Raw genomic sequence first — 114593 nt, forward strand, 5'->3', positions numbered from 1 at the left:
CGTGGCGCGCGAGGTGGTCGGCGGCCCGTCGTGGCGCGCGAGGTGGTCGGCGGCCCGTCGTGGCGCGCGAGGTGGTCGGCGGCCCGTCGTGGCGCAGGCCGCCTGCAACCCCCTAGGGGCGCGGGGAACTGCGCGACCAGCCACAGCGGACCCGCAGTCGCCAGTCGTCACAGCGAGGCACATCAACAGGCGCACGGCCCAAGCCCAGCGCCAGCTGCCCGCGGGGAACTGCGCGACCAGCCACAACGGGCCCGCAGCCGCTACACAACCCGACCCGGCACATCCAGCCGCGCACGCGAAACGGCCCCGCCTCTCGGGCAGGACCGTTCGCTCGCAGGTTCAGCCGGCCACCGTCTCCAGGGCCCGCACCTCCTCAGAGGACCCCACCACCGCGTCCCGCTTCCGCGAGGGAATCAGCAGGGCCGCCACCCCGGCGACCGCCACCACCGCCGCCCCCGTGACCAGCGCCGGCCGCAGACCGTCCACGAAGGACTGCCCGCTCTCGTATCCGCCCTGCGAGGAGAAGATCGACGCCATGACGGCGATCCCCAGCGCTCCGCCCACCTCGCGCAGCGCGTTGTTCGCCCCGGAAGCGATCCCCTGCTCCTCGGACCGGACACTCGACATGACCAGGTTGGACGCGGGAGCGAAGAACAGGGCCATGCCGATGCCGCTGAGGACGAGACCGGGAAGCTGTGCCGCGTAGGACACGTCGACGGTGACCACGGAGGCCATGTACGCCAGTCCCGCCGCCTGGAAGAAGAGACCCGTGGCCACGACCGGGCGGCCGCCGATCCGGTCGGAGAGGATGCCGGCGATCGGTGCGACGAGCATCGGCATGCCGGTCCAGGGGAGCATCCGCAGACCTGCCTCGGTGGGCGAGTAGCCGAGCACGCCCTGCATGTACTGGCTGAGCAGGAAGATCGAGCCGAACATGCCGAGGAACATCAGGAGGCTGGCCGCGTTGATGCCGGAGAAGGCGCGGGAGCGGAACAGTCGCATCGGGAGCATGGGGTTCTTGGCCCGCGTGCTGTAGAGGACGAAGGCCGCCAGTAGTGCGGTGCCGGTGAACAGGGCCAGGAGGACCAGGGAGTCGGTCCAGCCGTCGGACGGGCCGCGGACCAGGCCGTAGACGATGCCGAAGAGACCACCGCTGGCGAGCAGCGTGCCGGGGAGGTCGAGGCGGGCGCCGGTGCCGTGGGACTCGGCGAGGCGCAGGCGGGCCAGGGGCAGGAGGGCGAGGCCGAGGGGGACGTTCAGCCAGAAGATCCACTGCCACGAGATGTGTTCGGTGAGGCTGCCGCCGATGAGGGGTCCGGAGGCCACCGCGAGTCCGTTGACGGCGCCCCAGATGCCGTACGCCATTCCCCGCTTGGCGGCGGGAACGGCCGCCGTGAGGAGGGTGAGGGTGAGGGGCATCATGATCGCCGCGCCCACTCCCTGGACCGCCCTGGCGGCGATGAGGCTGTCGATGCCGGGGGCCAGGGCGGCCGCCGCGGACGCGCCGGTGAAGATCGTCAGGCCCGTGAGGAAGAGCCGTCGGCGGCCGAAGCGGTCGCCCAGTGCCGCGCCGGTCATGAGCAGGACGGCGAAGGTGAGGGTGTAGGCGCTGACGGTCCATTCGAGGTCGTGCAGGGCCCCACCGAGGTCCTCACGTATGGAGGGCAGGGCCGTGGTGACGACGAGGTTGTCCAGGGACGCCATGAATCCGGCGACGCTGGTGATGACGAGGGCCCAGACTGCTCCCCCGCGATGTGCGGGCTGTGCGGAGTGCGTGGATTGCTGTGACATCGCTCCCCCAGCGGGCGATCGTTGGTTCATTAGTTATTGATCACTAAGTTTCGCGATCATGGAAGGGCGCGGGCTGACGCCCCGTCTTCTCAGTGCTCCAGTCGGCCCTTGGTCCGGGCCGAGGGGTAGAGCCCCTCCCAGACCCGGTGTTCGGGCGGGAAACCCATCGCCACCAGGCAGTTGATGAGCATGCCGCACGCCAGGAAGGTCGTCGTCTCGTCGACGTCGGCGCCGAGCGGCAGGTGGACGGTGTCCCACAACCGCATCCAGCCGGCCCGGACCGCCTCACCGAACCCGTGGTCGCCCTCCTGCTCGGCGGCGCCCACGGCGACGTACATCTGCATCTGCATCATCAGCCGCTCGGGCCGCTCCGCGATGAGCCGGGTGTACGCGTCCCCCATGGCATGCAGGGCCTCTTCGCCCTCCAGGCCCCTGGAGGCCTCCTCGAAGGTGCGGATGGTGTCCTCCACGCAGCGCTCGGAGGCCGCGAGGAAGATCGCCTTCTTGCCCGGGAAGAGCCGGAAGAGGTACGGCTGCGAGACCCCGACCCGCTTGGCGATCGCCTCGGTCGATGTGCCGTGGTAGCCGCCGCGGGCGAATTCGGTCGTCGCCGCGCGGATGACGCTCTCGCGCCTCTCTTCTGCACTCATCCTGGGCATGCTGAGTAAGTTAGTACTCAATCACTAACTTAGTCAAGGCATCCCGGAACTCTCTCCCGGCCGTCACTCGTTGTTGCAGGCAGGGGGCCGGAAACAGGTAAGGAGCGCCCCACCATGGAGAGCGCCCCTTACCTCGTGCACGCGTGACTCAGGCCAGCCGCACGACCGCCCGGGACATCCCGAGCACCTTCTGCCCCGCGCTGGTCGCCGTGAGGTCCACGCGGACCGTGTTGTCGTCGAGCTTCGCCGCGATCTTGCCGCTGACCTCGATCGTGGCCCCCTGGTCGTCGTTGGGGACGACGACCGGCCTGGTGAAGCGGACGCCGTACTCGACGACCGCGCCCGGGTCGCCGGCCCAGTCGGTGACTACACGGATCGCCTCGGCCATGGTGAACATGCCGTGCGCGATGACGTCCGGGAGGCCCACATCCTTGGCGAACTTCTCGTTCCAGTGAATGGGGTTGAAGTCGCCGGAGGCGCCCGCGTACTGGACGAGGGTGGCGCGGGTCACTGGGAAGGCCTGGGCGGGCAGCTCAGTGCCGACCTCGACGTCGGAGTAGGAGATCTTCGCGGTCATCGGATTCCTCACGCCTCCTCTGCCGCGCGCGCGACGAGCTTGGTCCAGGCGGTCACAACGTGCTCGCCGGCCTCGTCGTGGACCTCGCCGCGGATGTCCAGGATGTCGTTGCCCGCCATGGACTTGATGGCCTCGATGGTGGAGGTGACGGTGAGCCGGTCACCGGCGCGCACGGGGCGGACGTAGGCGAACTTCTGGTCGCCGTGCACCACGCGGCTGTAGTCCAGGCCGAGCTGCGGGTCCTGGACGACCTGTCCCGCGGCCTTGAAGGTGATCGAGAACACGAAGGTCGGCGGGGCGACGACATCGGGGTGGCCGAGCGCCTTGGCGGCCTCCGGGTCCGTGTACGCGGGGTTGGTGTCCCCCACTGCCTCGGCGAACTCGCGGATCTTCTCCCGGCCCACCTCGTAGGGGTCGGTGGGCGGGTAGGTCCGCCCCACGAAGGACTGGTCGAGCGCCATGGGCTCGGCACCTCCTGGTTGCTCTACTGACCGGTATCGGGTCTCTCAACGACGCGAGGCCGCCCCCGATCTCTCGGGGACGGCCTCGCGTACGAGCCTGATTTATCGCGTTTCGCGGTGCGCGGTGTGCGCGTTGCAACGCGGGCAGTGCTTCTTCATCTCCAGTCGGTCCGGGTTGTTACGCCGGTTCTTCTTGGTGATGTAGTTCCGCTCCTTGCACTCCACGCAGGCCAGCGTGATCTTCGGGCGGACGTCGGTGGCAGCCACAGGAGTGCTCCTTGACGAACGGATGGGACGATTAACGCATAGAAGAGTAGCCGATCGAAGGACCGACCCCACAATCGGCTACTGTCTGTAGCGGTGACCGGACTTGAACCGGTGACACAGCGATTATGAGCCGCTTGCTCTACCGACTGAGCTACACCGCTGTGATGCGATCGGTTCCCGTCTCGCGACGAGAACCTTTCACACCAGAGCCCCAATACGGAATCGAACCGTAGACCTTCTCCTTACCATGGAGACGCTCTACCGACTGAGCTATTGGGGCGAGCGATGAAGACATTACACGCTCCGCCGCCCTTCACCCAAATCCGTTTCGTGGCGCCTCGCATGCCTTGATCCACGGGCTTCCCGGAGGCCTCAAGGGCCCCTCCCGTACGGCGGACCACACCGGTACGACTATTGCGCTCCTCCTCGTGACAAGCGGATCACCGCCCTAGGCTCGACTCACTCTGCGTGATCTTGTGTCCCTTGCGCGGTTCCGGCGGTTCCGTGCTTGCGCAGCCCGAGCCCCTGGAGCGCGATGCCCGACAGCCAGCCGCAGCCGCACCACTCCTCGTCGTCCTCGCCGTCCTCATCGGGTGCCTCGTCGTCGGGCCTGTCCGAGGGGGCCGGCCTCCTGTTGTGCGGGGCGCGGCTGACCGACGGTCGGACCGTGGACGTACGGCTGGGCGGCGGGCGCATCGAGGCGGTCGGTACGGCCGGGAGTCTGGCCGTGGGCGGCACGCACACGCGTGGAGCGCGCGTGGACCTCGGTGGCTATCTGCTCCTACCGGCCCCGGCCGAGCCGCACGCCCACGCCGACACCGCGCTGTCGGCCGACGTCGAGGGCCCGGTCTGCTACGACCCCCACGACGTCCAGCGCCGGGCCACCGAGGCCGCCCTGCTCCAGCTCGGGCACGGGGCGACCGCGCTCAGGGCACACGTGCGCGTGGGTGACGTCCAGGGTCTTGGCGCGCTGGCCGCCGTCCTGCAGGCACGGCGTTCGCTGCGCGGCCTCACCGAGTTGACGACGGTGGCGATGCCTCGGGTGCTGACCGGCGTGGCCGGCGCCGAGGGGCTCGCGATACTGCGGGACGCGCTGAAGATGGGCGCCTCGGTGGTGGGCGGCTGCCCGGACCTCGACCCCGATCCGACGGGCTACGCGGAGGCGGTCCTGGAGGTCGCCTCCGAGCACGGCTGCCCCGTGGACCTGCACACCGACGCCGCCGACCCGGCCCGGCTCGCCCGCCTCGCCGCCATGGCCGGGGGGCTGCGGCCCGGCGTGACCCTCGGCCCGTGCGCCGGCCTCGACAGGCTGCCCGCCGAGGTGGTGTCCCGGACCGCCGACCAGCTCGCGGCGGCCGGGGTCGCGGTGGTGTGCCTTCCGCAGGGCGGCTGCGGGGGCGTCGACCGGCGGGGCACGACCGACACGGCTCCGGTACGGCTGCTGCGGGCGGCCGGGGTACGGGTGGCCGCCGGCAGCGGTGCGCTGCGGGACGTGTCCAACCCGGTGGGGCGCGGGGACCCGCTGGAGGCCGCCTATCTGCTCGCCTCGCGGTACGGACTGCGCCCCGAGGACGCGTACGACACGGTGAGTGCGTCCGCGCGGGCCGTTCTCGGACTGCCCGAGGTCCGTGTGGAGGCGGGCTTCCCGGCCGAGCTGCTCGCGCTACGCGGCGACCGGCTGGCGGGCGCGCTGTCCCTGGCGTACAGCCGGATCGTGGTGCACCGGGGGCGCGTGGTGGCACGGACCAGCGCGGTGCGGGAGTACTGCAACTCGGCCGCGGCGGCGGAGTCGGGGCTGCCTCGGCAGGGGCGGGGGGAGGTGTCGTAGGAGGTGGGTGCCTGCGCCTCCTCAAGGGCGCGGATGTCCAACTCCGCTGTGTGAGCGCGGCCGACCGCACCGGACCCGTGGCTCACCCTCCGACATGACCCGGTACATCCCGGGGCGTACGGTCGAAGGCATGCGCATTGTCATCGCTGGTGGTCATGGTCAGATCGCGCTGCGGCTGGAGCGACTGCTCGCCGCGCGTGGGGACGAGGTCGCGGGGATCATCCGTCGCGCGGAACAGGGCGACGACCTGCGGGACGCCGGTGCCGAACCGGTCCTGCTGGACCTGGAGTCGGCCTCGGTCGAGGAGGTCGCGGCCCGTCTTCAGGGCGCGGACGCGGCGGTCTTCGCGGCGGGCGCGGGCCCGGGCAGCGGCGCGGCCCGCAAGAACACGGTGGACAAGGCCGCGGCGGTGCTGTTCGCGGACGCGGCGGTCCGGGCGGGGGTGCGGCGCTTCGTGATCGTGTCGTCCATGGGTGCGGATCCGACGCACGAGGGCGACGAGATCTTCGACGTGTATCTGCGCGCCAAGGGCGAGGCCGACGCCTACGTCAGCGGCCTGGACGCCCTGGACTGCACGGTACTGCGTCCCGGCGCGCTCACGGACGACACGGGCAAGGGCCTCGTACGCCTGGAGGCGCACACCGGTCGGGGCCCGGTCACGCGCGACGACGTGGCCGCCGTACTGGCGGAGTTGCTGGACACACCCGCGACCGCCGGGCTGACGCTGGAGCTGATCGGTGGGTCCACGCCGGTGTCGGTGGCGGTGAAGTCGGTGGCGGGCAACTGACGGTGGCCGGCGAGGGCGCGTCGGCCGCGCGGGAGGCGCTGCTACGGCGGATGCAGGAGGTCTTCGCGACGGACTGGCGGAACGCCTTCGTACCGCACTTCCTGGCCCCGGACGTGGACTGACCGGACCTGCTGGAGGGGGGCCGACTGCACGGCCGCGAGGCGGTACGGGCGTACCGGGCACGGCGGTTCACGGCGGGGCGCCCCCTCGTACGGGCTGGAGGGGCTGCGGGCGGGCGGGTCCGCGGAGGCCGCGGAGCACGTGTACTGGTTCGGCAGGGACGGGCTGGACGTGCGGATGGATGTGTGGGCCGGGCCGTAGAGCGCCCGGGGGCGTAGGCGCCAGGGAGCGCGAGCGCCGCGAGCGTCAGAAGAGGGGTAGCTGGCCAGGTACGACGGGGGCTGCGTACCCGTCCAACGACGGCTGTGCCGCTCCGAGTTCCGCCTGTCTGCGGGAACCCGGGCAGGAGACCAGTCCGCCTCTCCCGCGCGCTCCGGGCGGGTCGTGCCGGGCGAAGCGGCCGGCGACGACGGCGATCTCGCGACGGCATTCGGGGCAGAGCCTTCGGCGACTGGACATGCAGTCAGTGTGCCCCGGGCGGGCGGGGTTTGTGCATCTCAGGCGGGCGGGTGGGCCGATCGGGACGCGTGCGAGCAGGGGGTCGATCGGGGCGCATGCGAGCAGGGGGCCGATCGGGACGCGTGCGGACAGAGGGTCGATAGGGACGCGTGCTGCGGCGTCCGTCGACCCTGGTTCCGCCGCGCACTCCCCCTTCACCGAGGTCTCACAGAATCCGACCATGCTTGCTTAAGTCAATCAACTGACTTAGCTTGGGTGTGTCGCGCTGTACCCGACCCCCACACGGAGGCCCGACCCATGCCCCATGCTCTTTCCCGGCCCGCCGAGGGACCCTCCGGAGGCGCGGAGGTAGCGGCATCGCGCGCGAGTGTCGTCGTGGCGGTGCTGGCCTTCGGCGGGATCGTCGTCTCGCTGATGCAGACCCTCGTCATCCCGATCGTCCCGGAACTGCCGAAACTCCTGAACGCCCCGGCCTCGGACACCGCCTGGGCCGTCACCGCCACCCTGCTCGCCGCCGCCGTCGCGGTCCCGATGATGGGGCGGCTCGGCGACATGTACGGCAAGCGCCGCATGCTTCTCGCGAGCCTCGTCCTGCTGGTGGCCGGCTCGGTCACCGCCGCGCTCAGCGACGCCCTGACGCCAATGATCGTCGGCCGTGTGCTGCAGGGCATGGCGGGAGGTGTGATCCCGCTCGGCATCAGCATCATGCGCGACGAACTGCCCGCCGAACGGCTCGGTTCGGCCACCGCCATGATGAGCGCCTCACTCGGCGTCGGGGCCGCGCTCGGCCTGCCCGCCGCCGCGCTGATCGCCGACAACTTCGACTGGCACGTCCTGTTCTGGAGCTCGGGCGCCCTGGGTGTCGTAGCGCTGCTGCTGGTCCTGCTCCTGGTGCCCGAGTCCAAGGTGCGCACCGGCGGCCGCTTCGACCTGGTCGGCGGGGTCGGCATGGCGGCCGGGCTCGTCTGTCTGCTGCTCGCGATCTCCAAGGGCGGCGACTGGGGTTGGGGCAGCGGCACGATTCTCGGTCTGTTCGCGGCCTCCGTGGTCGTCCTGCTGGTCTGGGGCTGGTGGGAGCTGCGCACCGACCAGCCGCTGGTCGACCTGCGCACCACCGCGCGCCGCCAGGTGCTCTTCACCAACCTCGCCTCCATCGCGCTCGGCTTCGGCATGTTCGCGATGTCCCTGGTCCTTCCGCAGCTCCTGCAGTTGCCCGAGGCGACCGGCTACGGTCTCGGCAAGTCGTTGTTGACCGCCGGTCTGGTCATGGCCCCCTCCGGCCTGGTGATGATGGCGATCGCACCGGTGTCAGCCGCTCTGTCGAAGGCCAGGGGGCCGAAGGTCAGCCTCATGCTCGGCGCGCTGATCGTGGCGGCGGGTTACGGCCTTCAGATCCTGCTGATGGACGAGGTCTGGCAGTTCGTCCTGGTGTCCTGTGTGATCGGCTCGGGAATCGGATTCACGTACGGCGCGATGCCCTCGCTGATCATGGGCGCTGTGCCGCCGTCGCAGACGGGCGCGGCGAACAGCCTCAACACCCTGATGCGGTCCATCGGCACGTCCGTCGCGAGTGCCGTCGCGGGCGTGATCCTGGCGCAGATGACGACGAACCTCGGTGCGGTGGCCCTGCCGTCCGAGAACGGTTTCAGGACGGTCCTTGCGATCGGAGGCGGGGCGGCGCTGCTGGCGTTCGCGATCGCGGGGTTCATTCCGCGGCGGGAGGTCGTGGCGGCTGCTGCTTCGGTGCCGGGTGCTTCGGTGCCGGGTGCTTCGGTGCCGGGTGCTTCGGTGCCGGGTGCTTCGGTGCCGGGTGCTTCGGTGCCGGGTTTTGGTGAGGCCGGCGTCGGTTCGTACGGTCGTACGGGCGTCGCTGTCGAGGCTTCTTCCGGCGTTACGGCGGTGGCGGCGGCTTCGGATGGCGAGTCCGCCGGGATCTCGGTGAGCGGGCGCGTGCTGGGGGCCGAGCGGATGCCGGTGGCCGGGGCCGCGGTGACCCTGATCTCGCTCGCCGGAACCCAGTTGGGCCGGGCGGTCTCGGGCGGCGACGGGGCGTACGGTGTGGCCGCGCCCGCCGCGGGTTCGTATGTCCTGATCGCTTCCGCCGACGGTTTCCAGCCGCAGGCCTCGACGATCGTGGTCCCCGACGGAACGCCGGTGGCCTACGACATCCTGCTCAGCGGCACCAGCGGGCTCGCCGGCGTGGTGGTGTCCGCCGACAGCGGGGCGCCGGTCGCGGAGGCGGTGGTCATCGTGACCGACGTGCGGGGCGAGGTGCTGGCCACCGGACGCTCCGACGTCCTGGGCGAGTTCACCGTGGCCGACCTGGTGCCCGGGACGGTGACACTCGCGGTCAGCTCCCCCAAGCACCGGCCGCTGGCCCTGCCCGTCGAGATCGGCGGCGCCGGGACCACTCGGATCCAGGTCGAACTGCGGCCCGGGGCACAGGTGCGCGGGACGGTGCGGGGTTCGGGGGCCCCGCTGGCTGACGCGCTGGTCACGCTGGTCGACGCGGCGGGCAACGTGATCGCCACGACCACGACCGGCCACGACGGGGCGTACGCCTTCTCCGACCTCGACGGCGGTACGTACACGGTCATCGCGACGGGGTATCCACCGCGGGCGGCGGCGGTGACGGTCTCGGGCGGCGGCGTGGACGAACACGACATCGAACTGGCCCACGCCGGGGAGTAGTTCGCGCCGGGGCCGGTACCGGGGCGTGGGTCGGGGCATCGCATAGCTCGCGTGGTTCGGGTCGGCTGCGAGACGGGGCGCCGTGGTGAGAGGTGATCACCAGGGCGCCCTCGGCCGTACGCCCGCTCCGTCTGCTCGGTGCGACCCATTCACCCCCGCACGAAGCTCCCAGCGCATGAAGAGACCCCCTCCACCCTGCGTTTCCGCAGTTCGGAGGGGGTCTCTTTCTCAGCGTGGCGGCGCCAGGATTCGAACCTGGGAAGGCTGAGCCGGCAGATTTACAGCGGGCTGACTCTAAGGGCTCTGACCAGGTGATTCGACCGCCAAGGCTGCCTTGGGGGGACACCTGGGGAATTCGACGTCTATGGAGGCGCCCGGCGTGGTTCGGGAGTACTTGACCTCTGAGCCTGTCCAGAGGAGCAACGCCTCAAGCGACGATAGCTGCCACAACCGCCGCAGCGGTCAGAACACCAGTGAAGGCTCCACCTGCCGCGAAGTATGGCATCGGGGAGATCGGGGGCGGCAGAGTGCCTGCCGGCGCCGGGACTGGGAGGTTGATTATGTAGGTAAACACCGAAACCGCTGAAGCACAGACGAGGGCGAAGACTGCCCAGGCGATACGGTCCGGATTGGGGTCACCGTGCGGCAACCCACTGATGATCACAAGGTCACCTACGGCAACGGTGAATCCGAGGGCGGAGCCACCAGCCGCAGCCCAACACCTTCCGGGCGTCGCCGCCCCGGCGCGGGCGGTGAGTCGGTAGGAAACCAAGGCCAGCGTGGCGGCAACAACGGCACCGCTAGCCAGGAGCGCGGACTGGAGATTGGACACGGAACACGGCCCCCCTGGGGTGTGCGACGGTTGCAGTGCATGGGCGTGCGTGATCGCACTCCGCGGCATCCGCCCCGACTGTGTCCCAGAGACTACGCACAAACGCAACGAACAGCCAAACGGTGAGGTGAGAGGTGAATACCGGACGCCCCGCGCAGCCCGTGGCCGCCGACGTCCCGCGGGCCCGTGCTGCCTTGGCCGCGCGCTTGCGAGAGCTGAGGATGGCTAGGGGGATCCCACTTACGTCATTCGCCCGCCAGGCTTCCTTCAACGCATCGACGCTTTCCCGCTTCGAGACCGGCAGGATCGCCATCTCGGACTCGGCACTCAGGATCATCTTGCACGTCCTAGACCTGCCTCCAGATGAAAGGGCAGAGGTTCTGGAACTGCACCGGCAGGCGGCCACTGCTCGAAAGAACGCCCATCGGGCAACCCGCGCTCCTATCAGCTGGCAAACAAGGGAGGAGCTGCGGGATCACCTAGCGCAACTGAGAGTAGCCGCGGGCAATCCCAGCATCCGCCAACTTGCGGCCCGGGTACCACTTTCCAAGACCTCTATCTCCAGGGCCCTGCAAGATCCGACGTCATCTTGGGGCTCGGTACAGCTGGCAGAGGAGCTGGCGAAGGAGCTGACTCCCACAGAGCGGCAGCGGTTCGAGCGGATCTTGATTATTCCGCTGCGCGAAGCGCATCACACGCGCAACATGTCAGTACGCCAGGAGGACACGACCAAGCCTGCGTCTGCGGCGTCATCCGAACGCGTCCCTCCTCAGGACGTAGAAGCCGAACGATCGGTCCTCGGCGCCATGCTCTCTGATGAGGAAGTCATTACGGCCGTTGCAAGCCGCTTGGACGCCACGGACTTTTTCATCGCTGCTCACGAGACGATTTACACAGCCATCAAGGCACTCCACAGCGCGGGCCAAATCGTGGATCCGGTCACCGCTTCAGAGGAACTGGACCGCCGCGGGGAACTCGACAGTGTCGGTGGGATTCGGTACCTGTTCGCCCTGACGTCTGTGCTCCCAGGAGCGCTGGCAGGAGCCTCGGCTAACGCCGATACAGTCCATGACTGTGCCGTCCGGAGACGTGTAATCGAGGCCAGTGCCCGCATCGCCCAACTCGCGTATGGCGAGTCAGTGCCGGCAGGCACATTGGTCGCTACCGCACACGACCTCATCACACAGGCAGCTGCGAGTGGCCCACAGCGCGTAGGTAGCTCGAAGATGGGTCACTAGTGCGGCCCCCGTCGCCCTAAAGCCGCTGCACCTCAACCAGGTTTGCCATGCGGGCCCACCCAGCAGGTGCGCCAAAACATCTGGACCCCATGCGCCGCATCGGCAAATTTACAGTCCGCTCGAGCGATCGCGCTGGGCCGCTTTCCATCTCAAGTCTCGCAACCCCACCACTGCCCCACGCGTACGGACGCAGCAAGCCGGTCCTACGGCCGAGGTCGATTACGACGGTCGAAGACCGTCCCAGAGAGGGGATCCGTTGGTAGCTCTTCCCTAGTGACTTGGCGAAGCATGTTCGTTCTGACGATCTCGCGAGGAGTGAAGTAGCCGCTCGCTTGCTCCCTCAACTGCGCTAGGTCTCCCGGACCACCGTGTCCCAGTGAGCGGCGAACCTGGGTCTCCATGGCGCGTAGCGCGTCGGCCAAGCCACTGTCGGATAGCTCGTATCCCGCGTGTGCCGCCTGCGCCAAGGCGCGTTCGGCGGCGTCTCTCAAGGCTTCGGACTTTTCATCGAACTCGCCTACGGTCGGACCTACGCTGCGCCCCTCATCCTCCAGGACCCGCACGAGGTAGATCAGCCAGGCTCGACAGTGCACACCGACATCGTTGATGATGTCCACTCTGCGAGTGACGACATCCGCCCGCCGGTGTCGCTCGTCCACATGCTCCTTCCTTCTTTGCAGGGCGAGCGGCCCGAGCGTGGCCGCCGTAGCAGCGACCAGTGCACCCGCTAAGGCCCCCACGAGTCCCATCGTTGCGGCGTTCATGGCACCACGGTACCCAGCCGCCCTGCCTCCGCATCGACAGCGACGGAACGGCTACGAGCCGTCCCACTTACAGCGGGCTCCGTTGACCGCCTACGACCTGGAAAGTTCCGTGCGGCGCCGACTTTGGGGGCACCTGGGGGAGGAAGCCGCTCGATGACCGCCTCACCGGCCGGTTCGATGGATTGCGGAGGTACTACGGCCCAGGCCGGCTGGGGTTACCACCGTGGGTCGCCTTCCGACGGCTCATATCTGGCGGCCCCGCTCTGGGGCACGGCGGATTTACAGACCGCGCGAGGTTTGTATCGCAGCCTGCACTCTTTCACCCAAGGGTGCCTGACTGCCCCACGAGTACCCCAGACGCTGCCCACGCATCATCGCTGGACGCCAGGCGGAGCATTGCTCCTCCAGTTCCAGCCACCCTGCTGCCACCGCCCACCACCTCTACGCCCGCAAGACCGGTGGTGAGTGTCAACCTCTCGGCCTCCCGGTCGAGATGGGCACAGAGGACGGCGGCCAGACGCCTGCGCCTGTGCGTATATCGTGGCGTATATCCGATAAATATGCTGCGTATGCGTCGGTCAACCTCTACGGTCTTTGTCCTACCGGCATGCAACGAGCGACAACAGGGGGACAGCATGCTGCCTGAGGCGTTGACAGCACTTGCCGCGGCAGGGGGCGCTGCAGTAGTGCAAGCGGCGGGTACAGATGCATGGGAAGGGCTGCGAAGCCAGCTGGCGCAATGGTTGGGCCGCGGCGATGCGGAGCGCGAACGCGGCGAGTTGGATCGGCTAGACGGTAGTGCGGCCGATCTTGCCGACGCTGAACCTGGCATCGCCGAGCAGATCAGGTCACGGCAGGAAGCGGTGTGGCAGACCCGCATCGAATCCATGCTGGAAGATCTGGGCAACGAGCAGCGCGCCCGGGCCGCCGCCGAGTTGCGGCAGTTACTGGACGAGGCCGCACCGGTCCCGGCTAGTGAGGCAGGCCTCGTGACCGGAAACACCTTCAACGGGCCCACGGCCTTCCAAGCCGGTAACCACAACCAGCAGGATGTCCACTTCGGTCCCCAGCCATGACCAGCTCCGGCGCCGTCCCGGCAGGCGAAGGGGGCGTACACGGCAACACCTTCCACGGCCCCACCGCCTTCCAGGCCGGCGATCACGGCACTCAGCACGTTCAGTTCGTCTACCAATGGAAGCCCGCCTACCGGATCGAGGACCATCCCGCCGCGCCGAGGCCGGTCTCCGCCCGGACGCTGGCGCAGCAGCCCTCCCGATTGCTGCGCGCGGTACATCAGGTGGTGCCCTTCACTGGCCGCCACGACGACCTCGACGACTTGGCCCGCTGGCGCGACGATCCAACCCCAGGGCTGGCCATCAGGCTGGTGCACGGCCCCGGCGGGCAGGGCAAAACCCGACTCGCCAGCCACTTCGCCAACCTGAGCCACGCGAAGGAGTGGACGGTGTGGCAGGCGGCCGTCAACAAAACCGCCGCCCCCCTCGCCACCAGCCCACCTCCCGAAACCGGAAGAGGAATCGTGCTGGTGGTCGACTACGCCGAACGCTGGCCCAAACCCGACCTGTACGAACTCCTGGAAGAGCCGCTCTTGCACCGCACTGGTCTACCCGTGCGCATCCTGCTGCTCGCCCGCCCGGCCGGTATCTGGTGGGAGAGCCTGGACACCTGGATCGGCGACACGCTCGACGCCCCCGCCGAGCCCCATCCCCTGCTGCCGCTAGCCGCAGACCCAACCGCACGCGCCCGCTTGTTCCGCGAGGCCCGTGACCGCTTCGCCGACCACCTCGGCCTGCCCACTGACCAAGCCGACCGGATCGGCCCGCCCCCGGACCTGGACACCGACGAGGACTACGCCCAGATCCTGACCATCCACATCGCCGCCCTGGCCGCCGTCGACGCCTACCTGCACCACGAAAGCGCTCCCACCGATCCGTCACGCGCCACCGCCTACCTCCTCAAACGCGAACGCCTCCACTGGAGCACCCTGCACCAGCGCCCATCCCAGCGGCTGTCCACAACCCCGGAAGCGATGGGCCGCACGGTGCTGACCGCCACCCTCACCCGCCCCCTGGCCCGGGCCAACGGCGCGACCGCGCTCAACTGGATCGGGCTTGCCGACTCCACCGTTGACGCCAACACCCTCCTGGACGACCACCGCTATTGCTACCCCCCGTCCCATGCCGACCCCGCCCACGCCGTCACCGTGCTGGAACCGCTCTATCCCGACCGCCTCGGTGAGGACTTCCTCGGCCTGACCACCCCAGCCAGCCGCGACGCCCCCGACATCCCCCACCCTGTGCCCGGGGCCGTCACCGACGACTGGGCGCACCAGGCCGCCGAGCGCCTCCTCCTCGACCCCACCGACAGCAGTGCGGCCGCACCATGGACCCGTGACGCCCTGACTGTCCTGATCGAAACCGCCCGCCGCTGGCCCCACATTGCCACCGGCCAGCTCTACCCTCTACTCAAGAAACATCCCGAACTCGCCCTACATGCTGGCGGCACCGCACTGGCCACCCTGGCCAGTCTTGACACCATCGACCTCACCGTCCTGGAAGCCATCGAGCCCCGATTACCCACCGGCCGGCACACCGACCTCGACGTCGGCATCGCTGCCATCACTGCTCGTTTGGCCAGCCATCGCTTAGCCACCACCAACGACCTCGCCACTCGCGCTCGCATCTACAACTCCCTTGCTGTACGCCAGTCCTACGCCGGACTTCGCGATGAAGCCCTCACCACCGGCCAACACGCCCTACAGGCCTGGCGCGGCGTCATTCGCGCCACCCCCGCCCACGAACCCGACCTTGCCACCTCGCTCACCAACCTCGGTGCATTCCTGTCGGAGGTAGGGCGACGGGAGGAAGCCCTTACCGCCACCGAGGAGGCCGTCGCCCTCTACCGTCGACTGGCAGCGGTCAACGCGGTGACCCATGAACCCCACCTCGCCGACTCGCTGTCCAATCTCGGAGCTTTCCTGGCGGAGGTGGGGCGGCATGAGGAAGCCCTCACCGCCACGCAGGAGGCCGTCGCCATCTACCGCCGACTGGCAGCGGCCAACCCGGCGACCCATGAACCCGACCTCGCCAACTCACTCTCCAACCTCGGAGCTTGCCTGGCGGAAGTAGGGCGACGGGAGGAAGCCCTCACCGCCACGCAGGAAGCCGTCGCCATCTACCGCCGACTGGCAGCGGCCAACCCGGCGACCCATGAACCCGACCTCGCCAACTCACTCTCCAACCTCGGAAGTTCCCTGGCGGAAGTAGGGCGACGGGAGGAAGCCCTTACTGCCACCGAGGAGGCCGTCGCCCTCTACCGCCAGCTGGCGGCGAGCAACTCCGCGGCCTTCGAACCGGATCTCGCCCTCTCGCTGTACAACTTCGGCATGCGGCTGTGGGCCGTGGGACGGTGGGAAGGAGCCCTTACCGCCGCCGAGGAGGCCGTCGCCCTCTACCGCCAGCTGGCGGCGAGCAACCCGGCCGCCCACGAACCCGCCCTCGCCCTCTCGCTGTCCAGCGTCGGCATCCGCCTGTCGGCCGTGGGGCGGTGGGAGGAAGCCCTCACCACCACACAAGAAGCGGTGGAGATCCGGCGTCGGCTGGTGGCGAACAATCCGGCCGCCCACGAACCAAACCTCGCAGCCTCGCTGTCCAACCTCGGCATCCGGCTGTCGGCCGTGGGGCGATGGGAGGAAGCCCTCACCACCACACAAGAAGCGGTGGAGATCCGGCGTCGGCTGGCGACGAACAATCCGGCCGCGCACGAACCCAACCTTGCCCTCGCCCTCTCCAACCTCGGCAAACGAATGTCGGCCATGGGGCTGCGGGAGGAAGCCCTGACCGCCGTCGAGGAGGCCGTCGCCGTCCAACGTCGGCTGGCGGCGAGCAACCCGGCGGCCCACGAACCCGACCTCGCAACCTCGCTGACCAACCTCGGGGCATTCCTGTCGGAGGTGGGACGGCGAGAGGAAGCCATCACCGCGACGCAGGAAGCGTTGGAGATCCTGCGACGGCTGGCGGCGAGCAACCCGGCCCACGAACCCGCCCTCGCCGGCGCACTATCCAACCTCGGGCCTTTCCTGTCGGAGGTGGGGCGGCGAGAGGAAGCGCTCACCGCGACAACGGAAGCGCTGGAGATTCGGCGTCGGCTGGCGGCGAGCAACCCGGCCCACGAACCCAATTTCGCAGCCTCGCTGTCCAACCTCGGATTTTTCCTGACGGAGGTGGGGCGATGGGAGGAAGCTCTCACCGTCACGCAAGAAGCCGTCGTTGTCTACCGCCGGTTGGCGGCGGACAATCCGTCCGCCCACGAACTCAACCTCGCCACCTCACTGTGCAATTGGGCACGGGTTCGTTATGAAGCGCAGCAGGACCTCCCCGGGGCCCTGCGGGCGACGGCGGAAGTTGTAGAGATCTACCGCAGGCTCGTAACAGTGGCACCTGAGCGATTCCTTTCACCTCTCTACTCTGTCTTGGACCTGCGGGCAGATGTACTCCTCAGGCTCGGACGCTGGCGGGAGGCGAGAGAAATCCAGGCGTGGCTCAATGCAAACGACTCCCTCCCTGGTTCGCTGGAATAGTGTCTCGGCGACGCTCCTCCCCGATGACCCGGCTGCAAAGGACCAGATCCCAGCCACCTCTCCACCTCCGGGGCATCGGCCGCCGCAACAAGATGACGCGTCCGTGAGCGGATAGCACGGAAGGTGACGAGACCGAACCGCCGCAGGCCCTTGTCGGTGCCTTTCGGGGGCTGCGGGTGAGACGACGTAGTGTCGAGCGTTAGCAGCCTGCCTGCCGTCTAGGTTGAGTTGGCAGATTTACAGTCCCCTCAAGATCGACCGACGGTAGTAGCTCTGACCTGCGGCTTTACGGGCACAGTTAGAGGAGTAGCCGAATCCTGTCCACGTATCGTCCTGATCTTGCACGCGGGCCTCACCGATCCACGCTGGCTTGAGGCCCGTTGCCCTGACCCGCCCACGCACGCGCCGGCAGAATGCCGCTGTGAACCACGGCATCCCTTCTTCCAACGCTGTCTCGGCCCGCATGAGTCGGCAGAACTCTCTCGACACTGCTGCCGACGTTGCGGTCCGACGACTCTTACATGCGAGGGGCCTCCGCTACCGGGTGAGCTATCCGGTCCCCGACATGCCCCGTCGCCGAATCGACATCGCCTTCACCAAAGCCAAGATCGCCATCATCGTGAACGGCTGCTTCTGGCACGGCTGTCCCGAGCACACAACACAGCCGAGGGCCCACGTCGAATGGTGGCAGGTCAAGCTGGCCAAGAACATGGCTCGGTATGTCGAAACGACCGAACACCTGACGGCCGCCGGATGGACTGTCCTCCGTTTTTGGGAGCATGAATCCCCCGAGCACATTGCCGACCAGGTCGCAGCTTGCGTAGAGGAACGAAAAGATGACCGGATACTTTGAGGCGCGAGGAGCGAGAAGCACTGACCCCGGGGCAGGACGGGAGGTCGCGCAGTACGAGACCGCCCAACCACGTGAGCGCAGTCGCCCAGGCGGACTGCTGCGGACCCTTTCGAGACGGCCGGCCAGACCGGCAGCTCGCGAGGCGATGTAGGAGGCGAGCGTCGTCGTAGCATCGCTGGTACTCCTGGGCGAGTGGGTGCATCCGGACACTGGCCGGCGGGTGCTCTACGTGGTGTGCCGTCTTCTGTCCCCGATTCCGTCGCAATGCCTGACCAGGCAGGAGACCCGATGACAGTTCACGAGGATATGGCCGAGGCCCTCTGGGAAGACATCCAGGAAAGCCCAGAAGCAGTCGCCGCCATGTTCAGACTGCGCAACCGCCACATCCGCGGAGAGATGGATGAAGGCGGCATATACGGGACGGGCTACGCCGATGCGCTTGGCAGCTCAGCAAGGTTCCCGCCCAAGAAGTGGCCCCTGGCGCAGCACGCCGCCTTCGTCAACATTCATGCGCTCATAGGGGCAGGCGACGTCGCCTTCACCTGTATCAGCACAGGTGGCACGCCTGGCCCGGACGCTGACCGAGTCGGGAACGCCCGCAAGCTTGAGGACACGGTGGACCCGTTCGGGGTGGAATTGGACATGCACCAGAACGGAGCCGACGCCGACGGCACGCTCCGGTGGGAAAGTCCGCTGAAGATCAGCCGCTCCACCGGGGCCCACTTTTTCCCTTCAGCCTGCAAAGAAGGGACGTACTCGCTTCTCACGTACCCGACCGTGCGCGAAGCCGGGTGGGCACCTCTGGAAGTGGGTGACTCCTGGCCCTCACGCACGTTGATGCATCTCCATCAGTACGGCGCAGTTGCTCGATGGCCCTACGGATCGAAGCTCATCTGGCTCTTCATCAACTTCGCGAAGCCCTCGTTTTGATGGCCCGTGAAGCCGACAAGTGGACCAGTACCACCATCGAGGGCGTCGGGCCGTGAACGCTCGCTCTGTGCTACACCAAGGAGACGGATGTCAGAGGAGCCGCAGAGGCGGGTACGACTACGGCTGGCCATGCGGCGCGCCGCGCCTAATCGGGTACGGGCCCGGATCCGTCAAGAACTGCCCGAGCCGGAGGCTGGGAGGAGGCCCCGTCAGTGGCGCGACCTCACGGTGATAGGAAGCCTACTGACCGTGCTGCTTGCCGTTCCGGGGACCGTGTGGGCAGTGCTGGTTGCTCAAGACCAACTCCATCAGTCGCAGGAGGCGGAGACCAAGTCGGAACGCGCTCAGGCATCCCGGGTATCCATCTGGGCAATTCAGGATGCGCACGGCAAGTGGTCCCTGCACCTGGCGAACAGGAGTCCCGACCCCGTCACCAACGTGCACCTGACCTTCGTGGCGGTAGACGGCCGTACGAAGGTGGTAGCGGGCCATCCGAAACTGACTTGGGTCGGCTGGTCGCTCTCACTGACGAGTGTGCCTCCCTGTACGGATATGACGATCACCCAGGACCAGCTCGGCTACAGCGAAGAGATGAGCGCCGCCCTAGCAAGCCTTCACAGCTTCGCTTCGCCGTACTTGCAGGGGGTGCCGACAAAAGCCGGATGGCGGCCTGTCGCAGATCACGTTGCCATCCTGGAGAGTGGTGGTTTGCAATTCACAGACCGCGATGGATTGACCTGGGTACGACGCGATGGGCGGCTGGCTCAGGGTGCCTCTGCTCTGCAACCCCTTCCTGGAATACAGGGCGGCGTAAAGGGCATGCCATCAGCCCACGCGGTTGCGCAGTGCGAGGACGCGGATGGTTGAGCCCGGGCCCGCGATGATGCTTGCGAGTCCGGGAAACCGGCATGACCCACGACCGGGGGCTGCAGGCCCTCAGGTTTAGGGAACCCAGGCGTGTGTCTGCGACGACGATGCCTGAGCCCTCAGCTTGGGAAGCTGAGGGCATCTGGGGCTTGTTTCCGGGGTTGCCCTGCGGCTGAGCGGCTTCGGGGGCCTGGTGCGAGGTCGGCATTCCTCTGGGTTCCCGTGGCTCCCCGCACGATCTGGCACAGGTCTGGCACGACTTCTTCGTCTGGAACTGGTGACTGAAGGGACGGTCCTTCAACGCCGCGCATGCTCGCTCGACCTTGTCAGGGTCTGCTCCAGGCGGAAGCGAACCTTCTCGATGGGCCTGCCAATCGATCAGAGCAGGCTGATGAGACAGCAGTCCGTGCTGTCGGGCAGAGATCCCGCAACTGGCGCTGCATGGCTCGCCAGCATGATCTTTTCCAGCTCAGCTTGAGAAGCCTAGGCATCAACGCAGAGGGTGCCCTGTCACCTGTGGCGAAGCAAGATCGGGGGCTGCCGCCCGCTGCCCGCGATACCTCGAGTCGATCTCTTGCGGCACTCAAACACGCACGCCAGCTGGTTCCCGCGCTGAACGGTGTGATCTCCGGTGAGTGTTCCTCCTCACCTGGGCCTTTACAGTGCGGGCCGATGTCGGCAAGGATGCCGTCGAAATGGCTTAAGTGCCTCGCCGAGGTGACCTTGGAAACTTAGGTTACTCCGGGCGAACGGCAGGATCGTCAAAGCAACAGTCGCAACATCCCTTCCCTGGAGTGCCTCATCGCGACTCGGTGCGCTCGCGCGCAGAGTGGTGTGGGGGCACACTTGTATGTGAAGGCGGTTGCGACCCGTACGCGAAGGGACATTATGTCCGACCGCCTCGACCGGCAAGTTCAGGAACAGCATGAATTGTGGCAATCTGAGCAAGTCCGGAGCGTTCTGATAGAGGTAATGGATGCCCATTCAGAGCCTGTCCCTTTCGCGCTGCTTGAGCGGGAGGGCATGGAGCGTACGGGATTCGATAAATGGCCTGTGAGGCAGGCCATATGGCATCTGCTGAGTGTTGGCGAGATCTCTTTTGATCGAAAGGAAGGGAATCTCGCGCGAACTTGAGGGTTCCAGCACCTTGAGGATCGTCACTGCGGGAGTTCGTCATGTCGTCAAACCTGGACCCGGAAGCTCGCAAATATAACAGTAAGCGACTTCCCGGCGACTACGCGAGTCCGTTCGATGAAGATCGCGGAAGGATCTTCTACTCAACAGCCTTTCGTAGGCTCAATGGGGTGACTCAAGTCGCCCCGGCGACTGAGCAGCGACTCCTGCACAATCGATTGACCCACAGTTTGAAGGTTGCGGAGGTTGGGCGCCGGCTCGCCGACAGGATTCTTTACGACCCTGAGGATGGGAACAGGTCTCTAGAAAAGGTGCTTCATCCTGCTGTTGTGGAGACTGCTGGTCTGGCTCACGATATCGGGCATCCACCGTTTGGTCATGCAGCAGAGTCTGTCCTCAATGAACTCATGTCAACTGTTGACGGACTTGAAGGATTTGAAGGCAATGCCCAATCGTTCAGGATTGTCACGAAGTTGGCTGTGCGTGAAACCGGCTCGCAAGGACTTAATCTAGCGCGCGGTAGCCTTGACGCCGTCCTAAAATACCCGCAAAAGAAGGAAGAAGTTTCCGCTACAGGAAGTAAGGGGGAGCATGAATGGATAGACCGCGAATATGGAAGCAAATGGGGTTACTACGAGAGCGAGTCTAGGGTTTTCACCTGGATCAGAGGAGAGTCGGGCACTGCCGGTCGAAGCGTTGCCGCTATTCTTGTTGACTGGGCGGATGACATCAGTTATGCGATACATGATGTAGAAGATTACTTCCGTGCGGGTCTTATTCCCTTGCATGAGATAGAAGATGATTTCGGTAAAATCGTCGCTCACGGAGTGGCCCGCCTCACGCGATCTCTTAACGGTTTCAATGCGGGAATGTTTGAAGACGCATTGAGGAGTGTGGTCGCCTCGCTGCCGTTTGCGCGCCCATTTTCCGACACACAGCGCGATCGACAGCTACTACACGAGGTGACCTCTGCTCGTCTACGTGACTACGTGTCGGCAGCTGAGCCCCTGGATGAGTGGCCCTATGTTCGAATCCATGAAAGGCAACAGTACGAGGTCGAGGCCCTAAAAGAGCTGACCTGGTTCTATGTGATCCATAATCCCGCGTTGGCTCTCGCGCAGGAAGGTCAAAAAAAGGTCATACGTGAACTGTACGTGACGCTGCGAGACTGGCTATGCAGAGAAGAGGATAGTCCAAGAATCCCCTCTGCTCTGATTGAATTCTACAATGTGGCTCGACGGGATCTTCAGGCCGGTTCGAACTTGAACAGGAATGCAAAGGTTAATCGCGCAGTGTGCGATTACATTTGCACGCTGACGGACGCTCAGGCGCTTGATATTTATGAGCGCCTGATAGGAATGTCAAGGGAATCTATCTTTGGTGTCTCATTCCTATGAGGCCGCTGAATAGGGCCAGCCTCTTCGGGTTTCGGGATGTGATCCGACGGCTCGAGCCGAAGTGGATGCCACGGCGTACCCCTTCTCTGGTGTCAGCGGAGGTACCCGAGCAGGACCGTAGTGGTGGTCGTACGCTGATCTTCTCGGGGCTCACGCGGAGGTTCCCATGCCTCGAACTGTATGGAACGGCGCTATCAGCTTTGGCCTGGTCACGGTGCCTATCCACGTCCAGAGTGCGACTGAGAACCACAGCATCCAGTTCCACCAGTACCACTTGGAGGACATGGGCCGGGTGCGGGTGAAGAAGGTGTGCGAGCTGGAGGACCGCGAGGTCGCCCAGTCGGAGATTGGCAAGGGCTACGAGTACGCCAAGGACCAGATCGTCGCCATCTCCGATGTGGACCTGCGGGAGCTGCCGCTGCCCACGGCGAAGGCGATCGAGATTGAGGCTTTCGTGCCGCTGGAGTCCATCGACCCGATCCAGATCGGCGAGGGCTACTACCTCGCCCCGGACGGGCAGGTCGCGGCGAAGCCGTACAAGCTCCTGGTGCAGGCACTCGCACGGTCGTCGAAGGTGGCCGTCGCCAAGTACGCCTGGAGCGGGCGCGAACGGCTCGGCCTGCTACGGATCCGCGATGACGTGATCGTGCTGCATGCGATGCGCTGGCCTGACGAGATCCGCCCCCCGGCTGCCGTCGATCCGCCTGACGAGAAAGTGTCGGAGGAGGAGATCGAGGGGGCACTTGCCCTGATGGAGTCGATGGCGCGCGACGACCTCAACGGCCCCGAGTTCGAGGACGCCTACACCGACGCCCTCGCGAAAATCATCGAGGCCAAGCGGGAAGACCGCGAGCTCCCCGAGGCACCGACACCTGACAAGCCGGCCCAAGTCCTCGACCTCATGGCCGCGCTCAACGCGTCGGTCGAAAAGGCCAGGTCCTCGCGCGGTGAAAACGCAGACGTGCACGAACTGCCGAAGAAGACCGCGGCAAAGAAGGCGGCGAAGAAGCAGCCGGCCAAGAAGGCGACCGCGAAGAAAAGTGCGGCAAAGAAGGCGACAGGGCGTCGGCCGCGCAGCGCCTAGTCGAGGATGCCCAGCGCGGTGTCCGGCCGGCACTGCGGGCAGGCATCGACACCCTCAGCTAGTGCGCGCAGCGCCTGGTCCCGCTCAACGCCCTTGGACCGCGAGCCTGCGTTCCAGCAGCCGCCGACGTGGACGTATACGGCGTTGCTGTGGGACAGGCCCCGCTCGATCAGCCAGTCCGGCGCCGGCGGCAGGGCGGCGAGTCCGCGCTGCCGTTCGGCCTCGCGCTGCTCCTCCTGAGCGATCCACCGGCGTGTGCGGGCCAAGTCTCGCTCCTGCACGCGCTCCAGGAAACGGAGCGGGGCGAGTCTCGATGGGCCAGCATCGTTCACATGTTCGATTCTAGGAGGTAGCGTGATCCGCGCATCCCGAGGGGCACTGGAGACAGTGTGGACCTGATCGATATCGAGGAGCTGCTCAGACAGCACTCCATAGACGGCGCCGGCCTGGACCCTGCGCCGCCCGAGACTGGCCACCGGGTCAAGGATGATCCGGAGGCCACGGCTCGCTACCGCGCGGACGGAGTACGGACTCACGATGCGAACCGTCAGCCACGAGGAGTGGCAGGAGATGGGCCGCAGAGCCAGGCCCCGCCGTGACCAGTGCTCAGGAGCGCTTCCGCGTCGCGGTGTCCTGCGCCGGCGGTACGATCATGCGCGGCTGGTGGAGCGATCAGGAGGTGGCGCGCGAAAAGTTCCGCAACTGGATCGGCTCCCACGGCAACCTCACTCAGCCGCTCATCACCCTCACTGACGAGATCGACGGCATCCTGTTGACGAGCTGGCCAGAAGAGTCGCAGCCCCCTGCCATGCTGACGGCCATGACGAACGAGCACAGCGACACCGACGCGTCCGCCGAGCCGGACGAGCACGCGAGCGAGCAGGGCGTCGGCGACGAGCCCATCCCGCCGATCACCTCCGACTGGGCTCCCGAAGTCGGCGAGTACCGGATCTCCACCGCCTGACGGCTGCTACTCAACAGGCGCTGCGGGCTCGGGATGCCGTGCGGTCTTCCGCACGTCCGCCTCGACCTGAAAGCGGGCCGCGCCCTGCTCCTGCGCATGCCCCGTGACTGCGGCCTGCACCTCTTCGGCGCTCTTGCGCCAGACCTTCCATGCCGCGTCGTACGCGGCAACCTGCTCCTCGCTCCAGCCGCCGTCCTGCGACGGCGGCCCGTACGAGTCCGCCAACTTCAGGACCTGGGCGTGCGCTTCGTCCGCAACGATCTGCAGGTTCACGAGTTCTTCGAAGGTGTGTGCCACGTGCAGGGATCCTAAGACGGACAGACCGACCACTAACGCGCTGGGCCCGGGGGCCGCTACGTGTCGTGAGGGTCCTCCTGATTCAGGCATCAGCGAACTGCGGCTCTGTGGACGCGTATAGCCCGTTGACATAGCGACTTGTGATGTCAGCGGTGTGATCTACGGTGTCGCGCATGGCACCTTCTGAGATCACTCGTGCAGGCATCTTGCAGGCGATTGCGGAGCACGACCGGATCGGCCCGGAGGCGTTCCGGGACATCTACGGCTTCCGTGCCGCGGCTACCTATCTCCTCGAATACGAGGGGAACCTGTACGACTCGAAGGCGATAGCTGGCGTTGCTCACAAGTACGACTTCGGCGTAGCGCTCAAGCCCTCTTCTCCGGGGCTCAGCGGGGGCCTTAAGCATGCGGTGGCGTGGCTCCGGAGGGAGGGCTTCACCGTGGTGGAGCCCTCCAAGACCTTTCACCGGCGCGTGGGAGACGTCCGGCCGGCTCGACGTGCGACGGGGCCCGCTCTGCACCGTCCCGTTCTTCTGCTCTGGGCCATCGGCCAGGCTCTGGCCGGCGCACCCCGCATGCAGTCGTGGGCGACCACGCGTGATGCTCTCGCGCCACTGCTGGTGAAGTACGGCCAGGTGGAAGACGGTGTGGACGGGGCCCATTACCCGTTCTGGGCGCTCGTTCGCGATGAGCTGTGGACCATTGAGCAGGGGCAGGAACTCAACCTGACCAGTCGAGGGCGACGCCCCACGCTGGAGTCTCTGAATGAGGTCAATCCCCTTGGTGGTCTACGCGAAGATGATTACAACCTCCTCCGCTCGCATCCGGATGCCGCGGCATCCGCGGCTGCGGGGCTGATCCTGCGCTACTTCCATCCCCTTCCAGTGGGCTTGCTTGAAGACTTTGGTCTCCACGAGTTGCTCGCCGGCAGGTGGCCGGGTGCTCTGCGCCCGCTGCTCGGGGAGACCTTCAAGGATCGGGATGCTATTTGGCGGGCTTATGGCGGTCAGAAGATGGCAGGGATCGGCTGCCTTGCCGATGGCATCCTGAGCGTCTTCTCGGACGACAAGGGGCCATACGCCGATGGGCGCATCCCGGACACCAACTGGATTGCCTACGTGGGCGATGGTCTGTCTGGCGATCAGAAGCTCACTGACGGCAACGAGCTCATGGCCGAGCACCAGGCGGCCGGTCGCCCGCTGCGCTACTGGCACAAGCCGTTCCAGGGGCAGTTCAGCTTCGAGACCTGGGCCGTGATCGTGCAACGCCGACTGCGGTGGGGCGTTGGCAAAGACAAGCGGCCCCGTCGTGAGTTCCTTTGGGTGCTGGCGCCTGTCCCCTCCCCGGAGCGGGAGACCTGGCCCTCCGAGGTGCTCGAAGCGCTAGATGCAGATACAGGGGAGCTCTGCGATGACACTGGCGACTACCGTCCCAGCGACCTCGACCTTGAAGCTCCCACCACCGGGGAGAGCGACGAGGATGCCTATCGGCGTCTGGCGCGGAAGGCCGAGGCGAACGCCGAGCGGCGCCTCGGGCTGAAGAAGCCGACGCTGGCCGACAAGTACGTCCGCGACCCCAGCGCGCGAGCTGCCGTCATCAAGCGCTGCCGCGGCAGGTGCGAAAGCCCTCAATGCGCAGGGCATCCCACCGAGCTGACTACAGCCGGCCTGCCAATCTTGCAGGTCGACCACGTCAAGGACCTCGCCAAAGAGGGACCCGATGTCCCTTGGAACATGATCGCCTTGTGTCCGAACTGCCACGCCCTTAAGACCTACGGCGAGAACCGGGAGAAGCTTCGGCGCCTGCTCGCTTCGACTGCGCGCCGCCTCCACGAGGCCAAGCTCAAGTGACCTACTTGTGCTGGTGCCTATTCATGAAGTAGGCACCAGCAGCTCACGGCAACGCTTCAAGAGCATCGTTCAGTCCGCATGTCTGGCCCGTGCGACCTGCTCCGCCGTAGTCTCGGTGGCCCGCAACCGCCCTACTGGCGCCACGCTGCACTCAACGGGCAGGCCAGCAGTCAAGCATGGGGGCACCGCACCACGGATTACTCCGTCGACAGATCTACAGTCGCCTCAGGGTCAACCGATCACGTGGCTCTTTGACCTGGCCTTACGCATGCCATGTGTGCTCCGACTCCCCATTCCGTCCACGTCTGGTCCATAGCTTGCCTCGCCCCGCTCTCCGGCCCACGAGACCCGGGTCCAATACGAACTGGCTTGGGAACTGGCTTAGCTTCCGGTACTTCTCCTCGATCTCAGATTGCCGCGCAATGATGCGGGGATCTTGACCCAGCGACTCCGGCAACTTGGTACTTGACGTCGGACACGCCTTCAGGAGCTGGGGCACCGTCAGCCCTTCCGCCTTCGAGAGGTCAGCACCGTCGAGTTGACAGCCCGTCAGGTCCGCCCCCTTGAGGTCACAGCCCCCCAGGTCCGCACCCTGGAGATGGGCGCCCATCAAGTTCGCTTCTTCCAATGAGGCGCCGATAAGGCGGCTGTCTGACAAGTACGAACCCGAGAGGTCAGCACAGACGAGAACAGCATCCGAAACATCCGCCTTACTCAAACTGGATTGCGAAATATCTGCCCCTCGAAGCATTGCGCCACGCATGCAGGCGCCCGCAAGAATCACCTTGGACATGAACACGCACTTACCTCGGACCGAGGACAGATTCGCTCCCCTCAATGTCGCTTCCTCGAAGAGGGCATCGCGGATATTGGCCCGTGTAAGGTCGGCGTTTGCCAAGCTGGCCTTTGTTAGATCTGCACCTTCCAGCAAGGCGCCAATCAACAAGGCTTCATCAAGCCAGGAGAGCGTCAAATTGGCACCGATGAGATTCGCTCGGGAGAGGTTTACACGCCTCATCTCAGCCCTATGAAGGTTTATTTCAGGGATAAACGCACCAGAAAGGTCAAGCTCCCCAAGTTGGGGAACCTGATCCATCCCTGGATGGCGCCTCTCAGACCAACTAGCAAGAGCGGTCAGTGCTGCGTGGAGGTCAGAAGGGAGCCCGAGCCTGTCCGCACTGCTAGGCGATCGCGACCTACTTCCCCGGATCGCGGCACGCCGGGCAGCCGTCACGCGCTCCCGTTCTTTCCTCTCGCCAACTTTCGGCGACTTTTCCCTGACGAATCCATTGAGTACCTGGACTGCATGGCTGGCCTGGTCCGGCGAATCCTGAAGAATCTGCCCCAATGCCAAAATCCCACCCAATCGCACATACGACTCTTCAGACCCAAGGCGCTCTAACGCCTTACTAAATCGCTCTGTAAGCTGACCTCTGTGACTGAGCCGATAATTTCGAGCCGTGTAAAGCAGGGCGATCACCGCCCCGGCAGCAGCAAGCACCTGAACAGAAGCCAATCTGAACTGCCCCATTGCAGCGGACCGCTCAGCCGCATCGAGTGAATGCCAATAGCTATTCGACGGCGGATAGAAGTTCCGCCATACCAAAGTCACCCCTTTACTGACAGCAATGAGACAGATGAACGCCAAAGCCGCAACGGCAACAGCAAGAGACAGCTGACGCCACCGCAGCATCTTGGATGAAACTCCCATGATGGGACCATGCCCAACGATCGCGGCACGGTAGGCCTCAACCGAGATGTTCAGAGCAAGAATTGAGGATGCCAGGCACATCAACTCACCAGCTGCCCGGACGCAGGCCGCGCAACGCTAGACGAGGCTGCCCAGCACAGTGTCCGGCCGGCACTGCGGGCAGGCATCGACCCCCTCGGCGAGTGCGCGCAGCACCTGGTCCCGCTCAACGCCCTTGGACCGCGAGCCTGCGTTCCAGCAGCCTCCGACGTGGACATACACCGCGTTGCGCTGGGACCGGCCCCGTTCGATCAACCAGTCCGGCGCCGGTGGCCGGGCGGCGAGTCCGCGCTGCCGTTCGGCTAGACCCATGGACACCAGTTCACTAACGCCGGATAAACCAGGTCCTCTATGGAACGCATTTTACCTCGGGATCATTGTTGATCATCCTCCATTTTAGCTTTATCGCCTTGCGCGGATCGCTTTTGCTTGCTCAGAAAATTGATCCTTGCGGCAACCAATTTAGCGAGCATGTCGGGCGTAAAGAAGAGCGGATAGAAGGTGGCACACAACTCTTTCACGAGAGCCAGTGGGGCGCCATTCTCGGAGCAATTTAGATGGATTGTTTCAAATACGGCCGTCATCATCGCTCGCGTCGTAGCTTCCTCTACATCCTTTGGGCCTTCTCGAATGTAGTAGGCGAACAGCACCTCCGCGAAATGCTCGGTAAATCCACCCATTGGTCGTACCGCTTTGATTGCGACGCCGAAGTCGAAAATAAGCGAAGAAAGTACACCTTTATAGAACTGAACGCTGGCCTCCAGTTCCATTTCACGAGCCTCTGCAAGGTTTGATCTTGCATACACCATGGCTCGATTCGCGTGCTCTATTCGCGCAGCCCAGCAAAGTTTCGCCACGGCTGCCTGATCAAATGCAAGCCCTCGCGAGAAAGTAATAGATATTGCCCTGTTGGATCGATTTGACAACTCGACATGGTCGAACTGTTCTTGCGGCATCGTAAACCAGCCGCGTTCATGTTTAACGTCCCACAGCACTACGATCACGAGGTCCGCAGTGCGTACCCAGCGCAACACCTGATCGGCCTTAACCTTGACCGACGGCAGGTTTCTGCCCGAGCAGTCCCGCTCCGTTCCTTTCACTTGTACCCAGACGCGCGCTGGATCCAGACGACCTTCATGACAGATCTGAACCAATAGATCTTCTCCGTAGTCTTCGTGGATCTCATCTACGGCGTGCCCTTGTAAGTTCCACTCTCGGCGGACTGCAGCTACTGCCAGAGAGGCAATCCTGTGCTGAGCTGGTCTGCGAGTCATCTCTTCCCTTGCTCTTCTTTTCAGCGGCGCGGACTTACTGCGCCCAGAAATGAATGATGGCAGCAAAATCTCCGTCATAAGTGAGGTGCGGTCCATCCGACTCCGGAGGGGTGAAGCCAGCGGTTTCTCATGGCAGCCCGGATGTGAAGAGACCCGGACACTGTGTCCGGGTCTCTTCACATCCGGTACCTCAGTCTCGTAGTGCCACAAGGCAGCCACAAGGCTGTCTACCCACGTCATGGCCCGGTCTGTACCGTAAAGGGGCCCCACGACAAGCAGGAGGCAGCACGTAATGCGTGGTCTTGGAGATCACCTGAGCATCGGTGAACGCATCGCGTTCTACCGGAAGCGTCGTGGCTACACGCAAGAGGTGCTCGCCGGTCTGGTCGGGCGTAGCACCGACTGGTTGGCGAAGATCGAGACGGGGCGCCGGAAGCCTCCCCGGATCGACATGCTCGCGGAACTGTCGCGCATCTTGCGCGTGCCCCTTGGGGACCTGCTCGGGCAGACCACGCTCATGGAGGATGAGAAGCAGCAGGACGACGTTCCAGCCGTGCGCGACGCGCTCATGAGCCCGCGTCGGCTGTCTCGTCTGCTCTTCGGCCCGGAGGCTGAGGTACAGCTCCCCACGCCGGCGCCTGTGGCCGTGCGCGTGGAGCAGGCATGGAACGACTACCAGGGCGGGCGACTCGGCAGCGTCATCGCCTCGCTGCCAGCACTCCTCCAGACTGCACAAGAGCTGGAGGAGCGAGCCGCACGGCGCGGCGAGGACCGTAGCGACTGCTGGGCTGTATCGGCCCGCACCCATCACCTCGCAGCAACGACCCTCGCCAAGATCGGTGAATCGGACATCTCATGGCTCGCTGCGGAGCGTGCGATGCGTGCCGCAGACGAGTCCGACGACCCCCTCGTGTTGGCGTCCGCCGCACGGGCCGGCACGCACGCCCTGCTGGCCAACGGCCGGTACGACGACGCGTTGGAGCTGGGCAACACGGCCGCCGCATGGCTCTCGTCTCAGGTGACCGACAACGACCCTGCCGCGCTGAGTCTGCTGGGGATGATCCATCTGCGAGCCGCTGTCGCGGCGGCTCGCCACCAGGACCGGCCCACCGCTGCCGGCCTGCTGGGCCGAGCCGAAGAGCTCGCGGATGATCTCGGCTCGGATGAGAACTACTGGCAGACCGGCTTCGGGCCCACGAACGTGCTGCTTCACCGTCTGTCGGTTGAGCTGGACCTCGACAACGTGTCGTACGTGGTGGAACACGGCCGGATCAACGTCGACCACATGCCTCAGGAACGGAGCGTGTCGCACCGCATCGACTTCGCACGCGCTCTCTCGCTCAACGGTCAGGGCGATGAGGCACTCACGGAACTCCGCACGGCCGAACGCACGTCGCCACAGCTCGTACGCAACAATCCGAGGGTTCGCGAGACGCTGCGGGATCTGATCAAGCAATCACCGGTTACCGGTGGCTCGCGATCATCCGAGGTGTTCGTGATGGCCCAAAGGTGCAGGGCGGTGCAGTGAGTTCAGGCAAGCGTGGGGTGCTCGGAGTCGTCGGGTCGGCGGCCGGAGGCGTAGAGGCGTTGCGCACCGGCCTCGTTGCACCCGCGATGGGGCGCGGTTGGCAGGTGGCGGTCACTCTGACGCCGACCGCTGGTCAGTGGCTACGGATAAGCGGCGAGGTCGAGCAGCTGGAGAAAGTGACCGGCCTTCCAGTGCGCGATGAACCCCGCCTTCCTGGCGAGGCACGACCGCACCCGCCGGTTGACTGCTATGTGGTAGCCCCCGCTTCAGCCAACATGGTGGCTAAGCTCGCCGCCGGCCTGATGGACAACCAGGCGCTCACCCAGGTGGGCGAGGCGATCGGCACCCTCGGCTTGCCCGTCGTCCTCTTTCCTCGGGTGAACGCGGCGCATGCCCGCCACCCGGCATGGCAGAACCACATTGACACCCTTCGGGCAGGGGGCGTTCGCATCGTCTACGGCCCGGAGGTGTGGCCGCTGTACGAACCGCGCGAGGCGCCGGCGGGGCGCGAACTGCCCTGGGGGGCAGTGCTGGATGCCGTGGACGAAGCGACTCGATGACGAGTCGTCAACTGCCCTGCCCTGCAAGCAAAGAGGACCCGGACACTCTGTCCGGGTCCTCTGCCGTTCACGGCTACATGCTCATTGGCATGCCAAGGATCAATGAGCGAAGCAGCGAGCTGGAGTGCATGACTCCTGCTGAACTCGCTTTGGTCAAAGCGAGTTTGAGGGACGCACGCCTCCAGGTCGAACGACTGCTGAGGCGTGCGGATGGACTCACGGCGACGGTGGAGTCTCGCTACCCACAAGCCGCTCAAGCCGGTCAAGCCGCTCCCCGAGCAACCGGAGAGCGTCATGAATCGTGCTGAGCTCGGTGGCCAGGGCTGCGAAAGCAGGGCTGCTGCCCGGCTCGGTGCCAAGGGGTGCCGCAGGGTCGCGGACGAACGTTCCGCGCCCCTGTTGGGTGAGGATCAACCCCTCATCACGGAGCTGACCGTACGCGCTCTGAACAGTCATGAGCTGCACGCCAAGGTCCTTGGCAAGCGCGCGAGCTGCTGGGAGCCGATCCCCCGCGTGGTACTCGTGATCGGGGCCCGTGATCTTCTCGCGGAACTGCGCCGCGATCTCCTTTGCCGTCGGCGTGTGCTTCGGCACCTCAGAGCTCTGATCCATACCCCCGAGAGTAACCGGACCTAGGTCAATCTCACGTTGCTCCGCCAGCACCCTCTTGACATTCAGATTGACCTAGGTCAATCTAAACCACGTCAGAAGCGGAGACCCGTAAGGGCTTACCCGCTCTGCCTGAAAGCCCCTGACCTGCAAGAGGTCGGGCCGTGAACAACCCCGCAGGGACCCGCTTACACGCGGCCACGCGGCAGGGGAGACGTAGAAGTCCGTCGTCTTCACGGATTGATCGGTGTCATCGGCTAAGCCGTTGGTCTGACCCTCGGGCGTAGACCCAGGGACCGGATCACCGGGGACCCCGGTGATTGGGCTGCACCCGGTCCATGACAGGTAGCCATTCCAGGGAGATCAACTCAGCGAGTGACGACTGAGTGACGCGGTGACCGCGCGCCGACCAAGAGGAGGCGGAGCAAGGCGCACACGGGAGCCGCGAGAAGACGGTGACGGGCTTTCCCGTCACTCGTCATGCGGGCAGGGCACTGGCGATCGCGTCGGTGCCCTGCCCGTTTGATGAGGAAGCAGGGCGGCCCCCCGGGTGGCACCCCGGAGGACCGCGAACAGGCACCTGTCGAGGAGGCACCTGTGATCACCAGTCTGACAGAGGCGGAGCGGGATGAGCTGTCCCGCAAGGCCGGTGAAGCGAACAAGCGCAGCGAGGACAACGCCCGTTCCCGGGGCGGCCGTTGATGGCCGGCTTGGAGCACGAGAAGACGAAAGATCCGCTGCCGTCGCGTCCGCGCGGCCCGCACCCCTACTGATCCCCACCGCCCTGATGGCTCCGGCCGGGTTCGACTCCCGGCCGGGGCGCTCCGGCCCGCCGCCTTCCGCGGTGTGGGCCGCACTTCCCGGACAGGCTGCCGCCCGCTGGAGGGCGCTCGCGCGGCTTCGGGCTCTTCCTCTATCCCTTCGACATGGGAGCTCCCATGCGCAGTTACGTCGGCGGCCACCGGGCCGACACCCCACAGGACTTCGCCGAACTCGCCCTCGGTACCCCCACCGAACTCTGGCTCGGGGTCGACGGCGAGAGCGAGACGGAGCGTGCGGCCCGCCTGGACGCGGCCCGCGACATCCTCGCCGACCCGGAGTTCGGCACCCTGCCCGACGACCTGATCCGCCTGGCCGCGCGGGTTGTTGAGGAGCACCCAGACCTGTTCTACGTGGTCCCGCTGGCCCGCCCCGCTCGCCGGCGCACTGTGCGTCGGGGGGTTGCGGCGTGAGCGAGAGCCTGACGCTGGACGACTTGGCCGTGCCGCTGCGGGCGCTGCGCCTGCTGGCCGCGGACTTCGGGCACCTGTCGGCGCCGACCGTGGCAGTGTCCACCGTCTTCCCGGACCGGTTGGAGCTGTCGTTCCACAACGACCTGGCCGGCTTCGAGGCATGGCGCGATGCTCTGGGCATCCCTCCGGAGGCCGTGGTCTACCGCGAGCAGAGCGGCGGCTGTACCCGCGTCCTGACGGCCAGCACCGACCGTGCGGACACGGTCGTGGACTTGGTCGGCTACGGCGACATCAGCGCCCCGCAACCGACCGGGGCGGCGGGCTGATGTCGATCGGGTGGAGCAAGTGCTTCGACCCGAACGGCGCCGGGCTTGGCATCCCTACGTGGCCGTGGCGGTGCGCACCGGATGGGTTCGCGACCAGACGGCAGTTACGGGCCCGCGGCCTCCGCCCTGGCGGTCAGCCGATCGCCGGCCAGATACTTCGGCCCCGGTACCGGCGCGGACCGCTGGTCGCCTACCTGTACCGGCTCGACAAGGCGTTGCCGGTCCGGCCCATGACCCCGGCCAAGCGGCGGGCGCTGGACTGCGCGATGCGCGCCCGCCGGACCTGCCCGCAGTGCCGTCTGGACGCCGGATACGTCATCCCTTCATCCCTCGGGGTCTGCGTCCCCTGCGCCTACCCCGACGACCAGAACAAGGAGTGATCACATGGACTGGAAGGAAGTACTGGCCGTGCTGCGCAGGTTGGCGCACTGGAGTCTGCCGGCCGGGCTGACCGGTCTGTCGCTGGGCTGGACGGTCTACGCGGTGGGCGAGATCCTCGCCCACCAGGCACCGGAGCCTCTGGCCTACACGGTGGCCGGGATCTATGACGCGGTGTGGCTGTACGCGCTGGCCATGGAAACCGCCCACCGCCGCCAGGGCTCCAAGGCGACCCTGCCCACCCTGCTCGGGTGGCTGTTCCTCGTGACGTCGGTCGGCGTGCTGTTCACCCACGGCCTGCTCTACGCCACCGCGGTCGTCGCGGTCATCGGCGCCGTGGTCCCCGCTGCCGCCAAGGCAACTCTCATCATGGCCGTGGAACGGGAGGCCACCCGGATCTCCCCCGCGGCACAGGCGCAGATCGACGCGGTCCGCAGTGCGACGCGGGACCAGGTCGCCATCGGCCGCGCGGTCACCCGCGCCAAGACCGACCGCCAGACCACCGCGGCCGTCTTGGAGCGCGAGGAGCAGAAGGCCCGCGGCAAGGCACAGAAGACGCGCCACCAGGCAGCCGAGAAGCTGAGCAAGGTCTCCGAGAAGAGCCCGGTGACCGAGGTCCCCGAGGCGGTTCCGGCGCTGTTCTCCGATGAGGACCTGGCCCGGGTGTTGGGGCAGTGGTCGGACGGGGGTGTGTCCCTGGGTGTGTCCCCTGTGTCCCCGCAGGTCAGCCCCGTGTCCCCGACGCCGGAGCTGACCGCTTCGCAGGGCGAGGGACACACCCCGCCCGACTGGTCGGCTCTCGTGCAGGTGGCGGCCGTGGCCGGGGTCGACACCCCCGAGCCGGGCGAGCCGCTGAGCGAGGAACAGCTCACCGTCGTGCTGCGGTGGCTGCGCCACTCCGAGAACCCCCCGCTGTCCTACCGCAAGGCCCTGGCCGCGTACCGCGCGGCCGGCTTCTCCGCGAAGGAAGAGCGGGTGCGCAAGGCGTACGCCGCGCTGATCGACGCGGAGGACGCACAGCCGTAGTGCAGCGTCCGGCACACATCAATGACGGCCAGCCCAGGGCTAGTGGGCTGGCCGTCGTCGTGACTGCCGGAAGCAGTCGAACCCAGTGAAGCAGACCCGGTGAGCCCCGGCGAGCGGCACGTTCGCAGACCCGGCGCAGACCCGGCGAGCAGCACGCAACCACCAGACCGCATGCGCGGCGGGCCGTGCCCGCTGGCGCGAGATCGTGAAGAACGGAGGAGTGTGGGAAGGAAGCCACAGCAAGGCAAGGGCGAGGACACCTACGGGCAGTTGACAGGCGCGATCGGTGCCGTGGCGATTGCGTTCGGTGCCCTGGCCGCCATCAGGGACAAGTTGGGCCTGTCCTGGCCAGTGACGGTCCTGGGCACCGCCGGGGCGCTGGTCGCTCTGGGCTATCTGGCCTGGAGGATCCGCACGGGCATCCCGCGGCTGTGGGCGCGCCGCCCGCAGTCTCAGGCCGCGACCCCGCAGGCGGCTTTCGCGCAGGAGGCTCCCGCCGTATGGCAGGGGCTTCCTGCGCAGGCCGCCCCCGGGGGGCTGGTGCCTGGTGGGCCAGCAGATGGGGTGCAGGCGCCTGTCGCCGACTCCCCGGGCGGGAACGAGAGTCACCCGCAACTGACCATGCTGCTCAGCAGGGTGGGGGCCATCAGTAAGGACGAAGCTGTTCGGGCCGGTGACGTCACCATCGAGACGCTGCCGGGTATCGGCACCGTGTACGACTTCCTGGTGCCGGAGGGGCGCACGCACGACGACGTCGCGAAGCGGCTCGGGCCGATCGCGTCGATGTTCGGTGTCACCCGTCTGCACCTGAAGTTGGAGACGTCCCGTCGCAGCGAGCGGCAGGTTCGCCTGTTGGTGCTGAACGAGCCTCCGTTCAGCAGGGCGTTCCCCACGCCGACCCGGCAGGAGATCCAGACGTTCGCGGGGGTTCCCCTCGGACACGAGGTCACCGGCCGGCTCGCCGGGGTGCCGACGTTCGACAAGGCGTCCCTACTCATCGCCGGTATGACACAGATGGGCAAGACGACCCTGGTCAACGGCCTCATCACCTGCCTGTTGATCGCGTACGGCGAGTTCGATCTGTATCTGCTCGACGGGAAACTGTGCGGGCTGACCAAGTTCGAAAAACTCGCCGTCCGGTACGAGGCGTCCGACGACCCGGCCGTCCTGGAGGACATGCTCGATGAGCTGAACTCCCGCGTGGACCGCCGGTATACGCAACTCCAGGACGCCATCCGCAACCGGCAGCCTGCACCGGTCTTCAAGCCGGTGTTCTTCATCGTCGATGAGGCTGCCGACTTCTACACCGACAACGGCACCAAGGAATCGAAAGAGCAGGTCCGCCGGGTAGAGGACAAATCCCGGTCCCTGGTCTCCAAAGCCCTGGAATCCGGAATCGCCACGGTGATGCTGACACAACGCCCGGCAAAGGACGCGATCCCGGTGAAGGTGCGGGATCAATTCCTCTACCGGATGTGCCTGTACGTGGCATCGGAGGGCAGTGCCAAGGTGGCCTTGGGGGATTCGTATTTCGATACGGTCGCCCCGATCCACCCGGCGCTTCTGGATCCGGACGTAAAGGGCCAGGCGGTTCTGTTCGCCAACGGCTCTTCCACCCTTCTCCGCGGTTTCAACTTCGCGGATGAGTTCATCTGGGAAGTGGTCGACGAGGTCCACGCCCGCCGCGAAGCAGCGATCCCGGATTCTCCGCTGAAGCAGGCAATCGAGCTGATGCGGAACACCGGAGTGGAGTTCATGTCCACGCCTGATCTGGCCCCGGCTCTCGGGATCACGGAAACCGATCCGACCGAGCGCGGAAAGCAATTGTCGCGGCTTCTGGGAGGGGTTCCGGCGGCCAAGACCGCGCAGGGCCGCGGCTACCGCCTGACCGACCTCACCGCCGCCGCCCTGGCCGCCGTGTGACCGCCACGGGCACCGCCCACCCACCGCCATCGCACCGCCACAACCGCCACCCCATGGCGGTGACATGGCGGTCCCCGGCCGTGACGTGGCGGTGCCCTGGCGGTCCGCCATGGCGGTTCTGACCAGCACAGACGACCAGAAACTCAGGAAGGAGGAAGGAGCCCCCTTGCGTGCCTCTACAGCCGTCACGATCGGCGTGGGCGCGACCGCGGCCGTCGCCGTGGCCGCTTGCCTGCAAGCGGCCGGCAACGATCCCACGGGAACGCTGCTCAGCCTGTCCGTGCCGAGCCAGTACAAGTCCCTGATCCAGGCGGCGGGAAGCACCTGTCCGGCGGTCACGCCGAACCTGCTCGCCGCGCTCCTCACCCAGGAATCCAACTTCAACCCGAAAGCGCGCTCGCGAGTCGGCGCGGAGGGCATCGCACAGTTCATGCCGTCCACGTGGGAAGCCCACGGCATCGACGGAAACGGCGACGGCAAACGGGACGTGATGGATCCCGAAGACGCGATCCCCTCGGCAGGCGAATACCTCTGCTCCATCGCCAAGGAGGTCGAGGACGTTCCCGGCGACCAGCAGTCCAACATGCTCGCCGCCTACAACGCCGGAAGCGGCGCCGTCCGCAAATACGGCGGCATTCCGCCCTACAAGGAAACACAGAATTACGTCCAGTCCATCGAAGCGCTCGCCAAACAGCCTTCCGGCGGGAAAACAGCGACCAGCGATCAGGGCGTGACCGCCCTCAATGCGGCGTACGCGATGCTCGCTACCCCGTATTCGTGGGGCGGTGGAAACGCGAACGGTCCCAGCACGGGAATCTGTTGCTCGCCGATGGGCCGCTCCGGGGCGAACATCACCGGTTTCGACTGCTCGGGGCTCACGCTCTACGCCTACGCGAAAGCCGGAATCTCACTCCCCCGTACGGCAGCACAGCAGTACGCGGCTTCCGAGCCCATAAAGCCGGAAGACGCCCGCCCCGGCGATCTCGTCTTCTACGGAAAGACCGCCTCAGGAATTCACCACGTCGGCCTCTACATCGGCGGCGGCTACATGCTCAACGCCCCCCGGCCCGGCACCAAGGTCCGTATCGACCCCCTGGACACCATGCCCGACCTGTACGCCCTCGCCCGCCCCGTTCCCCAGCAGAAGCAGGAGATCTGACCCATGAGCAAGCTCTTCATCCTCGCCAAGCCCGTCGACATGTCTGGCGGCTTCAAGGACTTCTTCGCCACCATCGGCCTGACCGGCGGTGGCCTGGTCGTCAAGGGCGTCGCCGCCGTGATCGCGATCATCGCGCTGCGCATGCTGCTTCAGACCTCCAGCGACCCCAAGGGCGCCCTGCGCAAGGGATCGATGGCGATCGGCACGCTGTTCGTCGCGGTCGTCCTCGCGCTCTACGGCGACACCCTGTTCTCTACCGTCACCCAGGCCAAGGGCTGATCGCGTATGGCGGACAACCCTTGCCGTCTGGTCGCACCGCCGATGCGGGAGCTCTGCGAAGAGGACCACGGCATCAGCCCCGGCGGCGGCAGTGGCGGCGGCATCACCGGCGGCGCCGCCGACAACGTCCGGGACTTCGCAGAGAGCATCATCAAAAAGATCATTGCGTTGGTCGCACCGAAGGACGCGTGGGCGCCGAAGAGCGCGGACAACGCGCTGTACGAACCGTTCCTGTGGCTCGGTCAGCACCTGGCCGTCGCCATCTTCGTGTGCGTGGTCGTCGTGTGCGGTCTGACCGCCTGGCAGGGCGCACCGCGCCTGCGTCAGATGGGTGCTTCGACCGGATGGACCCTGGCGGCCGTCGCCGGCATGGCGACGGTCCCGGGGGCGGTGATGATGCTGAACAAGGCCGTGAGCGCCGCGTTCACGACCGCGTTCAACAGCAACGAGAGCACGCTGTTCAAGGTCATCCTGAACGACCTCCAGCAGGGCGCGGACAAGGACGTGCCGCTCGCGAAGCTGTTGACCGTCTCCGCGTTGGTAGTGGCCCTCGCTCCTGCCGCGCTGGTGTTCATCACCCGCAATCTCGGCATCCTCGCGTTCGTCTGCATGGCTCCCCTCGTGCTGGCCTCGCTGGCACGAGGGGGCGACACGACGGCCGTGAAGACGTGGGCGATGCGCCTGCTCGGGCTGATGTTCTGTCCGTTCGCCCTGATCCTGGTCTCCCCGTTCGTCACCCTCGCCCACGGCTCGTTGGTGGTCGACACCGTCCTCCTGCTCGCCGCGGATGCCCTGATGCTGCGCATGGTCTTCCACGGGATCCCGTACTTCGGGCCCAAGGTCGCGCGCGGCGCCCGCACCTTCGTGGAACGGCGCACCGACAACCGGGTGGCCCACGCGGTCGTCCGGGCCGGCGCCCCGGACGTCTACGAGCAGGAGAACACCCCGCACCGCCGGCGCACCATCGACACCCCCGGCCGGGCTGCGCATCGGGACCGCGGGGTCCTGCTCGCCGCGTACGGCGTCCGGCAGCCGAAGCGATCGGCTCAGTTCACGGCGGAGTCCGCACTCGCGCGCCGTCAGGAACGGTCGGCCAACTCGCAGTCCAAGCACAGCACTTCCAGCACCGGCACTCGCCGCGGCCGGTCAGCGGCCTCCCCAACGGGGTCCGGCGAGTCTTCCACCTCGTAGTTACCGCACCGGGCCCGGTGTCTTTCCCCCGCTTAATCACGGGGAGGGCACCGGGCCTGGTGCGGCTCACCCCCAGACTTCCGGAGGTTGTTCCGATGTACTCCCTGGCACCCGGTTACCGCATTCCTGCCCTCCAGCGCGGGCTCAGCCCTGCCGAGACGGTGCTGACCCGGGTGAACGCCGGAATCGGCGGCGCCGTCCTCGCGTCCGCGATGATCTCCCCGCCCCCGCTGTGGGCGTTCGGCGCGGTCGGCGCCGCCGGGGCCCTGCTCAACCTCGCCCCCGGCCCCCGCTCGATGGCCCGCTGGGCGACCGTTGGATACCGGCACCTGCACGAACGCACCGTGCCCGACTCCATGACCAACCAGCCTGGCGCCACCGCAACATGGGCCCTGTATCCGGGCCACGGCACCATGCAGGACGACGCCCGCCGCACCGCGTTCCACGAGGCGTTCTCCAAGGCGCTCACGTTCGCCGGCGGGCAGGCCCGCCAAGCGGGTGTCCAGGTGCACGTCACCCACCATGCCGCGGTCGGCGAGTTCACCGACCACACCCAGACCATCTCCGTGCACGTCCCCAAGGGGCTGGTGGGACAGCCTGACCGGATGCTGGCCACCCTGGAGGGCGAGTTCGCCCGCCTCGGGGCCCTCGCTCACGTCACCCCCGAACCGCTGCCCGTCGTGGTCGACCGCGGCCCCGGCTGGGTCGGCCTGGAGGACGGCCGGTACGCGACCACCGCCCGAGTCACCGGCTGGCCCGATGAGACCGACGGCGACCTGATGGGCAAGGTCCTGCTCGACGACCAGGCAGAGCGCTCGTTCGCAGTCCTGTACCGGCCGCTGCCCGCGGGTCTGTCCCGCCGCTCTGCCAAGTGGCAGCGCGCGGCATCCGAGGCGTTCACGGCCGACAAGGTCAAGCAGGACGCCCACGACATCGCGAGCGGCACCACACACGGCGCCCTCGTGCAGGGCGCCACCCTCGTGGACATCGACGGCTACCTCACCGTGTGGGGCGACAGCCCCGAGGCAGTCACCGATGCCCGCTGGCAGGCATCCCTTGCTGCCGACCGGCACCGCATCGTCCTGGACTGGCTGCCGGGCCAACAGCACCGCGCCCACGTGATGACCACCCCGCACGGCGCATCCACCCGGAAAGGGGCGATCCTGTGATCCGCCTACCCTCCAACCACGCCGCGATCACCGCACCCCTCATCGCCTCCAACACCACCTTCCCCGGCATCCCGATCGGCCGCTCCCTACTGGACGGCCGCGCCTTCCACCTCTCGCCCGTCCTGACCAACGCCGCGATCCTGCCGTCCACGAACTCGCTCGCGCTGGGAGGTCTCGGCTCCGGCAAGTCCACGACGGCCAAGACGCGGATCCGCCGCGAGATCCTCGACAACGCCCACCAGGCCGTAGTCATCGACTCCTTCGGCGAGGACAGCGCGAGCGGCGAGTGGGCGCCCCTGGTCCGGTCGCTCGGGGGCCGGATCATCGAAGCCGGTTCCTTCACCCTCAACCCGTGCAGCGAGCTGTTCCCGCGGGAGGTCCGCGAGGAGTTGGTGCGCTCCCTGATCGCCGCTGTCGAGCCCGGTGCCCTGACCCATCAGGCCGCCCACGCCCTTCAGCACGCCCTCGCCCACCCAAAGGCGACGTCGCTGAACGGGCTGGTCGATGCGCTGGTGGCACCGGAGGACGGCCGGTGGCCGGCCGCGAAGCTGACCGACTGGGGCGAGGGCCCGGCGATCGCCCTTTCCCGCTACACCGAAGGTTCGCTGACCGGCCTGTTCGACGGCCAGGACGCGAGCCTGCCGGAGACGGACCTGCCGATCCTGTCCTTCGACTTCAGCCGACTTGACCGCAACTCCCCGGCGATCCCGTCACTGATGGCCGCGATCTCCTGCTGGGCTGAGCACGTGTGGCTGCGCCAGTCCACCGCCGTGCACCGCCACCTGGTCCTCGAAGAGGCCTGGCAGATCCTGCTGTCCCCGGCCACCAGCGAGCTGATTCAGCGGTTGTTGAAGAACTCCCGCAAAGCCGCCCTGTCGCTGGACGTGGTGATGCACACCCTGTCCGACCTCGGACAGGGCAAGGCGCAGGACCTGGCCCGGCTGTGCGAGATCGCCCACGTCGGGCGGCTGGGACCGGAGGAAGCCGCGATCGTCGGCGCCCTGCTAGGCCTGCCTCAGTCGCTCATCGACATCATCCCCACTCTCGAACCCGGGCAGGCGGTGTGGAAGGTCGGCCCCGACTATGTCGACGTCGTCCAGACCCTGCTCGATGAGGACGAGATGGCACTGACCGATACGTCGTCACGGCGCAGGCACGCACAGCAAGCCCTGGTCCGGGAGCCAGCCATTGAGCAGGACACCACCGCCACCCCGGCGGAACCGGTCACGAAGCCGCACGAGGACATCGCCGTCGACCCGAGCGAGGATCTGCACGCACCGTTCACCGCGGCCGACGACAACTGGGACTGGGAGGCCCTGCCCCCGAACGTCATCGGTGCGCTCACCCGGCACGAGAGCGTCCTCCAGGCCGCGATGAACAGCCGGTTCGACGAAGCCTCTCAACTGGCCGCCCTGTACGAGCGCGAGGACATCACCGGCCACGGCCTCAACTCCCCCCAGGCGCTGGCCTGGTGGGAGACCCGGGCACAGGTGGCCGATCTGCGCGGGGAGCCCGGACAGGCCGCGCAACTGCGCGCTACCGTCGCCCGCATGGGCAACGACGACGCTGCATGGTTCGAGAAGACCGGCGACAGCACGTCCCCGCAATGGCACCGCGGCCCCCAGCCGCACGCCCCCGAACCCCCGACCGACCAACCGCAGCCGCGCGCCTGTCGGCGGACCTGGCCCTACGTCGCCGCGATCACCGCCCTGGGCATCACGATCGCGGGCGTCTACCAGTACGCGGCCGATGACCAGGAACAGCAGAACCGCCAGCAAAAGGCCGCCGCCTACAAGGGCCGCTCCGGGGCCGCCCTCCAACTCGACGGCGTCAACGCCGACCTGGTCGCCCACTGGAACAGCGAGCGGGACCGTGTCCTCCTGGAACTGCGCTCTTACGCAGACCGCAACGCGAAATACCTGCGCATCGACGTGTCCGGGAAGAGCGCGCACACCACTCGGGGCAATGACCGCTGGTTCCCCAAGGCGCCTGAGATCTCGCTGCCGGTCACCGACCCCCTCGCAGACATCACCGTCCGCGTCTCGGTCGGCGGCAAGACCTGGAAGGACGGCGCCCGCGCGCAGTCCCGGACCATCCGCCTGTCCCCGACCGGCGTCGCGTACGACGCAGAGACCGGAACCAAGCTCCCCTCCGATCTCTGACACACGCTTCTCCATCACTCAGGGCCCGCACCCCAGCAGGGGGCGGGCCCTCTCGCATGCACCCACCCGGATGCTCCGCCCGGTCCTCGCCCTCCCGCTCCGGCATAGGAGAGCGAGGACCGGACAGGCCACCCGGCCGCCCACACCGCTCCCCGAGAGACAAGGAGATCCCGCCATGGCGCACATACACGGCACCAGCAGCGACTTTCCGTTGCGGCGCTTCCTGTACCCGTTCGCGATCGCCGGCGCGTTCGTCGCCGGCGGATGGGGACTGGCCGCCGCCCTGGCCTGGCTGCTCGACTACGCCGCCCAGACGGCCACCGTCCTCGCCCACGCCTCCGGGCCCATCGGCGTCGGCGGCCTCACCCTCAAGCTCTTCAGCTCCAAGCGCTGAACCTGCCCAGGGAGCGACGTGTTCGAGATCCGCGTCATCTGCGAGCCCACCGACACCGACCGCATCAGCCAGGCCCTGGCCGCGGCTTTCGCAACCGGGCCCGCCCGCCAGTACCCCACCCGCGACCGCAAGCGCGTGCGCCTATACCTCACCGCCGACCACCAGCCCACCGAATCTGAGAGCGAGTGACCATGTCGTTCGGAGAAACCCCGATCACCCTCGTCGGCAATCTGACCGACGACCCCGAGCTGAAGTTCACCGACGGCGGCGCCGCGCTGGCGAAGTTCACCATCGCCGTGACCCCGCGCACCTTCGACCGGACCGCGAACGCGTGGAAGGACGGCACCACCGCCTTCTACCGCTGCGCCGCGTGGCGACAGCTTGCCGAGCACATCGCTGACAGCCTCAAGAAAGGCTCCCGCGTCGTCGCCAACGGCCGGATGCGCCAGCACAACTGGACCACCGACCAGAACGAGAAGCGCTCCATGCTCGCCATCGAGATCGACGACATCGGCGCCTCCGTCCGCTTCACCACCGTGACCATCAACGCCAAGCCCGCCTCTCAGAACGGCCCCGGCGGCAACGACCCGTGGGCCACAGACAGCGGGTCCGCCGGAGCGCCGACGGACGCCGAACCCCCGTTCTAGCTGCACCAAGGGCGGCCCCCCACTCTCGCCAAAGATCACGGGGCCGCCCTTGCCAGCCAGTCACCCATCAAGGAACTGGAGACCACCCAGCATGACTCAACCCCTCCCCATTCGGCGAGCAGAGCGCCCACCGCGAACGCACGGTGACGTGATGCGCGTCGTCATGTGGTCCGGCGGCATTACCTCATGGGCTACCGCCCGCCACGTCATCGCCCAGCACGGCACGGCCAACACGGTCCTGCTTTTCGCCGACACACTGGCCGAAGACGAGGACCTGTACACGTTCAACGAGCAGGCCAGCGCCCAGCTTGGCGTGCCGATCACTCGTGTCGCCGACGGCCGCGACCCCTGGCAGGTCTTCGAAGACAAGCGGTGGCTCGGCAACACCCAGCTCGCGCACTGCGCCCTTGAACTGAAGTTGAAGATGTGCCGCGACTGGCTGGCCACCAATGACCAGCTCACGTTCGACAACACGATGCTGTACATCGGCCTCGACTGGTCGGAGCCCGACCGTATCCCCGGCAACCGGGCCAGTTGGGCACCGTGGCGGGCGGAATACCCGCTGACCGATCCTCCGTACCACGACAAGGACCTGTTGCGGGCAGAGGCCCGCGCGGCCGGGCTGATCGACCCGCGCCTGTACCGGCTCGGCTTCGCGCACAACAACTGCGGAGGCATGTGCGTGAAGGGCGGTCAGGCCCAATGGGTGCGGCTGCTGAAGGTCTTCCCCGAGCGGTACGCCCGCGCCGAAGCCGCGGAAGATAAGATGCGCCGCCTACTCGGCAAGGACGTCTCGATCCTGCGGGATCGCCGGGGCGGCACAACGAAGCCGCTCACGCTGGCCACGCTGCGCTGCCGCGTCGAAGAGGAACCGGAACAGCTCGACTTGTTCGATGAAGGCGGCTGTGGCTGCTTCACCTCCATCGCACCACAGGAGGCTGCGGCATGAGTGAACCGCCGATCGTGGCCCTGGAGAGCCTGCACCTGCTCGCCGCGGCCCTGTTGTGCGGCGAGCGGGGTTGGCCGGTCCTCCCGGTGGTTCCGGGCGCCAAGCGGCCCGCCGGGCACCCCGAACGCTCCTGCCCCCGCACCGGACGCTGCGCGGGCGGGCACCGCACCCCGGAACAGCGGGCCACCACCGACCCCGAGTTGATCCAGGCGGCATGGGCCCACCGCCCGTACAACGTCGGGATCGCCACCGGACCGGCCGGTCTGGTCGTCGTCGATCTGGACGTGTGCAAGCCGGAAGAGCCAGAAGGAGCGCCTGACGGCGCCACTTCCTTCAAGGCGCTCTGCGAGCGCGCCGGACAGCCCTACCCGCTCACCTACCAGGCGCGGACTCCCAGCGGAGGGGCCCACCTGTACTTCACCACCCCACCCGGCGCGCGGCTGAAGTGCAGTGTGAACCGGCTCGGGGCCCACATCGACACCCGCGCGTGGGGCGGCTACGTCCTCGCCGCCGGCAGCACCACCGATCAGGGCGCCTACGAGGTCACCGAGGCTGCCCCCGTGATGCGGCTGCCCGCCTGGCTCGCCGACCTGCTCGACAAGCCCACCGAACCCACGGCCCCGGCCACGCTCGCTCCGGTGCGCGACGGCACCAAGGCCGCCCGCACCGCGCTGGAAAGGGAGTGTGCGGTCATCCGGGCCGCGCGCGAGGGCGGGCCGAACGGCCGCAACAACACGCTGCACCGCAGTGCGTGCAAGGTGGCTCGGTTCGTCGCCTGGGGACACATCTCCCGCCAACTGGTCGAAGAGGCAATCCAGGCGGCGGGAGAGTCGACGGGACTGTCGGCTGCCGAGTGCCGCACAACCATCCGCAGCGCCATGGACTGGATTTCGGCGCACGCGACACCGCGGGAGGCTGTGTGACCGCCTCTCGCTCCCCCGCCCTGGATTGCCTCCCGCGCGCCGCGTACGGCCCGTACGACGCCCAACCGCCCCGCTCTGAGCGGGCGGTGGGCGTCCGAAGGGGCGACGCCGAAGGCGTCCTTTCAGCTCTTCGCTCCGACGACCGCGACCTGCACCCGTCGCGGAGCTCCCAGAAAGGGAGGTCCCCCGCATGACCGACACCGTGCCTGCCCAGGTGTCCATCGACGGCGCGGCCCTGCTCGATGAGGTCGAAGCGTTCCACCGCCGCTTCAACGTCTTCCCCCGCGAGGCCGCCTACGTCGCCGTCACCCTCTGGGACGCACACGCGCACCTGATCGACGCGTTCGACGGCACCGCCCGCCTCGCGTTCCTCTCTCCCGAGCCGGGATCGGGCAAGTCCCGCGCCCTGGAGATTGTGGAGACCCTCACCCCGCGCGCGGCTACCACCGTCAACGCCTCCGCCAACGCGCTGTTCCGGCTGGTGGAGGCCGACGGAGGAACCCCGACGCTGCTCTTCGACGAGATCGACACTGTGTTCGGGCCCAAGGCCGGTGGCAACGAAGAGGTCCGCGGCTTCCTCAACTCCGGCTACCGACGCGGCGCCAAGTCCCTGCGCTGCGTCGGCGACGGCTCCAACCAGAGCACCGAGTGGTTCTCCTCGTTCTGCGCGGTCGCCATGGCCGGACTCGGCTCCCTGCCGGACACGATCCTGACCCGCTCGGTCATCATCCGCATGCGCAAGAAAGCACCCAACGAGAAGGCCGAACCGTACCGTCGGCGCGTCCACGAGAAGCAGGGCCATGCCCTGCGTGACCGGCTCGCCAAGTGGGCCGACACCATCAGGGACGACATCGCCGCGGCCTGGCCGGAGATGCCCGAGGGAGTCTCCGACCGGCCCGCCGACGTGTGGGAGCCGCTGCTCGCGGTCGCCGACGCGGCCGGCGGGCACTGGCCCGAGCGAGCCCGCGCGGCCTGCCTGGAACTGGTCCGTGCCGCTGGCGAGGGCAGCGGTTCCTCCATCGGCATCCGGCTGTTGACCGACCTGCGCGACAAGGTGTTCTGCGGAGCAGAGCGCATGCCCACGGCTGCGATCCTCGAACTCCTTCACCGGATCGACGACGCGCCCTGGGCAGACATGGACGGCAACGGCAAGCCCCTCAACGCCCGCTCGCTGTCCAAGATGCTCGGGGAGTACGTCACGGCGAAGAACGAGCCGATCGGGCCCCGATCCATCCGCACCACGCGAGGTGTCCCCAAGGGCTACTACGCCGAAGATCTCGCTGACGCGTGGCTGCGCTACTGCCCCCCGCCCCCCGAGAAAGCCGCTACATCCGCTACATCCGCTACACCGCAGGTCAGCGGGGGTGAATCCGTAGCGGAAGAGCTTCCCGGCATCCGCTACATCACCTCACAAGTCGCTACCAGCGACCGCACGGCGTAGCGACACCTATCCGCTACATCCCGCCCATCCGCTACACACGCCAGGCCCCTGACCTGCGCTGTAGCGGATGTAGCGGATGTAGCGGATTCCCAGAGGGGCCGCGCGAAGGTTGCGACGGCCCCTCTCGTTCGTCTTCCCCTCCTGCCGTCTCAAGGAGACCCCGACATGGCCACCCCTTCCCGTCGTCGTCGCGAGCCGAAAGACGAACTGGTGCCGCTCAGCGACGTGTTGGACGAGATCGGCATCACCCGAGCCACCTGGTACCGGTGGCGTGACCGCGGCTACACGCCGGAGGCGCGGCGCACGCCGTCCGGCCGCATCTGTGTGCGCCGAAGTGTTCTGGACGCCTTCAAAGAAGAACTGGATGCCGCGTGACTGAATGGACCTACGACGTCAAGATCTGGGCAATCCGCAAGCGTGATTCGACGCGGAAGCCCTACCAAGTTCGCTGGGGTACCGGGACTCGCCCGCACTCGGAGTCCTTCAAGACGTCAGGCCTGGCAGAGAGCCGCCGGGCCCAGCTCATGACGGCCGCTCGCAAGGGCGAGCCGTTCGACGTGGAGAGCGGCCTGCCTCAGTCCTTGCTCACCAAGGAGCGGGACATCTCGTGGTACGAGCACGCCCGCAACTACATCTCCATGAAGTGGGACCACTCCCCCGCATCGACACGTCGCACGCTCGCTGAAGCCATGGCAACCGTCACGCCTGCCCTGGTGAAGAACACCAAGGGCATGCCGGACCCGCGAGTCGTACGCACCGCCCTCTACAGCTGGGCGTTCAACAAGAACCGCTGGCAGGAGGATCCCCCGGCCGAAGTGGTCAAGGTGCTCGCCTGGTTCGAGACGAAGTCCCTGCCCACATCCGCTCTGGCAGACCGTATGCAGGTCCGTGCCGCGCTAGATGCCCTGACCAAGAAGCTCGACGGCAAGACGGCTGCCGCAAGCGTGATCCGCAGGAAGCGGGCCATCTTCCACAACGCCCTCGGGTACGCCGTAGACGCTGAACTCCTGTCGGAGAACCCCCTGCCGCGTGTCCAGTGGAAGGCGCCCGAACAGGTCGAAGAGGAGGTTGACCCGGCGTGCGTGCCGGACCCTGCCCAGGCTGCGAAGCTCTTGGCCGCTGTGCGGGACCAGAGCCCCCGTGGTCGGCGCCTGATGCCGTTCTTCGGCTGCATGTACTACGCCGCGGCGCGGCCAGCTGAAGTCATCGGCCTGCGTCTCCAAGACTGTGACCTCCCACGGCGCGGATGGGGGAAGTTGCGGCTGAGGGAGACGCGACCCCGATCCGGCTCAGCGTGGACGGACAGCGGCGAAGCTCACGACAAGCGAGGCCTGAAGCACCGCCCCCGGAAGGCAGTGCGAGTAGTCCCGATCCCGCCGGACCTGGTCGCACTGCTCCGGTGGCACGTCATGGCGTACGGCACAGCTCCGGACGGCCGGCTGTTCCGCACACAGCGCGGTGGGCTGATCCAGGACACCGGGTACGGGGAGGTCTGGGCTGAGGCTCGAACGCGAGCCCTGACACCTGCTCAGCGGGGGTCGGCACTGGCCAAGCGTCCTTATGATCTCCGTCACGCGGCTGTCTCTACCTGGCTCAGCTCTGGCGTAGAACCTCAGCTCGTAGCGAAGCGCGCCGGCCACAGTGTGGCCGTGCTGTTCCGTGTCTACGCAAAGTTTCTCAGCGACGGAGACGAAGCGGCGAATGCCAAGATCTCCGCTCGCCTGGAGGGGCGGTCGTAGCAGGCCGAAATTCCCGGCCACGTCTGGGCCACGCAGTTCGAGACGGAGCGTTCGAACGCGAGACAGAGCGAGACAGCGCGTCGATCGCCAGGACACACGACAAGGGGCCCGTGACCAGCTGTTTTGGCTGGTCACGGGCCCCTTGTTTTCCGTGTGGCGGCGCCAGGATTCGAACCTGGGAAGGCTGAGCCGGCAGATTTACAGTCTGCTCCCTTTGGCCGCTCGGGCACACCGCCGGGGGTTGCTGCCCTTCGAACCGCCTTTCGGCGGTGCTCCGTGGCAACGACGTAAACAATACCCGATGCCGAGGGGTGCTTCGCCACCCGATTGATCTGCGCCCGGAGGCCATGGGGTGGCTAGGCTTGGGCGGATGCGGCCCGGGTTGACGCCGGGCTCGGCGCCCGCCCCCACGTACGCCGATACGCATCCGTACGCACGCAGACACGCACCCCGATACAAGGAGCCACAGGACATGGCCGACTCCAGTTTCGACATCGTCTCGAAGGTCGAGCGGCAGGAGGTCGACAACGCCCTCAACCAGGCCGCCAAGGAGATCTCTCAGCGCTACGACTTCAAGGGCGTGGGTGCCTCGATCTCGTGGTCCGGTGACAAGATCCTCATGGAGGCGAACTCCGAGGACCGGGTCAACGCCGTCCTCGACGTCTTCCAGTCCAAGCTGATCAAGCGCGGGATCTCGCTGAAGGCGCTCGACGCGGGCGAGCCGCAGCTTTCCGGCAAGGAGTACAAGATCTTCGCGTCGATCGAGGAGGGCATCTCCCAGGACAACGCGAAGAAGGTCGCGAAGATCATCCGTGACGAGGGCCCGAAGGGCGTGAAGGCCCAGGTGCAGGGCGACGAGCTGCGGGTCAGCTCGAAGAGCCGTGACGACCTGCAGTCCATCATCGCCCTGTTGAAGGGCAAGGACTTCGACTTCGCGATCCAGTTCGTGAACTACCGGTGAGCTGCTGATCCATCGATCCACCGATCCACGAGGAAGGGTGGGCACCTGGCGGGTGCCCACCCTTCTCGCCTGCTGGCTGCGGTTCGGGGGGTGTCAGTCGCGCGAGTTGCCGAACAGAAGACGGTAGGCGATCAGGAGCACGAGCGAACCGCCGATCGCGGCGGCCCAGGTGGCCCCGTCGTAGAAGCTCTTCGTGACCGGGTGGTCCAGCCAACGGGCGGATATCCAGCCGCCGATGAACGCGCCCGCGACACCGATGAGGGTCGTCCCGATGAAGCCGCCCGGGTCGCGGCCCGGCAGCAGGAACTTGGCGATGGCTCCGGCCAACAGCCCCAGAATGATCCAGCCGATGATGCTCATGCCCTGAACCTGCCCTTCCGCGCTGTGCCCGCACTGTCGGGCGACTGTGATCTACGTCCCGGCAGACTCTGCGGGTGCCCATGCGCATGGGTCGTACGGCGTGCTCGTACGACGTACTCGTGCGGCTTGCGTTTCGGTGTTCGTCGAGCGGGTGTTCGCGTCTTGTTGCTGCAGAGGACGTCAGGGCCGTGCCCCGCGGTTGCACCGGATCAGTAGGGTGCGGCCCATGACGCAATCCGGTGCGGAACTGCGACGCACGCTGGGAGTGGGCGACGCCGTCGTCATCGGGCTCGGCTCGATGATCGGCGCGGGGATCTTCGCCGCCCTCGGCCCGGCCGCACACGCGGCCGGATCCGGACTGCTGCTCGGACTCGCGGCCGCCGCCGTGGTCGCCTACTGCAACGCCACGTCCTCGGCCCGGCTGGCCGCCCTGTATCCCGCTTCCGGCGGCACGTATGTGTACGGGCGGGAACGGCTCGGTCCATTCTGGGGTTATCTCGCGGGCTGGTCGTTCGTGGTCGGGAAAACGGCCTCCTGTGCGGCGATGGCTCTGACGGTGGGGGCGTACGTCTGGCCGGGCCAGGCCCATGCCGTGGCCGTCGCGGCCGTCGTGGCGCTGACTGCGGTGAACTACGGCGGGATCCAGAAGTCCGCCTGGCTGACCCGGGCGATCGTGACGGTGGTCCTCGCTGTCCTCGCTTCCGTGGTGGTCGTGTGTCTGGGGTCCGGCGCGTCCGAGGCCGGCCGGCTGGATGCCGGGGGCTCCGGCGGCGTGGGCGGGGTGCTGCAAGCTGCCGGTCTGCTGTTCTTTGCTTTCGCGGGGTACGCGCGTATCGCGACCCTCGGTGAGGAGGTACGGGACCCCGCGCGCACCATCCCTCGCGCGATCCCTCTGGCCCTGGGCATCACGCTGGTCGTGTACGCGGGTGTGGCGGTGGCTGTCCTTTCCGTGCTGGGTGCCGATGCTCTGGGGCGTGCGAACGCGCCGCTGGCCGAGGCGGTGCGGGCGGCCGGGGTGCCGGGGCTTGTGCCGGTGGTGCGGGTGGGTGCCGCCGTGGCTGCCCTCGGCTCGCTGCTCGCCCTGATCCTGGGCGTCTCACGGACGACGCTGGCCATGGCCCGGGACCGGCATCTGCCCGGCCCGCTGGCCGCAGTGCACCCTCGCTTCCAGGTGCCGCACCGGGCCGAACTGGCCGTGGGCGCGGTGGTCGCGGTCCTTGCCGCCACGGTGGACGTGCGGGACGCGATCGGGTTCTCCTCCTTCGGTGTGCTCGCGTACTACGCGGTGGCCAACGCGTCGGCCTGGACGTTGAGTTCGGCTCCGGCTGCCCGGGTGGTGCCGGTGGTCGGGCTGCTCGGGTGTGGGGTGCTGGCGTTCGCGTTGCCGTGGGTCTCGGTGGCCGTGGGCGCGGGGGGGCTGGCGGTCGGGGCGGTGGCGTACGGCGCGCGGAAGTGGTGGGCCCGCGGTAGGTCGGTCGGAGGTACAACCCCCTGAAGGGACTGTCAGGAAGCCCGGGCCGGCGGTGACGTGCGTATGCGGAACTCCTCCCAAGGGGTCATCTCCAGCTCCTCGTTCATCTCCTCGTACCAGCCCTTGCCGTCGACCCAGGTGCTCAGCCAGTCCGTGAGGGCGGGGGCGTCCACGAACCAGGAGTGTTCGCAGTCGCCGGCGTTCGGTTCGAAGAGCAGGACGGGGGCTTCCGGGCTGTGGCAGTCCACGCACGCGTACATCGCGCAACCCCAGTGGGATATCGGCAGGACGCCCTCGGGCCAGGGCCAGTCCGGGTCCTTGCGGCCGCTCTTGCGGTTGGCGAGGTACTGCACAACGGCTGCGGGCTCACCGGCCGGAGGGCTGTCGAGCAGGGGCAACAGGCCGTACTCCGGGCCGAATCCGCCGTCTCCTATGCGCAGGTAGAGGTCGGCGAGCAGCTGCGGCAGGCGGAAGCCCAGCGCGGCCTCAGCGCGGGTCAGGGTGGCCGCGTCCACCGGCTCGGGGAGGGAAGTCCAGCCCCACGGACGGGTGTTGCGGGCCTTGTCCGCCACCCGTGCCAGCAACTGCTCGCTCTCGGTCATGCATTCATGATGCAGGGTGGCACTGACAGTCGGGCAGGCCTGTGGACAACCGCCGGGTTGTGGAAAACCTCGGGTCAGGCGAGGCGGACGGCCACGCGGTTCTCGGTGAGGAAGGTGACGAGTTCACTGAAGGTCGGGGGGCGGTGGACGGCTTCCGGGGTGACGCCCAGGCATCGGCGGGCGACTTCGGAATCGTGCCAGACCAGGCTGAGCGGCGGGGCAGCTCCCCAGCGGCCTCGCAGACAGTCGTTCAGAGCGTTAAGGCCCCAGCCGAAGTAACCGCCGGGGCCGTTGACCGCCTCGCCCAGGGCACAGAAGAAGCCGGGTAGGTCGGTGATGTGGCGGCCGTCGATGTGGTACGTCGTGTCCGGCGACCGGTCCGGGCGGCCCTGCTCACGATTGTCGCGAGCTGTCCCGAGCCAGAAGCGGCGTCCTTCGGTGCCGCAGAGCGCCCAGCGGTTGGGAGCCTTGGGTCGCCCCTCGTCCCACAGCTCCCACACTTCTCGCGCCGCGAGCGGTGGCCGTTCCGACCACATGTCGAGGGTGAGGTCGACCAGTCCGGGACCGCGTGCGGACGGGATCCAGGCCCGCAACTCGCCCTCGGCGGCGGCCTGCACGGGGCGCCCGGAGCAGTCGACGCGCTGGAGCTTCGCATGGCCGAGGTCCTCCTCCCCCGAGTCCAACGCAGCCTTCAGAGCACCGCGTGGCGAGCAGCCGAGCAGACGTGCCGGGGGTTCCATGGGGTCGTTCCGCAGCTCGCGGATCCGGGCCAGGTCACGGCATCTGCCGTACGATCCGCCTTCCGGGCCCGACAGCCGGTAGCCCGGCGACAGCGGCGGGCATCTGGGGTAGTCGTACGGGTTGTGGTCAGGTTCGGTGCCCTCGATCGTGACGTCCCAGAGGGTCAGGTCGCGCGGGCAGGGGCAGTCGCCGAGGACGCGCACGGCTTCCAGGTGCCATTCGCCGACCGCTGCACCGGCCTTGTCGAGGATCTCCAGGGCGAGTTCGCCGAGGGGTGCCGAGCCCGAGGCCCGCGCGTGGGCGAGGGCTTCACCCAGTGGGCCCTCGGGAACGCAGCCGAGGAGTTCGTACGTCTCCCGGACCGGAGGAGGCGGGTTGGCGAAGAGGTCGGTGACGTCCTGGCAGAAGGCCCAGGTCTCCTCGTAGCCCTCCTCGCCCTCGAACTCGGCTTCCCGGTCGTACGACAGCAGGACGTACTTCGGTGCCCCCACTCCCCCGGCCCGCCTGTCAGCGGGTCGCGAACGGCTCGTCCGTGGGGACGATTTCGCGGCCCAGTGGGAACAGGGACACGGGGATCAGCTTGAAGTTGGCGATGCCGAACGGGATGCCGATGATCGTCACACAGAGGACGAGACCGGTGACGATGTGGCCGATGGCCAACCACCAGCCGGCCAGGACCAGCCACAAGACGTTGCCGACGCAGGAGGGCGCGCCCGCGTCCCGGCGCTCGACGGTGGTGTACCCGAAGGGCCAGAGGGCGTAGACGCCGATGCGGAACGCCGCAATCCCGAACGGGATGCCGATGATCGTGATGCAGAGCAGCGCGCCTGCGGCCAGGTATGCGAGGAACAGCCAGAAGCCGCTCAGGACGAGCCAAATGACGTTCAGGATGGTTTTCATTGGGGGCGACCTGCCATCTTCTCGAGCCGGGCGATGCGCTCCGCCATGGGCGGGTGCGTCGAGAACATCTTGGACAGTCCCTGGCCTGGGCGGAAGGGGTTCGCGATCATCATGTGGCTCGCGGTCTCGATGCGCGGCTCGGGGGGCAACGGCAGTTGCTTGGTGCCCATTTCGAGCTTGCGCAGGGCGCTGGCGAGCGCGAGGGGATCGCCGGTGAGCTGGGCGCCCGACGTGTCCGCCTCGTACTCCCTGGAGCGGCTGATGGCCAGCTGGATGAGGGTGGCCGCCAGCGGGCCGAGGATCATGATCAGGAGCATGCCGAGGAGGCCGGGTCCGTCATCGTCGTCGGAGCGGCCGATGGGGATCAGCCAGGCGAAGTTGACCAGGAACATGATCACGGAGGCGAGTGCGCCGGCGACCGACGAGATCAGGATGTCGCGGTTGTAGACGTGGCTCAGTTCGTGGCCGATGACGCCGCGCAGTTCGCGCTCATCCAGGATGCGCAGGATGCCTTCGGTGCAGCACACGGCCGCGTTGCGCGGGTTGCGGCCCGTCGCGAAGGCGTTGGGTGCCTCGGTCGGCGAGATGTACAGGCGCGGCATGGGCTGGCGGGCTTGGGTGGAGAGGTCACGGACCATGCGGTACAGGGCCGGGGCCTCGAACTCGCTCACCGGGCGGGCGCGCATCGCGCGTAGAGCCAGCTTGTCGCTGTTCCAGTACGCGTAAGCGTTGGTGCCAAGCGCGATCAGGACGGCCACGATCAGCCCCAGGCGGCCGAAGAGGCTGCCAATGACGATGATGAGTGCGGACAGTCCCCCGAGGAGTACTGCCGTCCTGAGCCCGTTGTGCCGGCGGTGCACGGTACGCCCTCCAAGTGGTGCAGCAGGGGAACCCTTTGTTTGCTGGTCTCCGATGTGCGATGCCACAGGTCCGTGTTGTCACGTCCAGTGGACCCTCCCGTTCTGCTCAACGCCAGGCGAGGGTCACTAGTTCCCTTGTGCGTACGGAGGCCCAGGTGGGCCGTCTGGGTGACGGTCCGGGAGGGGCGTTTCGGGTACGTCGGGGCCCGGTTCAGAAGAGTCCGGTGTCGGCGAAGCGCAGCACCAGTTGGGGCGCGCCCGAGAGTGCGACGCCGAGGACTCCGGTCAGGGCGAGTGCGGCGGTGAGAGGGGCGGGGACGCGGTGGGCGGCTGGTTCGCCCTCGGGGGCCCGGAACAGCAGGGTCGTCCACTGGAGGTAGTAGAAGAGCGCGATCACGACGTTGACGGCCATGACCACGGCGAGCCAGCCGAGGCCCGCGTCGACGGCCGCCGAGAAGACGGTGACCTTGGCGAAGAGGCCGATGATTCCGGGCGGCAGCCCGGCCAGGCAGAGCAGGAAGAAGGCCAGGAGGAGGGCGGCGAGCGGATTGGTCGCGTAGAGGCCGCGGTAGTCCGTGATGCGGTTCGCGGCCCTTGTACGGCCCACCAGCGCGGCCACCGCGAAGGCACCGAGGTTCACGGCGGCGTACATGAGCGCGTAGGCGAGGGTGGAGCCGACGGACCGCTCGGCGTCGTCGGAGTAGGCGGCCGCGGCGATCGGGACGAGGAGGTAGCCGGCCTGGCCGACGGAGGACCAGGCGAGGAGGCGTACGGCGCTGTACGCGCGTGTTGCCTGCTGGCGCAAGGCGCCGACGTTGCCGACGGTCATGGTGAGCGCGGCGAGCGCGGCGAGCGCCGGGCCCCAGACGTCGGCGTACGACGGCAGGGCCACGACGGTGAGCAGGATCAGGCCGGAGAAGCCGACCGCCTTGCCGACGACCGACAAGTAGGCGGCGATCGGGAGGGGCGCGCCTGCATAGGTGTCGGGCACCCAGAAGTGGAAGGGCACCGCGGCTGTCTTGAAGGCGAAGCCGACGAGGGTGAGGACGACGCCGGTCTGGGTGAGGGTGTGGAGCTGTCCGTCGACGTTCTGGATCCTGTCGGCGACCTGGGTGAGGTAGAGGGTGCCCGTGGAGGCGTACACGAAGCTGATGCCCATGAGGCTGACCGCGGTCGCGGTGACCGAGGACAGGAAGAACTTCAGCGCCGCCTCGGAGGACTTGCGGTCGCCGTGGCGGATGCCGACGAGGGCGAAGGCAGGCAGGGAGGCGACTTCCAGGGCGACGATGAGGGTCGCCAGGTCGCGGGAGGCGGGCAGGAGGGCCGCGCCGGCAGCCGAGGAGAGCAGCAGGAACCAGTACTCCCCTTCGGGGAGTCTCTTGTCGGCGTCCTTGAGGGTCGTGACCGACAGGAGTGCCGTGAGGAGGGCGCCGCCGAGGACGAGGAACTGGATGACGAGCGTGAAGCGATCGGCCGTATAGCTGCACACGTCTGTGTCGCCGGTCAGGCAGAAGGTGCTGCGGTCGCCGTCCAGGAGGGGCAGCAGCAGAAGCACTGAGGCGGCCAGGCCCGTGACCGACACCCAGCCGAGCAGGGCCTTCTTGTGCTCGCCGACGAACAGGTCGGCGACGAGGACGACGAGTCCGACGACCGCGGCGATGGTGGGCGGCGCGATGGCGAGCCAGTCGACGGACTGGACGAGGTTCGCGGCCATCGCGGCCTGTGGCTCGGCCGGAGAGGCAAATGGCTGGGCCACGGCGGCCAGGGTGCTCATCGGTTGCCTCCTGCGAGGAGCTGCTGCACGGCCGGGTCGGTCAGGCCCAGGAGAGCCTTCGGCCACAGGCCCGCTACGACGGTGAGGGCGACGAGCGGGGTCCAGGCCGCGAACTCGTATGTGTGAACGTCGGCCAGTTGGGGGGCGTCCTGAGGGATGGCGCCCATGCAGACACGGCGGACCACGACGAGCATGTACGACGCCGTGAGGAGGGTGCCGAAGGCACCGATCGCCATGAAGGTGAGGAAGGCAGGGCGGCTGAGGTCGTCGGCGGGGTTGAAGGCGCCGAACAGTGCCAGCATCTCGCCCCAGAATCCGGCGAGGCCGGGCAGGCCGAGCGAGGCGACCGCACCGAAGGCGAGCAGGCCGCCGAGGCGCGGGGCCTTGCCGTACAGGGCGGCGCCGGTCCCTTCGGCCAGGGTGTCGAGGTCGGTGGTGCCCGTGCGGTCCTTGAGTGCGCCGACCAGGAAGAACAGGAGGCCGGTGATGAGGCCGTGGGCGATGTTGGCGAACAGGGCGCCGTTCACGCCGGTCGGGGTCATGGTGGCGATGCCGAGCAGGACGAAGCCCATGTGGCCGACGGAGGAGTAGGCGATGAGGCGCTTGAGGTCGCCCTTCGCTCCCCGCTTGGCGAGGGCCAGGCAGGCCAGGGATCCGTAGATGATCCCGACGACGGCGAAGGCCGCGAGGTAGGGCGCGAAGTCCCGGAAGCCGTCGGGCGCGATCGGCAGCAGAATTCGGACGAACCCGTACGTACCCATCTTCAGCAGGACACCGGCCAGCAGGACGGAGCCGACGGTCGGGGCGGCGGTGTGGGCGTCGGGCAGCCAGCTGTGCAGTGGCCACATCGGGGTCTTGACCGCGAGCCCGATCCCGATCGCCAGAACGGCGATGACCTGCACGGATGTGGTCAGCGACCGGCCGTTGTCAGTGGCGAGTGCCACCATGTCGAATGTGCCCGCCTTGATCCCGATCAGGAGCAGGCCGAGCAGCATGACGACCGAGCCGAGCAGTGTGTAGAGGATGAAGCGCCAGGCGGCGGCCTGACGGTTCTCGCCGCCCCAGCGGGCGATGAGGAAGTACATCGGGATGAGCACCATCTCGAACGCGAGGAAGAACAGCAGCAGATCGAGGACGGCGAAGGTCGCGAGGGTGCCGGACTCCAGGACGAGCAGCAGGGCGACGAAGGCTTTCGGGGTCGGTCCCGCAGGCATTTTGAAATAGGAGTAGAGCGCGCAGAGGAAGGTCAGCAGCGCGGTCAGGACCAGAAGGGGGAGGGAAATGCCGTCGATGCCGAGGTGGATGCGCACGTCGAGTGCGGGGATCCAGCTGATGTCGGTCGTGGCCTGCATCTTCGACGGATGGTCGTGGTCGAAGCCGAGCGCGAGGACGACCGCGGCGATGAGGATCACGCCGGTGACCGTCACACCGTGCCGCAGCACTGCCAGCTCGGGCGATTTCCCCTTCAGTCCGGGTGGGGCCGGCAGCAGAGCCGTGACGGCGCCGAGGAGCGGGCCGGCCACGATCAACGCCAGAAGGAACTGCATCACGGACTCGTTGATATCGATCACGCCTGCTCACGCTCCCGTGGCGACGAGGACGACGGCGACCGCGAGGACGACGGTGCCGGCGAGCAGGGCGCTCACATAGGTCTGCAGATTGCCGGTCTGGGCACGTCGGACGGCGGCGCCGAGCGAGCGGGGCAGCGCGCCCGCGCCGCGTACATAGGTCTCGACGACCTCGCGATCCAGGAACCTGACGAGGGTGGCTCCGGCCTGGACCGGGCGGACGAGGACGGCCGTGTACAGGGCGTCCAGGTGGAAGCCGACGGCCGCGTGGCGGTGCAGGGGGCCGAGCAGCAACCGTCCGGGGTCCGCGGGGTCGGGTGCGTAGGCCACGTCTCCGTAGGCGGGCTCGTGGGTGGCGATGGCCTCGGCCTCGACCAGTCCGGCGTCGCCCTCGGGGTGGGCGGCGACCGCACCGAGCGGGACGCGGGCCGCGACCGCGCTGGTGTGCCTCCAGGCCGCATAGGTGACGATGCCGCCGACCAGGGCCGCGCCGGTGCCGACGACGGAGGTGGTGAGGGTCGGGGTGAGGTCGCGGCCGTCGAACCAGTCGGGCAGCACGCGGTAGGCGAGCGCGCCGAGGGCGAGGGACGGGACGGCGAGGACCCACAGCACCACGGTCATCGTCAGGGGCTGGCGGCCGTGGTCGGGGGCCTCGACGCCCCGCCCGTGGAAGGCCAGCAGCCACAGGCGGGTCGCGTACGCGGCGGTGAGCAGGGCCGTGAGGAGGCCGGCGAGGAGGGTGATCCAGCCCGCGGCGCCGGGGGCGTGCTCGGTGTGACCGGTGGCCACGTGCTCGGCGGCGCCGAGGACTGACTCCTTGGAGAAGAAACCGCTGAAGGGCGGGATCGCAGCGAGCGCGAGGAGCGCCACGGTCATCGTCCAGAAGGCGTCGGGGACTCGGGCGCGCAGGTCCTTCATCCGGGACATGGCGGCCAGTGAGTTGGTACCGGCGGCGTGGATGATCACGCCGGCCGCGAGGAACAGCAGCGCCTTGAAGGCGCCGTGTGACAGGAGGTGGAAGACGGCGGCACCGCGGTCGCCGACGGCGAGGGCGCCGGTCATGTAGCCGAGCTGGCCGATCGTCGAGTACGCGAGGACACGCTTGATGTCGTCCTGGGCGAGCGCGGCGAGACCCGAGCCGAGCATCGTGACGGCGGCCATGGCGGCGAGGACGACCATCGCGGCCTGGGAGGCCTCGAAGACCGGGAGGAGGCGGGCGATGAAGTAGACACCGGCGGCGACCATCGTCGCGGCGTGGATGAGCGCGGAGACGGGTGTGGGGCCCGCCATCGCGTCGGGGAGCCAGGTGTGCAGCGGGAATTGCGCCGACTTGCCCGCCACGCCGGCGAGGAGGAGCAGGGCGATCAGGGTCGGGTGGTCGAGTCCGCCGTGCGCGATGGTGCCGAGGACCTTCGTGATCCGGAAGGAGCCCGCGTCGGTGGCCAGCGCGAACAGGCCGATCAGAAAGGGGACGTCGCCGAGCTTGGTCACCAGGAATGCCTTGATGGAGGCGGCGCGGGCCTCCGGGGTCTCCCAGTAGTGGCCGACCAGGAAGTACGAGCAGATGCCCATGATCTCCCAGCCGACCAGCAGCAAGATCAGGTCGCCGGAGTAGACGACGAGCAGCATCGCGGAGGTGAACAGGGAGACGAGAGCGGCGTACGAGGGGTAGCGCGGGTCGTCGCGCAGATAGCCCGTCGAGTAGATCTGCACACAGGTGGCGACAAAGCCGACCAGAACGGCGACGAGGGCGGCGAAGCCGTCGATGTGCAGGGCGAGTTCGATCGGGACCGAACCGGTCGGAGTGAGTTCGGTGGCGGCGTTCACCGTCTGGTCACCGCCCTGGCGTACAGCGACCACTGCGGCTAGCGCGAGCGCGGCCAGGGACGGCAGGACGGCGAGCGGGCGGACGAAGCCGGGGGCGGTGCGGCCCAGAAGCAGGCCGCATGCGGCTCCGAGGAACGGAAGGAGAGGGACGAGGACGGCGAGGGTGGTCGTGGTCACGCGGTGGCCTCAGCCTTCCCGGTCCGCCCGGACCGTACGGTCTGTTCGGCCGTGTGGGCGTCGCTGTCGGAACCGACGGGGCCGTCGGGTTCGTGGCCCTCGGCGGTGTCGCGGAGCTTGTCGATGTCGGCGGTGCCGCGATTGCGGTGCACGGCCAGGACGATCGCGAGGCCGATGCCGATCTCGGCGGCGGCGATGGCGATGGTGAACAGGGTCAGGGCCTGGCCTGAGTGCAGGGTGTCCTCGGCGGCCCTGCTGAGCCAGACGTCGAAGGCGACCAGGTTCAGGTTGACGGCGTTGAGCATCAGCTCGACCGACATCAGGACGAGGATCGCGTTGCGGCGGGCGAGGACGCCGTAGAGACCGGTGCAGAAGAGGAGGGCGGAGAGTACGGCGGGATAGGCGAGGTGCATCAGCGTGCGCCTTCCTGGTCGGCCGACTCGGGTCCCTGGGCGGGCTTGGTTGCCTGGGCGGACTCGGTTGCCTGGGCGGGCTGGGTTGCCTGGGCGGACTCGGTTGCCTGGGCGGGCTGGGTTCCCTTGACCGGCCCAGTTCGCTTGGCTGACTCATTTCGCCCGATCGGGTGATTACGGGAATCCGGGGCGGATGGGGAACTACCGGTCGCGGCTCGGGAGTTCACAGGGGGAGAGCTCGACTCCGCCTTCGCCTTGCGGGACAGGACGATCGCGCCGACCAGTGCCGCGAGGAGCAGGACGGAGAGGGCCTCGAAGGGGAGGACCCAGTTCTGGAACAGGCTCGCACCGGTGGCCTCAGTGGAGCCGGCGGCAGGGCCGTCCAGGTCGATCCAGGTGGTGCGGAAGGCGTCGGCGACCACCCAGACCAGAGCGGCCGCCGCGGCGAGGGCCACGGCGAGGGCGGCCCAGCGGTTGCCGGAGTCCGCGTCCGGGGAACGGCCGATGGGGGCCTTGGTGAGCATCAGACCGAACAGGAGGAGGACGACGACAGAACCGACATAGATGAGGACCTGCACCCACGCGATGAACTCCGCGGTGAGCAGGAGGTATTCGACGGCGAGGCCGCCGAGGGCCACCACCAGCCACAGGGCGGCGTGCACCAGTTGCCTGGTGGTGACGGTGATGATCGCGGCACCGAAGGTGGCCAGGCCGACGAGCAGGAAGGCGATCTCGACGCCGGTCGGGGAGAGGAAGCCGTGGGTTTCAGCGGCGGTTGTGGTCAGCGCGGGGTGCACCGCCGTTGCGGTGGCTGCGGCGAGGCTCACGAAGCGCCTCCCTCGGGGGCGTTCGGCCCCGACTGCGACCCCGGCTGCGGTCCGGACTGCGGTTCCGCCTGCGTGGCCGCCAGCTTCTCGGCGGTCTTGCGGGCGGTCGCGATCTCCTTCGGTTCCTCCGCGCCGGGATCGAGGGCCGGTGGGGCCGGGACGGTCCACATCCACTCGCGGAGTTTGTCCCGCTCGTGGGTGAGGTCGCGGATGTCGGTCTCGGCGTACTCGAACTCCGGGGACCAGAACAGGGCGTCGAAAGGACACACCTCGATGCAGATACCGCAGTACATGCAGAGGGAGAAGTCGATGGCGAAGCGGTCCAGGACGTTGCGGCTGCGTTCGCGGCCACCGGGGGCCGCCGCCGGGACCGTCTCCTTGTGGGAGTCGATGTAGATGCACCAGTCGGGGCACTCACGGGCGCAGAGCATGCAGACCGTGCAGTTCTCCTCGAACAGGCCGATCACACCGCGGGTGCGGGGCGGGAGGTCGGGCTGGGTGTCGGGGTACTGCTCGGTGACGGTCTTCTTCGTCATCGTGCGGAGGGTGACGGCCAGACCCTTGGCCAGACCCGAGCCAGGAATGGGGGCCATGGTTACTGGATCACCACCTTGACGATGCCGGTGAGGGCGATCTGGGCGAGGGAGAGGGGAACGAGGAGGGTCCAGGAGAGCTTCTGGAGCTGGTCCTCGCGCAGGCGGGGATAGGTCACGCGGAGCCAGATGACGACGAAGGCGAGCACGGCCGTCTTGAGGAGGGTCCAGACCCAGCCGAGACCGTCGGCACCCCAGGGGCCGTGCCAGCCGCCCAGGAAGAGGACGGTGGTGAGGCCGCACAGGACGACGATTCCTGCGTACTCGGCGAGGAGGAAAAGGGCGAAGCGGAGGCCGGTGTACTCGGTGTAGGCACCGAAGATGATCTCCGAGTCGGCGACGGGCATGTCGAAGGGAGGGCGCTGGAGTTCGGCGAGGCCGGCGACGAAGAAGACGATCGCGCCGACGATCTGCCAGGGCAGCCACCACCACTCGAAGGCGTCGAGGATGCCGGGGAGGGAAACGGTTCCGGCCGCCATTGCCACCGAGGCGGCGGTGAGCAGCATCGGGAGTTCGTAGGCGAGGAGTTGTGCGGCGGTGCGGAGGCCGCCGAGGAGGGAGAACTTGTTGGCGGAGGCCCAACCGGCCATGAGAGAGCCGAGGACACCCACGCCCATCACGGCGAGCACGAAGAACACGCCTGCGTCGACGACCTCGCCGACAGCGCCCTCGCCGGGGCCGATCGGGATGGCGAGGAGGACGAGCAGGTAGGGCAGGAGGGCGACGGCGGGGGCGAGCTGGAAGACACGGCGGTCCGCGCCCGCCGGTACGACGTCTTCCTTCTGGGCGAACTTCACGCCGTCCGCGACGAGTTGGGCCCAGCCGTGGAAACCACCGGCGTACATCGGGCCGAGGCGGCCCTGCATGTGGGCCATCACCTTGTGCTCGGTCTGGCCGATGATCAGGGGGAAGGTGAGGAAGACGACGAAGACGATCAGGAGTCGCAGGGCGACGTCGAGAGCGTCGTTCACTGCGGGCCTCCTGCGGGCTTGTCGGGGGTGGCGGTGTCGGGGGTCGAGGGGTCGTCCGGGGTGGAGTCGCCGGGGCCCGGGGCGTGGTCGTGGGGATCCGGGTCGGCGGCCTCGGGGTTCGGGCCGGTGTCGTCGGGAGCTGGGGCGGGGTCTTCAGGATGGCCGGGGGTTTCGGGAGTCTCGGAAGCGTTGGGCTCCGTGGACGGGCTGGGGGCTTCGGCGGCCTGAGGGGCCTGGGGGGCCTGAGGGGCCTGGGGGGCCTGAGGGGCCTGAGGGGCCTGAGGGGCCTGAGGGGCCTGAGGGGCCGGAGAAGACTCGGAGTCCTCGGGATCCCTGTGCTCCTGAGAAGGATCGGGCGCCCTGGAAGTCCCGGGCTCTTCGGAAGTCTCCGGCTCCCCAGGAGCCTTGGGCTCCTCAGAGGTCCTCAGCTGTTCAGGAGTCCTCGGCTCCTCGGAGGTCCTGGGCTGCTCGGAGCGCTCAGTGGGCTCGGTCGTCTCCGGCACGGGAGTCCCCACGGTCTCCGGGGCGGCGAAGGCCGGGCGGGCGTGGTGCCACGGTGCGTCCGGGCTGCGGGGGGCGGTGGGAGCCTTCGGCGGGGCGGGGTTCGTGCTCGTGTCGTCGGCCGACGGCTCGGGGCCGGTCGTGGCGCGCTGGCTCGCGGAACCGGCCGAGGCGCTGCGTGACCGACGGGGTCCGGCCGGGGCACCGCCCGCTGCTCCCGAGCGCCGCGTTGCGTGGGCGTCCGAGGCAGGGGTGTCTGACGTCGGCGCGGGCGAGTTCCGCGACGGGGCATCCGGCGTTGAGGCCGGCGAGCCGGTCGCGGGGGCGTCCGACTGGGGTGCGTCGTCGGCCGGGGGTGCCGAACCGTCGGCGGTGTCCTCGACTCCGGGTGCTGTCTGGCCGGCCGAGCCTTGCGCAGCGGAACGCGTACGCCGGGACACGCTCGTCGGCGAGGCCTCCGGACCACCGCCGGTTTCCTCCGCCACCCTGGGCGCGGTCTGACTCGCCGAGCCCTCGGCCGCCGAACGCGCACGACGCGCGCCGCCCGCCGCAGCCCCGGCCCCGGCCCCACCAACCGACGGCTCCACCTGACTCGCCGAACCCTCCGCCGCCGAACGCCCACGACGCGGGTCGGCACCCGCCGCCGCCGTTGCCCCAAACGCCTCAGCCTGACTCGCCGAGTCCTCGGACGCCGAACGCCCACGAACCCGACCAGCCGCCCCAGCCCCAGCCCCACCGGCCGACGCCTCCGCCTGACTCGCCGACCCTTCCGCCGCCGAACGCGCGCGACGGACCGGGCGTTCGCCCGGGGTGCGGGATGGACGTTCGCCCGCGGTGCGGGTGGGGCGGGCTGGGGCGGGGGGAAGCTGGCCCTTCAGGGGGCCCCATTCGTTCGGGTCGGGGACTCCTGGGGGGAGCATCTGGCGGCGTTTGGGGCCGCCGTGCTCGGACTCGCCCGGTTCCTTTGCGCCGGGCCAGGACTTGGCGACTCGGGCGGCCAGGACGAAGTCCTTGCGGAGGGGGTGGCCCTCGAAGGTCTCAGGGAGGAGCAGATGGGCGAGGAAGGGGTGGCCTTCGAAGGTGACGCCGAACATCTCGTGGGTCTCGCGCTCGTGCCAGGCGGCGCCCGCGTAGATGTCGACGGCGGTGGGCAGGGCGGGGGTCTCGTGGGAGATCGTCGTGCGGAGCAGCAGGCGCCGTACCGGGGCGAGGGCCGCCACGTGGGCCGCCACGCGGAAGCCGGTGCCGGGTTCGTCGACCGCGCTGAGCCAGTCGAAGTACGTGCAGCCCAGTTCGTCGCGGGCCACGCGCAGTGCGGTGAGCCAGGTCGTGGGCGGGACGTCCACGGTCAGGACCTCGTAGGACTCCTCGGCGGTGGCCTCCGGGCCGAAGAGTTCCTCGGCGGGGGCGGGGAGCCAACCGACAGCGGTCACCGCGCGTCCCCCTCGTCCGCAACCTCCGGCGCCTCCGAAGCCTCCGAAGTCCCCGGAGTCCCCGGGGCACTCGCAGCCGCCGAAGCCCCCGAACCACCCGAAGCCACCGGCCCCTGCACCAACCCGCTCTGCAGCGCCGCGACCGATGCACCACCCCCAGCCACCCCGTACCGCTCCCCCAGCGACTCCCTCGCGATCTTCTCCTGGAGCTTCAGGATTCCCTGGAGCAGGGCTTCCGGGCGCGGCGGGCAGCCCGGGACGTACACGTCCACCGGGATGATCTGGTCGACGCCCTTGGTCACGGAGTAAGAGTCCCAGTACGGGCCACCGCAGTTGGAGCAGGCGCCGAAGGAGATGACGTACTTGGGCTCGGGCATCTGCTCGTACAGGCGCTTCACGGCCGGCGCCATCTTGTCCGTGACCGTGCCGGAGACCACCATCAGGTCGGCCTGGCGTGGGCCCGGAGCGAAGGGGATGACGCCGAGGCGGATGAAGTCGTGGCGGGCCATCGACGCGGCGATGAACTCGATGGCGCAGCAGGCGAGGCCGAAGTTGAAGACCCAGAGGGAATACCGGCGGCCCCAGTTGAGGATCACCTTCATCGGCTCGGGGGCGAGGCGGGCGAGGGCGCCCAGCCGTTTCGGCTCCGGGAGCAGAACAGGCTCCGAGGGGGTCACGTCCATGCCAGGACACCCTTCTTGTACGCGTACAACAACCCCACGGCGAGGAAGCCCAGGAAGATGAACATCTCCACGAGCGTGGTCGCGCCGTAGCCAGGTGCCGCGAACACCGTCGCCCACGGGAACAGGAAGATCGAGTCGACGGCGAAGATGACGTACAGGAAGGCGTAGACGTAGTAGCGGACCTGGGTGTGGGCCCAGCCCTCGCCGACGGGGTCGACTCCGCACTCGTACGTCAGGAGCTTCTCGGGGGTGGGGACCACGGGTCGCAGCAGGCGGCCGGCTCCGAAGGCGACCGCGACGAACAGCACGCCGACGGCAATGAGCAGTCCGACGACCGAGTACGACTGGAAGTAGTCCGCCGCGACGACGGTCGGATGGACGACGGTTGCATCGACGACGGTCGGTTCCGGCACGTCCGCCCCTCGCTCCTTGTGGACACCGCTGCGTGAACACCGCTGTTCGACGATCTGTACATACGGGAGTCTAGGCCCTCGTAAAGACACGGTAAGCAGCCCGTCACCCGGTGAAAGACCGGGGTGGGGTTTTCCCCAGCAAGTCGCGGCGGTCCGCCTCATGGCGCGCGGCGGTCTCGCGCGGCACGCTAGCCCATATGACCGAACGCCACTCCTCCCCGAGCCGTGCCGTGACCGCGAGAAAGAGCAGCGAGGGTGGGCGGCTGCCGCCCGCCCGTTTCGCGTATGACGCGCACACCTGGAAGGAGATCGCGCACCTTCTGGCGAACCTTCCCGTGTCGATCTTCGGCTTCACCTACGTCGTGACGGTGCTGTTCACCGGTTTCTGGCTGACCGTCACGGTGATCGGGTTCCCGCTGCTCGCGGCCGGGCTGCTGGGCGCCCGGCAGCTGGGCAAGCTGGAGCGGGCACGGGCCCGGGGGCTGCTCGGGGTGCGGGTGGACGAACCGAGTCCGCTGCCGTGGCGCACCAAGAACGGCGGCAGCGGCTTCTTCCCCCAGCTGTGGATGGGCATCAAGGACCCGGTGGGCTGGCGGACGGTGCTGTACGAGTTCATCCGTCTGCCATGGGGCATTGTCACCTTCACCATCACGCTGACCTCGTTGTTCGTACTGTGGCCGGTGCTGCCGTTCATCGCGCGGGGCCTCGCCAACGTGGACCGGGCGATGGTGCGCGGTCTGCTGTCGCCCTCCGACGAGCTGGAGCGCCGTATCGCGGAGCTGGAGTCGGACCGGGGGGTCGTGGTGGACGCCGCCGCGTCGGATCTACGGCGGATCGAGCGTGATCTGCACGATGGCGCGCAGGCCCGGCTCGTCAACCTGGCCATGGGGCTCGGCCTCGCGAAGGAGAAGCTCCTGGAGGACCCGGAGTACGCGCAGGCGATGGTCGCGGAGGCGCACGGCGAGGTGAAGCTGGCGCTGCAGGAGCTGCGGGATCTGGCGCGGGGCATCCATCCCGCCGTACTGACCGACCGCGGGCTCGACGCGGCCCTGTCGTCGGTCGCCTCGCGCTGCACGGTGCCGGTGAAGGTGACCGCCGACCTCGACGCGCGGCCGGTCGCGGCGATCGAGGGCATCGCCTACTTCACCGTTTCCGAGCTGCTGCAGAACATCAGCAAGCACAGTGGGGCGCGGTCGGCGTCGGTCGACGTGTGGCGGTCGGAGAACCGGCTGCTGATCCAGGTGCGGGACGACGGCCACGGCGGCGCCCACCTCGACGGCGGCACCGGCATGCGCGGGCTCGCGGAGCGGCTGGACGCGGTGGACGGCCTGTTCGTCATCGACTCCCCGCCGGGCGGTCCGACGGTCGTCACGGCGGAGCTGCCGTGGCGGGACCGGGCGGCCGGGAAGCCGTAACGGCGAAGGGGGTGGGGAAAACCCCCCTTCCAAGACGCCGACGGCCTCCATGGTCCGTTGAGCTGCGGCCCAGCAGGGTGGAGATACGACACCACAGGCGCGGGACGAGAGAAGAAGGACGACGTCGATGGCCACGGACTACGGGTACGACAGTGGGCTCGGGTTCCCCGAGGAGGTGCGGCGGCACCGGTTGCCTGCCGGGCTGCGGGCGCCGTTCGAGGGACGGGCCTGGCGGGAGTTCGGCTATGTGCTGCTGAGCCTGCCGATCAGTGTCCTGCTGTTCACCTACGCGGTCACGATGGTCTCGCTCGGTGCGGGCCTCCTTGTGACCTTCCTCGGGATCCCCGTCTTCGCGGCCGGGCTCGCCGGCTGCCGTGGGCTCGGGGCGCTGGAGCGGGCGCGGGCGCGGGGGCTGCTCGGTCTTGAGGTCGGCGACCCGGAGCCGCTGCGGATGCGGAAGCCCGGGTTCATGGCGTGGATGGGGGCGGTCCTCAAGAGCGGGACCTCGTGGCGGACGCTGCTGTACTCCGTACTGCACCTGCCGTGGGCACTGTTCTCGTTCGTCGTCGCGGTGAACTTCTGGGTGTACGGCTGGGCACTGCTGACGTATCCGCTGTGGTTCTGGGTCTTCCCGGCGTACGTCGGTCAGGACGGGCTTCAGCTGTACGGCGACGAGACCCACCACATCTACCTGGACAACCCGTTCGAGATCACCGTGACCGCGCTGGTGGGGCTGTTGTTCACGCTGGCCACGCCGTGGATCGTACGGGCGCTGACGATGGTGGACCGGGTGATGGTGCACGGCCTGCTCGGGCCGACCCGGCTGTCGGCGCGGGTGGTGGAGCTGGAGTCGGACCGGGGGGTCGTGGTGGATACGGCGGCTGCCGACCTGCGTCGGATCGAGCGGGATCTGCACGATGGCGCGCAGGCCCGGCTGGTGGCGCTGGCCATGGATCTGGGGCTGGCGAAGGAGAAGCTCACGGAGGATCCGCAGGCGGCGGCGCGGATGGTGGACGAGGCGCACGGTGAGGTGAAGACGGCGCTGCAGGAGCTGCGGGATCTGGCGCGGGGGATTCATCCGGCCGTGCTGACCGACCGGGGGCTGGATGCGGCGCTGTCCTCCGTCGCCTCGCGTTGCACGGTGCCGGTGCAGGTGGAGGTGGATCTGCCGGCTCGGCCGGCGCCGGCGATCGAGGGGATCGCGTACTTCACGGTGTCGGAGCTGTTGCAGAACATCAGCAAGCACTCTCGGGCCACGGGGGCCGCGGTGGATGTGTGGCGGGTGGAGGACCGGCTGCTGCTTCAGGTCGTGGACAACGGTGTGGGTGGGGCGGATGTGTCCTCCGGGTCCGGGCTTGCGGGGCTGGCGGGGCGGTTGGATGCCGTTGACGGGATTCTGGTGGTGGATTCGCCGGCCGGGGGGCCTACTCGGGTGACGGCGGAGTTGCCCTGGCGGGGGGATCCGGTGTGACGGGTTCGGGTTCCGTGTGAGTGGGCGGGGGGGGGTCGCCCCCGCCGCCCCTACCCGTCCCATCCCTACCCGTCCCATCCCTACCCGTCCCATCCCCAGGGGCGCTGCCCCTTCGACCCCGGTTCCTGGGGGCTGCGCCCCCAGACCCCCCATCGGCCCTTTGAGGGGCCTCGTCCTCAAACGCCGGACGGGCTGAAAGTGCCTGGACCGGCGTTGCCATACGGGCCCCGGAGGGCCTTTGTTCGAATCTCCTGTGCCCTAATCCCGTTGCCCGCACCCCTCCGCACCCGAATGCTGGAATGCTGGACTTGTCCAGCGGGTGGGCAGGGAGTGTGGGCTGGGGGGCCGGGAGTCGTGGAGGACAGGGTGCGGGTGGTCATCGCCGAGGATTCAGTGCTGCTGAGGGAGGGCCTGACCCGGTTGCTGACCGACCGCGGGCACGACGTCGTGGCCGGTGTGGGCGACGGCGAGGCGCTGATCAAGACCATCGGCGAGCTGGACGCGCAGGGCGAGCTGCCCGACGTCGTCGTCGCCGATGTGCGGATGCCTCCGACGCACACGGACGAGGGCGTGCGAGCGGCCGTACAACTGCGCAAGGCACATCCAGGGCTGGGGGTACTCGTACTGTCGCAGTACGTGGAGGAGCGGTACGCCACCGAGTTGCTGGCCGGGTCCAGTCATGGGGTGGGGTACCTGCTCAAGGACCGGGTCGCGGAGGTGCGTGAGTTCGTGGACGCGGTGGTGCGGGTGGCCCAGGGGGGTACCGCCCTCGATCCCGAGGTGGTCGCTCAGCTGCTGGGGCGCAGCCGTAAGCAGGACGTGCTCGCCCATCTCACTCCCCGGGAGCGGGAGGTGCTCGGGCTCATGGCCGAGGGGCGGACCAACTCGGCCGTCGCGCGGCAGCTCGTGGTCAGCGACGGGGCCGTCGAGAAGCACGTCAGCAACATCTTCCTGAAGCTCGGGCTGTCGCAGAGCGACGGGGACCATCGCAGGGTGCTGGCCGTCCTCACCTATCTGAACTCCTGAACCACCGTGCAGAGCCGAAGAACCGCAGGACGAGAGGGAGCGTCTTCTACGAAAGCGCCGGGGGGCGTGTAAATAGTGACAAGTCAGGGCGTCGTACCGTCTCAAAACCACGTCCATCATGCGAATGGCCGAGGGCAGGCGACCCCTGCGGTCGTAGGGTTGATCCTGGGAAGGCCTGCGGGAAGGCCGCTCCCGAACAGCCGCCTCGAGGGAGGTCCAGTTCAGTGACCAGTCAGGTCAGCAGCCCAGCGGAGCAGGCCGACGGAACCGTCGTGGGAGAGCAGCGCAAAGAGACCGGCGTGAAGGATGTCCGCCGTCTCGACCGGGTGATCATTCGTTTCGCGGGTGACTCCGGTGACGGTATGCAGCTCACGGGTGACCGTTTCACCTCGGAGACGGCCTCCTTCGGCAACGACCTGTCCACCCTTCCCAACTTCCCCGCCGAGATCCGGGCCCCTGCCGGGACCCTGCCGGGTGTCTCCTCGTTCCAGCTGCACTTCGCCGACCACGACATCCTCACTCCGGGCGACGCGCCGAACGTACTGGTCGCGATGAACCCGGCGGCCCTCAAAGCGAACATCGCGGACCTGCCGCGCGGTGCGGAGATCATCGTCAACACGGATGAGTTCTCCAAACGGGCGATGCAGAAAGTGGGGTACGCGGCCTCGCCGCTGGAGGATGGATCGCTCGACGGTTACAGCCTTCATCCGGTCCCCCTGACCACGCTGACCGTCGAGGCCCTCAAGGATTTCGACCTCAGCCGCAAGGAGGCCGAGCGCAGCAAGAACATGTTCGCGCTCGGCCTCTTGTCGTGGATGTATCACCGGCCCACCGAGGGCACGGAGAAGTTCCTGCGCACGAAGTTCGCGAAGAAGCCTCAGATCGCCGAGGCGAACCTCGCGGCCTTCCGCGCGGGCTGGAACTTCGGCGAGACGACCGAGGACTTCGCCGTCTCCTACGAGATCGCCCCGGCGACGAAGGCCTTCCCGGTCGGCACCTATCGCAACATCTCCGGGAACCTCGCGCTGTCCTACGGACTGGTCGCCGCGTCTCGCCAGGCGGACCTGCCGTTGTTCCTGGGCTCGTACCCGATCACCCCGGCCTCGGACATCCTGCACGAGCTGAGCAGGCACAAGAACTTCGGTGTACGGACCTTCCAGGCCGAGGACGAGATCGCGGGCATCGGCGCGGCGCTGGGCGCGGCCTTCGGCGGCTCGCTGGCGGTGACGACGACCTCCGGGCCGGGGGTGGCCCTGAAATCCGAGACGATCGGTCTCGCGGTCTCCCTGGAGCTGCCGCTCCTCGTCATCGACATCCAGCGCGGTGGGCCGTCCACCGGTCTGCCGACCAAGACCGAGCAGGCCGACCTGCTGCAGGCGATGTTCGGGCGCAACGGCGAGGCGCCGGTACCGATCGTCGCTCCCTGCACCCCGGCCGACTGCTTCGACGCGGCGCTGGAGGCGGCCCGGATCGCGCTGACGTACCGTACGCCGGTGATGCTGCTCTCGGACGGCTACCTGGCCAACGGCTCCGAGCCCTGGCGGATCCCGGAGCTGGACGAACTCCCGGACCTGACCGTGCAGTTCGCGCAGGGCCCGAACCACACCCTGGACGACGGCACCGAGGTCTTCTGGCCCTACAAGCGCGACCCGCAGACCCTGGCCCGCCCCTGGGCCGTGCCCGGCACACCCGGTCTCGAACACCGCATCGGCGGCATCGAGAAGGAGGACGGGAGCGGGAACATCTCCTACGCCCCGGCCAACCACGACTTCATGGTCCGTACCCGGCAGGCCAAGATCGACGGGATCGACGTACCGGATCTGGACGTGGACGATCCGCATGAGGCGCGCACGCTGGTGCTGGGCTGGGGATCGACGTACGGGCCCATCACGGCGGCGGTACGACGGCTGCGGACGGCCGGCGAGTCGATCGCGCAGGCGCATCTGCGCCACCTCAACCCCTTCCCGCGCAACCTGGGCGCGGTGCTGGAGGCGTACGACAAGGTCGTCATCCCGGAGATGAACCTCGGGCAGCTCGCCACCCTGGTCCGGGCGAAGTACCTGGTCGACGCGCACAGCTACAACCAGGTCAATGGCATGCCGTTCAAGGCCGAACAGCTCGCCACGGCTCTCAAGGAGGCCATCGATGGCTGAGACGTCCACGGAAGGCACGGGCACGATCGAGGCACTCTCGCTCGTCCCCAAGGCCGAGGCCCGCCAGAGCATGAAGGACTTCAAGAGCGACCAGGAAGTCCGCTGGTGCCCCGGCTGCGGTGACTACGCGATCCTGGCCGCCGTCCAGGGCTTCATGCCCGAGCTGGGGCTGGCCAAGGAGAACATCGTCTTCGTCTCGGGCATCGGCTGCTCGTCGCGGTTCCCGTACTACATGAACACATACGGCATGCACTCGATCCACGGGCGCGCCCCGGCGATCGCGACCGGCCTCGCTTCGAGCAGGCGGGACCTGTCGGTATGGGTGGTCACGGGCGACGGCGACGCGCTCTCCATCGGCGGCAACCACCTCATCCACGCCCTGCGACGGAACGTCAACCTGAAGATCCTGCTCTTCAACAACCGGATCTACGGTCTGACGAAGGGCCAGTACTCACCGACGTCCGAGGTCGGCAAGATCACGAAGTCGACGCCGATGGGCTCCCTGGACGCCCCCTTCAACCCGGTGTCCCTCGCCATCGGCGCGGAGGCGTCCTTCGTGGCGCGCACGGTCGACTCCGACCGCAAGCACCTGACATCGGTGCTGCGGGAGGCGGCCGCACACCCCGGCACGGCCCTGATCGAGATCTACCAGAACTGCAACATCTTCAACGACGGCGCCTTCGAGGCCCTCAAGGACAAGCAGCAGGCCGAGGAGGCGGTGATCCGCCTGGAGCACGGGCAGCCGATCCGCTTCGGGGCCGACCTGTCCAAGGGGGTCGTACGGGATACGGCGACGGGTGACCTGAAGGTGGTGCCGGTGACGCCGGAGAACGAGGCGCAGATCCTCATCCACGACGCGCACGCCTCGTCCCCGACGACCGCCTTCGCCCTGTCCCGCCTGGCCGACCCGGACACGCTGCACCACACCCCGATCGGCGTGCTGAGGTCGGTGGACCGCCCGGTCTACGACACCCAGATGTCGGACCAGTTGGACACGGCGATCGAGCAGCACGGCAAGGGGGATCTGGCGGCGTTGCTGGCGGGTGGGGACACCTGGACGGTGGTGGGCTGACGCTCACGGACACACGGAGGGCCCGGATGCGGTACGGCATCCGGGCCCTCGGTGTTCAGGCGTCGGGGATGTCGCGCTTGGCGCGGAGCAGCGTCTCCCGATCGATGACGACGATGCGCTCGTAGTCGGCGCGGGCGGCGTCCGGGGGGAGGAGGGGGTCCAGGTCTGCTGTGGCCTCGGTACCGATAACGGCGAACCTGCCGTCACTCAGCTCGAAAATATCCGGGCATGTCTCACACGTTGCGCTGCCTCGCAGCTTGGGTGGATCTCCGAGACGGCGGACGACGCTCAAGGACACTTGGGCTCCCTCTGTGCACCCCCTTCTCACCCCAGGCCGCCCGGACAGCTCGGCGCGGCGGCACACGTGTGTCCGCCGAGCGACCATGCAGGATCAGCACAGCGGAGAAGGACCACTGGATCTGATGTAATGCCGGCACGCAGGGGGAACCTGCCGCTTCGCGGCGTCACACCCAACTCGTCCGACGATCAAAGAGAACCACAAATCGAGCGCGAATCAGTAATTGGTTCCCATGATGTCGCCAAATCAATTCCGATGGCATTTCTCGGGCAAGTCGACATGGCCATATCCATATCGGCAAATCGACAGCCAGTCGGCGGTCACTGCACCGCGTCACCCGGAAGGAGGGCCGGAGCCCGCCGCATCCGAACGCGGCCGACCCACGATCCACTCATCACGTCGACGATCTCGCCGACACGCGCCTCCGTCGAGTCGGCGGGCAGCGACCTGCGGTGTTCCATCGTGCGGTCCCAGTACTCGGCGAAGAGCTCGTTTCGGCACAACACGCGGAGATGACCGACGAGTTCGTCCCACGTGTGCACCCCGACCCGATGGCCCAGCAGGAGATTTCCGAACTCCCGATTGGCGAAGATCATCTGACGGCGCTTCACCTCGGACAGACCCGTGAGTGTGCTCGCCGCGTCGGCCAGCGTCGGGTCGTCGATCGCGCGGTCCATCTGGTCCAGGGTGAGGCGGTACTGCTGGATCAGGTTCGCTCGGCGGATCTCCTCGGTCATGACCCTGAGCTGACCGAGCAACTCCAGCAGGATGTCCTCCTGGCGCCGCCGAGGGGAGCGCCGGGCGAAGAGGGCTCGCATCAGGCCGAGTCCCGCCGTAACAGCAGAACCGATACTCCTACTACGGGCGGCCGGAGTCTGTGTGGCCATGTCAAGGCATCCCCCTGGATCCGGTGACCGTGCGCCGAAGGTGGCATCGCGGGTCGGTGCACGGTGGGTGTGGCACTCCGCATCCAGCGTGCCGGTCGGCTCAAGTCGGCGCGGGAGGCGGAGAGGGGGCGCATGGATGGACGTGTCTCGCATGTCGACCAACGCCCTGACATATGTGTGCCCCCTGGCGCCGTGTACATGCCTTCCGGCGGGCCCCGCCACGGCGTATCAGTCCTGCTCAGAGCCCCTCTTCCGCGCGTCGTACACCTCCCGCGCCTCCTGCACCGCCCCCATCCTCCTCGCCGTCCACTCCGCCAGCCCCCGCACCTGTTCCGCCGCCTCGCGCCCCAGGTCGGTCAACGAGTAGTCGACCCGTGGGGGGATCACCGGCCTGGCATCGCGGTGGATCAAGCCGTCGCGTTCCAGGGTCTGCAGCGTCTGCGTCAGCATCTTCTCGCTCACCCGGCCGATCGCCCGGCGGAGTTCGCTGAAGCGGTGGGGGCGGTCCAGGAGGTGGATCAGGACCAGGACGCCCCAGCGGCTCGTCACATGTTCCAGGACCAGGCGGTGGGGGCACATCGCCTCGCCCGCCGTCGCTGCGGAGGTCACCTGCTCTGTACTTACCGACATGCCAGTACCTTACTTCAAAGTGGGTAATTTCGCAGGGTTAGCGCCTCCCCTAGGGTTAGTGCCAACGCACCACACAAGGAGATCTCACATCATGAGCATCGTCGTCACCGGAGCCACCGGACACCTCGGCCGCCACGTCATCGGGCAGCTGCTCGAAAAGGTTCCCGCCGAGCAGGTCACCGCCGTCGTCCGCACCCCGGAGAAGGCCGCCGACCTCGCCGCCAAGGGCGTGAAGATAGCGGTCGCCGACTACAACAGCCCCGAGACCTTCGACGGCGTCCTCGCGGCCGGCGACAAGGTGCTGCTGATCTCCGGCAACGAGTTCGACAAGGGCCGCCCCGGCCAGCACCAGGTCGTCATCGACGCCGCCAAGGCCGCGGGCGTGGCGCTTCTCGCGTACACCAGCGCCCCCGGCACCCTCACGGCCGCGCTCGCCGACGACCACCGGGCCACCGAGAAGGCACTGCTCGCCTCCGGCCTGCCCTACTCGCTGCTGCGCAACGGCTGGTACAACGAGAACTACACCGAGAACCTCGCCCCCGTCCTGGAGCACGGCGCGGTCGTCCAGGCCGCCGGCGACGGCCGTGTCTCCTCCGCCTCGCGCGCCGACTACGCCGCCGCCGCCGCGGCGGTGCTGACCGGCGAGGGGCACGAGAACACGACGTACGAACTGGGCGGCGACGACGCCTGGGGCTTCGCCGACTACGCGGCCGAGCTGAGCAAGCAGACCGGCCGGGACATCGCCTACAACGCCGTGTCCGTCGAGGCCTTCACCGGGATCCTGGCCGGCGCCGGGCTGCCCGCGCCGCTCGCCGCGGTCCTCGCCGGTGTCGACGCCTCCATCGAGAAGGGCGAGCTGGTCGTCTCCTCCGGTGACCTGTCCCGCCTGACCGGCCGTCCGGCCACCCCGATCGCCGAGTCCATCGCGGCCGCGCTCAAGGGCTGAGCACTCCCCCGGCAGACCCATGGGCCACACCCCCGGCTGTCATGACCGTATACCGATACGGGCATGACAGCCGGGGGTGCTCGGCGTTACCTTCGTGCGGGCGAGGACGGTGCGAGGAGGAGGGGTCCGTGAAGTCGAGGGGCGAGGGACACATAGGTCTGCTGAACGGCTTCGCCGCGTACGGCATGTGGGGGCTCGTACCGCTGTTCTGGCCCCTTCTCAAGCCCGCCGGGGCCGCGGAGATCCTCGCCCACCGGATGGTGTGGTCGCTGGCCTTCGTCGCCGTCGCGCTGGTCGTTGTACGGCGCTGGGCCTGGGCCGGTGAGCTGCTGCGGCAGCCGCGCAGGCTCGCGCTCGTCACCGTCGCCGCTGCCGTCATCACCGTGAACTGGGGCGTCTACATCTGGGCCGTGAACTCCGGCCATGTCGTCGAGGCCTCGCTCGGGTACTTCATCAATCCCCTGGTCACCATCGCGATGGGCGTGCTGCTGCTGAAGGAACGGCTGCGGCGTGTGCAGTGGGCGGCGGTCGGGGTCGGCGCCGCGGCCGTACTGGTCCTCACCATCGGGTACGGGCGGCCGCCGTGGATCTCCCTCACGCTGGCCTTCTCCTTCGCCACGTACGGCCTGGTCAAGAAGAAGGTGAACCTCGGCGGGGTCGAGTCGCTGGCCGCCGAGACCGCGATCCAGTTCCTGCCCGCGCTCGGCTATCTGCTGTGGCTGAGCTCCCACGGTGATCTCAGCTTCACCGCCGAGGGGCCGGGGCACGCGGCACTGCTCGCCTCGACGGGCGTCGTCACCGCGCTCCCCCTGGTCTGCTTCGGCGCCGCGGCGATCCGCGTGCCGCTGTCCACGCTGGGGCTGCTGCAGTACCTGGCCCCGGTCTTCCAGTTCCTGCTCGGCGTCCTCTACTTCGGCGAGGCCATGCCACCCGAGCGCTGGGCGGGGTTCGCGCTGGTCTGGCTGGCGTTGACGCTGCTCACCTGGGACGCCCTGCGCACCGCGCGGACGCTCAGGAGGGAGATCGCGAGGCCCAGCACCACCATGGCGACCGGCACCGTCAGCGCCGTACGGAAGGCGGAGAGCCTGGCCTCGGGTCCGGAACCGCTGGACTCCCCTGCCGCGAAGCCGTAGACCGCGATCCCGATCGCCGTGCCGAACCGGGTCGAGGTGTGCAGCAGTCCGCTCGCCAGGCCCTGTCAGCGCCCAGGCACGCGCACCCATGGCAACACTCCGTAGGTATAGAGGAGTTACTCGATTACTCGAACGAGGGTCGCTCCCTCTGTGGGTGACCGGCGTGCGGCGGAAGCCGTTTAGGACAGTCCGGGACCTGGTTCGCCGCTATAAGTGGGCCCATGACGCAGACCACACCCGCACCCCTGCACTGGAAAGTGGTCGTCGACGCCGGCGACCCGCATGCTCAGGCCGACTTCTGGGCTGCCGCCCTGCATTACCTGGCCGAGGACAACGACGCGCTGATTCAACGGCTGCTGGAGCTCGGCGCGCTGCCGCGCGAGGCGACCGTGGAGTATCACGCGCGGCTCGCCTTCCGGGACCTGGTGGCCGTACGCCATCCCGACGACCCGTACGACGAGGACAGCGGTACCGGGCTGGGGCGGCGGCTGCTGTTCCAGCGGGTGCCGGAGGCGAAGACCGTCAAGAACCGGCTTCATCTGGACGTGCATGCCGGGGACGGGCGGCGGGCCGCCGAGGTCGAGCGATTGACGGCGCTCGGGGCGAGTGTGCTGCGGGAGGTGAAGGAGATGGGTGGTGAGTGGGTGGTGATGGCGGATCCGGAGGGGAACGAGTTCTGCGTGCAGTGAGCTCGCGCGGGCCCGGGGGTCCGTTATGCGAACGGGCCTGTCCGGATCGCGCCCTTGACGGTGAGTCAACCTCAGCTTCACCATCCAGGCACCCATTCGCTGTGGAACCCCTGTGACTTCAGGGGTTCCCATGGAATTCGGAGCCCCCCACATGAAGCTCTCGGTTCCCGGACGCGTCACGGCCACCGCCGTCGTCGCCACCGTCTCCCTCCTGGCCGGCGGATCCATAGCCGGCGCGGCCCCCGCGGGACAGCCCGCGGTGGCCGCGGCCCCGGACATCCCGGTGGCCAACGTGAAGGCGCATCTGACCCAGCTGCAGTCCATCGCCACCGCCAACGGCGGCAACCGCGCGCACGGCCGTACCGGCTACAAGGCCTCACTCGACTATGTGAAGGCCAAGCTGGACGCCGCCGGATTCACCACGACGATCCAGCAGTTCACCTCCTCCGGGCGCACCGGCTACAACCTGATCGCCGACTGGCCGGGCGGCGACACCAACCAGGTGGTCATGTCCGGCTCGCACCTCGACAGCGTGACGGCGGGCGCGGGCATCAACGACAACGGCTCCGGCTCGGCGGCCGTCCTGGAGACCGCGCTCGCGGTGTCCCGGGCCGGCTACCAGCCCACCAAGCACCTGAGATTCGCGTGGTGGGGTGCGGAGGAGCTGGGCATGGTCGGCTCCCGCTACTACGTCAACAGCCTCTCCACCGCGAACCGTTCACGGATCAGCGGCTACCTCAACTTCGACATGATCGGCTCGCCGAATCCCGGCTACTTCGTCTACGACGACGACCCGGCCATCGAGAAGACCTTCAAGGAGTACTACGCCGGCCTCGGCGTCCCGACCGAGATCGAGACCGAGGGCGACGGCCGCTCCGACCACGCACCGTTCAAGAACGTGGGCGTGCCGGTGGGCGGGCTGTTCAGCGGGGCCGACTACGTCAAGACGGCGGCGCAGGCGGCCAAGTGGGGCGGTACCGCGGGGCTGGCCTTCGACCGCTGCTACCACTCGGCGTGCGACACCACGGCCAACATCGACGACACGGCCCTGAACCGCAACAGCGACGCGGTGGCGTACGCGGTGTGGGGGCTGTCGCAGTAACAGGGCCGCGGTCGCGGTCTCTACCGGTCGGCGTTCCGTGCGCGTTCCGCGAGGCGGAGCATGCGGGCGCGGGCCGACTCCAGACGGTCCGGTTCGTCGGCCGCCGGGCCCTCCCCGGCGGCCATCTCCGTCCACAGGGTGAGCAGGTCGCTGCCGAGGGCCAGGCCCTTCAGCGGATCCCGTACGGCCTTCCACGCGGTGGCCGCGCTCTGCACGTTGCCGTAGGCCGACTCGGCGTCTCCGGCACGGTGCTGAACGGCGGCCAGGTCGAGGGAGATCTCCGTGGCACGGACCGGCTCGCCGCCCAAGTAGGCGATGTAGGCGGCGAGTTCACGCACCCGCAGCACGTCAGGGTGGTCCGGTCCCAGGCTGCCGGCCGCCTCGGCGACCACCTGCTCCGCCAACTCCTCGGCCGCGTCTATCCGTCCGTCCCGCACGGCCTCACCGATCCGCCCGACGGGCTCCGCGAGCACAGAGGCCCCGTCGAGCACCGTCTCCTCCCCCATCAGGGCCTCGGCCACGGCATCGAACCCGCGCACGGGGGTCGGCCGGGGGTCAGGGTCGTCCAGGAGGGGGACGGGGTCGAGGAGGGGGGTGGGGCGTGGGGTGGGCGGCGTGGAGGGGAGCGGCTGAGGTGTGGGGGTGGGGGTGAAGCCGACGGGGGGTGGGGGCAGGGGCATGGGTGTCGGGGCGGGCGGTGGTGGGGGCGGGGGCGCGAGGTCCGTCGGCGGCAGGGGCCGCACCGGTGCGGGGCCGGGGCCGTAAGACGGCAGCGGGCCGGGTGTGGGCGGCAGCGGGGGCCAGGGGGTGGGGGCGGAGTCGGTCGGGGACAGTGACTCGGGGGCCGGGGGCAGGGCCGGGCTCCCGTCCATCACGGGGGGCGGGCCGAACTCGCCTGTCGGGGGTGCCACCGTCCCGGGAGCCGGAGCCGGAGCCGGAGCCGGAGCCGGATCCGGAGCCGGAGCCAGGCCGGTCGGCGGAGTGTCCGGCAGCTGTCGTAGGACGTGGGTCGGGGACGGTTCGGCGTCCGTCAGTTGCGGCGCGGGTAGGTTGCGCAGCCGGAAGGTGGGGGACGGGTCCCCCGTGGGCTCGGGGAGCGGCCGTGAGGAGTGCGCGGACGGGTCGTGGGGGGCGGGTGCGTCGGGGTGCTCGGGCGAACGGTCGTGCGGGGCGAACGCGGCCGGGGCCTCAGGCGAACGGTCACCCGAGGGGGGCACGGCCGGGCCTTCGGGCGCTCGATCTTGCGAGGCAAACACAGCCGAGTCCTCGGGCGAACGGTCGTGCGGGGCGAACGCGGCCGGCGTCCCGGATGGCCACGGTGTCCGCTCGGACTCCTCAGTCTCGCCGAACGGCATCGATCCAGCTCCCTGATCTCCCGTCGGCCGGCGCGGGCCCGGCTCGTCGACCGGCGCTACGGGGTCGCCCGGCTCACGACCGGCCGAGCCGAGAATCACAGGCCCAGTCGGCAGTCCGGTCATCCCCGCCGCACCAGCCTCCGGGGCCGTCCCCGGCGCCTTCGGCTCGCCGGCGGTCGGCTCGCTTCCCGTTCCCGCCGGCGGAGCCATCCGTACCGGCTCCGCCGTGAAGCGGCTGGAGCCGTCCGTGGTGACCTCCAGGGGGACCACGTAGCCGATGCGGGCGTCGTGGATCGTGGCGTGGACGGTGTGTCCGGCGGTGCGGGCGAGATGGTGAAGGTGGGTCAGAACGGTCTGGTGGAGTTCCTCGCCATGCGTCGCGGCGACCGGTGTTCCGGCCACCGTCGCGGACTCACCCGTCAGGGGGACGCGGACGTCGATCGGGGTCGCCCCCGGCTGCTGGTCCCGCTTCTTTTCGCGGCTGAGTCGAGACATCTCATCCCTCACGGTCGTGCACGGACTGTCGAGTCTCTCCGCTCGTCCCCGGTTCTCACGTCACCGTGATGTCACAGGCCTGTTCCAGGAGGGGCGGGGCGGGTGGGATGACGGGAACAGAGCGCGGGCATGCGCACTGACGTGCGACGAGAGGCGGAGAACGTGCAGCAGGGACCGGAGATCTGGATCCGCGGTCCGGTGGCCCCGGCCGGAAGGCGGTTCGCGTGGGTCGGCACCCATGGCGGCGCCGGCGTCTCCACCCTGGCCGCCGTCTACGGCGGTCACGACAGCGGACGCGACTGGCCCGGACCCGTCACCCCGGCCTCCGTCCTGCTCGTCGCCCGTACGCATGCCGCGGGACTGCTCGCCGCCCGCCGTGCCGTGGAGTTCTTCCGGCGCGGCGAGCACCCTCCGCACCTCGACCTCGACGCCGTCGTCCTGGTCGCGGACGCCCCCGGACGGCTTCCCCGGCCACTCGCCCAGCGGCTCAAGGAAATCGAGGCCATGGTCGATGTGCACCGCGTGCCCTGGGTGCCCGCATGGCGCCTGGGCGACCTGAACGGCACACCGCCCCGCGGCACCGAGGCACTGGTGCGGCTCATCCGGGCCACCGCCCCATGACGGTCGCCGCTCACCGGGCCGTCGACGACCGCCTCTCGACGCCCTCTTCACCGACACCGACCTGCTGCTGACACCCGCGCCCCACCCGCCCGCCGCACGGCCACGAAGGCCCGGGCGCACGGAGCCGGTTCCGCCACCCCTGGACAGGTGGATGCGTACGCATATAATGCATGTGCGAGTATCTGCCGTACGCCGATCACCTGGGGATCTCCATGACGCGCCGCTTCCTGTTCGTACTCGGCAGCAGCCGCAGTGAGGGCAACACCGAAATGCTGGCCCGGCGGGCCGCCGAGCAACTGCCCTCGGACGTCGAGCGGCAGTGGATCGACCTCGCGGCACATCCGCTGCCCGACTTCGAGGACCTCCGCCACGACACCGACCACGTACGTCCGACGATCGGCAACACCGCCCGTCTGTTCGACGCGACGCTCGCGGCGACGGACATCGTGATCGTGTCGCCGCTGTACTGGTACTCGGTGTCCGCACAGGTCAAGCGTTACCTCGACCACTGGTCGGGCTGGCTGCGCACCCCGGGCGTCGAGTTCAAGGCGACCATGGCGGGACGGACGCTCTGGGGTGTCACCGTGCTGGCGCACGAGGAGTTCGAGGTCGCCGACCCGCTGGTCGGTACCCTCGCCAACTCGGCCGCGTACCTGGGGATGCGCTTCGGCGGGGTGCTGCTCGGCAATGGCAGCAAGCCCGGTGACGTGCTCAAGGACACCGACGCCCTCGCCCGCGCGAAGACGTTCTTCGCGCAGGAGGCCCCGCTCGCCCGGTTCCCCTACGAACAGCTCACGCCGTGATGTCCTTCGTGGTGAACCGCGCCCACGCCGCCGAGCCGAACACCGCCGCGTACAGGGCCTGGAGGCCGAGGTTCTTCACCAGGTCGTCCCAGTAGACCGGTTCGCGCATGAGGTCGGCGAAGGACAGCCAGTAGTGGGAGAAGAAGTACGGCTGGAGAGCGTGCAGTTGGGGGATCTGGTCGAGGATCTGGACCGTGATCAGCAGGCCGACCGTCGTGGCCATCGCCGCGATACCGCTGTTCGTGAGCGTCGAGACGAACAGGCCCAGAGCCGCCACACCGGTCAGTGACGCGGCCACCACCAGGGCGATCAGCAGGGCTCTTCCCAGGCCCTCGGTGAAGGTGATCTGGGTGCCGGAGATCGTCGTCAGGTCGCCCAGCGGGAAGAGGACGGCACCGACCGTCAGTGCCGAGAGCGCGACCACGAGGGTGGCGACCAGGCAGAACGTCATGACCGTCGCGTACTTGGTGAGCAGCAGGCGGGTGCGGCCTGCGGGGGCGACCAACAGGTAGCGGAGAGTGCCGGCGTTGGCCTCGCCCGCGATCGCGTCGCCCGCGATGACGCCAATGGACATGGGGAGGAAGAAGGGGAGGGTGGCGGCGAGGGCGGTGAAGACCAGGAACAGCCCGTTGTTGGTGATCTGGGAGATGAACGCGGGGCCGCCGCCTCCGCCGCCTGTCGAGGAGCCGTCGCTGGTCTCGATCTTCACTGCGATGCCGACGAGGATCGGGACTGCTGCGAGTACGGCCAGCAGGGCGAGGGTGCGCCAGCGGCGGAACGTGGTGAGGAGTTCGTTGCGGAAGAGGGTGCCGTAGAAGGTGGTACGGCGGCTTGCGGTCTGTGAGGGCTGGTCGTGCCCACGTGGCGGTAGCCGCACATCAGATACAGCCCCGCGCCCCTCAAGGTCAGCCCGCGACATCGAAGCCCTCCCCCGTCAGCGCCACGAAGGCGTCCTCCAGGGAGGCCCTCTCCACTCCGAAACCCCGCACCCGCACCCCCGCCGTCACCAACGCCGCGTTGATGTCGGCCAGTTCACCGTCGGGCGGGTCGGACGTGACCCGGTTCTCCGCGATGACCACATCCCCGACACCCTGTTCCTTCAGCACCCTCGCCGCGTCCGCCGGGTCCGGAGTCGTCACCACCAAGCGCCCCCTCGCCCCCGCCGCCAGGTCCGCCACCCGGCCCTGTGTGATCAGGCGCCCCTGGGCCATCACGGCCGCGTGGGTGCAGACCTGTTCGATCTCGTCGAGGAGGTGGGAGGAGAGGAAGACGGTGGTGCCATCGGAGGCCAGTTCCCGCACCAGGGAGCGGATCTCGCGCATGCCCTGCGGGTCCAGGCCGTTGGTCGGTTCGTCCAGGACCAGGAGTCTGCGGGGCTGGAGCAGGGCCGCCGCCAGGCCGAGTCGCTGTTTCATGCCCAGCGAGTACGCCTTCGCCTTCTTGCCGGCGGCGGCCGCCAGGCCCACCCGGTCCAGAGCCGCTGCCACGCGGGCGGGCCGGGTGCGCGGGTCGGCGGTCGGGTCGGCGGCGTCGTAGCGGACGAGGTTGTCGCGGCCGGAGAGGAAGCCGTAGAGGGCCGGGCCCTCGATGAGCGCGCCCACCTGCGGGAGTACGGTCCGGGAGGCGCGCGGCATGGGGCGGCCCAGGACGCGCGCGGAGCCGGAGGTCGGCTCGATCAGGCCCATCAGCATGCGGATGGTGGTGGTCTTGCCGGAGCCGTTCGGGCCGAGGAAGCCGAAGACGCTGCCCGCCGGGACGGTCAGGTCGAGTCCGTCGACGGCGAGTTGTCCGCCGCGATAGCGCTTGGTGAGGGCGTGGGTGTGGATGACACTCTCGTCCCCACCCTCGCGATCGCCTTCGCCCGGCTCCTCCGGATCCGGCTCCGTGGCGGACGGTTCGCCCATCGGCTTCCTCGATTCGTCATGCCCGTGGGGGCTTACTTCCCCGCGTTCGCCGCCTTCACCAGCGCGTCCTTGGTGACCGCGCCGACGTAGACCTTGCCGTCATCCGTGATCAGGGCGTTGATGAGGCGGGTCTTGAAGACGGTGCCCTCGCCGAACTTGCCGGAGACCTTGTCGCCGAGCGAGTCCAGGAAGCCGCCGACGTCACCGCCGACCTCGGAGCCGGACGGGACGCCCTGGCCACCGGTGTCGAAGGTGGCTATGGAGTCCCAGCCGTCCCCGATGACGTTCAGCCCGTCGAGGCCGTCCTTGCCGAGCTCGTCGGCTGAGCCCTTGCCGAAGTCCCGCGTGTGCTCGGGCGCCTTGGTGGCGTCCTCCTCCTCGACCTTGGCGCCCTTCGGCGGGGTGAAGTCGAAGGTCGAGGCGGCCGGCTTGGCGAAGCTGACCTGGGTGAAGCCCGCGTCCACGACGGCCGCGCCGCCGCTTGCCGGGGTCAGCGTGAACTTCAGCGGCAGACCGGTCTTCGAGTCCACGGCCACGGTGATCTGGCCGACGGTCGACCCGGCGTCCTTGGGCTTGATGACCAGGCGGTAGGCGTCCCGGCCCGCGACCTGCGCGGTGCCGTCCACCGTCACGGAGGTGGTGTCGTCGGCGGCCTTGAGGGCGTCCTCGGCGAGGTCCTTGGGGGTGGCCGGGAGCTCTTCCTTCGGCTTTCCGTCGCTCTCGGAAGCCGTGGTGTGGAAGACCGAGTTGGACTTGCTGTCGTAGCCCCAGACGTCCTTGCCGTTGTGGATGAGGCTGTACTCGGCCGCGTCCTCCAGCAGGGAGACCTTCTGCTTGTCCTCACCGTCGGCCGCCACCCGCAGCGTGTGGGTGCCCGAGGCGAGTTCGGTGAGCTTGCTGGAGGGGTCCGCGGACGAGCCCTCACCCGAGCCTGAGGGACCGGCCGCGGAGCCCAGCGAGCTCTCCAGGCCGCCGAGGTCCGGCAGACCGAGATCCGTGGTGATCTTCACCGTGCCGGACAGCTGCTGTACGTCCGACGCGGCGATCTTCTCGATGAGTTCCTGTGCGCTGATCTTCGGCAGGTCGGGGTCGCCGGAGTCGGCGAGCGCCGGGACGAGCCCGATGGTCGCCGCCGCGATGCCCACCACCGTGGCCGGCACGACGTACCGCGCGGTCTTGCGCCGACGCGCCGCACGCAGTTCGTCGGCCTCCGCGGCGGTCGCGCTGTCGTCGGTTTCGTACGGTGCCATGTGTGCCTTACCTCCGTCGTCGGCGGCGGCTGTCAACTCCCGTGCGTCCACCCCGTAGCCGCCATTCTCACCCGAATCGGTGAGGAGTGGTGTTTTCCGTGGTGTCCATCTGACCAAATCGGCCATGAGCATGCGTCACCCCTCGGGGCCAACTCCGCGTACACCTGGGGTATGACACGACATGCGGTCGACCCCTACGACCCGTAGGGGACGCCCCTCGCCCGGTGGCCGGCTCGACGGGAAGCCGGGCGATCAGCCTCGCGGGAACACGTGGTCGGCCCGGCCCGGCACCCCGACGATCGCGCCCGGGCTGCCGGGGCCGGCCGGTGCGACCCGCCTAGGGTGTTGGGCCGCGGGACCTCCACGGTGTCGGCGAACAGACCGTGGTACCGACCGGACCGGGTGGGCTTGAGGACGGTGACCTCGTGGAGCCGGCCGCGGACGGCTCCACCCGCAAACCCGGCGGTCGGCAGGCTCTTGAGGCGCTTCGAGAACCGGGGCGCTAACCCGCCCGGTGGACCACCGCGTCACACAGCTCCATCAGGGCCGCCCTCGCGGCGCACTCCCGCAGCGGGGCCAGTGCCGCGCGCGCGTCCTGGGCGTACTGCACCGTGTCCCGACGGGCCTGGTCGAGCGCGGGGTGCGTACGCAGCGCGGCCAGCGCCTCCGCGTGCCTGGCGTCGTCCGTGAGGTCGGAGTCGAGCAGCTCGCACAGGGCGATGTCGTCGGCCAGGCCGAGCCGGGCGGCCCGCTCCCGCAGCCGTAGCACCGGCATCGTGGGGATGCCCTCGCGCAGGTCCGTGCCCGGGGTCTTGCCGGACTCGTGGGAGTCGGACGCGATGTCCAGGACGTCGTCCGCGAGCTGGAAGGCCACGCCGAGGCGCTCGCCGTACTGGGTCAGGACGTCCACGACCGTCTCGTCGGCGCCGGACATCATCGCCCCGAAGCGGCACGAGACCGCGACCAGCGAGCCGGTCTTGCCGCCGAGCACGTCGAGGTAGTGCTCGACCGGGTCCCGGCCGTCCATCGGCCCCGCGGTCTCCAGGATCTGGCCGGTGACCAGGCGCTCGAACGCCTCCGCCTGCACCCGGACCGCCTCGGGACCGAGGTCGGCCAGGATGTGCGAGGCCCGCGCGAACAGGAAGTCGCCGGTCAGCACGGCCACCGAGTTGCCCCAGCGGGTGTTGGCGCTGTCGACCCCGCGGCGCACCGCGGCCTCGTCCATCACGTCGTCGTGGTACAGCGTCGCGAGGTGGGTCAGCTCCACCACCACGGCCGAGGGCACCACACCCGGTGCGTAGGGATCGCCGAACTGGGCGGCGAGCATCACGAGCAGCGGCCGGAACCGCTTCCCGCCCGCGCGCACCAGATGCTGGGCTGCCTCCGTGATGAAGGGAACCTCGCTCTTTGTGGCTTCGAGCAATCCCTCCTCGACAGCCGTCATTCCGGCCTGGACATCGGCTTCCAGAGCCTGGTCCCGCACGCTCAGCCCGAACGGCCCGACGACGGTCACGAGGGGTCTCCTGTCTGCTGGTGTCTACTGGCGGTTACGCGGAATGTCGATAGGTCGCTGCCATCACTCAAGTCAGCGTATCCGGTCGCCTTTGGATCACCGATAGCGCCCGCCCCGTCCATGCCAGGCGGTATCGGATCACGACCGGTATGTTTTTGATCGCCTGAAAAGAACGGATATCTATCGACTTGTAGGGAAGTAGCCGCCCGTGTCCCGGACCGAAGTCGATATCGAGCCAGAAGAGCCCGGGCAGCCCGGCGGCAGCCCTCCTCCCGAGGACGACACCGCGTTCTTCGGGCGGCCCAAGGGCCTGCTGACCCTCTCCGGTCTGGAGGTCTGGGAGCGCTTCTCGTTCCTCGGCATGCAGGCCATCCTCGTCCTGTACTTCGCCGACACGGTGGCGAGTGGCGGCATGGGCATGTCGGCCGGAACCGCCGCCTCCGTCTCCGCGGCCTACGGCACCCTCGTCTACCTGGTCTCGGTCGCCGGCGGCTGGCTCGCCGACCGCATCCTGGGTTCGTACCGCGCGGTGCTGTGGGGCGGCGTCCTGATCGCCTGCGGCCACTACGCGATGGCCGTCCCGACCGGGATCATGACCTGGGTGGGCCTCGGCCTCATCAGCGTCGGCGCCGGACTCCTGAAGCCCCACGTGGCCACCATGGTCGGCAAGCTCTACGCCACCGACGACGACCGCAGGGCCGCCGGGTTCGCGCTGTACTGCATGGCGATCAACATCGGCGCCTTCGCGGGCCCGCTGATCACCGGCTGGCTCGGCGACCACAGGGGCTGGCACTGGGGCTTCTCGGCGGCCGCGATCGGCATGACGTTCGGTCTTGTCCAGTACGTCCTGGGCCGTCGGCACCTCGCCGGACGCAGGAACGCGGCGGAGTTCGCGCTCGCGCCTCAGGCGATGCGCAGGGCCGTTCGTCTGATCATCGCCGGAACGGCAGCCGTCGCCCTGGTCGCCACCCTCCTCGCCCTGGCCGGTCGGCTCACCATGGACCGCTTCGTCGACCTGCTCACCCTGATCTCGGTGATCGCCCCGGTCGTCTACTTCACGGTGATGTTCACGAGCCCCCGGGTGACTCAGGAGGAACGCGGCCGCCTGAGGCCGTACATCATGCTCTTTCTGGCCTCGACGGTCTTCAACTTCATCCTGTTCCAGGCCTGCTCGACGATGATGCTGCCGGCCTCGACGAACGCCGAGACGACCATCCTCGGCTTCGGCTTCCCGGCCGGTTGGTACGCCTCCGCGCTCGGCGCCTTCGAGATCGGTCTCGCGCCCTTCGTCGCCGCCCTGTGGGTCCGGATGGGCCACGGCCAGCCGCATGCCTCCAACAAGATCGCGATCGGGGTCGTACTCGGCGGTCTGTCGTTCCTGCTGATGGTCCTGCCGACCAGCGGGCACGGCGACGACTACCTGATGTCGGCCTGGTGGATCGTCGGCTCCTACTTCCTGCTGGGCCTCGGCGACATCCTCCTGGAGACCTCCGGCATGTCGGCCACGACCAGGCCCGCCCGGACCCGCGACGCCTGCTTCGGCGTCAACGGCGCGATCGCGGCGGCCGCGGGCCTCGCCGTGAGGGCCGCCGCACCCTGGCTGCGCCGCACCATGCACCCCGTCCACTGAGGTCACCCGATGAGCATCCACATCCGTACGTCCTTCCCCTACGACACGGCCCACGAGGACGTCCGCATCCTGCTCCCGGACAGGACGCGCCTGTACGCGCGCGTGTGGCGACCCCTCACCCCCGAACCGGTACCCGCGATCCTCGAATACCTGCCATATCGCCTCACCGACTGGACAGCGCCCCGCGACTGGCAGCGCCACCCCTGGTACGCGGGCCACGGCTACGCGTCCGTCCGCGTGGACGTGCGCGGGCACGGGAACAGCGAGGGCATGCCGGGCGACGAGTACTCGGCCGTGGAACTCGCCGACGGGGTCGAGGTGGTCAACTGGCTGGCCGCACAGCCCTGGTGCGACGGCAGGGTCGGCATGTTCGGCATCTCCTGGGGCGGCTTCAACTCCCTCCAGATCGCGGCCCTCGCACCCGAGCCGCTCAAGGCGGTCGTCACCGTCTGCTCCACCGACGACCGCTATGACAACGACGTGCACTACATGGGAGGTTCCGTCCTCGCGGTGGACATGCACGCGTGGGCGGCGACCCTGCTCGCCTTCGTCTCCCGGCCGCCGGATCCGCTCCATGTCGGCGACGTCTGGCGGGACATGTGGCTGGGGCGCCTCGAAGCCGTGGATCCGTTCATCCACACCTGGCTCGGCCACCAGACCCGCGACGACTACTGGCGGCACGGCAGCGTCTGCGAGGACTACGGCGCGATCGACGCGGCCGTCCTCGCGGTGGGCGGCTGGCACGACCCGTACCGCGACACGGTGCTCAGACTCGTCGAACACCTGCCGCAGGACCGCGTCCGCGGCCTGATCGGCCCCTGGTCCCACCAGTACCCCGACCGCGGTCTGCCGCCCGGCCCGGCGATCGGCTTCCTCCAGGAGACCCTGCGCTGGTGGGACCAGCATCTGAAGGGCGTCGACACGGGCGTCATGCGGGAACCGCTCCTGAGGGCCTACGTCAGCGACTCCCACCCCCCGGCCACGGTGTACGGCACCCTGCCCGGCCGCTGGGTCGGCGAGCCCGGCTGGCCCTCCCCCCACGTCACCACGGTGTCGTACGGCCTTCAGGGCGCCCCTGTGCTGGTCCGTTCCCCGCAGCACACGGGCGTGGACGCGGGCCGTTTCTTCCCCTTCGGCAACGATGCCGACCTGCCGCCGGACCAGCGGGAGGAGGACGCCCGCTCGGCCTGCTTCGAGTTCGCGGTGGGCGAGGAGACGTGGGTCCTCGGACGGCCGCGGGTGCGTCTCAGGGTGACCTCGGAGGTGTCGCGCGGGCAGGTCGTCGCGCGGCTCTGCGATGTCGCCCCGGACGGGTCCTCGACGCTCGTGACCCGGGGTGTGCTGAACCTCTCCGCGCGCCATGGCAGGGACCGGGCCGTGCCCTGGGAGCCGGGGGCCACCCAGGAGGTGTCCTTCGAGCTGAACGGCATCGGACACGCCTTCCCGCCCGGCCACCGCATCCGGCTCGCCGTGTCCTCGGCGTACTGGCCGTGGATCTGGCCGCAGCCCGAATCGCAGGCCGGGTTCACTCTGGAGCCCGCGGGGAGTTTCCTCGAACTGCCGGTACGCGCGCGTGAGACCTCCTCGGACATCGCCTTCGACGAGCCGGAGCAGTCCGCGCCGCTCGGAGCGAACCAGCCCGTGACGCTCGACGAGCCGCGGCCCGAGCGCCTGGTCGTGCGTGACGTGGCCAAGGGCGAGTGGCGCCTTGAGGTCGACCCCCGTTACGGCGGCACGCGCGTGTACCCCGACGGGCTGGAGTTCACCGAGGACGCGCTGGAGACGTACACGATCGACGAGAAGGACCCCTTGTCCGCCCGTGCCCGCTCGGACTGGTCGATCCGGCTGCACCGCCCGGAGCTCGCCTGGGACACCACCGTCCGGACCCGCTCGGAGATCAGCTGCGACAGGACGGACTTCCTCACCTCGAACGAGGTGATCTGCACCGACGGCGGTGAGGTGGTCTTCCACCGGACGTGGGAGAAGCGGATCCCACGGACGGCCGGTTGACTATGAGTTGGGCATTCTTGCCCGTTTTGCACGTCTTGCGCATGGGCGTGACTTGGCTCACCCGGATCAACGGATCGACGCATATCCGGAATTCACCGATCCGCCTTTTCCCGCGCACCAGTTGAGGCTTGCGACCGCAAAGGATCAAGTGCCCCAAATACCCCCGACCAAGGTCAATAAGCACGTCATGTGAATTCGCCACTTGTTCCGGACATGTGCTCTCGCATACGTTCCCGGCCTGTCGGGTGGACGCCGAATCCTGCCACCGCCCGCACACCCACCGAGAAGCCATGGCAGGAGCGGGGGAACCAGGTAAGCCGCCGGACCGGACGTCTTCGGACATACCGGTACGGCTCGGGGTGAAGCCATGCCTTTCGCGGGCATGACCGGGCAACTCCCGCCCGAACCCGACAGCTCACCTCGCAGGCGACGGAGAGGAACTTCGCCATGCCTGCTGCCGCTCAGCACCGCACTCCCCGCACAAGCCGTCTCGTCCGCAAGCTCGCCATCGCCGGCACCGGAGCCGCCGTACTCGCGCTCCCCCTCATCGGCGCGACCACCGCGTCCGCGGCCACCCCGACCGTGCAGACCGCGAGCACGCTCGGCTACGCCAACAACCTGGACGGCTGGATCCGGGCCTCCCTCGCCGTCATGGCGGAGCACGGGATCCCCGGCTCCTACGACGGCATCTACCGCAACGTCATCCGCGAGTCCTCCGGCAACCCCTGGGCCATCAACAACTGGGACTCCAACGCGGCCGCCGGCACGCCCTCCAAGGGCCTGCTCCAGGTGATCGACCCGACCTTCAACGCGTACCACGTGGCCAACACCTCGTGGGACCCGTACGACCCGGTCGCGAACATCACCGCGGCCTGCAACTACGCCGCCCAGCGGTACGGGTCCATCGACAACGTGTTCGGCGCGTACTAGGAACTACGCCGCACTGAACAGTCTTTCGAGGACGACGGCGATGCCGTCGTCCTCGTTCGACAGGGTCACCTCGTCGGCCACGGCCTTGAGTTCGGGGTGGGCGTTGGCCATCGCGACGCCATGGGCCGCCCAATCGAACATGGGGATGTCGTTGGGCATGTCCCCGAAGGCGATCGTCGACTCGGGCCCCAGGCCCAGGTGTTCGGCGGCCAGCGCGAGGCCCGTCGCCTTGGTGATGCCGCATGGCTGGAGTTCGACGGTCCCGGGTCCCGACATCGTGACCGTGGCCAGCGAGCCCACCACCGAGCGCGCCGTCACCGCCAACTCGTCGTCGGACAGGTAGGGGTGACGCAGCAGCACCTTGCTGATCGGCGCGCACCACAGGTCGTCGCGCCGTCCCACCCGCACGGCGGGCAGGGTCGGGTGGGGCATCAGATACCCCGGCTCGATGAGGGTGAGCCCGTCGACGCCGTCCTGGTCGACGGCCGCGTACACCTGGCCGACCTCGGCCTCGATCTTCCCGAGCGCGGTCTCGGCCAACTCCCGGTCCAGGGTGACCGACCAGAGCAGACGGTCCGCGCCGGCGTCGTACACCTGCGCGCCCTGCCCGCACACCGCGAGCCCCGTGCTGCCCAGGTCGTCCAGGAGCGGCCGCACTCTGGGCGCCGGCCGTCCCGTCACGACGAGATGCCGGGCCCCGCCCGCCGCCACCCGCGCGAGCGCGGCCAACGACCGGTCGGAGAGGGTGTCGTCGGCGCGCAGCAGCGTTCCGTCCAGGTCGGTGGCGATCAAGGAATATGCGGTGGAGGCGGCCATGATCAGAGAATACGGATGGTTGGCCCCTCCGACTCGACGGGAACCGGACGGCTGCTGCTTTCACATACGTTGACGGGCGTTCCGGTTCCGGGTGGTGCGGCAGACCGGGTGCGCCGGGGAACCACGCACGGCCGACGCGAGGTATGCCCCCCGCTCGGCCCTCGCCCCCTGCTCCCGTACTCCCCCACCCCCCTACTCCTCTACTCCCCGCGGAGCGCCTACGCCGAGTCCCGCACCACCAGTTCCGTCGGGAGGATCACTCCGGCCGTGTCCTCGCCGGTGATCTGGGCGAGGAGCATGCGGACCATCTCGGCGCTGATGCGGTCGAAGGGCTGGCGCATGGTGGTGAGGGCCGGGGCGAGGGCGGTGGCCGCCGGGGAGTCGTCGAAGCCGCCGACAGCGATGTCGCCGGGGACCGAACGCCCGGACTGCTGAAGGACGTTGACGACGCCGAGGGCCATGAGGTCGGAGGCGACGAACACGGCGTCCATGTCGGGGGCCTGGGACAGCAGCCGCCGGGCCGCCCGTTCGCCGCCGCTGCGCCGGAAGTCGCCCTCGACCACGAGCGCCGGGTCGTACGGCAGGCCCGCATCGGCGAGCACGTCCCGGTAACCGGCGAGGCGGTCGGGGCCGCCCGGCATGTCCAGCGGCCCGGTGACCATGCCGACGCGGCGCCGCCCACCGGCGAGCAGATGGCGGACCATCTCCTGCGCGCCCTCGCGGTCGGCGGCCGCCACGTAACTCACCTTGGAGCCGAGTCCTATCGGCTTGCCGCAGACCACCAACGGGATCCCGGCGTCGTGGAGTTCGGCGGCGACCGGGTCACCGCTGTGGTTGGACAGCAGCAGCACCCCGTCGACGTGACCCGAAGTGATGTACCGGGTCAGCCGTCGCCGGTCGTCGTCGCTCTCCGCGAGCATCAGCAGCAATGGGATGTCGTGCTGGGCGAGCCGTTCGGTGCAACCCCTCAGCAGGATGTTGAAGTTGGGGTCCTCGAAGAACTTCTCCTGCGGTTCCGTGAGCAGGAACGCGACCGAGTCGGAGCGTCCCGTGCTGAGGCTGCGCGCATGCCTGTTGACCACGTAGCCGGTCTTCTTGATGGCTGACTCGACCGCCCGCCGGGCGGCGGGCGAGACGTAGTGGCCGCCGTTCAGGAAGCGGGAGACGGTGCCCCGCGACACGCCCGCCTCGCGGGCAACGTCGTGGATGGTGGGGGGCCTGCGGCGCCCGTTCGCACTCGTGGTCATGTTCCTCGTTAGCAAGAGAAGGGATGTTCAGGCCTTGACCGAGCCGCTCAGCAGGTCCAGGGACCAGAACCGCTGGATCACCAGGAAGAGCGCGATCAGCGGAAGGATCGCCAGCAGACATCCGGTGATGACCAGGGTGTAGAGGGCCGGCTGCGAGGCGCCCTGGGCGAGCAGCGTGTAGAGGCCGAGAGTGATCGGGAACTTCTCGTCGTCGGCGAGCATGACGAAGGGCAGCAGGAAGTTGTTCCAGATCCCCACGAACTGGAAGAGGAACACCGTGATCAGGCCCGGCATCATCATCGGTACGGCGATCCGCGAGAAGATCCTCCACTCGCTCGCGCCGTCCATCCGGGCCGCCTCCATGAGCTCGGCGGGCACCGACGCGGCCGCGTAGATGCGGACCAGGTAGACGCCGTACGGCGACAGGATCGACGGCAGCAGCATCGACCAGTACGAGTCGGCCATGCCCAGCTTCGACAGCAGTAGGTACTGCGGCACGGCGAGCACGATGGACGGCACCAGGACGCCGGCCAGGATCATCTTGAAGATGGCCTCGCGGCCCCGGAAGGCGAACCGGCCGAGCGCGTAGCCGCCGGCGGCGGAGACCGCGGCGGAAAGCAGGGCGCCGAAACCGGCGTAGAAGGCCGAGTTGGCCATCCACCGCCAGAAGATGCCGTCCCTGTAGGCGGTCAGGTCGCTCAGGTTCTGGAAGAAGCCGCTGCCGGGGGCGAGGGTGAAGGTGGAGAAGAGCTCCGACCGGTCCTTGGTCGCCGCGATGACCACCCAGGCGATGGGGATCAGGCAGTACAGCGCGCCGAGGATGAGCACGATCGTGGGCACCCAGGCGGTGCGGCGTGCCTTGCCGGTGGTGTCGGCGGTGAGGGTGAGGGGGGTCATGCCCGGTCCTCCCGGGTGTAGCGGTCGGAGATGCGCAGCAGGGTGAAGGAGAGGACGAACGTGGCCAGGGCCAGGACGACCGCGGTGGCGGAGGCGCCGTAGATGTCGGACTGCAGGAAGGCCTTGTCGTAGATGGCCATGAGGGGGCTCCACGAGCTGGGCAGACCGTTGGTCAGGGGCTTGAGGGCCATCGGCTCGGTGAAGACCTGGAGGGTGGCGATCACCGAGAAGAAGAAGGTGAGCACCAGGGAGGGCATCACGATCGGGATCTTGATCTTCAGGGCGATGTGCAGGTCGGTCGCGCCGTCGATCCGGGCCGCCTCGTAGATGTCCGGCGGGATCGCCCTGAGCGCGGTGTAGATGACGATCATGTTGAAGCCGGTGCCGCCCCAGACCGCGATGTTCGCGAAGGAGAGGTAGAGGTTGCCGCCGTCGAACAGGTCGGGCTGCGGAAGGCCGAACTTGTCGAGCAGGTAGTAGAAGGGGCTGACGTCCGGCAGGTACAGGAAGCCCCACATGAGGGCGGCGATGATGCCCGGCACCGCATACGGCAGGAAGATCATCAGCCGGGCGAAGGGCGCGCTGCGTGCCTTCGGGGTGTCCAGCATCAGCGCGAACAGCAGCGCGAGGCCCAGCATGGTCGGGATGACGATGAGGCCGTAGCCGAAGGCACGCAGGACGCTGTGGCCGAACTCGGAGTCGTTGAGGACGTCGGTGTAGTTGCCGATGCCGTTCCAGACCTGCTGCCGGGCGCCCTTGCCGAGGCCGATGCCCTTGACCTGGACCTTGTGCAGGCTCAGCCAGATCGCGTACCCGATGGGCACGACGGTGAAGGCGGCGAAGAGGGTGAGGGTGGGCACCAGGAACCAGTACGGTGCGCTGCGGCCACGGCGGCGGGGGCGGCTGGGGCGGACGGACTGGGCGGTGCCGGTGCCGTCCGCCAAGGGCCCGACCTCGGTGAGGTCGGAGCCCTTGAGCGGAGCGCTGGTCATGCCTCGGTCACCTCGAAGCCCTGCTTCTTCATGTCGCCGAAGGTCTTCGACTGCATGGTGGCGAGTGCGGAGTCGAACTGGGACTCCTTCTTCGCCTTGGTGGCCTTGCCGAAGGCGTCCTGGAAGGTGGTGTAGGCCGTGTTGACGTTGGGGCCCCAGGCCGCGGTGGCCGTGGTGGCGGCGATGTCGCCGGCCGTGGTGTAGAAGTCCGCCTGGTTCGAGAAGAACTCGGGCGTGGTCAGGACGTCCCCGGACTGGCCCTTCGTGGCGGCCGGGTAGATCGCGACCTCCTTGACCAGGGCGGCCAGCGCCTCCGGGTCGGTGTTCAGCCAGGTCGCGAACTTGGCGGCGGCCTCGGCGTGCTTGGAGTCGGTGGAGACACCGGTGGAGGAACCGCCCCAGCTGCCGGTGACGTTCTCGCCGGACTTCCACTGCGGCAGCGGGGCCATGCGCCACTTGCCCTTGGTGTCGGGCGCGGAGGAGACCAGCACACCGGGCGCCCAGACGGCGGAGACCCAGGCGAGGTGGGTGCCCTTGTTCAGGGCGTTGTTCCAGGCCGGGGTGTACATCGGCTGATTGTCGATGACGCCCTCCTGCACCAGGCCGCCCCAGAACTCGGCGACCTGCTTGGTGGCCGCGTCGTCGATGCCGACGGTCCACTTGCCGGCCGAGTCGACGGTCCACCACTTGCCGCCGGCCTGCTGGGCGAGGCCCGCGAACAGACCGGGGTCGTTGGCGGAGAAGGTGGTCAAGTAGGCGTCCGGGACGGCCTTCTTGGCGGCGCGGGCGGTCTCGGCGAACTCCGTCCAGGTCTTCGGGACGGTGAGGCCGTGCTTCTTGAAGAGGTCCTCGCGGTAGTAGAACATCAGCGGCCCGGCGTCCTGCGGGATCGCGTAGAGCGCGTCGGTACCGAGGGTCACCATGCCCCACAGGCCCTCGGCGAACTGGGACTTGGTGTCACCGGCGTACTTGGTGATGTCGGCCAGGACGTCGTTGGAGACCAGGGTCGGCAGGGACTGGTACTCGACCTGGATGAGGTCGGGGGCGTTGCCGGCCTTCTTCGCGGTGATCAGCTTGGAGACGATCTCGCCGCCGCTGGCCTGCTTGGACACGGTGACCGTGATGTCCGGGTTCTTCTTGTTCCAGATCGCGGCGACCTTCTCCATGTTCGGCGCCCACGACCAGTAGGTCAGCTTGACCGGCCCGCTGTCGCTGTCGCCGGAGTCGTCGTCGGAACCGCCGCAGGCGGCGAGGGTGCTGGTGAGGCCGAGGGCTGCGGCCCCGGCAAGGATGCTGCGCCTGCTGATCTGGCGGCGGTTGATCGACATCTTCATCTCCCCTGACTTGGAACCAGCCGGTCTCGAAACGTCCCGCGTTCGCGGCAACCGCCGTGGGGGGAGGTTCTGCGGACGTGACCGAGAGGCTGTGCGCGAGGACCGCGCGGCTCTGTGATCGTGCACAGTAGAGAATTGTTTCGGCCCCTTGTCAATGGCGGAGGCGTGGGGTTACCTACTTGTTGTTCGCCGCTGACAGGGGCGAGGGGAGCTGTGCACGATCACAGAAAATGAGGGGTTTTCTCGGTCGTACGGTGTTCCAGTGGCTCCCCTCGCCCCCGTTTCCGGCCCTCCCCCGGCCGCCGGACTCACCGCGGCGCCGGTATCGCCGTGACCGTCCGTGAAAGGACCCTTTGACATGCGCAGACGCAGTGTCCTCGCCGCTGCCGGAGCCGCCGCGCTGGCCGCTCCGGTGCTGGGGGCGGCCCAGGCCGTGGCCGCTCCGGGCTCGGTCGTTTCTTCAGGGGCTTCCGGTTCTTCCGGTTCTTCCGGTGCCCGTCGCCTGGAGATCCGGGGCATCGACATCTCCTCGCTGCCGAAGAACGAGGACCACGGAGCGGTGTACCGCACCTCCGACGGCCACCGTCAGGACCCGATCCGCCTCATGGCACAGGCCGGCGTCACCCACGCCCGGCTGAAGGTGTGGGTGAACCCGGTCGACGGCTACAACAACAAGGCGCACATCCTGCCGCTCGCCCGCCGTCTGAAGCGGGCCGGGGTCGGCATCTGGATCGACTTCCACTACTCCGACAGCTGGGCCGACCCGGCGCACCAGACCAAGCCGGCCGCGTGGGCGGACCTGGACGTGGCGGGCCTGACCAGGGCGGTCCACGACCACACGGCGGATGTGCTGGGCGCCCTGCGCAGACAGGGCACCCCGGCTCAACTCGTGCAGATCGGCAACGAGTTGAACGGCGGTCTGCTGTGGCCCGAGGGCAACTGGGAGCACTTCGACGCCATGACCGCATTCCTCCAGGCGGGCCTGAGCGCGGCCAAGGACACCACCCCGCGCGTCCGGACGATCCTGCACCTGGCGAACGGCGGCGACAACGGGCTGTACCGCTGGTGGTTCGACAACATGGTGTCGTACGGCGTCGACTTCGACATCATCGGGCTCTCCTACTACCCGTTCTGGCACGGCCCGATCGCGAACGCGGCCGCCAACATGGCCGACATCACGGCGCGTTACGGCAAGCCGTGCGTGATCGCCGAGACGGCGTACCCGTTCACGCTGGAGAGCGAGGACGACGTCAACGACATCCTGAACGACCCCTCACAGCTGACCGAGGGCTTCCCTGCCACGCCCGCGGGCCAGGCCGCCTGGCTGCGCGCGGTGGCCGACCTCGCGGCCGGGGTACCGGACGGACAGGGGCTCGGCTACTGCTACTGGGAGGGCCTGTGGACCTACCGCGCGGGCAGCGGCTGGGACTCGACGGACCCGTCCTCGGGCAACGCGTGGGAGAACCTGGCCCTGTTCGACTTCCAGGACAGGGCGCTGCCGGGGCTGCGGACGCTGGGGCGGTATCGGTCGTAGTCCCGAGCTGCGGGGTGTAGGGAGCTACACCCCGCATACGCCAGACAGCTCCCTCGTGGCCGCGGCCGGGCGACGGAATCGTGGAGGGCATCGAATCCCGCCCCGAGAAAAGGTTGGCCACAGCCATGCGCAGTCGCCGTAGCCTCACCGTCGTCACCGCCCTGACCGCCGTCGCCCTCACCGCCGTGCTCGTCACCGGCTGCGACCCGGACGACATCGACACCTCCCTGGACTGTGTGTCCAACGCCGACACGATCGCGGACAGCGTCAAGGCCATCCATGAGGCCGGCTGGGACGCGGTGAAGGACCCGTCGAAGGCCGAGGACTCCATCGACACGATCGACAAGAACGTCGACCGGATCAACAAGATCCAGGACAACTCGGACGACAGCGAGGTCGACCAGGCCGTCAAGGACCTCGACAAGGCGATCGAGGACTACAACAAGTCCATCCTCAACGGCGACACCGACCCGGACTCCAGCAGGATCGACGCGGCGGCCGCCAAGCTGAAGGACGTCTGCACATCCTGACGCCGGGGCTGGTCCGGCGGACCAGGCCGGCTGCAAGAGACTGCGCTGGTGGGCCGACGCCGACATGATCCGTCGGACAGGGCCCCTAACCGTGAGCCGCCGCCAAGTGCCGCGCCAGCCTCGGTGAGGCGAACTCCGTGCCGCAGACGAAGCGCATCACCGGACCATAGGAGGCTGCCGCCGGCAGGCCCGTGAAGTACAGGCCCGGTATGGAGGAGACGTATCCGGTCCCCAGCCTGGGCGTGCCGCGGCTGACGGCGAGCGCGGTGCGCAGTTCGTGGCCGAGGAAGTCCATCGCGGCGAGGTCGACGCGGTAGCCGGTGGCCGCGATGACGTGGTCGGCGGAGAGACGGGCCGTATCACCGGCGTGGGTGAGGACGTTCAGGGTCGGGTGACCGTCGGTCGTGTCCGCACTCCGGATACGGTCCACTTCGGTGACCCGCACCTTGCCCTCGAAGCGGTCGCGCAGCCACCACGCGCCGAGGGGGCCGAGGACCCGGCGGACCAGGTAGTGGCGGGTGCGGGCCGGAAGACGGCGGTAGGGGTGCGGGTAGTAGGTCAGGGCCCACAGCGACCAGGCCCGGCCGAAGGGCGACTCGGGGCGCAGCCTCGGCTGCTTCCACGGCGGTGCGCCGAAGGCCACGCTGCCGCGTCCCCGCGCCACCACCCGGACCTGCGCGCCCGCCTCCGCCGCCAGCGCGGCCGTCTCCAGCGCGGACTGGCCGGCGCCGACGACGATCAGTTCCTTGCCGGAGTAGCGGGTGAGGTCGTGCTGCTGGGAACTGTGGGAGACCGGGCCCGTCGGGGTGGGCCCCTCGGGTGCGGCGGCGGCCAGTTCCGGGGGCAGATGGGACAGCCCGGACAGGCCGGTGGCGACGACGACCGCCCGCGCGGTGAACGTCTCCCCCGAGTCGAGTTTCAGTGTGAAGCCGCGCTCGCCGCGGTCCACGGAGACCACCCGCACCCGCTCCAGCTCGGGCACCAGCTTCTGCTGGAACCACTGGCCGTAGGCGATGAAGGTCTCCACGGGGACGATGTCCTCGTCCGTCACCAGCCGGGGTATCCCCGCCTCGTCGCAGTAGTCGACGAGTGTGTGCCCGCGCTGGGGTGCGTCGAGGTTGGAGGCGGCCGGGGTGGACTTGAGAAGCATGCCCGCGGGCATGTGGTCGCGCCAGCTGACCATGGGGTCGCCGAAGACGCGCACGGGTATGCCGCGCGCCCGCAGATGGGCCGCGGTGGACAGGCCGAAGGGCCCGGCGCCGATGACTGCTACCGGATGGATCACGAAGTCCCTCCCCAGGACGTCACTTCGTCACTTCGTGGCCGTGCGGGTGGCGGGTGGTCGGTACTGGCTAGCCACCCGAACGGGTACTGCCACCACGGCGGTTGGTCCGCCACAGCTGGTACAGGTGCTTGGCGCCCGGCCGCACGAAGCGCCCGAGCATGGTGAGGAACGGCAGCGGGTCGTCACCCGCGAGCCAGGCCAGCTCGGTCCCGCTGGGCCGCTTCGGCGCGTGCGGGGTCGTATAGCCGCTGCGTCGGTAGGCGAGAAGGGCGGGCAGGTCGATGTTCTCCACGACATAGCGGTGGCCGGCCCGCTGTTCCCCCTCCGGAACAGCACGCCCTGTGAGATCCAGGTGCATGGCGCGGACGACGTCCACCCCCGACTCGCTCTCGAAGAGCCGGAACTGGGCTCCCATGCGTGGGTTGAAGTCGAGCAGTTTGTACTGACCGTCGCGCCGGTCGAAGCGCAGGTCGAGGTCGATGATGCCGGTGTAGCCGATCTGTTTGATGAAACGCGCGGCGAGGTCCGCGAGTTCCGGGTTGTCGACGACGTACGCGTTCGCTGTCATACCCGCGTGCGGCGGCCAGGAGCGCACCTTGACGCCGGTGAACATGGCCAGCGGGGTGGAGTTGTGGTCGAAGTAGGCGTGCACGATCCAGTCCTCGGCCTCCTCTCGCGGCAGGTACTCCTGGAGGATCACCCCGGGCCGCTCGCCCCAGTCACGGGCGAGGGCGAGCAGCCCTTCACGGGTGGCGATGCGCGTGGTGCCGTTCACAGCGGGCCGCCGACGCCGTACGAACGCCTCGCGATTCTTGGCCACCACCGGGAAGCGGGCCTTCTCGGCGAAGGCCACGATGTCGTCGTACGACTGCGGGAAGGCGGCCTCCGGGCTCGCGATGCCGTGTTCCACGCACAGTTCGTGCAGTCCTTGCTTGCTGGCCAGGCGACGCGGCAGGGCGGGCTCCACGCGCGGGAAGAGGAAGCGGCCGAAGAGGTCGCTCTGGTGTTCGGCGATCAGGACCGCCGCCTCCTCGTCGGTCGGTACGAGGACGGCGGGGCGGCCGATGCGGCGCCCGATCCGGATCAGTCCCTCGACCAGCCGGCCCGGGTCCTCGGTGCCGGTCGTCGGCCAGACGAACGCGCGCGTGAGGTACCGGGAGGCGGCCGCGGGTGTGCAACGGTCCTCAGTTATGGCGTACATGGGCACGCCGAGACGGCCCAGACTGCGGATCGCGCCCACGCCGCCGTGGTGCAGCGGGTAGTCGCCGAACTTGACGATCAAGGCCGGTACGTCTTTGTCGGCCTCGAACGGCACACTGCTCGTACTCCTGGCCACGGTCCCCCCACGCGTCCCCCAGCGGACGCGACCCCACCCATCCCGTCCGTGCCTCGCAAAGGACGCTAAGCCGGAATGGAAGCCTCCGACTATCCCTTAACAGGACATTGCTAACTCTTTAGCCACATTGCTAACCCTTTAGGCACTGCCGCGACAGGCGTCCCAGCCGTAACGTGTGCCGCGACCATCTGCACCGCACGGCATGCGCGAGAGTGAGGCAGTACCCCATGCCCCCCTTCGATGTCCCCCTCGACCTGCCCGAGGGCGACCCCTTCGGTCCGCACAACCTTCCGTACGGAGTCTTCTCCACCACGTCCTCCCGGCGGACCGTCGGCGTCCGGCTCGGCGACCACGTCCTCGACGCGAGCGCGGCCGCGGTCGCCCTCGGCTCTCCGTATGTCTCCCTGCTCGCCCAGCCGTCGCTGGGGCCTTTGCTGGCCGCCGGCCGCACCGCCTGGTCGGACGTCCGGCGGGCGCTGACGGCGTGGGTGACGGTCCCGGCCCACCGTGAGGCGATCGCGGGCTTCTTCCACCCGCTGTCCTCCGTCGAACTCCATCTCCCCTTCGAGGTCGCGGACTACGTCGACTTCTACGCCTCCGAGCACCACGCGCGGAACGTCGGCCAGATCTTCCGTCCCGACGCCGCCGACTCCCTGACCCCCAACTGGAAGCACCTGCCGATCGGTTACCACGGCCGCTCGGGCACGGTGGTGGTGTCGGGGACGGATGTCGTACGGCCTTCAGGGCAGCGTCGTCCCGCTCCGGACGCGGCGCCCGTCTTCGGGCCGTCGGTGCGGCTCGACATCGAGGCCGAGGTGGGCTTCGTGGTCGGGGTGCCCTCGGAAATGGGCCGGCCGGTGGGGCTCGGTGACTTCCGCGAGCACGTCTTCGGGCTGTGCCTGCTCAACGACTGGTCTGCGCGCGACATCCAGGCCTGGGAGTACGTCCCCCTCGGCCCGTTCCTCGGCAAGTCCTTCGCCACGTCGGTGTCGGCGTGGATCACCCCGCTGGACGCGCTGGAGGAGGCACGGGTGGCGCCGCCCTCGCGAACGCACGAGCTGCTGCCGTATCTGGACGACACGTCTTCCGAGGTGGAGCCGGGCGGTTACGACCTGCGGATCTCCGTCGCGATCAACGGTCACGTGGTGTCGGGGCCGCCCTTCTCCTCCATGTACTGGACGGCGGCCCAGCAGTTGGCCCACATGACGGTGAACGGGGCGTCGCTGAGGACCGGTGACCTGTACGGCTCGGGGACGGTGAGCGGGCCCTCCGCGGGCGAGCGGGGGTCACTGCTGGAGCTGACCTGGAACGGGCGGGACGTGCTCGAACTCCCCGACGGGAAGCGGACCTTCCTGGAGGACGGGGACGTGGTGACGCTGTCGGCGTGGGCGCCCGGGCCCGCCGGGGTTCGGGTGGGGCTCGGGGAGGTCGTGGGGCGGGTGGTGCCCGGGGGCGTGTGAGGCGTCCGGAGTCGTCCGAGTCCTGCCGCGGGGCCTCGGGGCACGGCATACTGACGGCGGACGGCATGCGTGGGACGACGCACTGACCGCCCCGCACCGCCTCACCGCACAGCCCCACCCTTTTCCGATCAGGATGCGGAGCCCGTGGCATGACTCTCTGCCTGCTCCTGCTGAGCACCGTCGCCGTGGCGGCCGCCGTGCCGGTGCCGCGCGCGCTCACCCGGGCCGCCTGGCCCGAACGGGAGCCGGTGGTCGGCCTGTGGGTGTGGCAGTGCCTGGTCGCAACCGTCCTGCTGTGCTGCCTCACCGCGCTGGTCCTGGGCGCGGCGGCGGTCTTCCACACGGTCCGCGACCATGTGTTCGCCCCGGCGCCGTCGGCCGTGACCGCGGCGTACGACCTCTCGGCGGCGCCGGTCTGGGCGGTCGTGTCGACCGGGCTGCTGGCGGCCGGAGCCGGGTGGACCACGGCGATGCTGGCCCGTGAGCTGGTCGAGGCCCGCCGTCGCCGCAGCGCCGCCCGTGCTCATCTGCGGGAACGCGCGCCGGATCTGCCCGCCGGGCTGGGGTCGGTGGCGCGCGGTCCGCTGCTCGTCCTGGAGGACGAGTATCCGGACGCCTGGTGGATGCCGGGGAATCCGCCGCAGTTGATCGTGACGACGGGTGCGCTGCACCGGCTCACCGACCATCAGCTGGACGCGGTCCTGACCCATGAGCGCGGGCATGCGCGGGCCCGCCACGACTGGTTGCTCCATCTGTCCACGGCGCTGGCTACGGGGTTTCCGCGGGTGCCGCTGTTCGCCCACTTCTGCGACCAGACCCACCGGTTGGTGGAGCTGGCGGCGGACGACACGGCGTCTCGGCGGTGCGGCCATCTGACGACGGCTTTGGCACTGATCGAGCTGAACCAGCACCGAGGAGTGCTGTCGTGTGCGTCCAGTCATCGGCTGCTGGGTGAGCGGGTGGACCGGTTGCTGGAGCCTCCGCCGCGGTTGCTTCTGCGGCAGCGGGCATTGACCACGGCGATGGCTTCCCTGGTACCTCTGCTGCCCCTGCTGATCGTCTTCGGCCCCGGGCTGTCGGCACTCGCGTAGGACCGTCGATTCTCGGCCGCGTGCCGGTGGGGATCGGTCGTGTTCCGGCTGCGGACCGGTGAGGATCGGTCGTGTTCCGGCTGCGGACCGGTGGGGGCTGGTCGCGCAGTTCCCCGCGCCCCTGGGTAGGTTGCAGCCGCCGCCGACCGAAATGCCGCCGTAGCCGAGGCACCGCCCACCCAAGCAGCGCCGGCCTTCGGTCCGCCGTAGCTGCGGGCAGTCGTGCCGCTGGGGCGGCTCCCGGCCCACAGAAGCGGCACCCCGCCAGCGCCGGTGAGCGAGACCCGCCCCCGGCCCGCACCAGGTGGCACATCTCACCCCACAGCACCAGTAACCGCAGGTCAGCGCCGGATCCGTCACAGCTTCAGGTGGCGCAACAATCCGGCAACACAGCTTTCCCTACCGGATGGGTATGGTTCCAGCCATGCCACCCACCGACCGCATCCGGGACCACGCCGGCCAAGGCGCGACCACCGTCGCAGCCCGCGCCCGGCGCCGGCTGCGCGCCGACCAGGCGAGGCAGCTCGCCGACCTCCTGCGCCATCAGCTCCTCACCGGCGGCTTCGAGAGCGGCACCCTCCCCCACGAGACCACCCTCGCCACCGACTACCGCGCCTCCCGCAACACGGTCCGCCAAGCCCTGGACCTGCTCCGCGCGGAAGGCCTGGTCGAACGCCACCCCGGCGTCGGCACCGTCGTCGTGGGCCGGAAGTACCCCCACGGCCTGGACCGTCTGATGGGCCTCGCGGAGACACTCCGCGAACACGGCACGGTCACCAACGAGGTCCGCACCATGGGCCCCGCCCCCGCCCCGCACCCGGTGGCCCGGCGTCTCCAGGTCACCCCCGGCACCGACGTCCTCTACATCGAACGCCTGCGCCGCCTCAACGGCCTCCCCCTCTCCCTCGACCTCACCTACCTCCCGCTCGACATCGGCACCGCCCTGCTCGGCGCCGACCTGGAGAACACCGACGTCTTCCGCCTCCTGGAGACGATCACCGGCCAGCGCCTCGGCCACGCCGAGATCACCCTGGAGGCCGTGAACGCGGACGCCCACTCCGCCGCCGTACTCGAAGCCCCGCGCGGCGCGGCCGTCCTGATGCTGGAACGCCTCACCCACCTCGCCGACGGCCGCCCCGTCGACCTGGAGTTCATCCGCTTCCGCGGCGACCGCATCACGATGAGCGGCCTGCTGCACCGCTCCCTGTAGAACCCCCTGCTCGCACATTCCTGGAGACAGCCATGCCCTTGGCGCCCCAGCGGGCCGACGTGCCCGTGACCATCGACGAGTCGAAGTGCATCGACGGCTGCACGCTCTGCGTGGACATGTGCCCGCTGGACTCCCTGGCCATCGACACCAGCAGCGGCAAGGCCTACATGCACGTCGACGAGTGCTGGTACTGCGGCCCCTGCGCGGCCCGCTGCCCCACCGGAGCCGTCACGGTCAACATGCCCTATCTGCTCCGGTGAGAGGCCCCGAACTCCCATGAAACACAAACCAGTTGTCGCCGCCATGCTGCTGCTGGCCCCGCTCACGGCCTGCGGCAGCGCCCAGGCCGGTGACGGCTCCACGGTCACCGTCACCGTCGGCTACCAGTCCAAGACCATCAACACCGTCACCGCCGGCACCCTGCTGCGCTCCCTCGGCTACTTCGAGAAACAGCTGAACTCGCTGCACGACGGCAAGACCTACAAGGTCGACTGGCAGGACTACGCCACCGGCGCTCCCATCACCGCGCAGATGACCGCCGGGAAGATCGACATCGGTTCGATGGGCGACTTCCCGCTCCTCATCAACGCGGCACGCGGCACGCAGCTGGGCAAGCCCACCCACCTGGTCTCGGTCACCGGCTACAACCTCCGCGGCGGCCTCAACACGATCGTCACCTCCCCCGGTTCCAAGCTCGCCTCCCTGACGGACCTGCGCGGCAAGAAGGTCTCCACGAGCGTCGGCTCCGCCGCCGACGGCACCCTCGTACGGGCCCTGCAGCGCGCCGGCATCGACCCCGACAAGGGCATCGAGAAGCTCAACCAGCAGCCCGCGGTGGGTACTTCGGCCCTGTCGGCGGGCAGCGCGGACGCGCTCTCCCAGTTCGTCGCCTGGCCCGGCCTGCTCGCCCATCAGGGCAAAGCGAAGGCGCTGTACGACGGTGCCGAGCTCAACCTGCCCACCTTCCACGGCGTCACCGCCCGCGAGGACTTCGCCCAGCAGCGACCGACGGTCCTGGAGGCGTTTCTGAAGGCCCAGGCCGAAGCCACGGACTACCTCAACGCCCACCCGGTCGCCGCCGCCGAGTCCGTCGCGAAAGCCACCGGACTGCCCGCCGAGGTCGTCTACCTCTACAACGGCGCCCACGGCATCGCCACCTTCGACACGGCGATCAAGCCCCAGCTGGTCTCCGCGCTGAAGCAGGACGTCTCGGTCCTGAAGTCGGCCAAGCTGACCGGGGACATCGACGTGGACTCCTTCGTCGACGACCAGTACGTCAAGAAGGCCCTGGGGTCCGACTACGCCAAGCGGCTCGCCGCTGCTCCCGCCGCCGCGGCGAGCGAGGTGTGGCCCAAGGGCGCCTCCGAGACCAAGAGCTTCAAGGCACCTGCCGAGCTGCTGAGTTACGTCTCCGCGCACAAGGACGGCGTCCGCGCCGCCTACGTCCCCGACGCCACCACCGGCACCCTCTGGTTCGCCGACAAGGCGGTCTGGGTCGCCGACGGCGGCCAACTCCTGCCCTTCGTCGCCCCGGAGACCGCCCAGGCGTACGTCTCCGCGCACGGCGGCGCCCGTGTCATCACGTACGCCAACGCTCTGGAGCGGGCGTCGTGAGCCGACCCCTGCCGAAAGCCGGCCGGTATGCGCTGAGAGCGGCCTCGCTGTCGGTCGCCCTCGGCCTCTGGCAGCTGCTGACCAGCCTGAACATCGACCTGTGGCTGCGCTTCTCGCAGTTCCCCACGGTCGCCGACGTGGCCCGCGCCTTCGCCGACCGGGTGTCCGGCCCCGACTACTGGACGGACCTCACCGACAGCGTCACCCGCATCCTCACCGGCTTCCTGCTCGCCGCGGTGCTCGGCGTGGCGACGGGCGTGCTCGTGGCGCGCTCCCGCCTCGCCGAGGACCTTCTCGGTCCGGTCCTGGAGGTCGTCCGCCCGATCCCCGCGATCGCCCTGGTCCCCGTCGCGATCCTCCTGTTCCCCTCCAACGAGCAGGGCATCGTCTTCATCACCTGCACCGCCGCCTTCTTCCCCGTGCTGGTCTCCACCCGGCACGCGGTCCGCGCGCTCACCCCCGTGTGGGAGGAAGCGGTACGGACGATGGGCGGCGGCCGGTGGCGGATCCTTGCCTCGGTCGTCCTGCCGGGCGCGCTCCCGGGCATCTTCGGCGGCCTCTCGGTCGGCATCGGCGTCTCCTGGATCTGTGTGATCTCCGCCGAGATGATCTCCGGCCAGTACGGCGTCGGCTACCGCACCTGGCAGGACTACACCGTCGTCAACTACGCGGGCGTCTTCGTCGGCATGGTCACCATCGGCGTCCTCGGCTGGCTCACGTCGACGGCCGTGGAACTGCTGGGGCGTCGGCTGACCCACTGGCTGCCACGGACGTCGTACGTCACCGGTGCCCGACCCAGGACTCCGCGCGCCACCGCCCCGCTGTCGCCCACGTCCCTGCGCGAGGGACCCGAATCCGAGGCCGCGGAGGCACGCGATGAGCACCTCGTCTGACACCGTCGTCGATACGGCGGCCCAGGCACCGCCCGCCGCACGCGGCACCCGCCTCACCCTGCGCGACGCCACCCTCGGCCGCCCCGGCGCCCCCGTCGTGACCGGCGTCGACCTGGACATCGCCCCCGGCGAGATCCTCACCGTCGTCGGCTCCTCCGGCTGCGGCAAGTCGACGCTGCTGCGCACCCTGGCCGGCCTCCTCCCCCTGCTCTCCGGCGAGGTCTCCCAGGACGGCCGCCCGCTCGCCGGCCCCGGCGCCGAACGGGCCCTGGTCTTCCAGGAGGACGCCCTCCTGCCCTGGCGCACCCTGCGCGCCAACATCGAACTCCCGCTGGCCATCAAGGGGTTGCCGCGCACCGAACGGCGCACCCAGGCCGAGTCCTGGCTGGACCGGGTCGGACTCGCCGACCGCGCCTGGCAGTTGCCGCACCGCGTCTCCGGCGGGCAGCGCCAGCGCGCCCAGCTGGCCCGCGCCCTCGCCGGACACCCCCGCGCCGTCCTCATGGACGAACCCTTCGGCGCCCTCGACGCCCAGACCCGCGCCGGCATGCAGGACCTGCTGGTGGAGGTGTTGCACGGCACGGGCGCGACCGTCGTCTTCGTGACCCACGACGTGGACGAGGCCCTGTTCCTCGGCGACCGGGTGGCCCTCCTCGGAGGCGGCCGCCTGACCGCCGTACGCGACATCCCGCGCCCGCGCGACCGTACGGCGCATGACGATCCCGCGCGCGTGGCGCTGCGGCGCGACGTCCTCTCCTCACTCGGCACGTGACTCGACACCTGACTCGGTACGTGACCCGGAACGTGAAAGGCACCCTGGTGGACACCCCCTTGCAGATCCCCGCCCTCAGCGAGGCAGAGGAGCTCACCTGTGACGTCCTCGTCGTCGGCGGTGGCACCGCCGGCACCATGGCGGCCCTTACCGCGGCCGAGCACGGCGCCGACGTCATCCTGCTGGAGAAGGCGCATGTCCGGCACTCCGGCGCGCTCGCCATGGGCATGGACGGCGTCAACAACGCGGTCATCCCCGGCCGCGCCGAGCCCGACGACTACGTCGCCGAGATCACCCGCGCCAACGACGGCATCGTCGACCAGTCCACCGTCCGCCAGACCGCCATCCGCGGCTTCGGCATGGTGCAGCGACTGGAGTCGTACGGCGTGAAGTTCGAGAAGGACGAGCACGGCGACTACGCGGTCCGCCAGGTCCACCGCTCCGGCTCCTATGTGCTGCCGATGCCGGAGGGCAAGGACGTCAAGAAGGTCCTGTACCGGCAGCTGCGGCGGCGCGAGATGCGGGAGAGGATCCGCATCGAGAACCGGGTGATGCCGGTGCGGGTGCTCACCGCTCCCGAGGACGGACGGGCCGTGGGGGCGGTCGGCTTCAACACCCGCACGGGCGGCTTCGTCACGGTCCGCGCGGGCGCGGTGATCCTGGCGACCGGCGCCTGCGGCCGCCTGGGCCTGCCCGCCTCCGGCTACCTGTACGGCACCTACGAGAACCCGACCAACGCGGGCGACGGCTACGCCATGGCCTACCACGCGGGCGCCGAACTCACCGGCATCGAGTGCTTCCAGATCAACCCGCTGATCAAGGACTACAACGGCCCCGCCTGCGCCTACGTCGCCAACCCCTTCGGCGGCTACCAGGTCAACCGGCACGGCGAACGCTTCGTCGACTCCGACTACTGGTCCGGCCAGATGATGGCCGAGTTCGCGGCGGAGGTCGCCTCCGACCGGGGGCCGGTGTACCTGAAGCTGAGCCACCTCCCCGAGGAGTCGATCTCGTCGCTTGAGTCGATCCTGCACTCCACGGAACGGCCCACCCGAGGGACGTTCCACGAGGGCCGCGGCCACGACTACCGCACCCACGACATCGAGATGCACATCTCCGAGATAGGCCTGTGCGGCGGCCATTCGGCCTCCGGCGTCCGCGTCGACGACCACGCCCGCACCACCGTGCCCCGCCTGTACGCCGCCGGCGACCTGGCCTGCGTCCCGCACAACTACATGATCGGCGCGTTCGTCTTCGGCGACCTCGCGGGCGCGGACGCCTCCCAGTACGCGCCGTACGAAGGGGAATTGCCGCCCGACCAGCTCCGCGAGGCGCACGAACTGATCTACCGCCCGCTGCGCAACCCGGACGGCCCGCCGCAGCCCCAGGTCGAGTACAAGCTCCGCCGCTTCGTGAACGACTACGTGGCACCGCCGAAGTCCGGCGCCCGTCTCTCGCTGGCCCTGGAGTCCTTCGAGCGGATGCATGCCGACATCGCCGCGATGGGTGCCCGCACCCCGCACGAACTGATGCGCTGTGCCGAGGTCTCCTTCATCCGCGACTGCGCGGAGATGGCCGCGCGTGCCTCCCTGGCCCGTACGGAGTCCCGCTGGGGCCTGTACCACGACCGCCTCGACCACCCCCATCGCGACGACACCTCCTGGTTCCACCATCTCGACCTGCACAAGTCCTCCTCCGGTGCGATGGAGTTCACGGCCCGTCCCGTGGCTCCCTATCTGGTCCCGATCGACGAGTTCACGCCGGTCGGCGGTCCCTCCCGACACCTCGGCGAGGTGCATCCGGAGGATGTGGCGACGGCGGGGGCGCGGGATCGGGCGCCGGTTGCCGTGGCGGCGGGGGCCGGGGGCCCGACGGGAACATCCGGGAACCCGGCCGACAGCGAGACCGTCGGGTGGGTCGAGGCAGGGCGTGGCGTTGGGGGCGTGGGCGGTGCGACCGGTGTGGTCGGGGCGGTCAGTGTGGACGGGGCGGTCGGGGCGGTCGGGGCGGTCGGTGTCGGTGCCGGAGGTGTAGCCGGAGGTGTAGCCGGAGGTGTAGCCGGTGCCGGAGGTGTAGCCGGCATCGGAGGCACCGGTGCCGAGGCGGCAGCGGGTGTCGGCGGCGGTGCCGGGCAGGGCTTCCTCGACGCCCCGCCTCCTCACAGCGCCGACGCCCGCCCGACCGTCCGCCCGACCGCCGAGCAGACTTCCGCCCGCCTCCTCGAACTCGTCGCCCTCGCCGAAGAGGAGCCCGAACTCGAAGCCCTGCGGCCCTACTTGGCCGACCCCGCGCCCGCCGTCCGGCGCGAGGCCGTCGCCGTACTGACCGAGACCCTGCCTCCGGGCACCGGCCCCGCCCTCGCCGAGGCGCTGCGCGACCCGGCCGCCGAGGTCAGGGCCGGCGCGGCCGCGTCCCTGCGCGAACTCGTGGAGACCCTGCCGCCCGAACCGGCCCTGCGCGACAGCCTCGCCGCTGCCCTCGCCGAGCCCGACCCGGTCGTCCGTGCGGCCTCCCTGGACGTTCTGCGCGCGCTGCGCCTCGGTGACGCGGAGCTGTTCGCCAGGTCCCTGACCGACGAGGACATCCCCGTCCGCATCGAGGCCGTCCGTGCCCTCGTCTCGGTCGACGCCGCCACCGAACTGGCCCACGCGGCGCTCACCGACCCCTCCCGTGAGGTCCGCGTGACCCTCGCGAAGGCGCTGGCGACGGTGTCGGCGGAACGCCCGCTCGGTGTCGTCCTCGATGCCTTGGACCAGCTCACCGACGATCCCGACGCCCTTGTACAGGGCGCCGCCTACGGAGCGCTGGCCACCACCGGGTGCCCCGCGCCGCTCACCGCCCGCGCCGTCGCCGCCCTGTCGGCCGCCGCCTGGCAGGTCAGGTCGGGCGCCGCGACCGCGCTGGCCGCGGCGGAGCCGGACGTGGCCGTCCCCGCTCTGGCCAAGGCACTCGCCGACCCGAACGCCGACGTCCGCAAGGCCGCCGTGCTGGCCCTGACCCGGCACCCGGATTCCGAGGACGCCCGCGCGGCCCTGGCCACGGCGACGACGGACTCGGACGCGGATGTCAGGGCGTACGCGGCGAGGGGTCTGCAGAACCCCGTGCGGGACCCGGTGCGGGACCCGTCGTAGAGACCCCCCGCATCACCCGGTCGGGACGATCCTCGTGTCGTCCCGGCCCTCCACATCCAGTCATCCGGTCTATATCCAGTCCTCCGGCTCCGGCTCCGCGTCCCTCTCGGGCCAGTGGTCCGCGCCCGGATCCGCTTCGCCCGCCCGACTCGGTGCCGTCGTGGCCGCACCCCCGTCACCCAGCCCCGCGAGCACCCCGATCACACCCTCCCCGTACGTCGCGAGCTTCTTCTCGCCGATCCCGCCGATGCTCCCGAGCTGGGGCACCGAGGTGGGCCATACCGTGACGATCTCCCTGAGCGTGGCGTCGTGGAAGATGACGTACGCCGGGACACCCTGCTCACGGGCCTGCTCGGCACGCCAGGCCCGCAGTGCCTCGAATGCCGGCAGCAGTGCCTCGGGCAGCTCGGCCACCACGGCCTTGGCCTTGCCCCGCCCGGACGAGGACGAGGAGCCCGACTTGGAGCTCGCGGGCTTCTTCGGCTCCTTGCGCAGCGGCACCTCCCGCTCCCGCCGCAGCACCGCTCCGCTCGCCTCGGTCAGCACCAGCGTGCCGTACTCCCCTTCGACCGCCAGCAGCCCCTGCGCCAGCAACTGCCTTACCACGCCCCGCCATTCGCCCTCGGAGAGCTCCTCGCCGATGCCGAACACGGACAGCTGGTCGTGGTCGAACTGGATGACCTTGCCGGTGCGCTTGCCGAGCAGGATGTCGACGATCTGCACCGCGCCGAACTTCTGCCCCCGCTCCCGCTGCAACCGCACCACCGTCGACAGCACCTTCTGGGCCGCCACGGTGCCGTCGATGGTCTCCGGCGGGGTCAGGCAGGTGTCGCAGTTGCCGCAGCCCGTCGGGTCCGGTTCCTGACCGAAGTAGTTCAGGAGCTGCCCGCGCCGGCACCGCGCGGTCTCGCACAGAGCCAGCATCGAGTCGAGGTGGGAGGCGGCCCGACGCCGGAACGCCTCGTCACCCTCGCCCGACTGGATCAGCTTGCGCTGCTGTATGACGTCGTTCAGGCCGTAGGCCATCCAGGCCGTGGACGCCAGTCCGTCGCGTCCCGCGCGGCCGGTCTCCTGGTAGTAGCCCTCGACCGACTTGGGCAGGTCGAGGTGGGCGACGAAGCGGACGTCCGGCTTGTCGATGCCCATGCCGAAGGCGATGGTCGCCACCACGACCAGGCCGTCCTCGCGCAGGAAGCGGGACTGGTGGGCGGCACGGGTTCCCGCGTCGAGCCCCGCGTGGTACGGCACCGCCTCGATGCCGTTGCGCGAGAGGAACTCGGCCGTCGTGTCCACCGACTTGCGCGAGAGGCAGTACACGATGCCCGCGTCGCCCGAGTGCTCCTCGCGCAGGAAGGTGAGCAGCTGCTTCTTGGGGTCGGCCTTCGGCACGATCCGGTACTGGATGTTGGGCCGGTCGAAGCTCGCCACGAAGTGCCGGGCCGTCGGCATGTTCAGCCGCTGGGTGATCTCCTCGTGCGTGGCACGCGTGGCTGTCGCGGTGAGCGCGATCCTCGGGACGTCGGGCCAGCGCTGACCCAACACGGACAGCGTCAGATAGTCGGGCCGGAAGTCGTGGCCCCACTGGGAGACACAGTGCGCCTCGTCGATGGCAAACACGGCGATCTTGCCGCGCGAGAGCAGGTCCTGCATGGCGTCGAGCCGCAGCCGCTCCGGCGCGAGGTAGAGCAGGTCCAGCTCTCCCGCCAGGAACTCGGCCTCCACCACTCGCCGCTCGTCGAAGCCCTGCGTGGAGTTCATGAACCCGGCGCGCACGCCGAGCGCCCTGAGCGCGTCCACCTGGTCCTGCATCAGCGCGATGAGGGGTGAGACGACGATGCCCGTGCCGGGCCTGACCAGGGACGGAATCTGGTAGCACAGCGACTTGCCGCCGCCGGTCGGCATGAGGACGACGGCGTCCCCGCCGGCCACCACATGCTCGATGATCTCTTCCTGTTCGCCGCGGAAGGCGTCGTATCCGAAGACCCGGTGCAGCGTGGCCAGTGCCTCGCTGTCGCTCGCGCCCGGTGTCCCGGTGATCCCTGGCATCTCGCTGATACCGCCCATCCCGCCCATAGTCCCGTCCCCCGTACGTCGTCCTTCGACCACTGCGTCCACGATAGGGGCCGCGACTGACAGCGTCGGAGTTATCCACAGGCCGGGCCGGTGACATTCCGTGGTCATTCGATCAACCGACGTCACCCGGCGCAAGGGGCCAACCCGACGGTGACGTGTCCGACACCCTGACCGCACGCGTCGGGCCCCGGCTCCCTCGTAGGGAGCCGGGGCCCGACGCGTGCGAAAGGCGCAGGCGCCGCAGGTCAGCGCACGAACACTCCCGCCTGGTTCGCCAGGTCGAGGAAGTACTGCGGCGCCACGCCGAGCACCAGCGTGACCGCCACGCCGACCCCGATCGCCGTCATCGTCAGCGGCGACGGCACGGCGACCGTCGGCCCCTCCGGGCGCGGCTCGCTGAAGAACATCAGCACGATCACGCGGATGTAGAAGAACGCGGCGATCGCCGACGAGATCACACCGACCACGACGAGAGGTGCCGCGCCCCCCTCCGCCGCCGCCTTGAACACGGCGAACTTCCCGGCGAAGCCGGAGGTCAGCGGGATTCCGGCGAAAGCCAGCAGGAACACCGCGAACACGGCGGCCACCAGCGGCGAACGACGACCCAGGCCCGCCCACTTGGACAGGTGCGTCGCCTCACCACCGGCGTCGCGTACGAGGGTCACCACCGCGAACGCGCCGATCGTCACGAACGAGTACGCGGCCAGGTAGAAGAGGACCGACGAGACCCCGTCCGGTGTGGTCGCGATGACACCCGCGAGGATGAATCCCGCGTGCGCGATCGACGAGTACGCCAGCAGCCGCTTGATGTCGGTCTGCGTGATCGCCACGATCGCACCGCCGAGCATGGTGACGATCGCGACG

Annotated in this window: 104 protein-coding genes, 3 tRNA genes and 1 riboswitch (1 of these 108 running past the window's edge); of the genes, 59 read left to right on the top strand and 48 right to left on the bottom strand. The window is 68.8% G+C overall.

Annotated elements, in window-relative coordinates:
• Positions 1-339: 339 nt before the first annotated feature.
• The 7 genes from ACI2L1_RS12360 to ACI2L1_RS12390 all read right to left on the bottom strand — a co-directional run bounded on the left by ACI2L1_RS12360 (position 340) and on the right by ACI2L1_RS12390 (position 4035).
• On the bottom strand, positions 340-1791 hold the full coding sequence (locus ACI2L1_RS12360; RefSeq protein ID WP_404739274.1) for an MFS transporter: 1452 nt from the start codon (positions 1789-1791) through the stop codon (positions 340-342).
• Between the two features lie 89 nt (positions 1792-1880).
• Positions 1881-2450 carry a TetR/AcrR family transcriptional regulator gene (locus ACI2L1_RS12365; RefSeq protein WP_404739275.1) on the bottom strand — a complete coding sequence of 190 codons (570 nt, stop codon included), beginning with the start codon at positions 2448-2450 and terminating at the stop codon, positions 1881-1883.
• Between the two features lie 148 nt (positions 2451-2598).
• Positions 2599-3027, bottom strand: a complete 429-nt coding sequence (locus tag ACI2L1_RS12370; RefSeq protein WP_404739276.1) for a MaoC family dehydratase — start codon at positions 3025-3027, stop codon at positions 2599-2601.
• Positions 3028-3035: 8 nt separating this feature from the next.
• A complete protein-coding gene (locus ACI2L1_RS12375) occupies positions 3036-3488 on the bottom strand; it encodes a MaoC family dehydratase N-terminal domain-containing protein (protein WP_404739277.1) in 453 nt (150 codons plus the stop codon).
• 102 nt (positions 3489-3590) lie between these two features.
• Positions 3591-3755 carry a 50S ribosomal protein L33 gene (rpmG, locus tag ACI2L1_RS12380; RefSeq protein ID WP_003948671.1) on the bottom strand — a complete coding sequence of 55 codons (165 nt, stop codon included), beginning with the start codon at positions 3753-3755 and terminating at the stop codon, positions 3591-3593.
• A gap of 88 nt (positions 3756-3843) precedes the next feature.
• Positions 3844-3916, bottom strand: a tRNA-Met gene (locus ACI2L1_RS12385).
• Positions 3917-3962: 46 nt separating this feature from the next.
• A tRNA-Thr gene (locus ACI2L1_RS12390) sits at positions 3963-4035 on the bottom strand.
• A 255-nt stretch (positions 4036-4290) separates the two neighbouring features.
• Between ACI2L1_RS12390 and ACI2L1_RS12395 the strand changes: the two genes are divergently transcribed.
• Positions 4291-5583 carry a hydrolase gene (locus ACI2L1_RS12395; RefSeq protein WP_404739278.1) on the top strand — a complete coding sequence of 431 codons (1293 nt, stop codon included), beginning with the start codon at positions 4291-4293 and terminating at the stop codon, positions 5581-5583.
• A 130-nt stretch (positions 5584-5713) separates the two neighbouring features.
• Positions 5714-6370 carry an NAD(P)H-binding protein gene (locus ACI2L1_RS12400; protein WP_404739279.1) on the top strand — a complete coding sequence of 219 codons (657 nt, stop codon included), beginning with the start codon at positions 5714-5716 and terminating at the stop codon, positions 6368-6370.
• A gap of 366 nt (positions 6371-6736) precedes the next feature.
• Here the strand turns inward: ACI2L1_RS12400 and ACI2L1_RS12405 are convergent, their stop codons facing one another.
• Positions 6737-6949: a hypothetical protein gene (locus tag ACI2L1_RS12405; protein WP_404739280.1), complete on the bottom strand. Its 213-nt coding sequence runs from the start codon at positions 6947-6949 to the stop codon at positions 6737-6739.
• Between the two features lie 297 nt (positions 6950-7246).
• On the opposite strand from ACI2L1_RS12405, the gene ACI2L1_RS12410 reads away from it, so the two are divergent.
• Together ACI2L1_RS12410 and ACI2L1_RS12415 are read left to right on the top strand one after the other, a co-directional pair.
• Positions 7247-9640, top strand: a complete 2394-nt coding sequence (locus ACI2L1_RS12410) for an MFS transporter (protein ID WP_404739281.1) — start codon at positions 7247-7249, stop codon at positions 9638-9640.
• A gap of 993 nt (positions 9641-10633) precedes the next feature.
• Positions 10634-11710 carry a DnaB-like helicase N-terminal domain-containing protein gene (locus ACI2L1_RS12415; RefSeq protein ID WP_404739282.1) on the top strand — a complete coding sequence of 359 codons (1077 nt, stop codon included), beginning with the start codon at positions 10634-10636 and terminating at the stop codon, positions 11708-11710.
• 203 nt (positions 11711-11913) lie between these two features.
• Here ACI2L1_RS12415 and ACI2L1_RS12420 read toward each other — a convergent pair whose 3' ends face one another.
• Positions 11914-12474 (bottom strand): hypothetical protein, encoded by a 561-nt coding sequence (locus ACI2L1_RS12420; RefSeq protein WP_404739283.1) that lies wholly within the window; start codon positions 12472-12474, stop codon positions 11914-11916.
• Between the two features lie 635 nt (positions 12475-13109).
• Here ACI2L1_RS12420 and ACI2L1_RS12425 point away from each other — a divergent pair.
• The 7 genes from ACI2L1_RS12425 to ACI2L1_RS12455 all read left to right on the top strand — a co-directional run bounded on the left by ACI2L1_RS12425 (position 13110) and on the right by ACI2L1_RS12455 (position 23336).
• A complete protein-coding gene (locus tag ACI2L1_RS12425) occupies positions 13110-13550 on the top strand; it encodes a hypothetical protein (protein ID WP_404739284.1) in 441 nt (146 codons plus the stop codon).
• Positions 13547-17071 carry a tetratricopeptide repeat protein gene (locus tag ACI2L1_RS12430; protein WP_404739285.1) on the top strand — a complete coding sequence of 1175 codons (3525 nt, stop codon included), beginning with the start codon at positions 13547-13549 and terminating at the stop codon, positions 17069-17071. The genes ACI2L1_RS12425 and ACI2L1_RS12430 overlap by 4 nt, the downstream gene beginning before the upstream one ends.
• A gap of 463 nt (positions 17072-17534) precedes the next feature.
• Complete coding sequence (locus tag ACI2L1_RS12435) at positions 17535-17924, top strand: very short patch repair endonuclease (RefSeq protein ID WP_404739494.1); 390 nt, start codon at positions 17535-17537, stop codon at positions 17922-17924.
• A gap of 288 nt (positions 17925-18212) precedes the next feature.
• Positions 18213-18854: a hypothetical protein gene (locus ACI2L1_RS12440; RefSeq protein ID WP_404739286.1), complete on the top strand. Its 642-nt coding sequence runs from the start codon at positions 18213-18215 to the stop codon at positions 18852-18854.
• A gap of 249 nt (positions 18855-19103) precedes the next feature.
• Positions 19104-19721 (top strand): hypothetical protein, encoded by a 618-nt coding sequence (locus tag ACI2L1_RS12445; protein ID WP_404739287.1) that lies wholly within the window; start codon positions 19104-19106, stop codon positions 19719-19721.
• Between the two features lie 1175 nt (positions 19722-20896).
• The gene (locus ACI2L1_RS12450; protein WP_404739288.1) at positions 20897-22252 is read left to right on the top strand and encodes a deoxyguanosinetriphosphate triphosphohydrolase family protein; all 1356 of its coding nucleotides are present in this window, start codon (positions 20897-20899) and stop codon (positions 22250-22252) included.
• A 166-nt stretch (positions 22253-22418) separates the two neighbouring features.
• Positions 22419-23336 carry a Ku protein gene (locus tag ACI2L1_RS12455; RefSeq protein ID WP_404739289.1) on the top strand — a complete coding sequence of 306 codons (918 nt, stop codon included), beginning with the start codon at positions 22419-22421 and terminating at the stop codon, positions 23334-23336.
• Here ACI2L1_RS12455 and ACI2L1_RS12460 read toward each other — a convergent pair.
• Positions 23333-23602 carry a DUF6233 domain-containing protein gene (locus tag ACI2L1_RS12460; protein ID WP_404739290.1) on the bottom strand — a complete coding sequence of 90 codons (270 nt, stop codon included), beginning with the start codon at positions 23600-23602 and terminating at the stop codon, positions 23333-23335. The genes ACI2L1_RS12455 and ACI2L1_RS12460 overlap by 4 nt on opposite strands.
• Before the next feature lie 329 nt (positions 23603-23931).
• Between ACI2L1_RS12460 and ACI2L1_RS12465 the strand changes: the two genes are divergently transcribed.
• Positions 23932-24300, top strand: a complete 369-nt coding sequence (locus tag ACI2L1_RS12465) for a hypothetical protein (protein WP_404739291.1) — start codon at positions 23932-23934, stop codon at positions 24298-24300.
• A 6-nt stretch (positions 24301-24306) separates the two neighbouring features.
• Here the strand turns inward: ACI2L1_RS12465 and ACI2L1_RS12470 are convergent, their stop codons facing one another.
• Positions 24307-24597: a hypothetical protein gene (locus tag ACI2L1_RS12470; protein WP_404739292.1), complete on the bottom strand. Its 291-nt coding sequence runs from the start codon at positions 24595-24597 to the stop codon at positions 24307-24309.
• Positions 24598-24770: 173 nt separating this feature from the next.
• Between ACI2L1_RS12470 and ACI2L1_RS12475 the strand changes: the two genes are divergently transcribed.
• Positions 24771-26447: an HNH endonuclease gene (locus ACI2L1_RS12475; protein WP_404739293.1), complete on the top strand. Its 1677-nt coding sequence runs from the start codon at positions 24771-24773 to the stop codon at positions 26445-26447.
• Positions 26448-26709: 262 nt separating this feature from the next.
• On the opposite strand, the gene ACI2L1_RS12480 is transcribed toward ACI2L1_RS12475, so the two are convergent.
• The 3 genes from ACI2L1_RS12480 to ACI2L1_RS12490 form a co-directional block, all read right to left on the bottom strand.
• The gene (locus ACI2L1_RS12480) at positions 26710-28158 is read right to left on the bottom strand and encodes a pentapeptide repeat-containing protein (RefSeq protein WP_404739294.1); all 1449 of its coding nucleotides are present in this window, start codon (positions 28156-28158) and stop codon (positions 26710-26712) included.
• A gap of 117 nt (positions 28159-28275) precedes the next feature.
• Complete coding sequence (locus tag ACI2L1_RS12485) at positions 28276-28509, bottom strand: DUF6233 domain-containing protein (protein ID WP_404739295.1); 234 nt, start codon at positions 28507-28509, stop codon at positions 28276-28278.
• A gap of 62 nt (positions 28510-28571) precedes the next feature.
• Entirely contained in the window at positions 28572-29567 is a 996-nt protein-coding gene (locus tag ACI2L1_RS12490; protein WP_404739296.1) for a DUF4365 domain-containing protein, read from the bottom strand.
• Between the two features lie 196 nt (positions 29568-29763).
• Between ACI2L1_RS12490 and ACI2L1_RS12495 the strand changes: the two genes are divergently transcribed.
• Positions 29764-30999 (top strand): helix-turn-helix domain-containing protein, encoded by a 1236-nt coding sequence (locus ACI2L1_RS12495; RefSeq protein ID WP_404739297.1) that lies wholly within the window; start codon positions 29764-29766, stop codon positions 30997-30999.
• Positions 30996-31559: a flavoprotein gene (locus ACI2L1_RS12500; RefSeq protein WP_404739298.1), complete on the top strand. Its 564-nt coding sequence runs from the start codon at positions 30996-30998 to the stop codon at positions 31557-31559. Before ACI2L1_RS12495 ends, ACI2L1_RS12500 begins: the two co-directional genes overlap by 4 nt.
• Positions 31560-31775: 216 nt before the next feature.
• Here the strand turns inward: ACI2L1_RS12500 and ACI2L1_RS12505 are convergent, their stop codons facing one another.
• A complete protein-coding gene (locus ACI2L1_RS12505; protein WP_404739299.1) occupies positions 31776-32171 on the bottom strand; it encodes a GntR family transcriptional regulator in 396 nt (131 codons plus the stop codon).
• 935 nt (positions 32172-33106) lie between these two features.
• Between ACI2L1_RS12505 and ACI2L1_RS12510 the strand changes: the two genes are divergently transcribed.
• The 18 genes from ACI2L1_RS12510 to ACI2L1_RS12595 all read left to right on the top strand — a co-directional run bounded on the left by ACI2L1_RS12510 (position 33107) and on the right by ACI2L1_RS12595 (position 49106).
• Positions 33107-33400, top strand: coding sequence for a hypothetical protein (locus tag ACI2L1_RS12510; protein WP_404739300.1), 294 nt, complete (start codon positions 33107-33109; stop codon positions 33398-33400).
• Positions 33397-33726, top strand: a complete 330-nt coding sequence (locus tag ACI2L1_RS12515; RefSeq protein ID WP_404739301.1) for a hypothetical protein — start codon at positions 33397-33399, stop codon at positions 33724-33726. The genes ACI2L1_RS12510 and ACI2L1_RS12515 overlap by 4 nt, the downstream gene beginning before the upstream one ends.
• A complete protein-coding gene (locus ACI2L1_RS12520; protein WP_404739302.1) occupies positions 33726-34106 on the top strand; it encodes an RRQRL motif-containing zinc-binding protein in 381 nt (126 codons plus the stop codon). Before ACI2L1_RS12515 ends, ACI2L1_RS12520 begins: the two co-directional genes overlap by 1 nt.
• 4 nt (positions 34107-34110) lie before the next feature.
• A complete protein-coding gene (locus ACI2L1_RS12525) occupies positions 34111-35130 on the top strand; it encodes a hypothetical protein (RefSeq protein WP_404739303.1) in 1020 nt (339 codons plus the stop codon).
• A gap of 222 nt (positions 35131-35352) precedes the next feature.
• Complete coding sequence (locus tag ACI2L1_RS12530) at positions 35353-37053, top strand: FtsK/SpoIIIE domain-containing protein (RefSeq protein WP_404739304.1); 1701 nt, start codon at positions 35353-35355, stop codon at positions 37051-37053.
• Positions 37054-37219: 166 nt separating this feature from the next.
• Entirely contained in the window at positions 37220-38212 is a 993-nt protein-coding gene (locus tag ACI2L1_RS12535) for an NlpC/P60 family protein (protein ID WP_404739305.1), read from the top strand.
• A gap of 3 nt (positions 38213-38215) precedes the next feature.
• The gene (locus ACI2L1_RS12540; RefSeq protein WP_404739306.1) at positions 38216-38491 is read left to right on the top strand and encodes a hypothetical protein; all 276 of its coding nucleotides are present in this window, start codon (positions 38216-38218) and stop codon (positions 38489-38491) included.
• 6 nt (positions 38492-38497) lie between these two features.
• Positions 38498-39682: a hypothetical protein gene (locus ACI2L1_RS12545; protein WP_404739307.1), complete on the top strand. Its 1185-nt coding sequence runs from the start codon at positions 38498-38500 to the stop codon at positions 39680-39682.
• A 95-nt stretch (positions 39683-39777) separates the two neighbouring features.
• A complete protein-coding gene (locus ACI2L1_RS12550) occupies positions 39778-40851 on the top strand; it encodes a hypothetical protein (RefSeq protein ID WP_404739308.1) in 1074 nt (357 codons plus the stop codon).
• The gene (locus ACI2L1_RS12555) at positions 40848-43013 is read left to right on the top strand and encodes a hypothetical protein (protein WP_404739309.1); all 2166 of its coding nucleotides are present in this window, start codon (positions 40848-40850) and stop codon (positions 43011-43013) included. The genes ACI2L1_RS12550 and ACI2L1_RS12555 overlap by 4 nt, the downstream gene beginning before the upstream one ends.
• Before the next feature lie 175 nt (positions 43014-43188).
• Positions 43189-43407: a hypothetical protein gene (locus tag ACI2L1_RS12560; RefSeq protein WP_404739310.1), complete on the top strand. Its 219-nt coding sequence runs from the start codon at positions 43189-43191 to the stop codon at positions 43405-43407.
• Positions 43408-43425: 18 nt separating this feature from the next.
• Positions 43426-43596, top strand: coding sequence for a hypothetical protein (locus ACI2L1_RS12565; protein ID WP_404739311.1), 171 nt, complete (start codon positions 43426-43428; stop codon positions 43594-43596).
• Positions 43597-43598: 2 nt separating this feature from the next.
• On the top strand, positions 43599-44054 hold the full coding sequence (gene ssb, locus ACI2L1_RS12570) for a single-stranded DNA-binding protein (RefSeq protein ID WP_404739312.1): 456 nt from the start codon (positions 43599-43601) through the stop codon (positions 44052-44054).
• A 151-nt stretch (positions 44055-44205) separates the two neighbouring features.
• Positions 44206-45003: a hypothetical protein gene (locus ACI2L1_RS12575; RefSeq protein ID WP_404739313.1), complete on the top strand. Its 798-nt coding sequence runs from the start codon at positions 44206-44208 to the stop codon at positions 45001-45003.
• Positions 45000-45926 carry a bifunctional DNA primase/polymerase gene (locus tag ACI2L1_RS12580; protein ID WP_404739314.1) on the top strand — a complete coding sequence of 309 codons (927 nt, stop codon included), beginning with the start codon at positions 45000-45002 and terminating at the stop codon, positions 45924-45926. Before ACI2L1_RS12575 ends, ACI2L1_RS12580 begins: the two co-directional genes overlap by 4 nt.
• 190 nt (positions 45927-46116) lie before the next feature.
• Entirely contained in the window at positions 46117-47367 is a 1251-nt protein-coding gene (locus ACI2L1_RS12585) for a DUF3631 domain-containing protein (RefSeq protein WP_404739315.1), read from the top strand.
• Between the two features lie 165 nt (positions 47368-47532).
• Positions 47533-47742, top strand: coding sequence for a helix-turn-helix transcriptional regulator (locus ACI2L1_RS12590; RefSeq protein WP_380986526.1), 210 nt, complete (start codon positions 47533-47535; stop codon positions 47740-47742).
• Positions 47739-49106, top strand: coding sequence for a tyrosine-type recombinase/integrase (locus tag ACI2L1_RS12595; RefSeq protein WP_404739316.1), 1368 nt, complete (start codon positions 47739-47741; stop codon positions 49104-49106). Before ACI2L1_RS12590 ends, ACI2L1_RS12595 begins: the two co-directional genes overlap by 4 nt.
• A gap of 154 nt (positions 49107-49260) precedes the next feature.
• Here ACI2L1_RS12595 and ACI2L1_RS12600 read toward each other — a convergent pair.
• Positions 49261-49342, bottom strand: a tRNA-Tyr gene (locus tag ACI2L1_RS12600).
• 236 nt (positions 49343-49578) lie between these two features.
• Here ACI2L1_RS12600 and ACI2L1_RS12605 point away from each other — a divergent pair.
• The gene (locus tag ACI2L1_RS12605; protein WP_020120527.1) at positions 49579-50067 is read left to right on the top strand and encodes a YajQ family cyclic di-GMP-binding protein; all 489 of its coding nucleotides are present in this window, start codon (positions 49579-49581) and stop codon (positions 50065-50067) included.
• Positions 50068-50160: 93 nt separating this feature from the next.
• Here ACI2L1_RS12605 and ACI2L1_RS12610 read toward each other — a convergent pair whose 3' ends face one another.
• Positions 50161-50427, bottom strand: coding sequence for a GlsB/YeaQ/YmgE family stress response membrane protein (locus tag ACI2L1_RS12610; RefSeq protein ID WP_391318121.1), 267 nt, complete (start codon positions 50425-50427; stop codon positions 50161-50163).
• A gap of 226 nt (positions 50428-50653) precedes the next feature.
• Here ACI2L1_RS12610 and ACI2L1_RS12615 point away from each other — a divergent pair, with 226 nt between their 5' ends.
• A complete protein-coding gene (locus ACI2L1_RS12615; protein ID WP_404739317.1) occupies positions 50654-51922 on the top strand; it encodes an APC family permease in 1269 nt (422 codons plus the stop codon).
• 8 nt (positions 51923-51930) lie between these two features.
• Here the strand turns inward: ACI2L1_RS12615 and ACI2L1_RS12620 are convergent, their stop codons facing one another.
• The 14 genes from ACI2L1_RS12620 to ACI2L1_RS12685 all read right to left on the bottom strand — a co-directional run bounded on the left by ACI2L1_RS12620 (position 51931) and on the right by ACI2L1_RS12685 (position 66181).
• Positions 51931-52500, bottom strand: a complete 570-nt coding sequence (locus tag ACI2L1_RS12620; RefSeq protein WP_404739318.1) for an SMI1/KNR4 family protein — start codon at positions 52498-52500, stop codon at positions 51931-51933.
• 74 nt (positions 52501-52574) lie between these two features.
• Positions 52575-53732, bottom strand: coding sequence for a barstar family protein (locus tag ACI2L1_RS12625; protein WP_404739319.1), 1158 nt, complete (start codon positions 53730-53732; stop codon positions 52575-52577).
• A gap of 16 nt (positions 53733-53748) precedes the next feature.
• Positions 53749-54141, bottom strand: a complete 393-nt coding sequence (locus ACI2L1_RS12630; protein WP_404739320.1) for a YccF domain-containing protein — start codon at positions 54139-54141, stop codon at positions 53749-53751.
• Entirely contained in the window at positions 54138-55001 is an 864-nt protein-coding gene (gene htpX, locus ACI2L1_RS12635) for a zinc metalloprotease HtpX (RefSeq protein ID WP_404739321.1), read from the bottom strand. The genes ACI2L1_RS12630 and htpX overlap by 4 nt, the downstream gene beginning before the upstream one ends.
• A 211-nt stretch (positions 55002-55212) precedes the next feature.
• The gene (locus ACI2L1_RS12640) at positions 55213-56715 is read right to left on the bottom strand and encodes an NADH-quinone oxidoreductase subunit N (protein ID WP_404739495.1); all 1503 of its coding nucleotides are present in this window, start codon (positions 56713-56715) and stop codon (positions 55213-55215) included.
• A gap of 56 nt (positions 56716-56771) precedes the next feature.
• Positions 56772-58346 carry an NADH-quinone oxidoreductase subunit M gene (locus tag ACI2L1_RS12645; RefSeq protein ID WP_404739322.1) on the bottom strand — a complete coding sequence of 525 codons (1575 nt, stop codon included), beginning with the start codon at positions 58344-58346 and terminating at the stop codon, positions 56772-56774.
• A 6-nt stretch (positions 58347-58352) separates the two neighbouring features.
• Positions 58353-60347: an NADH-quinone oxidoreductase subunit L gene (locus ACI2L1_RS12650; RefSeq protein WP_404739323.1), complete on the bottom strand. Its 1995-nt coding sequence runs from the start codon at positions 60345-60347 to the stop codon at positions 58353-58355.
• Positions 60344-60760 (bottom strand): NADH-quinone oxidoreductase subunit NuoK, encoded by a 417-nt coding sequence (nuoK, locus tag ACI2L1_RS12655; RefSeq protein ID WP_404739324.1) that lies wholly within the window; start codon positions 60758-60760, stop codon positions 60344-60346. The genes ACI2L1_RS12650 and nuoK overlap by 4 nt, the downstream gene beginning before the upstream one ends.
• The gene (locus ACI2L1_RS12660; RefSeq protein ID WP_404739325.1) at positions 60760-61587 is read right to left on the bottom strand and encodes an NADH-quinone oxidoreductase subunit J; all 828 of its coding nucleotides are present in this window, start codon (positions 61585-61587) and stop codon (positions 60760-60762) included. The genes nuoK and ACI2L1_RS12660 overlap by 1 nt, the downstream gene beginning before the upstream one ends.
• Entirely contained in the window at positions 61584-62180 is a 597-nt protein-coding gene (locus tag ACI2L1_RS12665; protein ID WP_404739326.1) for a NuoI/complex I 23 kDa subunit family protein, read from the bottom strand. The genes ACI2L1_RS12660 and ACI2L1_RS12665 overlap by 4 nt, the downstream gene beginning before the upstream one ends.
• Positions 62181-62182: 2 nt before the next feature.
• Complete coding sequence (locus ACI2L1_RS12670; RefSeq protein WP_404739327.1) at positions 62183-63151, bottom strand: NADH-quinone oxidoreductase subunit H; 969 nt, start codon at positions 63149-63151, stop codon at positions 62183-62185.
• Positions 63148-65085: an NADH-quinone oxidoreductase subunit C gene (locus ACI2L1_RS12675; RefSeq protein WP_404739328.1), complete on the bottom strand. Its 1938-nt coding sequence runs from the start codon at positions 65083-65085 to the stop codon at positions 63148-63150. The genes ACI2L1_RS12670 and ACI2L1_RS12675 overlap by 4 nt, the downstream gene beginning before the upstream one ends.
• Positions 65082-65768, bottom strand: coding sequence for an NADH-quinone oxidoreductase subunit B (locus ACI2L1_RS12680; protein WP_404739329.1), 687 nt, complete (start codon positions 65766-65768; stop codon positions 65082-65084). The genes ACI2L1_RS12675 and ACI2L1_RS12680 overlap by 4 nt, the downstream gene beginning before the upstream one ends.
• Positions 65759-66181 carry an NADH-quinone oxidoreductase subunit A gene (locus ACI2L1_RS12685; RefSeq protein WP_404739330.1) on the bottom strand — a complete coding sequence of 141 codons (423 nt, stop codon included), beginning with the start codon at positions 66179-66181 and terminating at the stop codon, positions 65759-65761. The genes ACI2L1_RS12680 and ACI2L1_RS12685 overlap by 10 nt, the downstream gene beginning before the upstream one ends.
• Before the next feature lie 197 nt (positions 66182-66378).
• Here ACI2L1_RS12685 and ACI2L1_RS12690 point away from each other — a divergent pair, with 197 nt between their 5' ends.
• From ACI2L1_RS12690 to ACI2L1_RS12710, 5 genes are all read left to right on the top strand, one after another.
• Positions 66379-67596 carry a sensor histidine kinase gene (locus tag ACI2L1_RS12690; RefSeq protein WP_404739331.1) on the top strand — a complete coding sequence of 406 codons (1218 nt, stop codon included), beginning with the start codon at positions 66379-66381 and terminating at the stop codon, positions 67594-67596.
• A 127-nt stretch (positions 67597-67723) separates the two neighbouring features.
• Positions 67724-69067: a sensor histidine kinase gene (locus ACI2L1_RS12695; RefSeq protein ID WP_404739332.1), complete on the top strand. Its 1344-nt coding sequence runs from the start codon at positions 67724-67726 to the stop codon at positions 69065-69067.
• Between the two features lie 366 nt (positions 69068-69433).
• A complete protein-coding gene (locus tag ACI2L1_RS12700) occupies positions 69434-70093 on the top strand; it encodes a response regulator (protein ID WP_404739496.1) in 660 nt (219 codons plus the stop codon).
• Between the two features lie 224 nt (positions 70094-70317).
• Positions 70318-72246, top strand: a complete 1929-nt coding sequence (locus tag ACI2L1_RS12705) for a 2-oxoacid:acceptor oxidoreductase subunit alpha (protein WP_404739333.1) — start codon at positions 70318-70320, stop codon at positions 72244-72246.
• Entirely contained in the window at positions 72239-73318 is a 1080-nt protein-coding gene (locus ACI2L1_RS12710) for a 2-oxoacid:ferredoxin oxidoreductase subunit beta (RefSeq protein ID WP_404739334.1), read from the top strand. The genes ACI2L1_RS12705 and ACI2L1_RS12710 overlap by 8 nt, the downstream gene beginning before the upstream one ends.
• 55 nt (positions 73319-73373) lie before the next feature.
• Here ACI2L1_RS12710 and ACI2L1_RS12715 read toward each other — a convergent pair whose 3' ends face one another.
• From ACI2L1_RS12715 to ACI2L1_RS12725, 3 genes are all read right to left on the bottom strand, one after another.
• Positions 73374-73610: a hypothetical protein gene (locus ACI2L1_RS12715; protein WP_404739497.1), complete on the bottom strand. Its 237-nt coding sequence runs from the start codon at positions 73608-73610 to the stop codon at positions 73374-73376.
• Between the two features lie 326 nt (positions 73611-73936).
• Positions 73937-74434: a DUF6082 family protein gene (locus ACI2L1_RS12720; protein ID WP_404739335.1), complete on the bottom strand. Its 498-nt coding sequence runs from the start codon at positions 74432-74434 to the stop codon at positions 73937-73939.
• A gap of 297 nt (positions 74435-74731) precedes the next feature.
• Positions 74732-75133 carry a winged helix-turn-helix transcriptional regulator gene (locus ACI2L1_RS12725; RefSeq protein WP_404739336.1) on the bottom strand — a complete coding sequence of 134 codons (402 nt, stop codon included), beginning with the start codon at positions 75131-75133 and terminating at the stop codon, positions 74732-74734.
• Positions 75134-75224: 91 nt separating this feature from the next.
• Between ACI2L1_RS12725 and ACI2L1_RS12730 the strand changes: the two genes are divergently transcribed.
• From ACI2L1_RS12730 to ACI2L1_RS12745, 4 genes are all read left to right on the top strand, one after another.
• Entirely contained in the window at positions 75225-76079 is an 855-nt protein-coding gene (locus ACI2L1_RS12730; RefSeq protein WP_404739337.1) for an SDR family oxidoreductase, read from the top strand.
• A gap of 128 nt (positions 76080-76207) precedes the next feature.
• Positions 76208-77212, top strand: coding sequence for an EamA family transporter RarD (gene rarD / locus ACI2L1_RS12735; protein WP_404739338.1), 1005 nt, complete (start codon positions 76208-76210; stop codon positions 77210-77212).
• 221 nt (positions 77213-77433) lie between these two features.
• Positions 77434-77901 (top strand): VOC family protein, encoded by a 468-nt coding sequence (locus tag ACI2L1_RS12740; RefSeq protein WP_404739339.1) that lies wholly within the window; start codon positions 77434-77436, stop codon positions 77899-77901.
• A gap of 151 nt (positions 77902-78052) precedes the next feature.
• Complete coding sequence (locus ACI2L1_RS12745) at positions 78053-79003, top strand: M28 family metallopeptidase (RefSeq protein ID WP_404739340.1); 951 nt, start codon at positions 78053-78055, stop codon at positions 79001-79003.
• A 20-nt stretch (positions 79004-79023) separates the two neighbouring features.
• Here the strand turns inward: ACI2L1_RS12745 and ACI2L1_RS12750 are convergent, their stop codons facing one another.
• Positions 79024-80853 (bottom strand): hypothetical protein, encoded by a 1830-nt coding sequence (locus tag ACI2L1_RS12750; protein WP_404739341.1) that lies wholly within the window; start codon positions 80851-80853, stop codon positions 79024-79026.
• A gap of 129 nt (positions 80854-80982) precedes the next feature.
• Between ACI2L1_RS12750 and ACI2L1_RS12755 the strand changes: the two genes are divergently transcribed.
• A complete protein-coding gene (locus tag ACI2L1_RS12755) occupies positions 80983-81474 on the top strand; it encodes a DUF6668 family protein (protein ID WP_404739342.1) in 492 nt (163 codons plus the stop codon).
• Positions 81475-81686: 212 nt separating this feature from the next.
• Positions 81687-82277 carry a flavodoxin family protein gene (locus tag ACI2L1_RS12760; protein WP_404739498.1) on the top strand — a complete coding sequence of 197 codons (591 nt, stop codon included), beginning with the start codon at positions 81687-81689 and terminating at the stop codon, positions 82275-82277.
• Here ACI2L1_RS12760 and ACI2L1_RS12765 read toward each other — a convergent pair.
• The 4 genes from ACI2L1_RS12765 to ACI2L1_RS12780 form a co-directional block, all read right to left on the bottom strand.
• Positions 82267-83196: an ABC transporter permease gene (locus ACI2L1_RS12765; RefSeq protein WP_404739343.1), complete on the bottom strand. Its 930-nt coding sequence runs from the start codon at positions 83194-83196 to the stop codon at positions 82267-82269. The two genes, ACI2L1_RS12760 and ACI2L1_RS12765, sit on opposite strands and share 11 nt — an antisense overlap.
• Positions 83183-84181, bottom strand: a complete 999-nt coding sequence (locus tag ACI2L1_RS12770) for an ABC transporter ATP-binding protein (RefSeq protein WP_404739344.1) — start codon at positions 84179-84181, stop codon at positions 83183-83185. The genes ACI2L1_RS12765 and ACI2L1_RS12770 overlap by 14 nt, the downstream gene beginning before the upstream one ends.
• A 32-nt stretch (positions 84182-84213) precedes the next feature.
• A complete protein-coding gene (locus tag ACI2L1_RS12775) occupies positions 84214-85431 on the bottom strand; it encodes an outer membrane lipoprotein carrier protein LolA (RefSeq protein ID WP_404739345.1) in 1218 nt (405 codons plus the stop codon).
• A 502-nt stretch (positions 85432-85933) separates the two neighbouring features.
• Positions 85934-86944 (bottom strand): polyprenyl synthetase family protein, encoded by a 1011-nt coding sequence (locus ACI2L1_RS12780; protein WP_404739346.1) that lies wholly within the window; start codon positions 86942-86944, stop codon positions 85934-85936.
• Between the two features lie 208 nt (positions 86945-87152).
• On the opposite strand from ACI2L1_RS12780, the gene ACI2L1_RS12785 reads away from it, so the two are divergent.
• From ACI2L1_RS12785 to ACI2L1_RS12795, 3 genes are all read left to right on the top strand, one after another.
• Positions 87153-88574: a peptide MFS transporter gene (locus ACI2L1_RS12785; RefSeq protein ID WP_404739347.1), complete on the top strand. Its 1422-nt coding sequence runs from the start codon at positions 87153-87155 to the stop codon at positions 88572-88574.
• Between the two features lie 15 nt (positions 88575-88589).
• Complete coding sequence (locus ACI2L1_RS12790; protein WP_404739499.1) at positions 88590-90584, top strand: CocE/NonD family hydrolase; 1995 nt, start codon at positions 88590-88592, stop codon at positions 90582-90584.
• Between the two features lie 240 nt (positions 90585-90824).
• Positions 90825-91028: riboswitch (cyclic di-AMP (ydaO/yuaA leader) on the top strand.
• A gap of 3 nt (positions 91029-91031) precedes the next feature.
• Positions 91032-91514, top strand: coding sequence for a transglycosylase SLT domain-containing protein (locus ACI2L1_RS12795; protein WP_404739348.1), 483 nt, complete (start codon positions 91032-91034; stop codon positions 91512-91514).
• Between the two features lie 3 nt (positions 91515-91517).
• Here the strand turns inward: ACI2L1_RS12795 and ACI2L1_RS12800 are convergent, their stop codons facing one another.
• From ACI2L1_RS12800 to ACI2L1_RS12820, 5 genes are all read right to left on the bottom strand, one after another.
• On the bottom strand, positions 91518-92330 hold the full coding sequence (locus tag ACI2L1_RS12800; RefSeq protein WP_404739349.1) for an HAD family hydrolase: 813 nt from the start codon (positions 92328-92330) through the stop codon (positions 91518-91520).
• Between the two features lie 218 nt (positions 92331-92548).
• Positions 92549-93577 carry a LacI family DNA-binding transcriptional regulator gene (locus ACI2L1_RS12805; protein WP_404739350.1) on the bottom strand — a complete coding sequence of 343 codons (1029 nt, stop codon included), beginning with the start codon at positions 93575-93577 and terminating at the stop codon, positions 92549-92551.
• Between the two features lie 27 nt (positions 93578-93604).
• Positions 93605-94474 (bottom strand): carbohydrate ABC transporter permease, encoded by an 870-nt coding sequence (locus ACI2L1_RS12810; RefSeq protein ID WP_404739351.1) that lies wholly within the window; start codon positions 94472-94474, stop codon positions 93605-93607.
• Positions 94471-95466 carry a carbohydrate ABC transporter permease gene (locus ACI2L1_RS12815; protein ID WP_404739352.1) on the bottom strand — a complete coding sequence of 332 codons (996 nt, stop codon included), beginning with the start codon at positions 95464-95466 and terminating at the stop codon, positions 94471-94473. The genes ACI2L1_RS12810 and ACI2L1_RS12815 overlap by 4 nt, the downstream gene beginning before the upstream one ends.
• Positions 95463-96800: an ABC transporter substrate-binding protein gene (locus ACI2L1_RS12820; protein WP_404739353.1), complete on the bottom strand. Its 1338-nt coding sequence runs from the start codon at positions 96798-96800 to the stop codon at positions 95463-95465. The genes ACI2L1_RS12815 and ACI2L1_RS12820 overlap by 4 nt, the downstream gene beginning before the upstream one ends.
• 358 nt (positions 96801-97158) lie before the next feature.
• Here ACI2L1_RS12820 and ACI2L1_RS12825 point away from each other — a divergent pair, with 358 nt between their 5' ends.
• Together ACI2L1_RS12825 and ACI2L1_RS12830 are read left to right on the top strand one after the other, a co-directional pair.
• Positions 97159-98334, top strand: coding sequence for an arabinogalactan endo-beta-1,4-galactanase (locus tag ACI2L1_RS12825; RefSeq protein WP_404739354.1), 1176 nt, complete (start codon positions 97159-97161; stop codon positions 98332-98334).
• A gap of 125 nt (positions 98335-98459) precedes the next feature.
• On the top strand, positions 98460-98864 hold the full coding sequence (locus ACI2L1_RS12830) for a hypothetical protein (protein ID WP_404739355.1): 405 nt from the start codon (positions 98460-98462) through the stop codon (positions 98862-98864).
• A gap of 85 nt (positions 98865-98949) precedes the next feature.
• Here ACI2L1_RS12830 and ACI2L1_RS12835 read toward each other — a convergent pair whose 3' ends face one another.
• Both ACI2L1_RS12835 and ACI2L1_RS12840 read right to left on the bottom strand, forming a co-directional pair.
• Positions 98950-100149 (bottom strand): FAD-dependent oxidoreductase, encoded by a 1200-nt coding sequence (locus tag ACI2L1_RS12835; protein ID WP_404739356.1) that lies wholly within the window; start codon positions 100147-100149, stop codon positions 98950-98952.
• Between the two features lie 67 nt (positions 100150-100216).
• Positions 100217-101464 (bottom strand): ATP-grasp domain-containing protein, encoded by a 1248-nt coding sequence (locus ACI2L1_RS12840; RefSeq protein ID WP_404739500.1) that lies wholly within the window; start codon positions 101462-101464, stop codon positions 100217-100219.
• A gap of 248 nt (positions 101465-101712) precedes the next feature.
• On the opposite strand from ACI2L1_RS12840, the gene fahA reads away from it, so the two are divergent.
• The 8 genes from fahA to ACI2L1_RS12880 all read left to right on the top strand — a co-directional run bounded on the left by fahA (position 101713) and on the right by ACI2L1_RS12880 (position 111656).
• Positions 101713-102945, top strand: a complete 1233-nt coding sequence (fahA, locus tag ACI2L1_RS12845) for a fumarylacetoacetase (RefSeq protein WP_404739357.1) — start codon at positions 101713-101715, stop codon at positions 102943-102945.
• 149 nt (positions 102946-103094) lie between these two features.
• Positions 103095-104036 (top strand): M56 family metallopeptidase, encoded by a 942-nt coding sequence (locus ACI2L1_RS12850; RefSeq protein ID WP_404739358.1) that lies wholly within the window; start codon positions 103095-103097, stop codon positions 104034-104036.
• Between the two features lie 424 nt (positions 104037-104460).
• Positions 104461-105246 carry a GntR family transcriptional regulator gene (locus tag ACI2L1_RS12855; RefSeq protein WP_404739359.1) on the top strand — a complete coding sequence of 262 codons (786 nt, stop codon included), beginning with the start codon at positions 104461-104463 and terminating at the stop codon, positions 105244-105246.
• Between the two features lie 32 nt (positions 105247-105278).
• Entirely contained in the window at positions 105279-105506 is a 228-nt protein-coding gene (locus ACI2L1_RS12860) for a ferredoxin family protein (protein ID WP_018568287.1), read from the top strand.
• A 16-nt stretch (positions 105507-105522) separates the two neighbouring features.
• Positions 105523-106860 (top strand): ABC transporter substrate-binding protein, encoded by a 1338-nt coding sequence (locus tag ACI2L1_RS12865; RefSeq protein WP_404739360.1) that lies wholly within the window; start codon positions 105523-105525, stop codon positions 106858-106860.
• Complete coding sequence (locus tag ACI2L1_RS12870; protein ID WP_404739361.1) at positions 106857-107753, top strand: ABC transporter permease; 897 nt, start codon at positions 106857-106859, stop codon at positions 107751-107753. The genes ACI2L1_RS12865 and ACI2L1_RS12870 overlap by 4 nt, the downstream gene beginning before the upstream one ends.
• Positions 107737-108525, top strand: coding sequence for an ABC transporter ATP-binding protein (locus ACI2L1_RS12875; RefSeq protein WP_404739362.1), 789 nt, complete (start codon positions 107737-107739; stop codon positions 108523-108525). Before ACI2L1_RS12870 ends, ACI2L1_RS12875 begins: the two co-directional genes overlap by 17 nt.
• A 47-nt stretch (positions 108526-108572) precedes the next feature.
• The gene (locus ACI2L1_RS12880; protein WP_404739501.1) at positions 108573-111656 is read left to right on the top strand and encodes a fumarate reductase/succinate dehydrogenase flavoprotein subunit; all 3084 of its coding nucleotides are present in this window, start codon (positions 108573-108575) and stop codon (positions 111654-111656) included.
• Between the two features lie 69 nt (positions 111657-111725).
• On the opposite strand, the gene recQ is transcribed toward ACI2L1_RS12880, so the two are convergent.
• Both recQ and nuoN read right to left on the bottom strand, forming a co-directional pair.
• Positions 111726-113729 (bottom strand): DNA helicase RecQ, encoded by a 2004-nt coding sequence (gene recQ / locus ACI2L1_RS12885; protein ID WP_404739502.1) that lies wholly within the window; start codon positions 113727-113729, stop codon positions 111726-111728.
• Between the two features lie 245 nt (positions 113730-113974).
• A protein-coding gene (gene nuoN, locus ACI2L1_RS12890) for an NADH-quinone oxidoreductase subunit NuoN (RefSeq protein WP_404739363.1) crosses the window boundary here: on the bottom strand, positions 113975-114593 show its end. The gene runs 1031 nt beyond the window's last position; the window shows 619 of its 1650 coding nt (coding positions 1032-1650); the start codon falls outside the window, past its right edge; its stop codon occupies positions 113975-113977.

The sequence above is a fragment of the Streptomyces sp. NPDC019531 genome (genome assembly GCF_044903305.1).
GTDB lineage: Bacteria > Actinomycetota > Actinomycetes > Streptomycetales > Streptomycetaceae > Streptomyces.

Bases quoted from the DNA above. Each gene is read 5' to 3' on its own strand.
- ACI2L1_RS12370 (WP_404739276.1), bottom strand. From the start codon at position 3,027: ATGACCGCGAAGATCTCCTACTCCGACGTCGAGGTCGGCACTGAGCTG.
- ACI2L1_RS12665 (WP_404739326.1), bottom strand. From the start codon at position 62,180: ATGGCCCCCATTCCTGGCTCGGGTCTGGCCAAGGGTCTGGCCGTCACC.
- ACI2L1_RS12510 (WP_404739300.1), top strand. From the start codon at position 33,107: ATGCGCAGTTACGTCGGCGGCCACCGGGCCGACACCCCACAGGACTTC.
- ACI2L1_RS12410 (WP_404739281.1), top strand. From the start codon at position 7,247: ATGCCCCATGCTCTTTCCCGGCCCGCCGAGGGACCCTCCGGAGGCGCG.
- ACI2L1_RS12455 (WP_404739289.1), top strand. From the start codon at position 22,419: ATGCCTCGAACTGTATGGAACGGCGCTATCAGCTTTGGCCTGGTCACG.
- ACI2L1_RS12830 (WP_404739355.1), top strand. From the start codon at position 98,460: ATGCGCAGTCGCCGTAGCCTCACCGTCGTCACCGCCCTGACCGCCGTC.
- ACI2L1_RS12860 (WP_018568287.1), top strand. From the start codon at position 105,279: ATGCCCTTGGCGCCCCAGCGGGCCGACGTGCCCGTGACCATCGACGAG.
- ACI2L1_RS12360 (WP_404739274.1), bottom strand. From the start codon at position 1,791: ATGTCACAGCAATCCACGCACTCCGCACAGCCCGCACATCGCGGGGGA.
- ACI2L1_RS12730 (WP_404739337.1), top strand. From the start codon at position 75,225: ATGAGCATCGTCGTCACCGGAGCCACCGGACACCTCGGCCGCCACGTC.
- ACI2L1_RS12450 (WP_404739288.1), top strand. From the start codon at position 20,897: ATGTCGTCAAACCTGGACCCGGAAGCTCGCAAATATAACAGTAAGCGA.
- ACI2L1_RS12855 (WP_404739359.1), top strand. From the start codon at position 104,461: ATGCCACCCACCGACCGCATCCGGGACCACGCCGGCCAAGGCGCGACC.
- ACI2L1_RS12875 (WP_404739362.1), top strand. From the start codon at position 107,737: ATGAGCACCTCGTCTGACACCGTCGTCGATACGGCGGCCCAGGCACCG.
- ACI2L1_RS12435 (WP_404739494.1), top strand. From the start codon at position 17,535: ATGAGTCGGCAGAACTCTCTCGACACTGCTGCCGACGTTGCGGTCCGA.
- ACI2L1_RS12520 (WP_404739302.1), top strand. From the start codon at position 33,726: ATGTCGATCGGGTGGAGCAAGTGCTTCGACCCGAACGGCGCCGGGCTT.
- ACI2L1_RS12740 (WP_404739339.1), top strand. From the start codon at position 77,434: ATGACGCAGACCACACCCGCACCCCTGCACTGGAAAGTGGTCGTCGAC.
- ACI2L1_RS12765 (WP_404739343.1), bottom strand. From the start codon at position 83,196: ATGTCGCGGGCTGACCTTGAGGGGCGCGGGGCTGTATCTGATGTGCGG.
- ACI2L1_RS12615 (WP_404739317.1), top strand. From the start codon at position 50,654: ATGACGCAATCCGGTGCGGAACTGCGACGCACGCTGGGAGTGGGCGAC.
- ACI2L1_RS12490 (WP_404739296.1), bottom strand. From the start codon at position 29,567: ATGGACCGCACCTCACTTATGACGGAGATTTTGCTGCCATCATTCATT.
- ACI2L1_RS12800 (WP_404739349.1), bottom strand. From the start codon at position 92,330: ATGGCCGCCTCCACCGCATATTCCTTGATCGCCACCGACCTGGACGGA.
- ACI2L1_RS12770 (WP_404739344.1), bottom strand. From the start codon at position 84,181: ATGGGCGAACCGTCCGCCACGGAGCCGGATCCGGAGGAGCCGGGCGAA.
- ACI2L1_RS12750 (WP_404739341.1), bottom strand. From the start codon at position 80,853: ATGTCTCGACTCAGCCGCGAAAAGAAGCGGGACCAGCAGCCGGGGGCG.
- ACI2L1_RS12825 (WP_404739354.1), top strand. From the start codon at position 97,159: ATGCGCAGACGCAGTGTCCTCGCCGCTGCCGGAGCCGCCGCGCTGGCC.
- ACI2L1_RS12495 (WP_404739297.1), top strand. From the start codon at position 29,764: ATGCGTGGTCTTGGAGATCACCTGAGCATCGGTGAACGCATCGCGTTC.
- ACI2L1_RS12590 (WP_380986526.1), top strand. From the start codon at position 47,533: ATGGCCACCCCTTCCCGTCGTCGTCGCGAGCCGAAAGACGAACTGGTG.
- ACI2L1_RS12695 (WP_404739332.1), top strand. From the start codon at position 67,724: ATGGCCACGGACTACGGGTACGACAGTGGGCTCGGGTTCCCCGAGGAG.
- ACI2L1_RS12630 (WP_404739320.1), bottom strand. From the start codon at position 54,141: ATGAAAACCATCCTGAACGTCATTTGGCTCGTCCTGAGCGGCTTCTGG.
- ACI2L1_RS12440 (WP_404739286.1), top strand. From the start codon at position 18,213: ATGACAGTTCACGAGGATATGGCCGAGGCCCTCTGGGAAGACATCCAG.
- ACI2L1_RS12375 (WP_404739277.1), bottom strand. From the start codon at position 3,488: ATGGCGCTCGACCAGTCCTTCGTGGGGCGGACCTACCCGCCCACCGAC.
- ssb (WP_404739312.1), top strand. From the start codon at position 43,599: ATGTCGTTCGGAGAAACCCCGATCACCCTCGTCGGCAATCTGACCGAC.
- ACI2L1_RS12620 (WP_404739318.1), bottom strand. From the start codon at position 52,500: ATGACCGAGAGCGAGCAGTTGCTGGCACGGGTGGCGGACAAGGCCCGC.
- ACI2L1_RS12395 (WP_404739278.1), top strand. From the start codon at position 4,291: ATGCCCGACAGCCAGCCGCAGCCGCACCACTCCTCGTCGTCCTCGCCG.
- ACI2L1_RS12580 (WP_404739314.1), top strand. From the start codon at position 45,000: ATGAGTGAACCGCCGATCGTGGCCCTGGAGAGCCTGCACCTGCTCGCC.
- ACI2L1_RS12820 (WP_404739353.1), bottom strand. From the start codon at position 96,800: ATGAAGATGTCGATCAACCGCCGCCAGATCAGCAGGCGCAGCATCCTT.
- ACI2L1_RS12805 (WP_404739350.1), bottom strand. From the start codon at position 93,577: ATGACCACGAGTGCGAACGGGCGCCGCAGGCCCCCCACCATCCACGAC.
- ACI2L1_RS12815 (WP_404739352.1), bottom strand. From the start codon at position 95,466: ATGACCAGCGCTCCGCTCAAGGGCTCCGACCTCACCGAGGTCGGGCCC.
- ACI2L1_RS12485 (WP_404739295.1), bottom strand. From the start codon at position 28,509: ATGGGTCTAGCCGAACGGCAGCGCGGACTCGCCGCCCGGCCACCGGCG.
- ACI2L1_RS12480 (WP_404739294.1), bottom strand. From the start codon at position 28,158: ATGGGAGTTTCATCCAAGATGCTGCGGTGGCGTCAGCTGTCTCTTGCT.
- ACI2L1_RS12720 (WP_404739335.1), bottom strand. From the start codon at position 74,434: ATGCGAGCCCTCTTCGCCCGGCGCTCCCCTCGGCGGCGCCAGGAGGAC.
- ACI2L1_RS12690 (WP_404739331.1), top strand. From the start codon at position 66,379: ATGACCGAACGCCACTCCTCCCCGAGCCGTGCCGTGACCGCGAGAAAG.
- ACI2L1_RS12420 (WP_404739283.1), bottom strand. From the start codon at position 12,474: ATGAACGCCGCAACGATGGGACTCGTGGGGGCCTTAGCGGGTGCACTG.
- ACI2L1_RS12640 (WP_404739495.1), bottom strand. From the start codon at position 56,715: ATGGCCGCGAACCTCGTCCAGTCCGTCGACTGGCTCGCCATCGCGCCG.
- ACI2L1_RS12610 (WP_391318121.1), bottom strand. From the start codon at position 50,427: ATGAGCATCATCGGCTGGATCATTCTGGGGCTGTTGGCCGGAGCCATC.
- ACI2L1_RS12425 (WP_404739284.1), top strand. From the start codon at position 13,110: ATGCTGCCTGAGGCGTTGACAGCACTTGCCGCGGCAGGGGGCGCTGCA.
- fahA (WP_404739357.1), top strand. From the start codon at position 101,713: ATGCCCCCCTTCGATGTCCCCCTCGACCTGCCCGAGGGCGACCCCTTC.
- ACI2L1_RS12755 (WP_404739342.1), top strand. From the start codon at position 80,983: ATGCGCACTGACGTGCGACGAGAGGCGGAGAACGTGCAGCAGGGACCG.
- ACI2L1_RS12545 (WP_404739307.1), top strand. From the start codon at position 38,498: ATGGCGGACAACCCTTGCCGTCTGGTCGCACCGCCGATGCGGGAGCTC.
- ACI2L1_RS12430 (WP_404739285.1), top strand. From the start codon at position 13,547: ATGACCAGCTCCGGCGCCGTCCCGGCAGGCGAAGGGGGCGTACACGGC.
- nuoK (WP_404739324.1), bottom strand. From the start codon at position 60,760: ATGCACCTCGCCTATCCCGCCGTACTCTCCGCCCTCCTCTTCTGCACC.
- ACI2L1_RS12505 (WP_404739299.1), bottom strand. From the start codon at position 32,171: ATGGATCAGAGCTCTGAGGTGCCGAAGCACACGCCGACGGCAAAGGAG.
- ACI2L1_RS12850 (WP_404739358.1), top strand. From the start codon at position 103,095: ATGACTCTCTGCCTGCTCCTGCTGAGCACCGTCGCCGTGGCGGCCGCC.
- ACI2L1_RS12745 (WP_404739340.1), top strand. From the start codon at position 78,053: ATGAAGCTCTCGGTTCCCGGACGCGTCACGGCCACCGCCGTCGTCGCC.
- ACI2L1_RS12710 (WP_404739334.1), top strand. From the start codon at position 72,239: ATGGCTGAGACGTCCACGGAAGGCACGGGCACGATCGAGGCACTCTCG.
- ACI2L1_RS12605 (WP_020120527.1), top strand. From the start codon at position 49,579: ATGGCCGACTCCAGTTTCGACATCGTCTCGAAGGTCGAGCGGCAGGAG.
- ACI2L1_RS12680 (WP_404739329.1), bottom strand. From the start codon at position 65,768: ATGGACGTGACCCCCTCGGAGCCTGTTCTGCTCCCGGAGCCGAAACGG.
- ACI2L1_RS12525 (WP_404739303.1), top strand. From the start codon at position 34,111: ATGGACTGGAAGGAAGTACTGGCCGTGCTGCGCAGGTTGGCGCACTGG.
- ACI2L1_RS12575 (WP_404739313.1), top strand. From the start codon at position 44,206: ATGCGCGTCGTCATGTGGTCCGGCGGCATTACCTCATGGGCTACCGCC.
- ACI2L1_RS12365 (WP_404739275.1), bottom strand. From the start codon at position 2,450: ATGCCCAGGATGAGTGCAGAAGAGAGGCGCGAGAGCGTCATCCGCGCG.
- ACI2L1_RS12810 (WP_404739351.1), bottom strand. From the start codon at position 94,474: ATGACCCCCCTCACCCTCACCGCCGACACCACCGGCAAGGCACGCCGC.
- ACI2L1_RS12585 (WP_404739315.1), top strand. From the start codon at position 46,117: ATGACCGACACCGTGCCTGCCCAGGTGTCCATCGACGGCGCGGCCCTG.
- ACI2L1_RS12795 (WP_404739348.1), top strand. From the start codon at position 91,032: ATGCCTGCTGCCGCTCAGCACCGCACTCCCCGCACAAGCCGTCTCGTC.
- ACI2L1_RS12760 (WP_404739498.1), top strand. From the start codon at position 81,687: ATGACGCGCCGCTTCCTGTTCGTACTCGGCAGCAGCCGCAGTGAGGGC.
- ACI2L1_RS12405 (WP_404739280.1), bottom strand. From the start codon at position 6,949: ATGTCCAGTCGCCGAAGGCTCTGCCCCGAATGCCGTCGCGAGATCGCC.
- recQ (WP_404739502.1), bottom strand. From the start codon at position 113,729: ATGGGCGGGATGGGCGGTATCAGCGAGATGCCAGGGATCACCGGGACA.
- ACI2L1_RS12550 (WP_404739308.1), top strand. From the start codon at position 39,778: ATGTACTCCCTGGCACCCGGTTACCGCATTCCTGCCCTCCAGCGCGGG.
- ACI2L1_RS12725 (WP_404739336.1), bottom strand. From the start codon at position 75,133: ATGTCGGTAAGTACAGAGCAGGTGACCTCCGCAGCGACGGCGGGCGAG.
- ACI2L1_RS12475 (WP_404739293.1), top strand. From the start codon at position 24,771: ATGGCACCTTCTGAGATCACTCGTGCAGGCATCTTGCAGGCGATTGCG.
- ACI2L1_RS12400 (WP_404739279.1), top strand. From the start codon at position 5,714: ATGCGCATTGTCATCGCTGGTGGTCATGGTCAGATCGCGCTGCGGCTG.
- ACI2L1_RS12865 (WP_404739360.1), top strand. From the start codon at position 105,523: ATGAAACACAAACCAGTTGTCGCCGCCATGCTGCTGCTGGCCCCGCTC.
- ACI2L1_RS12775 (WP_404739345.1), bottom strand. From the start codon at position 85,431: ATGGCACCGTACGAAACCGACGACAGCGCGACCGCCGCGGAGGCCGAC.
- ACI2L1_RS12540 (WP_404739306.1), top strand. From the start codon at position 38,216: ATGAGCAAGCTCTTCATCCTCGCCAAGCCCGTCGACATGTCTGGCGGC.
- ACI2L1_RS12560 (WP_404739310.1), top strand. From the start codon at position 43,189: ATGGCGCACATACACGGCACCAGCAGCGACTTTCCGTTGCGGCGCTTC.